Origin of the sequence: Bradyrhizobium sp. SZCCHNS1050, assembly GCF_032484785.1 — a bacterium.
In the GTDB taxonomy this organism is placed as follows: Bacteria; Pseudomonadota; Alphaproteobacteria; order Rhizobiales; family Xanthobacteraceae; genus Bradyrhizobium.
In genome coordinates, this window is record NZ_JAUETR010000001.1 from 4,698,406 (window position 1) to 4,811,872 (window position 113,467).

The 113,467-nt window shown below is 66.0% G+C and carries 100 protein-coding genes and 1 pseudogene (2 of these 101 running past the window's edge); 50 read left to right on the plus strand and 51 right to left on the minus strand.

What is annotated here, in order from left to right; translation table 11 throughout:
- The 3 genes in view from exbB to QX094_RS21230 are tightly spaced (at most 3 nt apart) and all read left to right on the plus strand, a layout consistent with a single transcriptional unit that may run on beyond the window.
- Positions 1-50 carry the final stretch of a tonB-system energizer ExbB gene (exbB, locus tag QX094_RS21220; RefSeq protein WP_315717335.1) on the plus strand. It extends 727 nt beyond the left edge of the window, so the window shows 50 of its 777 coding nt (coding positions 728-777); its start codon lies beyond the left edge, outside the window; its stop codon occupies positions 48-50.
- Positions 51-53: 3 nt separating this feature from the next.
- Positions 54-479: a TonB system transport protein ExbD gene (gene exbD / locus QX094_RS21225; protein ID WP_315717334.1), complete on the plus strand. Its 426-nt coding sequence runs from the start codon at positions 54-56 to the stop codon at positions 477-479.
- Positions 476-1,396, plus strand: a complete 921-nt coding sequence (locus QX094_RS21230; RefSeq protein WP_315717332.1) for a TonB family protein — start codon at positions 476-478, stop codon at positions 1,394-1,396. The genes exbD and QX094_RS21230 overlap by 4 nt, the downstream gene beginning before the upstream one ends.
- A 43-nt stretch (positions 1,397-1,439) precedes the next feature.
- Here the strand turns inward: QX094_RS21230 and QX094_RS21235 are convergent, their stop codons facing one another.
- A complete protein-coding gene (locus QX094_RS21235) occupies positions 1,440-1,781 on the minus strand; it encodes a hypothetical protein (protein WP_315717331.1) in 342 nt (113 codons plus the stop codon).
- A gap of 49 nt (positions 1,782-1,830) precedes the next feature.
- On the minus strand, positions 1,831-2,673 hold the full coding sequence (locus QX094_RS21240) for a hypothetical protein (RefSeq protein ID WP_315717330.1): 843 nt from the start codon (positions 2,671-2,673) through the stop codon (positions 1,831-1,833).
- Between the two features lie 957 nt (positions 2,674-3,630).
- Here QX094_RS21240 and QX094_RS21245 point away from each other — a divergent pair.
- Positions 3,631-3,987, plus strand: a complete 357-nt coding sequence (locus QX094_RS21245) for an EF-hand domain-containing protein (protein WP_315717374.1) — start codon at positions 3,631-3,633, stop codon at positions 3,985-3,987.
- A 126-nt stretch (positions 3,988-4,113) separates the two neighbouring features.
- Here the strand turns inward: QX094_RS21245 and QX094_RS21250 are convergent, their stop codons facing one another.
- Positions 4,114-4,749 (minus strand): response regulator transcription factor, encoded by a 636-nt coding sequence (locus QX094_RS21250; RefSeq protein ID WP_315717329.1) that lies wholly within the window; start codon positions 4,747-4,749, stop codon positions 4,114-4,116.
- Between the two features lie 312 nt (positions 4,750-5,061).
- Between QX094_RS21250 and QX094_RS21255 the strand changes: the two genes are divergently transcribed.
- Both QX094_RS21255 and QX094_RS21260 read left to right on the plus strand, forming a co-directional pair.
- Entirely contained in the window at positions 5,062-7,434 is a 2,373-nt protein-coding gene (locus tag QX094_RS21255; RefSeq protein WP_316188105.1) for a TonB-dependent receptor, read from the plus strand.
- Between the two features lie 516 nt (positions 7,435-7,950).
- A complete protein-coding gene (locus QX094_RS21260; RefSeq protein ID WP_315717373.1) occupies positions 7,951-8,367 on the plus strand; it encodes a hypothetical protein in 417 nt (138 codons plus the stop codon).
- 174 nt (positions 8,368-8,541) lie between these two features.
- On the opposite strand, the gene QX094_RS21265 is transcribed toward QX094_RS21260, so the two are convergent.
- The 4 genes from QX094_RS21265 to pgm all read right to left on the minus strand — a co-directional run bounded on the left by QX094_RS21265 (position 8,542) and on the right by pgm (position 13,848).
- Positions 8,542-9,639 (minus strand): alkene reductase, encoded by a 1,098-nt coding sequence (locus tag QX094_RS21265; RefSeq protein WP_315717327.1) that lies wholly within the window; start codon positions 9,637-9,639, stop codon positions 8,542-8,544.
- Between the two features lie 158 nt (positions 9,640-9,797).
- Positions 9,798-10,301, minus strand: coding sequence for a DUF1993 domain-containing protein (locus tag QX094_RS21270; RefSeq protein ID WP_315717326.1), 504 nt, complete (start codon positions 10,299-10,301; stop codon positions 9,798-9,800).
- A gap of 438 nt (positions 10,302-10,739) precedes the next feature.
- Positions 10,740-11,975, minus strand: a complete 1,236-nt coding sequence (locus tag QX094_RS21275; RefSeq protein ID WP_315827133.1) for a lytic murein transglycosylase — start codon at positions 11,973-11,975, stop codon at positions 10,740-10,742.
- Positions 11,976-12,207: 232 nt separating this feature from the next.
- Positions 12,208-13,848, minus strand: a complete 1,641-nt coding sequence (gene pgm / locus QX094_RS21280) for a phosphoglucomutase (alpha-D-glucose-1,6-bisphosphate-dependent) (RefSeq protein WP_316188106.1) — start codon at positions 13,846-13,848, stop codon at positions 12,208-12,210.
- A gap of 368 nt (positions 13,849-14,216) precedes the next feature.
- Here pgm and QX094_RS21285 point away from each other — a divergent pair, with 368 nt between their 5' ends.
- Positions 14,217-15,035, plus strand: a complete 819-nt coding sequence (locus QX094_RS21285) for a hypothetical protein (RefSeq protein ID WP_316188107.1) — start codon at positions 14,217-14,219, stop codon at positions 15,033-15,035.
- Between the two features lie 25 nt (positions 15,036-15,060).
- Here the strand turns inward: QX094_RS21285 and QX094_RS21290 are convergent, their stop codons facing one another.
- The 3 genes from QX094_RS21290 to QX094_RS21300 form a co-directional block, all read right to left on the minus strand.
- A complete protein-coding gene (locus QX094_RS21290; RefSeq protein WP_315826999.1) occupies positions 15,061-15,600 on the minus strand; it encodes a hypothetical protein in 540 nt (179 codons plus the stop codon).
- Positions 15,601-15,613: 13 nt separating this feature from the next.
- Entirely contained in the window at positions 15,614-16,789 is a 1,176-nt protein-coding gene (locus QX094_RS21295; protein WP_316167422.1) for a zinc-dependent alcohol dehydrogenase, read from the minus strand.
- A 110-nt stretch (positions 16,790-16,899) separates the two neighbouring features.
- Complete coding sequence (locus QX094_RS21300; RefSeq protein ID WP_315717321.1) at positions 16,900-17,307, minus strand: hypothetical protein; 408 nt, start codon at positions 17,305-17,307, stop codon at positions 16,900-16,902.
- Between the two features lie 348 nt (positions 17,308-17,655).
- Here QX094_RS21300 and QX094_RS21305 point away from each other — a divergent pair, with 348 nt between their 5' ends.
- Positions 17,656-18,954, plus strand: a complete 1,299-nt coding sequence (locus QX094_RS21305; RefSeq protein WP_315717320.1) for a TadE/TadG family type IV pilus assembly protein — start codon at positions 17,656-17,658, stop codon at positions 18,952-18,954.
- A gap of 18 nt (positions 18,955-18,972) precedes the next feature.
- On the opposite strand, the gene mdoH is transcribed toward QX094_RS21305, so the two are convergent.
- Entirely contained in the window at positions 18,973-21,102 is a 2,130-nt protein-coding gene (mdoH, locus tag QX094_RS21310) for a glucans biosynthesis glucosyltransferase MdoH (protein ID WP_315717319.1), read from the minus strand.
- Positions 21,090-22,595 carry a glucan biosynthesis protein G gene (locus QX094_RS21315; protein ID WP_316167427.1) on the minus strand — a complete coding sequence of 502 codons (1,506 nt, stop codon included), beginning with the start codon at positions 22,593-22,595 and terminating at the stop codon, positions 21,090-21,092. The genes mdoH and QX094_RS21315 overlap by 13 nt, the downstream gene beginning before the upstream one ends.
- Positions 22,596-23,183: 588 nt before the next feature.
- On the opposite strand from QX094_RS21315, the gene arsA reads away from it, so the two are divergent.
- The gene (gene arsA, locus QX094_RS21320) at positions 23,184-24,953 is read left to right on the plus strand and encodes an arsenical pump-driving ATPase (protein WP_315717317.1); all 1,770 of its coding nucleotides are present in this window, start codon (positions 23,184-23,186) and stop codon (positions 24,951-24,953) included.
- A gap of 921 nt (positions 24,954-25,874) precedes the next feature.
- On the opposite strand, the gene QX094_RS21325 is transcribed toward arsA, so the two are convergent.
- On the minus strand, positions 25,875-27,320 hold the full coding sequence (locus tag QX094_RS21325; protein WP_315717316.1) for a short-chain fatty acyl-CoA regulator family protein: 1,446 nt from the start codon (positions 27,318-27,320) through the stop codon (positions 25,875-25,877).
- A 194-nt stretch (positions 27,321-27,514) separates the two neighbouring features.
- On the opposite strand from QX094_RS21325, the gene QX094_RS21330 reads away from it, so the two are divergent.
- Entirely contained in the window at positions 27,515-27,721 is a 207-nt protein-coding gene (locus QX094_RS21330; RefSeq protein WP_315717315.1) for a hypothetical protein, read from the plus strand.
- Between the two features lie 232 nt (positions 27,722-27,953).
- The gene (locus tag QX094_RS21335) at positions 27,954-28,502 is read left to right on the plus strand and encodes a hypothetical protein (protein WP_315717314.1); all 549 of its coding nucleotides are present in this window, start codon (positions 27,954-27,956) and stop codon (positions 28,500-28,502) included.
- Between the two features lie 15 nt (positions 28,503-28,517).
- Here QX094_RS21335 and QX094_RS21340 read toward each other — a convergent pair whose 3' ends face one another.
- Positions 28,518-29,402 carry a metallophosphoesterase gene (locus QX094_RS21340; RefSeq protein ID WP_315717313.1) on the minus strand — a complete coding sequence of 295 codons (885 nt, stop codon included), beginning with the start codon at positions 29,400-29,402 and terminating at the stop codon, positions 28,518-28,520.
- 127 nt (positions 29,403-29,529) lie between these two features.
- Here QX094_RS21340 and QX094_RS21345 point away from each other — a divergent pair, with 127 nt between their 5' ends.
- From QX094_RS21345 to QX094_RS21355, 3 genes are all read left to right on the plus strand, one after another.
- Positions 29,530-30,051, plus strand: coding sequence for an NUDIX domain-containing protein (locus QX094_RS21345; protein WP_315717312.1), 522 nt, complete (start codon positions 29,530-29,532; stop codon positions 30,049-30,051).
- Between the two features lie 49 nt (positions 30,052-30,100).
- Positions 30,101-31,033, plus strand: a complete 933-nt coding sequence (locus tag QX094_RS21350) for a glycosyltransferase family 2 protein (protein ID WP_315717311.1) — start codon at positions 30,101-30,103, stop codon at positions 31,031-31,033.
- A 78-nt stretch (positions 31,034-31,111) separates the two neighbouring features.
- Positions 31,112-32,284: a M20 aminoacylase family protein gene (locus tag QX094_RS21355; protein ID WP_315717310.1), complete on the plus strand. Its 1,173-nt coding sequence runs from the start codon at positions 31,112-31,114 to the stop codon at positions 32,282-32,284.
- Between the two features lie 16 nt (positions 32,285-32,300).
- Here QX094_RS21355 and QX094_RS21360 read toward each other — a convergent pair whose 3' ends face one another.
- The 4 genes from QX094_RS21360 to QX094_RS21375 form a co-directional block, all read right to left on the minus strand.
- Positions 32,301-33,362 (minus strand): AraC family transcriptional regulator, encoded by a 1,062-nt coding sequence (locus tag QX094_RS21360; RefSeq protein WP_315717308.1) that lies wholly within the window; start codon positions 33,360-33,362, stop codon positions 32,301-32,303.
- A gap of 149 nt (positions 33,363-33,511) precedes the next feature.
- Entirely contained in the window at positions 33,512-34,918 is a 1,407-nt protein-coding gene (gene eat, locus QX094_RS21365; protein ID WP_315717307.1) for an ethanolamine permease, read from the minus strand.
- Entirely contained in the window at positions 34,911-35,693 is a 783-nt protein-coding gene (gene eutC / locus QX094_RS21370; protein ID WP_316172765.1) for an ethanolamine ammonia-lyase subunit EutC, read from the minus strand. Before eutC ends, eat begins: the two co-directional genes overlap by 8 nt.
- Positions 35,690-37,090 (minus strand): ethanolamine ammonia-lyase subunit EutB, encoded by a 1,401-nt coding sequence (locus QX094_RS21375; protein ID WP_316172766.1) that lies wholly within the window; start codon positions 37,088-37,090, stop codon positions 35,690-35,692. The genes eutC and QX094_RS21375 overlap by 4 nt, the downstream gene beginning before the upstream one ends.
- Before the next feature lie 250 nt (positions 37,091-37,340).
- Here QX094_RS21375 and QX094_RS21380 point away from each other — a divergent pair, with 250 nt between their 5' ends.
- On the plus strand, positions 37,341-37,853 hold the full coding sequence (locus tag QX094_RS21380; protein WP_315717304.1) for an N-acetyltransferase: 513 nt from the start codon (positions 37,341-37,343) through the stop codon (positions 37,851-37,853).
- Positions 37,854-37,990: 137 nt separating this feature from the next.
- On the opposite strand, the gene QX094_RS21385 is transcribed toward QX094_RS21380, so the two are convergent.
- The 7 genes from QX094_RS21385 to QX094_RS21415 all read right to left on the minus strand — a co-directional run bounded on the left by QX094_RS21385 (position 37,991) and on the right by QX094_RS21415 (position 48,017).
- Entirely contained in the window at positions 37,991-40,318 is a 2,328-nt protein-coding gene (locus tag QX094_RS21385) for a TonB-dependent receptor (RefSeq protein ID WP_316171389.1), read from the minus strand.
- A gap of 157 nt (positions 40,319-40,475) precedes the next feature.
- A complete protein-coding gene (locus QX094_RS21390) occupies positions 40,476-40,847 on the minus strand; it encodes a DUF2946 family protein (protein WP_315750388.1) in 372 nt (123 codons plus the stop codon).
- 187 nt (positions 40,848-41,034) lie between these two features.
- Positions 41,035-43,098, minus strand: coding sequence for a hypothetical protein (locus QX094_RS21395; RefSeq protein ID WP_316188108.1), 2,064 nt, complete (start codon positions 43,096-43,098; stop codon positions 41,035-41,037).
- The gene (locus QX094_RS21400; protein WP_315717301.1) at positions 43,095-43,241 is read right to left on the minus strand and encodes a hypothetical protein; all 147 of its coding nucleotides are present in this window, start codon (positions 43,239-43,241) and stop codon (positions 43,095-43,097) included. The genes QX094_RS21395 and QX094_RS21400 overlap by 4 nt, the downstream gene beginning before the upstream one ends.
- 2 nt (positions 43,242-43,243) lie before the next feature.
- Positions 43,244-46,066: a DUF4159 domain-containing protein gene (locus QX094_RS21405; RefSeq protein ID WP_316183792.1), complete on the minus strand. Its 2,823-nt coding sequence runs from the start codon at positions 46,064-46,066 to the stop codon at positions 43,244-43,246.
- Complete coding sequence (locus QX094_RS21410; RefSeq protein WP_316188109.1) at positions 46,063-47,019, minus strand: DUF58 domain-containing protein; 957 nt, start codon at positions 47,017-47,019, stop codon at positions 46,063-46,065. The genes QX094_RS21405 and QX094_RS21410 overlap by 4 nt, the downstream gene beginning before the upstream one ends.
- Complete coding sequence (locus QX094_RS21415; RefSeq protein WP_315717298.1) at positions 47,019-48,017, minus strand: MoxR family ATPase; 999 nt, start codon at positions 48,015-48,017, stop codon at positions 47,019-47,021. The genes QX094_RS21410 and QX094_RS21415 overlap by 1 nt, the downstream gene beginning before the upstream one ends.
- A gap of 264 nt (positions 48,018-48,281) precedes the next feature.
- On the opposite strand from QX094_RS21415, the gene QX094_RS21420 reads away from it, so the two are divergent.
- From QX094_RS21420 to QX094_RS21440, 5 genes are read left to right on the plus strand one after another with little or no spacing between them, the layout of a single operon-like run.
- Positions 48,282-48,884 (plus strand): DUF1285 domain-containing protein, encoded by a 603-nt coding sequence (locus QX094_RS21420; RefSeq protein WP_316188110.1) that lies wholly within the window; start codon positions 48,282-48,284, stop codon positions 48,882-48,884.
- An 8-nt stretch (positions 48,885-48,892) separates the two neighbouring features.
- Positions 48,893-49,552, plus strand: coding sequence for a CoA pyrophosphatase (locus QX094_RS21425; RefSeq protein ID WP_409977949.1), 660 nt, complete (start codon positions 48,893-48,895; stop codon positions 49,550-49,552).
- Positions 49,549-49,812: a DUF6111 family protein gene (locus QX094_RS21430; RefSeq protein ID WP_315717295.1), complete on the plus strand. Its 264-nt coding sequence runs from the start codon at positions 49,549-49,551 to the stop codon at positions 49,810-49,812. The genes QX094_RS21425 and QX094_RS21430 overlap by 4 nt, the downstream gene beginning before the upstream one ends.
- Positions 49,809-51,059 carry a CCA tRNA nucleotidyltransferase gene (locus QX094_RS21435; protein ID WP_316188111.1) on the plus strand — a complete coding sequence of 417 codons (1,251 nt, stop codon included), beginning with the start codon at positions 49,809-49,811 and terminating at the stop codon, positions 51,057-51,059. Before QX094_RS21430 ends, QX094_RS21435 begins: the two co-directional genes overlap by 4 nt.
- Positions 51,056-51,832: a TSUP family transporter gene (locus QX094_RS21440; RefSeq protein WP_316188112.1), complete on the plus strand. Its 777-nt coding sequence runs from the start codon at positions 51,056-51,058 to the stop codon at positions 51,830-51,832. The genes QX094_RS21435 and QX094_RS21440 overlap by 4 nt, the downstream gene beginning before the upstream one ends.
- A 10-nt stretch (positions 51,833-51,842) precedes the next feature.
- Here QX094_RS21440 and QX094_RS21445 read toward each other — a convergent pair whose 3' ends face one another.
- The 3 genes from QX094_RS21445 to QX094_RS21455 form a co-directional block, all read right to left on the minus strand.
- On the minus strand, positions 51,843-52,265 hold the full coding sequence (locus QX094_RS21445; protein WP_316188113.1) for a diguanylate cyclase: 423 nt from the start codon (positions 52,263-52,265) through the stop codon (positions 51,843-51,845).
- A gap of 71 nt (positions 52,266-52,336) precedes the next feature.
- Positions 52,337-53,236 carry an MBL fold metallo-hydrolase gene (locus tag QX094_RS21450; RefSeq protein ID WP_315717291.1) on the minus strand — a complete coding sequence of 300 codons (900 nt, stop codon included), beginning with the start codon at positions 53,234-53,236 and terminating at the stop codon, positions 52,337-52,339.
- 108 nt (positions 53,237-53,344) lie between these two features.
- Positions 53,345-53,974, minus strand: a complete 630-nt coding sequence (locus QX094_RS21455) for a DsbA family protein (protein ID WP_315717290.1) — start codon at positions 53,972-53,974, stop codon at positions 53,345-53,347.
- Positions 53,975-54,093: 119 nt separating this feature from the next.
- Between QX094_RS21455 and QX094_RS21460 the strand changes: the two genes are divergently transcribed.
- The gene (locus tag QX094_RS21460; protein WP_315750399.1) at positions 54,094-55,008 is read left to right on the plus strand and encodes a LysR family transcriptional regulator; all 915 of its coding nucleotides are present in this window, start codon (positions 54,094-54,096) and stop codon (positions 55,006-55,008) included.
- Positions 55,009-55,026: 18 nt separating this feature from the next.
- Here QX094_RS21460 and QX094_RS21465 read toward each other — a convergent pair whose 3' ends face one another.
- The 5 genes from QX094_RS21465 to QX094_RS21485 form a co-directional block, all read right to left on the minus strand.
- Positions 55,027-55,755, minus strand: a complete 729-nt coding sequence (locus QX094_RS21465; protein WP_316167447.1) for an HAD family hydrolase — start codon at positions 55,753-55,755, stop codon at positions 55,027-55,029.
- A gap of 31 nt (positions 55,756-55,786) precedes the next feature.
- Complete coding sequence (hemF, locus tag QX094_RS21470) at positions 55,787-56,674, minus strand: oxygen-dependent coproporphyrinogen oxidase (protein WP_315717287.1); 888 nt, start codon at positions 56,672-56,674, stop codon at positions 55,787-55,789.
- A 103-nt stretch (positions 56,675-56,777) separates the two neighbouring features.
- A complete protein-coding gene (locus tag QX094_RS21475) occupies positions 56,778-57,146 on the minus strand; it encodes a 6-carboxytetrahydropterin synthase (protein ID WP_315750453.1) in 369 nt (122 codons plus the stop codon).
- Positions 57,147-57,163: 17 nt separating this feature from the next.
- The gene (gene queE / locus QX094_RS21480; protein ID WP_315750402.1) at positions 57,164-57,796 is read right to left on the minus strand and encodes a 7-carboxy-7-deazaguanine synthase; all 633 of its coding nucleotides are present in this window, start codon (positions 57,794-57,796) and stop codon (positions 57,164-57,166) included.
- Positions 57,793-58,278, minus strand: coding sequence for a tRNA (cytidine(34)-2'-O)-methyltransferase (locus QX094_RS21485; RefSeq protein WP_316183790.1), 486 nt, complete (start codon positions 58,276-58,278; stop codon positions 57,793-57,795). The genes queE and QX094_RS21485 overlap by 4 nt, the downstream gene beginning before the upstream one ends.
- A gap of 280 nt (positions 58,279-58,558) precedes the next feature.
- Here QX094_RS21485 and petA point away from each other — a divergent pair, with 280 nt between their 5' ends.
- The 5 genes from petA (at position 58,559) to QX094_RS21510 (ending at position 64,238) form a co-directional block, all read left to right on the plus strand.
- Positions 58,559-59,089 carry a ubiquinol-cytochrome c reductase iron-sulfur subunit gene (petA, locus tag QX094_RS21490; protein ID WP_315717369.1) on the plus strand — a complete coding sequence of 177 codons (531 nt, stop codon included), beginning with the start codon at positions 58,559-58,561 and terminating at the stop codon, positions 59,087-59,089.
- A gap of 60 nt (positions 59,090-59,149) precedes the next feature.
- On the plus strand, positions 59,150-61,222 hold the full coding sequence (locus QX094_RS21495) for a cytochrome c1 (protein ID WP_315717284.1): 2,073 nt from the start codon (positions 59,150-59,152) through the stop codon (positions 61,220-61,222).
- 128 nt (positions 61,223-61,350) lie between these two features.
- Positions 61,351-61,683: a YnfA family protein gene (locus QX094_RS21500; RefSeq protein ID WP_315717282.1), complete on the plus strand. Its 333-nt coding sequence runs from the start codon at positions 61,351-61,353 to the stop codon at positions 61,681-61,683.
- Positions 61,684-61,876: 193 nt separating this feature from the next.
- Positions 61,877-62,551, plus strand: coding sequence for a dienelactone hydrolase family protein (locus QX094_RS21505; RefSeq protein WP_316188114.1), 675 nt, complete (start codon positions 61,877-61,879; stop codon positions 62,549-62,551).
- 634 nt (positions 62,552-63,185) lie between these two features.
- A complete protein-coding gene (locus tag QX094_RS21510) occupies positions 63,186-64,238 on the plus strand; it encodes a hypothetical protein (protein WP_316183789.1) in 1,053 nt (350 codons plus the stop codon).
- 60 nt (positions 64,239-64,298) lie between these two features.
- On the opposite strand, the gene QX094_RS21515 is transcribed toward QX094_RS21510, so the two are convergent.
- Positions 64,299-64,715, minus strand: coding sequence for a 4-oxalocrotonate tautomerase (locus QX094_RS21515; RefSeq protein ID WP_315717279.1), 417 nt, complete (start codon positions 64,713-64,715; stop codon positions 64,299-64,301).
- Positions 64,716-64,848: 133 nt separating this feature from the next.
- On the opposite strand from QX094_RS21515, the gene QX094_RS21520 reads away from it, so the two are divergent.
- The 3 genes from QX094_RS21520 to QX094_RS21530 all read left to right on the plus strand — a co-directional run bounded on the left by QX094_RS21520 (position 64,849) and on the right by QX094_RS21530 (position 66,659).
- Entirely contained in the window at positions 64,849-65,421 is a 573-nt protein-coding gene (locus QX094_RS21520; RefSeq protein ID WP_315717278.1) for a TetR/AcrR family transcriptional regulator, read from the plus strand.
- Between the two features lie 177 nt (positions 65,422-65,598).
- Positions 65,599-65,826: a hypothetical protein gene (locus tag QX094_RS21525; RefSeq protein WP_315717277.1), complete on the plus strand. Its 228-nt coding sequence runs from the start codon at positions 65,599-65,601 to the stop codon at positions 65,824-65,826.
- A complete protein-coding gene (locus tag QX094_RS21530) occupies positions 65,823-66,659 on the plus strand; it encodes a DUF3658 domain-containing protein (RefSeq protein ID WP_316183788.1) in 837 nt (278 codons plus the stop codon). The genes QX094_RS21525 and QX094_RS21530 overlap by 4 nt, the downstream gene beginning before the upstream one ends.
- Before the next feature lie 62 nt (positions 66,660-66,721).
- Here QX094_RS21530 and QX094_RS21535 read toward each other — a convergent pair whose 3' ends face one another.
- On the minus strand, positions 66,722-68,188 hold the full coding sequence (locus QX094_RS21535; protein WP_315826980.1) for a tetratricopeptide repeat protein: 1,467 nt from the start codon (positions 68,186-68,188) through the stop codon (positions 66,722-66,724).
- Between the two features lie 985 nt (positions 68,189-69,173).
- Between QX094_RS21535 and QX094_RS21540 the strand changes: the two genes are divergently transcribed.
- The gene (locus QX094_RS21540) at positions 69,174-71,336 is read left to right on the plus strand and encodes an anthranilate synthase component I (RefSeq protein WP_316183787.1); all 2,163 of its coding nucleotides are present in this window, start codon (positions 69,174-69,176) and stop codon (positions 71,334-71,336) included.
- A 135-nt stretch (positions 71,337-71,471) separates the two neighbouring features.
- Positions 71,472-72,011 (plus strand): adenine phosphoribosyltransferase, encoded by a 540-nt coding sequence (locus QX094_RS21545; protein ID WP_172133418.1) that lies wholly within the window; start codon positions 71,472-71,474, stop codon positions 72,009-72,011.
- A gap of 16 nt (positions 72,012-72,027) precedes the next feature.
- Here the strand turns inward: QX094_RS21545 and QX094_RS21550 are convergent, their stop codons facing one another.
- The 9 genes from QX094_RS21550 to QX094_RS21590 all read right to left on the minus strand — a co-directional run bounded on the left by QX094_RS21550 (position 72,028) and on the right by QX094_RS21590 (position 82,347).
- Positions 72,028-72,696: a hypothetical protein gene (locus QX094_RS21550; RefSeq protein ID WP_315717273.1), complete on the minus strand. Its 669-nt coding sequence runs from the start codon at positions 72,694-72,696 to the stop codon at positions 72,028-72,030.
- A 56-nt stretch (positions 72,697-72,752) separates the two neighbouring features.
- Positions 72,753-73,514, minus strand: coding sequence for a hypothetical protein (locus tag QX094_RS21555; protein WP_009025709.1), 762 nt, complete (start codon positions 73,512-73,514; stop codon positions 72,753-72,755).
- Positions 73,515-73,778: 264 nt separating this feature from the next.
- Positions 73,779-74,978 (minus strand): M48 family metallopeptidase, encoded by a 1,200-nt coding sequence (locus tag QX094_RS21560; protein ID WP_316171351.1) that lies wholly within the window; start codon positions 74,976-74,978, stop codon positions 73,779-73,781.
- Between the two features lie 33 nt (positions 74,979-75,011).
- Positions 75,012-75,569, minus strand: coding sequence for a LemA family protein (locus tag QX094_RS21565; RefSeq protein ID WP_315717271.1), 558 nt, complete (start codon positions 75,567-75,569; stop codon positions 75,012-75,014).
- Between the two features lie 189 nt (positions 75,570-75,758).
- Positions 75,759-76,187 carry a hypothetical protein gene (locus QX094_RS21570; protein WP_316171353.1) on the minus strand — a complete coding sequence of 143 codons (429 nt, stop codon included), beginning with the start codon at positions 76,185-76,187 and terminating at the stop codon, positions 75,759-75,761.
- A 144-nt stretch (positions 76,188-76,331) separates the two neighbouring features.
- Positions 76,332-77,321 (minus strand): small ribosomal subunit Rsm22 family protein, encoded by a 990-nt coding sequence (locus QX094_RS21575; protein ID WP_316188115.1) that lies wholly within the window; start codon positions 77,319-77,321, stop codon positions 76,332-76,334.
- 63 nt (positions 77,322-77,384) lie between these two features.
- Positions 77,385-80,849: a chromosome segregation protein SMC gene (smc, locus tag QX094_RS21580; protein ID WP_316183785.1), complete on the minus strand. Its 3,465-nt coding sequence runs from the start codon at positions 80,847-80,849 to the stop codon at positions 77,385-77,387.
- A 243-nt stretch (positions 80,850-81,092) separates the two neighbouring features.
- Entirely contained in the window at positions 81,093-81,749 is a 657-nt protein-coding gene (locus QX094_RS21585) for a DsbA family protein (RefSeq protein WP_315717267.1), read from the minus strand.
- A gap of 118 nt (positions 81,750-81,867) precedes the next feature.
- Positions 81,868-82,347: a DUF721 domain-containing protein gene (locus QX094_RS21590; RefSeq protein ID WP_315717265.1), complete on the minus strand. Its 480-nt coding sequence runs from the start codon at positions 82,345-82,347 to the stop codon at positions 81,868-81,870.
- 125 nt (positions 82,348-82,472) lie between these two features.
- Here QX094_RS21590 and mutY point away from each other — a divergent pair, with 125 nt between their 5' ends.
- From mutY to QX094_RS21625, 7 genes and pseudogenes are all read left to right on the plus strand, one after another.
- Positions 82,473-83,576, plus strand: coding sequence for an A/G-specific adenine glycosylase (gene mutY, locus QX094_RS21595; RefSeq protein ID WP_316188116.1), 1,104 nt, complete (start codon positions 82,473-82,475; stop codon positions 83,574-83,576).
- A 310-nt stretch (positions 83,577-83,886) separates the two neighbouring features.
- On the plus strand, positions 83,887-85,350 hold the full coding sequence (locus QX094_RS21600; RefSeq protein ID WP_315717263.1) for a DUF262 domain-containing protein: 1,464 nt from the start codon (positions 83,887-83,889) through the stop codon (positions 85,348-85,350).
- Positions 85,351-85,453: 103 nt separating this feature from the next.
- Positions 85,454-86,242 carry a hypothetical protein gene (locus QX094_RS21605; RefSeq protein ID WP_315717262.1) on the plus strand — a complete coding sequence of 263 codons (789 nt, stop codon included), beginning with the start codon at positions 85,454-85,456 and terminating at the stop codon, positions 86,240-86,242.
- A gap of 870 nt (positions 86,243-87,112) precedes the next feature.
- Positions 87,113-87,733 (plus strand): glutathione S-transferase family protein, encoded by a 621-nt coding sequence (locus QX094_RS21610; RefSeq protein WP_315717261.1) that lies wholly within the window; start codon positions 87,113-87,115, stop codon positions 87,731-87,733.
- A gap of 161 nt (positions 87,734-87,894) precedes the next feature.
- Complete coding sequence (locus tag QX094_RS21615; RefSeq protein ID WP_315717260.1) at positions 87,895-88,488, plus strand: biliverdin-producing heme oxygenase; 594 nt, start codon at positions 87,895-87,897, stop codon at positions 88,486-88,488.
- Positions 88,485-91,012 (plus strand): annotated as a pseudogene (locus QX094_RS21620) (HWE histidine kinase domain-containing protein). Before QX094_RS21615 ends, QX094_RS21620 begins: the two are co-directional and overlap by 4 nt.
- A 295-nt stretch (positions 91,013-91,307) precedes the next feature.
- Positions 91,308-92,336: a hypothetical protein gene (locus QX094_RS21625; RefSeq protein WP_316188117.1), complete on the plus strand. Its 1,029-nt coding sequence runs from the start codon at positions 91,308-91,310 to the stop codon at positions 92,334-92,336.
- Positions 92,337-92,339: 3 nt separating this feature from the next.
- Here the strand turns inward: QX094_RS21625 and QX094_RS21630 are convergent, their stop codons facing one another.
- Positions 92,340-93,473, minus strand: coding sequence for a site-specific DNA-methyltransferase (locus QX094_RS21630; protein WP_315717257.1), 1,134 nt, complete (start codon positions 93,471-93,473; stop codon positions 92,340-92,342).
- 384 nt (positions 93,474-93,857) lie between these two features.
- Here QX094_RS21630 and QX094_RS21635 point away from each other — a divergent pair, with 384 nt between their 5' ends.
- Both QX094_RS21635 and moaB read left to right on the plus strand, forming a co-directional pair.
- A complete protein-coding gene (locus tag QX094_RS21635; RefSeq protein ID WP_315717256.1) occupies positions 93,858-94,778 on the plus strand; it encodes a neutral zinc metallopeptidase in 921 nt (306 codons plus the stop codon).
- A 9-nt stretch (positions 94,779-94,787) separates the two neighbouring features.
- Positions 94,788-95,351 carry a molybdenum cofactor biosynthesis protein B gene (gene moaB, locus QX094_RS21640; RefSeq protein WP_315717255.1) on the plus strand — a complete coding sequence of 188 codons (564 nt, stop codon included), beginning with the start codon at positions 94,788-94,790 and terminating at the stop codon, positions 95,349-95,351.
- A 40-nt stretch (positions 95,352-95,391) separates the two neighbouring features.
- Here moaB and QX094_RS21645 read toward each other — a convergent pair whose 3' ends face one another.
- The 4 genes from QX094_RS21645 to QX094_RS21660 all read right to left on the minus strand — a co-directional run bounded on the left by QX094_RS21645 (position 95,392) and on the right by QX094_RS21660 (position 100,094).
- On the minus strand, positions 95,392-95,814 hold the full coding sequence (locus tag QX094_RS21645) for a hypothetical protein (protein WP_315717254.1): 423 nt from the start codon (positions 95,812-95,814) through the stop codon (positions 95,392-95,394).
- 119 nt (positions 95,815-95,933) lie between these two features.
- The gene (locus QX094_RS21650; protein WP_315717253.1) at positions 95,934-96,863 is read right to left on the minus strand and encodes a helix-turn-helix domain-containing GNAT family N-acetyltransferase; all 930 of its coding nucleotides are present in this window, start codon (positions 96,861-96,863) and stop codon (positions 95,934-95,936) included.
- Positions 96,864-96,927: 64 nt separating this feature from the next.
- Positions 96,928-97,500, minus strand: a complete 573-nt coding sequence (locus QX094_RS21655) for a glycosyl transferase (RefSeq protein ID WP_315717252.1) — start codon at positions 97,498-97,500, stop codon at positions 96,928-96,930.
- 176 nt (positions 97,501-97,676) lie between these two features.
- Positions 97,677-100,094 (minus strand): phosphoketolase family protein, encoded by a 2,418-nt coding sequence (locus QX094_RS21660; RefSeq protein ID WP_315826970.1) that lies wholly within the window; start codon positions 100,092-100,094, stop codon positions 97,677-97,679.
- Positions 100,095-100,284: 190 nt separating this feature from the next.
- On the opposite strand from QX094_RS21660, the gene QX094_RS21665 reads away from it, so the two are divergent.
- From QX094_RS21665 to QX094_RS21680, 4 genes are all read left to right on the plus strand, one after another.
- Complete coding sequence (locus QX094_RS21665) at positions 100,285-101,463, plus strand: PA0069 family radical SAM protein (protein ID WP_315717250.1); 1,179 nt, start codon at positions 100,285-100,287, stop codon at positions 101,461-101,463.
- Between the two features lie 19 nt (positions 101,464-101,482).
- Positions 101,483-101,932, plus strand: a complete 450-nt coding sequence (locus QX094_RS21670) for a VOC family protein (protein WP_315826969.1) — start codon at positions 101,483-101,485, stop codon at positions 101,930-101,932.
- 75 nt (positions 101,933-102,007) lie between these two features.
- On the plus strand, positions 102,008-102,862 hold the full coding sequence (locus tag QX094_RS21675) for a ribonuclease HII (RefSeq protein ID WP_315826968.1): 855 nt from the start codon (positions 102,008-102,010) through the stop codon (positions 102,860-102,862).
- A 209-nt stretch (positions 102,863-103,071) separates the two neighbouring features.
- Entirely contained in the window at positions 103,072-104,580 is a 1,509-nt protein-coding gene (locus QX094_RS21680) for a glycosyltransferase family 39 protein (RefSeq protein ID WP_316171365.1), read from the plus strand.
- A gap of 111 nt (positions 104,581-104,691) precedes the next feature.
- Here QX094_RS21680 and QX094_RS21685 read toward each other — a convergent pair whose 3' ends face one another.
- Positions 104,692-105,510 (minus strand): uracil-DNA glycosylase, encoded by an 819-nt coding sequence (locus tag QX094_RS21685; protein WP_316167476.1) that lies wholly within the window; start codon positions 105,508-105,510, stop codon positions 104,692-104,694.
- 305 nt (positions 105,511-105,815) lie between these two features.
- Between QX094_RS21685 and QX094_RS21690 the strand changes: the two genes are divergently transcribed.
- The 3 genes from QX094_RS21690 (at position 105,816) to QX094_RS21700 (ending at position 110,577) form a co-directional block, all read left to right on the plus strand.
- Positions 105,816-107,474 carry an electron transfer flavoprotein-ubiquinone oxidoreductase gene (locus QX094_RS21690; RefSeq protein ID WP_316188118.1) on the plus strand — a complete coding sequence of 553 codons (1,659 nt, stop codon included), beginning with the start codon at positions 105,816-105,818 and terminating at the stop codon, positions 107,472-107,474.
- Between the two features lie 241 nt (positions 107,475-107,715).
- Positions 107,716-109,512 (plus strand): tetratricopeptide repeat protein, encoded by a 1,797-nt coding sequence (locus QX094_RS21695; RefSeq protein ID WP_315717245.1) that lies wholly within the window; start codon positions 107,716-107,718, stop codon positions 109,510-109,512.
- A 162-nt stretch (positions 109,513-109,674) separates the two neighbouring features.
- Positions 109,675-110,577 (plus strand): 4-(cytidine 5'-diphospho)-2-C-methyl-D-erythritol kinase, encoded by a 903-nt coding sequence (locus QX094_RS21700; RefSeq protein WP_316175984.1) that lies wholly within the window; start codon positions 109,675-109,677, stop codon positions 110,575-110,577.
- A gap of 263 nt (positions 110,578-110,840) precedes the next feature.
- Here the strand turns inward: QX094_RS21700 and QX094_RS21705 are convergent, their stop codons facing one another.
- Positions 110,841-111,851: a polyprenyl synthetase family protein gene (locus tag QX094_RS21705; protein WP_315717243.1), complete on the minus strand. Its 1,011-nt coding sequence runs from the start codon at positions 111,849-111,851 to the stop codon at positions 110,841-110,843.
- A gap of 153 nt (positions 111,852-112,004) precedes the next feature.
- Between QX094_RS21705 and QX094_RS21710 the strand changes: the two genes are divergently transcribed.
- The 3 genes from QX094_RS21710 to QX094_RS21720 all read left to right on the plus strand — a co-directional run.
- Positions 112,005-112,232 carry a DUF2007 domain-containing protein gene (locus tag QX094_RS21710; protein ID WP_006613556.1) on the plus strand — a complete coding sequence of 76 codons (228 nt, stop codon included), beginning with the start codon at positions 112,005-112,007 and terminating at the stop codon, positions 112,230-112,232.
- Positions 112,225-112,989 carry a tRNA1(Val) (adenine(37)-N6)-methyltransferase gene (locus tag QX094_RS21715; RefSeq protein WP_316183830.1) on the plus strand — a complete coding sequence of 255 codons (765 nt, stop codon included), beginning with the start codon at positions 112,225-112,227 and terminating at the stop codon, positions 112,987-112,989. The genes QX094_RS21710 and QX094_RS21715 overlap by 8 nt, the downstream gene beginning before the upstream one ends.
- Before the next feature lie 242 nt (positions 112,990-113,231).
- Positions 113,232-113,467 carry the 5' portion of a S49 family peptidase gene (locus QX094_RS21720; protein ID WP_316188119.1) on the plus strand. It continues 667 nt past the right edge of the window, so only the first 236 of its 903 coding nucleotides appear in the window; it begins with the start codon at positions 113,232-113,234; its stop codon lies beyond the right edge, outside the window.

Sequence of the window (113,467 nt, forward strand, 5' to 3'; positions counted from 1 at the left end):
TCCGCGCGGTCGACGCGCCGCTGCTGTCGATCGCCAATCCGGCGGAGTGAGCCATGGCCGTCAAGCTTGCCCGGCGCCCCGACGACTTCGAGGAGACGCACGACATCAACGTGACGCCGTTCATCGACGTCATGCTGGTGCTCCTGATCATCTTCATGGTGGCGGCACCGCTCGCCACGGTCGACGTCCCGGTCAACCTGCCGGCGATCTCGGCCGAGCCGCAGCCGCGCGCGGAGACGCCGGTCTTCGTCACCTTCAAGGCCGACCGCTCGCTCGCCGTTGGCGACCAGAGCGTGGCGCAGGCCGACATCGCCGCTTCGCTCGATGCCGCCACCAAGTCCGATCACGAGCAGCGCGTGCTGCTGCGCGCCGATCAGACGCTGCCCTATGGCGAGGTGATGGCGCTGATGAACACGTTGCGCCGCGCCGGCTACACCAAGGTCGCGCTCGTTGCCCTGGAAGACCGGGGCGCGCAGTGAGCGTTCTGACGCTCGATCCGTTCGAACACGAGCAGCGCCGGGAGCGGACGCTGTGGACCATCGCCGCGCTGGTGGTGGGCGGGCTGCACGTCGGGCTCGCCGTCGGCTATCTGCTGCTGCGTCCCGCGCCGCAGGGGCGTGCCCAGGCGCCGGCCTTCGACGTCGTGTTCACCCCGGCGGTGGTGAGCGAGCCGGCGCCGACGGCGCAGGATGCGCCGGCGTCCGAGCCGCCGCCGGTGGAGCCGCCAAAGGATGAGCCGGTGAAGGACGACCCGGTCGCGCGCGAGGCCGTCGCTGAGCCTGTCCCGGCTCCCTCCGAGCCGGAGCCGGTGCCGGATGTCGTTCCCTCGCCGGAGCCCGCGCCACAGGTCGCCCTCGCGCCCGAGCCGCCGCGTGCAGACGATGTCGTCTTGCCGCCGCCGCCACCACCGAAACCGATCGAGGCGAAACCGCCGGAGCCGAAGCCCGTTCCCGTGCCCGAGCGTGTCGAGCGCAAGCCGGTGGAGAAGAAGGAAACGAAGGAGAGGGCCGAGAGGAAGCCCGCACCGCCGAAGCCGGCTGCGGCGCCGGCGGCCCGGCCTTCACGTGTCGCGTCGGCGCCCAATCCCGGCGAGGACAGCGTCGGGGCGCGCGAGGGCCAGGCCAGTTGGAACGCCGAGGTGGTGGCGCAGATCCGCCGCGCCGCGACCTATCCCTCCGACGGCAATGGCGCGAGCGGCACCGTCATGCTGAACGTCGTGATCGATCGTAACGGCCGGCTGCTGTCGCGGCGGCTCGCTGGAAGCTCGGGCTCGCCGGCGCTGGACCGCGCGGCGATGGGCATCATCGAACGCGCCGCGCCGTTCCCGCGCTTTCCGCCGGCGATGGCTCAGGCGCAGGTCTCGCGCACGGTCCCTCTCCATCTGAGGCCGCGCTGAGCGCGGCGCCATCCAGGGCGATATCGGTGCCGCCGCGTGCCGCTTATTTGCTGCACTCGGTCAGATCCGTATCGCGCACGACGAACTGCGCGCCTTCCTTGAGTTCGATGTTCTTGGCGACGCAGGTGCGGCCGCCCTTTTCGGACAGCTTGATGTCGTAGCGGCCGGACTTCACGCCGACCAGCGTCATGCGCTCATTGTGGTCGACCTCGCCCTCGTCGTCGTTCTTGCACTGGTCGGCGCCCCAGGTTTTGGTGCCGGCGGCCGCCAGGTACATTTTCACGATGGTCTGGCCGGTGCGGTTGAGGAAGCGCGGGCCGTCCTCGGCGGACGCGGCGGAGCCGGCCAGCATGAGAAGCGCGCAGGCGGTGACGAGGCGACGCATGACGAGTGTCCTTTTCTTATGATTGGTCATGGGATGAGGGCGCGCGGGGTCAGAAATCCTTGCCGATGCTGGTCTTGACGGCAAGGCCGCGCGAGGCGTTGGTCAGGCCGTAGCCGACGCCGAAGCTGAATTCGAAGCCCTTGAAGCGGGTGTCGGCGACTGCGTAGAGCGTCTGCATCTGCTGATTCCAGGGCAGGATGTAGCCGAACGGTCCGAGATTGGAGAAATGCTCGATACCGACGGTCCAGCGATCGCTGAGGCGCTTGACGAAGCGCACCGAGGGCTCGAAGGCCGAGCCGGCGCCGTCGATGCCGAAGGTCATGTTCGCGTTGAAGATGAGCTGATAGTCGTTGGGCAGGTTGACGCCGATGATCGGCGTGAACATCTGCGCCACCCGCGGCGTCGCCTCCTGCACGAAGCGCGGCGCGCCGGGCTGGCCGGCGCCGGCCTTGTTGGCGACCCACAGGTCCGGCGTCAGGCCGCCCTGCGGCGCCAGGATGGTGCGTGACACCAGGCCGAGGAAGACGGTGCGCTCGAGCCGGTCGCCCTGGATGAAGGTCTGGCGAATGGTGACGCCGCCGGACTGGAATGAATAGCCGGGCACGCCATTGTCCATCACGTTGCCCAGCGCCATCGGCACATTGGTGCGGGCAAAGGCGTAAGGCGAGGTCAACGCGATCTCGTACCATTCGGTTGGCGAGTAGCCGATCTCGGTCTCGCCGGTGACCGCACGCTGCGGCACGCGGCGTCCGCCGTTCTGTTGCGGATTGAAGGTTGTCAGATAGCCGAAGCGCTGTTCGACCTGGAAATGTCCGGGCGAGGCGGGGTCATTGCCCTGGATCTCCTCGGCCGCTGCACCGAACGGCGCGAGCACGAGAGCACCGGCAGCCATGTACAATCGCGATCGTCTTTTTGTACTCCTGGCGATGCCGTTCGGCTGCATGTCCCCGCGCTCCCTTCAACTAATGAGCTAACGAGTCGGCTGGGCGAAAACATGCGGGCCTGTCGGCTGAAAGATGACGCGATCGGGAAACGATCAGTCGTCGAATGCCGCAATTGCTCCGGCCCTTGCTGTTTCGATGAGGAATAGGGATGTTTTGGCAAGTCGAACGGGACATTTTGACCGGGACAATATGGCGGCCATTTCGCGAGTGAATCTCAACGCGGTGATGAATGTGGCGTGCTGCAAACACATTGAGGTCATAGAGCGAGGAAAACATGTGTTGCAGCATGCATTGCTGATCGCCGGATCAGCCAGAGAATGGACACGCCCGTGCTTCACACACCCGGTCATCATCGCCGCTTGTCCGCTCGGCCGATGCGGCTTGGACTGGTGCTCACACTGCTTCTGTCCACGCTGCTGCCGGATGGACGCGCCTTCGCGGAGGAGCCGCTGCGGGACCAGCTGGAAGCCTGGTGGAATCAAACCCAGGCCGGCAAGAGAGATCAGGTTGGGCAAGTCCGACAGGCGTCATCGGGGAGCGGTGCCAGAACCGCAAGGCATGTCGCCAAGCGCGGACGCCACGTCGCCAATGCTCGGGCCGAGGCAGGAGGAGGTGTCTTCGACCACGATAGCGGTCCGCGTCGTGACCGTCCGGGGAGATATTTTCTGCACGGACCGAGGTTCTAGTCCCGACGCTCTTGAGGGAATTTCCCGGGCGTCGCGTTCTTGCACTTGCGAAATGACAAGGCCTCCCATAGGTCAAAGCGATGTGCGGCGCGTTGCCGGTGAAACCGCCGACGCTCGCATACGTTGTTTTCGTGCGCTTCATCGCCGCCCCTCGGACGGCGGAGACAAAGGATCAATTCGATGAATTGGAAACTGATGATGACGGCCGCTGCCGTCGGCATGGCCGCGATCGTCGGCACGTCGACGATCGCTGTCAGTGCACCGGCCCGTTCCAAGCTGCTGACCTCGATCGACCCCGACAAGGACGGCACCGCCGACATGAACGAGGTCCGCACGGCCGCCGGCGCGCTGTTCGATCGTCTCGATCGCGACCACGACGGCACGCTCGACGCCAAGGAGCTGCGCGGCCGCGTTTCGGCCAAGGATCTCAAGGCCGCTGATCCAGACAATGACGGCACGCTGACCAAGGACGAGTATCTCGCGCTGGTGGAAGGCCGCTTCAAGGCGGCCGATCCGGACGGTGACGGCACGCTCGATTCCAAAGAGCTGAAGTCGGTGGCCAAGCTGCTGAAGTGAGACATCGGTCCGCACTGGACCGACGCGACATAGACATGAGCTCGAGGGCCTGTGACGGGAGACCGTCGCAGGCCCTCGTCTTTCAGGCGGATGCTCGTGGCGGGCCAGCAGGAAGGCGATTGGCCCTCACAGGCTTGGGCGGGACATTTCCACTGCGAGACGAACCAGGTCGGGCAGGCTGCGGGCCCCGAGCTTCTGACGCAGCCGGTAGGTCAGGTTGATGACGGTCTTGTAGCTGATGCCGAGATGGTCGGCGATCGCCTGATAGGATTTCGCCTGGGCCAGCAGCGCAAGGGCCTGGCGCTCGCGCGGGGTCAGCGCAGGGGCTGCCATGCCGTCCGGGTCAGCGCGGAGCAGGGCGATGCGGGTGGCGAGCTGCGGATCGAGATAGGTGCCGCCGGCTCGAACCTGCTCCAACGCCTTGGGCAGCTCGTGCGGCGGCGCGTCCTTCAGCAGATAGCCGCTGGCGCCGGCGTCGATCGCCGAGCGGACGATGCGCGGATCGGCATGCATGCTGAAGACCAGGATCCGGGCGCGGGGATCGTGCGACCGCATGCGTTCGATCAGATTGATGCCGCCGAGCTCCTGCCCGGGCAGGCGCAGATCGACGATCGCGACATCCGGCCGGTCACGAACATAGGCCTGGTACCCGCTGTCGGCATCGTGTGCCTCGGACAGCGCGCGGATCCCGGCTTCGTTCAGCAGCCAGCGGCAGGCCGTGATCACGACCGGGTGGTCATCGACGAGCAGAACGCGATACATCCGATGAAGGTCTTGCCCTTAGGGCGCCGACGGCGCCGATGCTTTCTCTACCATGTGAGTTCCCTTGCAAACCAGGATCGGGTGCAACAGTGCGGCCGAGGCTGGGAGATAGCTCGGCGAATCGATCGCCACTTTCCGGATCCGGGAAGATTGTCCCTAGGGGCCGAAGAATATTGCCCGTTGCGACGAACTGGAGGGCTGTTTACGAATGTTAACGTTCGTAGACGGGTAAATCGGCCAGTTCTGGTGCGGGTAAAGGCTCAGGGGCGTGGGCTGTTGCCGGAACCGGTCGACAAGAAACTGGGGGACGTCTTGACCAGACTGTCGGCGCTGAAGAGCGCGCTTCTCGCGACCTGTGCGTTGCTGCCTGCGGCTGCGTTCGCGCAGCAAACCCTGCAGACCATCGAGGTGGTCGGCGTCTCGCCCGTTCAGGGCAGCGAGATCGCGAAGGACAAGATTCCTTCCAATGTCGAAACCATCGGGGCGCGGGAGCTCGACCACAGCCGCGCGCCGACGCTGCTCGACAGCATCCTGCAATCGGTGCCCGGGGTCTCCCTCAGCGACCAGACCGGGAACGCGTTCCAGCGCGACTTGAATTATCGCGGTCAGACTGCCTCGCCGGTGCTCGGGACGCCGCAGGGCATCGCCGTCTACCAGAACGGCACCCGCATCAATGAGGCCTTCGGCGACGTCGTGAACTGGGACCTGATCCCGGAAATGGCGATCGCACGCATGACCCTGATGCCGAACAATCCGCTGTTCGGCCTCAACGCCACCGGCGGTGCGCTGTCGATCGAGATGAAGAACGGCTTCAACTACCAGGGCGGGGAAGCGCAGTTGTTCGGCGGCTCGTTCGGCCGGATCCAGTCGGGCGCTCAATACGGCTGGAACAACGGCACCTACTCGGCCTATATCGCGGCGGAAGGCGCCTATGACCGCGGCTGGCGCGACTACTCGTCGGCCTCGCAGATCCGGCGCATGTATGCCGATTTCGGCGCGCGCGGCGACAACACCGAATTCCATCTCTCCTTCACCGGTGCCGACAACAAGCTCGGCTCGGTCGCCGCGACACCGATCGAGATGCTGAACCAGCACTGGTCCAGCGTCTATACCTGGCCCCAGTCGCTGCATCTGCAGATGCAGATGGTGCAGGCGAGCGCAAAGTGGACGCCGACCGACACGCTGTCGATCCAGGCCAACGGCTATTACCGCAACTACAAATCCGCGCGCGTCGATGGCAATAGCACCGAAGTGCGGGACGGGGGCGGCGTGTTCGTCCTTGAGGACGCCGCGGGGACCCCGTGGGACATCAACCGCAACGGCCCAACCGCCAACACGCTGGCCGCCGATGCGGCGCTCGGCCAGATCGACCGCAATACCGTCAAGACCGACAGCTATGGCGGCTCGCTGCAGGCGACCTCAACGACGCAGCTCTTCGGCCATGACAACCACTTCGTCGTCGGCGCCAGCGTCGATCACGGCAATACCAACTTCCAGGCCACATCCGAGCTCGGCACCATCGACAACAACCTGTTCGTCACCGGCCTCGGCGTCTACATCGACCAGCCCAATGCCGGCCTCGCCCCGGTCAACCTGAATGCCAAGAACACCTATCTCGGCGTCTACGCGACCAACACCTTCGACATCACCTCGCAGCTCGCCTTGACCGCCGGCGGCCGTTTCAACTGGGCGCAGATCAACCTGCGCGACCAGACCGGCTTCGCGCCGCTGCTGAACAGCAACAACAATTTCCAGCGCTTCAACCCGGTGATCGGCCTGACCTACAAGATCACGCCTGACATGACCGCCTATGCCGGATACTCCGAAGCCAACCGCGCGCCGACGCCGCTCGAGCTCGGCTGCTCCGATCCGGCCAATCCCTGCCTGATCGACAACTTCCTGATCGCCGATCCGCCGCTCAAGCAGGTGGTGTCGCGCACCGTCGAAGGCGGCCTGCGCGGCGAGATTTCCGGCGGCCGCTCGGCCTACGCCGCCGATCTGCCGGCCTACCGCAAGGCCCCGATCAAATCGGCGGTCGATGATGGCTGGCGGCTGCGCTGGGGCCTCAGCCTGTTTCGTACCGAGAATTCCGACGACATCATCCAAGTCGTCGACCCGGCCAACCCGGTGCGCGGCTATTTCAAGAACGCCGGCACCACGCTGCGCCAGGGTGTCGAGGCCAAGCTCGACCTGGCCTGGAACCGGTGGACCGCCTACGCCAACTACACCTTCATCGACGCCACCTTCCGCAGCGCCTTCGACGTCAACGATCCGTTCCTGCGGGTGCCGGTCGGCGTCGTCTCCGGCAACCACATTCCCGGCATTCCGGCGCACCGCCTGAAGCTCGGCGCAGAATATGCCGTGACCGACGCCTGGAAGGTCGGGGCGAGCGTCAACTATGTCGGCAGCCAGTACCTGCTGCACGACGACACCAACGTCTACCCGAAGGTCCCGGCCTATTGGGTCGTGAACGTCAACACATCTTATCAGGTGACCAAGAACGTCGAGGTGTTCGGCCTGATCCAGAACCTGTTCAATCAGCGCTATTACTCGGCAGGTACCGTGTTCGACCCCGCCGGCTTCAACACCGCCGGTGGCGGAACGGCGTTCGCGCTGAACGATCCGCGTAGCATGGTTCCGGGGATGCCGCTCGCGGCCTATGCCGGCATCCGGGCGAAGTTCTGAGCTTCGCATCCTGACGACCATAGGCGCATCCGCGCCGCGCCACGGCAGCCCCCACCGTGGCAGGAAGGCCGGGAGAAATCCCGGCCTTCTTGTTGCTTGACTAAAAGCGTGACGTGTCTCCGCTGCCGTAGGGTGGGCAAAGGCGCGTGTGCGATACTGCATGTCACGAGCTCAACTCCACCGCGCGCCGTGCCCACCATTCCTTCCGCTTGCGCGGATGCACGGCGGGCACGTGACCGCCCTGCGGGCAGCTGCTTTGCTCACCCTACGCAACCGGTATGAATCGTCGATGAGTCTGCTCACGATGGATTTTGGGCAATTATCCCGCTGACCTCGTGAACGAGATCGCTGTGCGCCTGTGGAATTTACGAAGCATCGCGATTAGTTGCTGACGGCTTCCGCCAACTACGAACTTCCGCCACAGAACCCGACCAGCTATTGCGCATCGTATCGAGCAGCGAGGTGGTGCACATGAGCCGTAGATCTTCAAGCCTTGTATCGATCATCGCGTCATCGATGGATGCCGTTCACCGGCCCCACGTGCCTCCTTGGATACGAGCGACAATCTCTGTCGTGCTTCTCGCTGGCAGTCTGGGGGCGCATTCTCTGCTGCTTGGCGATGCGGCGGCGCGCGATCTCGATGGGCGTTACGCCAATTCTCCGCTCAAGGGCTGGTTCGAGAGTTTGCGTTCGGGCAAGGGGCCGTGCTGCTCGGATGCGGATGGCACCGCGCTCTCGGACACGGATTGGGACACGAAGGATGGCCGCTACCGTGTTCGCATTGAAGGCCAATGGTGGGTCGTTCCGGAGGAGGCCGTGGTGACCGAGCCCAATCGCGCCGGCCGGACGATGGTATGGCCCGTGTATTATCGCGAGCTGAATACGGGCCTGCGCATCGATGTGCGGTGCTTCCTGCCCGGCAGCATGATGTAGGTGGGGATGTGCCGGATCGCAGAAGCGCAGGGTGGGCAAAGGCGCGAAGCGAGATGTTGCGACAGGCGCGGCCTCTCGTGCGCCGTGCCCACCGCTCCCTCCGCTCTCGCGGAGGCATGGTGGGCACGCGGCCGCCCTGCGAGCGGCTGCTGTGCCAACCCTACGTGATGGCGACTACTCCGCCGCTTGCGCCGCCTTCAGCGTCGGATAGTCGGTGTAGCCCTTCTCGCCGCCGCCATAGAGGGTGGCGCGGTCGAGCTCGTTGAGCGGCGCGCTGACCTTGAGCCGCTCGACCAGATCCGGGTTGGCGATGAACGGCCGGCCGAAGGCGATCAGGTCGGCCGCGTTGGCATCGAGCTGTTTGTTCGCGAGCGCGAGGTCATAGCCGTTGTTGGCGATGTAGGTGCCCTTGAAGCGCTTGCGCAGCGACGCGTAGTCGAACGGCGCAACGTCGCGCGGGCCGCCGGTCGCCCCCTCGATCACGTGGATGTAGACCAGATTCAGCGCCGCGAGCTGGTCGACGATGTAGTCGAACAGCGCCTGCGGATTGGAATCCGAGATGTCGTTGGCCGGCGTCACCGGAGATAGCCGAATGCCGGTCCTGTCGGCGCCGATCGCCTCCGACACGGCCTTGGCAACCTCGAGCATCAGCTTTGCGCGGTTCTCGATCGACCCGCCATAGGCGTCGGTGCGCTTGTTGGCGCCGTCCTTGGCGAACTGGTCGAGCAGATAGCCGTTGGCGCCATGGATCTCGACGCCGTCGAAGCCGGCCTCGATCGCATTCAGCGCTGCCTGCTTGAACGCCGCGACGATGCCGGGAATTTCCGCGAGCTCGAGCGCACGTGGCGTCGAGACGTCGGTGAACGCGCCGCCGACGAAGGTCTTGGTCTTGGCCGCGATCGCCGAGGGCGCGACCGGCGCACCGCCATTCGGCTGCAGCGAGACATGGGAGATACGGCCGACATGCCAGAGCTGGATGAAGATGCGCCCGCCCTTGGCATGCACCGCGTCGGTCACCTTGCGCCAGCCGGCGATCTGCTCCTTGGAGTAGATGCCAGGCGTGTCCTGGTAGCCCTGGCCCTGCTGCGAGACCTGGCTGGCCTCGGAGATCAGGAGGCCGGCGGAGGCGCGCTGGCTGTAATATTCGGCCGTCAGCGGACCCGGCGCGAGGCCGTCCACCGCGCGGTTGCGGGTCAACGGCGCCATCACGACGCGATTGGCGAGGGTGACCGGACCGAGCTGATATGGCGCGAACAGTTTGGATGCACTCATCGGGATCTTTCCAGGAGAGGGGAGGGGATCGTGGTCAGTTGTGCATTGCCGCGAACAGCGCAATGCCGCGAGGTATCCGTCCGGCGCAGACGTGCCGCGCGATGGAGCGGCCGCAACAGGCCATCCGTTGGATAGCCTGTTGCAATAGACGAAAGGGATCAGGCGACGCCCAGGAAGTCCCGCTTGCCGATTTCGACGCCGTTGTGGCGGAGGATGCCGTGGGCGATCGCGGCGTGGAAATAGAAGTTCGGAAACGAGACGCGGTTGACGAAGTCCTGCCCCTTCAGGGTCAGCGTGGTGTTGGGCCCGCTTGGAAAGGTGACGTCGCGGCTATCGGCCCCTTCGAACTGCGCCGGCTGGAACGTCTTCAGGTAATCGATGGTTCTGGCAAGCCGCTGGCGAAGCTCGGCGAACGTCGTCTCGGTGTCGGGCGTGCTCGGGACCTCGCTATGGGAAAGCCGCGCGCAGCCCTTGGCGGCGAAGTCGCAGGCGAGCTGGATCTGCTTGGAGAGCGGCAGCATGTCCGGATACAGCCGTGCGCCGAGCAGCACCTCGGGGGCGATCTTTTTGGCTTCGCAATGGGCCTCGGCCTTGCTGAGCAGGCCGGACAGGCTGCCGAGGATCTGGAGGTAGGCCGGCACGGTCGAATCGTAAAAGGACATGATGCTCTCTTTTGGCAGGAGACGTCGCGACGAAAGCGCGCGCCCTCGGAGATGGGGCGGCGTCCAAGAGAATGCAACTGCATCTTTCTGGTTTTTGCGGTCGCCGTGCATTCCAGTCGTTCACGCTGAGGTCACGGCGATTGTGGACGCGTCCCCTGGAGGATTTCCCCAAGCCGTGGCCGAAATGCCGGATCGAGGTCGTGGAGAACGACGAGCCTGGGTGGCCGAACAGGGTCAGGATGAAGATCGGCGCTACAAGCCAAATCGGGCTTCAATTGCCCGTCTGCTCGCGCTTTTGTCCTGAGCGATCATCTGGCCGTCCAATTCCGAGGTGATAAATTGGAATAGCGAAGAGCGGACGACACGGTCGCATGAAGTCGGACAATAAGTCATCTGCAATTGAGAGACGAGGAGCGCCGCGCGATGATGTCGGCTCACCTACCGTGTCGCTGTCGCTGAAGCCGGCGCCGCCTGCGCCCGCGGCGTGCCGCGCATGCGTACGAGCAGTTCCGCCGTTGGCCAGGAATCGGCCGGCAGCCCGAGCCGCACCTGCATCGTTTTGACCGCGATGCGGCTCTGCTGCCCCAGCACGCCATCGACCTTGCCGACGTCGAAGCCGGCCTTTACCAGGAGTTGCTGCAGCTCCTTGATCTCGTTGAACGGCAGTTGCGCGACCGGGCCGCTGGCTTTGCGCATCGGCGCCGCGCCGGCGATGCGGGTGGCGAGATAGGCCGCGGTGGTCGAATAGATCAGCGAATTGTTCCACTCGGTGTAGGCGGCGAAATTGGCATAGGCCAGGAACGCCGGGCCGTTGCGGCCCATCGGCAGCAGCACCGAGGCTTCGAGCGCATCGTTCGGCAGCGGCCGGCCGTCGGCATAGGTCACGCCGAGGCCGGCCCATTTGCTGCGCGGCGCCTTGACGGTGAGATCGGCCTGCTCCCACGGAAACGCCTGGGGCACGCGGATCTCCTCCAGCCACGGCTCGCCGCGGCGCCATTTCAGTCCGGTCGCGATGTAGTTCGCGGTCGAGCCGATCACGTCGGGCGCGCTGCGCAGGAGGTCGCGGCGGCCATCGCCGTCATAGTCGACGGCATAGGTGACGTAGTGGGTCGGCAGGAACTGCGTCTGACCGAGCTCGCCGGCCCAGGAGCCGATCATCTCCTCCGGCGCGAGATCGCCGCGGTCGATGACCTTCAGCGCGGCGATGGTCTCATTCTGGAAGCGCTCGCTGCGGCGGCAATCATAGGCCAGCGACACCAGCGACGGCAGCACCGGCAAATTGCCCATGTTGGCGCCGAAATCGCTCTCCAGGCCCCAGAACGCGGCGATGACCGCCGGGGGCACGCCATACTCCTTCTCAGCGCGCGCGAACGCTGCCGCATGCATCCGGATGTGCTGCTGGCCGTTCTGCATCCGGTAGGGCGCGGCCATCCGGCCGGCGAACTCGGTGAACAGTTGACCGAACACGCGCTGGCCGCGGTCGCGATTGACGATGCCCTGGTTGTAGGTGAGGTACGGCGAGGCGGCCGCGATCGCGCGCTGCGACACGCCTTCGGCAATGGCGCGTTGCTTCAGCTCGGCGAGAAACCGGTCGAAGCTCTGGCCGTTATGGCAGGCCGCGGCGCGCATCGATGGCGCCGGCTTCGGACGTGGTGCGGCCGCCTCCGGCGCCATTTGCGCCGCGGCGCTGACAACCAGCATGAACGAGGTTGCGAGCGCGCTGAAGGTGACGCGCAAGGCAGTCGAAGAGCTTCGCATCCGGTCTCACCGATGGCTGTCAGGTCGTTGTCCAGCCATCGATATCCGATGCGGGGGGCGGGAGGGAAGGGGGCAGGGGCGAATAGCGAATGGCGAATGGGAAACGGCGAGAACCCTATTCGCTACGCCCTATTCGCTACTCGCCCTTTCATCCCACCTTCGCCAGCGCCGCCTGGGCCTCGCTCTGGATCCGCTTGAGATGCTCGGCGTCGCGAAAACTCTCGGCATAGAGCTTGTTGACGTCCTCGGTGCCGGAGGGTCGCGCCGCGAACCAGCCGTAGTCGGTCTCGACCTTGATGCCGCCGAACGACTGGCCGTTGCCCGGAGCCTTCGTATGCACCATGCGAACGGGATCGCCGGCGAGCTCCTTCAGGTTCAGCATTTCCGGCGTCAGCGCCTTCAGCGCCGCCTTTGCCGGCGGGCTCGCCGGCACGTCGATGCGCTCATAGACCGGCGCGCCGAGCTCGGCCGTCAGCTCCTTGTAGAGCTCGCTCGGGTCGCGGGCGCGCCTGGCCATGATCTCGGCCGCGAGCAGCCCGAGGATCAGGCCGTCCTTGTCGGTGGTCCACACCGTGCCGTCGCGCTTCAGGAACGAGGCGCCTGCGCTCTCCTCGCCGGCGAAGCCGAAACTGCCGGAGCCGAGGCCCTCGACGAACCATTTGAAGCCGACGGGGGTTTCGACGAGCTTGCGGCCGAGCTTGCGTGCGACGCGGTCGATCATCGAGCTCGACACGATGGTCTTGCCGATCGCGGCATCGCTTCGCCAACCGGGCCGGTGAGCGAACAGGTAGGAGATCGCCGTCGCTAGATAGTGGTTGGGATTCATCAGCCCGCCCGAGCGGGTGACGATGCCATGGCGGTCGGCGTCGGTGTCGTTGGCAAACGCGACGTCGAAGCGCTCGCGCATGCCTATCAGGCTCGCCATCGCGTAGGGCGAGGAGCAGTCCATGCGGATCTTGCCGTCCCAGTCCGCGGTCATGAAGCGGAAGGTGGGATCGACGACGTCGTTGACGATTTCAGCGTTGAGACCGTAGCGCTCGATGATCGGCGCCCAGTAGGCGATCGCCGCGCCACCGAGCGGATCGATGCCGATCTTGATCCCGGCCGCCTTGACGGCGTCGAGATCGACGGTGTTGGCAAGATCGGCAACGTAGGGCGTGATGTAGTCGTAAGCGTGCAACGAGCCGCGCTGCTTGGCCTGGCTGTAGCTGATGCGCGATACGCCATCGAGGTCGTTGGCCAGATACACATTGGCCTGCCGCTCGATCTCGGCCGTCGCGTCGGTGTCGGCGGGGCCGCCATGCGGCGGATTGTATTTGTAGCCGCCATCCTCCGGCGGATTGTGCGACGGCGTGATGACGACGCCGTCGGCGAGATGCGCCGTGCGGCCCTTGTTGTAGGAGATGATGGCGTGCGAGATCACCGGCGTCGGTGTGTAGCCGCCGTCCTTGTCGACCATCACCTCGACGCCATTGGCGCCGAACACTTCGAGCGCGCTGGCAAGCGCCGGCTCGGCCAGCGCGTGGGTGTCGATGCCGACGAAGAGGGGGCCGTCGAGGCCCTGCTGGCGGCGGTAGTCGCAGAGCGCCTGGCTGGTGGCGAGAATGTGGTTCTCGTTGAAGCCGGTCTTCAACGATGAGCCGCGATGCCCCGACGTGCCGAAAGCGACGCGCTGGGTCGGCTCGTGCGGGTCGGGCTTCAGCGCATAATAGGCCGTGATCAGCCGCGGAATGTTGGCGAGCGCGGCATTGGCGATCGGCCTGCCGGCTGCGGGGTCTGTCTTGGCCATGGAGCATCCTTCGCAAGTTCGAGAAACATCTGCGGCGGCGCTTCGTTCCGCCGCGGCGGGCGCAGGGAACGCGGGGCGTCGCGACGAACCTGCCGCAACATGGCGGCGCGCGGTGATCCGATCAACGGAATTCGTGCACGCCCCCCCGCGGCGGCGTGAAGTCTATTTGATATCCGCTGAGGGAATGCCGGGTTCTCGCGGTCGAGGCCGGCCAATGTCGCCGCCTTGTGCGCGCGACATTAACCACGCCTCACTGAGTCCGCGTGCCGGGACCGGCGCTTAAGCCTGAGTTTAACGGATGGCCGTTGAAATAGCAGGCCGGAGCAGAGGCGCGTCTCGTGCGCGGGAGAGTCGTCAGGAGCGGAAAAGTGAGAGCGCTTTGTCTCGGCGCGTTGGCCGTCGTTTCAACCTTGGCCCTGGCCGGCTGCAGCCACCAGGTGACGCCGCAGGTGGCCTCGCCTTGCGTCGATCTGAGCGGAAGGCCCTGCGTGGACGGTCCCGTCGCCGACCAGTCGCCGCAATCATTGGAGCCTGCCGACACGATCCACAAGCCTGCAGCCGCGGTCGCGCGCCGCGCGACTCTGCAGCACAAGCACGCCCGCGCCGCAAAGCGCCGGGTCAAGTCGCCAATCGCCACCGCCAAGACGATTGAAAAGGCGATTGACAAACCGATCGAAAAGCCGCTCGCGGCACCGGCGCGCACGCCGCGGCCCGATCCGGTCGCGCCGGCTGACGGCGCGCCCGCGCCGGTGATCAAGACCCCCTCCGTCACGACCGATATGCCGAATCCGGCCAAGGTCCAGAGCGACGTCATGGTGGCTGCGGTGACGGTGGCGGCCGAGCTGGCCGAGCGGATGACCGCGCTGCGTGTCCCAGAGGGGCCCGCCGACAGTCATCTCGTCGCGGTGCTGCTGGCGCGTCCCACCGTGCGCGGATTGGGCGATCTCAGCGGCAAGGTGATCGCGATCGACGAGCGCTACGCCAAGTCCAACGCGAAGATCACCGCGGCCATGAATGCGGCCGGTGCGACGGAGGTGCTGCTGCTGGAAGGGCAGGCCACCGCGATCACCCGGTTGAACAATGGCGAGGTGAGCGCGGCCGTGGTGGCCCTGGTCTCGCCGGAGGCCGCGGAGGCGTTTCCGAAGGTCGCGGGCTTTCGCCTGTTCTCTGTCGTCCTGAAGCCGTAGCTTCAGGACGCTTGTCACAGGCCGGCTAGGTCGCGGCGGCGCTGCGCGACGGCCGCGGCAGCGCCGCGCCCTTCACGGCCGCGATTCCCCTGGGAAAGCCGCTGCGGTCGCTATAGAGGCGCTTGCGGCCGCGTCGCGGATCGTGCTGCCTCTTGACGTCCTGGGCGCACATGTAGTCCAGCGCCGTGATGCCTCCGACCATGACCAGCGCCGCCAGCACGCTGCCCGCGCGCGGATTGCTCGGCCTGAGCTCACCGGCCAGCGTCAGCATGTCCAGCCCGTCGCCGGCGACGCGGCTCAGCAGGCCGGCCCGCTTCTCCACCGACAGCGTGAGCACGCCGGCGAACAGCTCGCGCACGCCATAGGCCCGCACCAGTCCCTCGCGGCCCTCCATGCCGAGCGCATGCGTGACGCGGTGCGGCGCCAGCAGCTCCAGCGTGCCGAGCACGATGCTGAACCAGCCGAGCCCGCGGGCCAGACGATCGGCCGGCGTCAGCGAGCTGGGGCCGGTCGAGATGATCTTGGGGTCGCCCTTGGATCTCACGAGATTCGAGAAATGAAACATGCGATGCGATCCCTTATGGCTTCAGCACGACCTTGACGCAGCTGTCCTGCTTGTCGCGGAAGGCGCGGTACATCTCAGGTCCCTGCGCGAGCGGCACGGTGTGGGTGATGACGAAGGACGGGTCGATCTGGCCATCCTCGATGCGCTGCACGAGGTCGTCCGTCCAGCGGTTGACGTGGGTCTGGCCGGTGCGGATCGTCAGGCCCTTGTTCATCAGCGCGCCCATTGGCACCATGTCGGACAGCCCGCTGTAGACGCCGGGGATCGAGACGATGCCGCCGGGACGGCAGACATAGATGATCTCGCGCAGCACGTGCGGCCGGTCGTTCTCGAGCATGAACATCTGCTTGGCGCGATCGATCACGCTGTCGGGCTGCGCAAGGGTGACGTGGCTCTCGAAGCCGACGCAATCGATGCACTTCTCCGGGCCCTTGTTGTCGGTCAGCTCGTTCAGCCGCCCGACCACGCTCTCCTTGTCGAAATTGATGGGGATGGCGCCGCCGGCCTCGGCCATCGCCAGCCGCTCCGGAATGCGGTCGATCGCAATCACCTGGGAGGCGCCGAGCAGGATGGCGCTGCGGATCGCCATCTGTCCCACCGGGCCGCAGCCCCACACAGCGACCGTATCGTCCGGCTCGATGTCGCATTGCGCGGCCGCCTGCCATCCGGTCGGGAAGATGTCGCTGAGAAACAGCGCTTGCTCGTCCGTCATGCCGTCGGGAACCTTGATGTGCGTGGCGTCGGCGAACGGCACGCGCAGGTATTCGGCCTGGCCTCCCGGATAGCCGCCGGTGAGATGCGTGTAGCCGAACAGGCCCGCGGTGGTGTGTCCGAACACTTTCTCGGCAAGATGCTTGTTGCGGTTGGTGGTCTCGCAGACCGAGAAATTGCCGCGCCGGCACTGCTCGCATTCGCCGCAGATGATGGTGAAGGGCACGACGATGCGATCGCCCTTCTTGAGCTTGCCGTTGACGCCGGAACCGACCTCGACGACCTCGCCCATGGTCTCGTGGCCCATGATATCGCCGGGCATCATCGCCGGGATGTAGTTGTGGAACAGATGCAGGTCGGAGCCGCAGATCGCGCAGCTCGTCACCTTGATGATGGCATCCCTGTCATGCTCGATCTCGGGATCGCTGACGGTGTCGCAGCGAATGTCCTCTTTGCCATGCCAAACCAGCGCCTTCATACGGTCCTCCGGACAGAATGTTGCGGAGGCAAGTCGAAGGGCGCGGCGATGGTTGCTATCGAGCGCGGAATTTTCCGGAGTGGCGCGGCGTCCCGCGCTCGATGGCCGGCTCAGGCCTTCCGGGCGGCCTTCTTCGGCGCGGGCCTCGCAGGATCCCTCCTGGCAGCCTTGCCAGCCTGTTTGCCGCCTTGCGGCTTGGCCGCCGCACCGTCGGCCTTCTTCTCCGGCTGCTTGGTCTCCGGCTTCCTGGGCAGCTCCGCGGCGGCGGCCTGGCGCATCGCGCGGGCGTAGCTGTCGGCGACGTTGTCGGCGGAGATCAGGAGCCGTCGGGCGGCGGCATTGGCCTGCTCGACCGCCTCGCGGGCGAGCAGCTTGAAGCGCTCCTTGGCGTCCTTGTCCTTGGCCTTGACGGCCATGCCGTTGAAGCGGTCCTTGCGCTTCTTCGCCGCTGCCAGAATGGCCTTGTTCTGCTGCTTGGCCAGTTGCCGGATCACGGCATCAAGATCGGCATCCGCCATCGTCGTCCCCAACTCCCCCAGAGAATCAGCGCGCCCCGGCGCTGCAAACCGCGCGGACTATGCAATCGGTGCCGCCGCTTTGCAATCGGGGTACCAGAGGAGGGGTGCCGCGCCGATCAGGGGCGGCGGGCCGATGAGATCCGTCCGGCATTCGATGCCGGGGCCCGCCAAAAAAAAGCGTCCGCATGGCGGTCATGTCGCTCCGAGTGGTGCAACGGCACCGCAGAAAGGCCGCTTACGACAATCGGAAACGCAACGTAACCAATTCTCGGCAATTCCATCAATTCCAATGCAACGCTTGATCCGCAACATTCCCGGCAACATCACCGTGTTCGTTGGAGTGTGGCCGTGCTGGCCGGAAATAGATACCTCAGGCTACTGTCGCGGTTCCGTCGCGACCAGAGCGGCAACATCGCGATCATCTTCGCGCTTGCTTTGCTCCCGATCCTCGCCTTCGTCGGCTCGGCGATCGACTATTCGATGGCCGTGCGCGCCAAGGCGAAGCTGTCGGCTTCGATGGACGCCGCGATGCTGGCCGCGACCGGCTACACCGCCATGCGCGGCGCCGCGTCGGACGCCAAGACGGCGGCGACCAACATGTTCAACGGCCAGATGTCGGCGCACAATCTGGCGGCGGACTCGCTGAACATCGATATCAGCGATAGCGTCACCGCGCGGACCGTGACCGGCAGCGCCACCGTGGTGGTCAAGACGGCCTTCATGCACATGTTCGGCTACCCGACCATGACGGTCTCGGCCTCGTCGTCGGCTTCGGCCTCGTTCCCGACCTACATGGACTTTTACGTTCTGCTCGACAACTCGCCGTCGCAGGGTCTCGGCGCGACCACGGCCGACATGACGACGCTGCAGAATGCGACGTCCGACAAGTGCGCCTTCGCCTGCCACGACACCTATACGTCCAGCTCGAAGAAGACGCTGCAGACCAACAGTTATTATTCCATCGCCAAGAAGAAGGGCGTGACGATGCGCATCGACGTCGTCCGGAGCGCGACGCAGTCGCTCACGGACACGGCGACCGCCAGCCAGGTCGTCAGCAACCAGTACCGCATGGCGGTGTACAGCCTGGGCAGCGACTGCGGCTCGCTCGGCCTGACGACCATCGCCAGCCTGTCCTCGAGCATGTCCTCGGTGAAATCGTCGGTCGGTTCGCTCGACCTGATGACGATCCCCTACAGCGGCTACAACAACGACATGTGCAGCGATTTCGACGGTGCGATGTCCGCGATGAACGGCGTCATCCCGACCCAGGGCGATGGCTCGTCGACCAGCCCGCAGAAATGGCTGTTCTTCGTCTCCGATGGCGTCGCCGACTATTCCTATCCGACCACCTGCAGCAAGACAGTTCTCTCGGGCGGCCGCTGCCAGGAACCGCTGAACACGACGACCTGCGATGCGTTGAAGGCTCGTGGCATCAAGATCGCCGTGCTCTACACCACCTATCTCGCGATCACCAACAACAGCTGGTACACGACCTATATCGCGCCATGGCGGGATTCGATCAGCGGCATCATGAAATCGTGCGCCAGCCCGGGCTACTACTACGAGGTCGATTCGAGCGGCAGCATCGGCGCAGCGCTTACCGCGCTGTTCCAGCAGGCGATCGCATCGGCGCATCTGACCAAATAGGGCAGGTCGTCCAGGCGCTCATGCGGGAAGTGCGACGAGCTGCTCCAGCGTCGCGCCATCCCTGAGCACGGCCAGGATCTCACGGCGCGACAGGAAGCGGATCGCCTGCGTGAACGAGCCGGCCCCCGCGATCCGCGCTTTGGCGGTGGCGAGGTCGACGTCGATGTCGCCCGGCTCGCGACGCCGAGGCGGCGGCAGGGACGCAACGTGCTGGCGGCAGAGACCGGCGTTCTGGCGCAGTTCGACCAGCGCCGCCCGGCGATCCGGCCGCAGATTCTCCGCAAGCTGCTTGGCGCGGACCAGCACCGGCGGCGGAGCGCGATCCTCGGGCGTCGTGAACAGGCGCGCGCCGGTGCTGCGGCCGCCCGTGAGCAGACCGATCGGAATCGACAGCACGAGGCCGGCGATGACCGGCGACATCCAGGCCAGCAGGGGGACGGAGACAGCATAGGCGCTCGCCGCCATGACCAGGCCGCATACCGTCGGCAGCGCGAATTTGCGAAGGATCTCCTGCCGGCTCACGCCGCCGTCGCTGCGGCGCTGCACCTGCCAGCCGGCGTCGCGCCCCATCAGGATTTCGATCACGGCGATCGACTGGAAGATCATCATCGAAGGCGCGATCAGGGCCGCGAGCAGCGTTTCCGCCAGCACGGCGACGCAGAGGCGCAACCCGCCGCCAAAGCCTCGGCGTCGCGTCGGCGTGAACAACGTGACGAGGCAGGCGAGCAGCTTCGGCACCATGAGCAGGCCGAGCGTCGCCGCGAAGACCTGGGCGGCGAGCACCGGGTCCTGGGCCGGCCAGGTCGGAAACAGCGCAAAGCCCTTGGGGAAATATTCGGGCCTGACGAAGTTGGCCTGCAGCGAGATGAGGATGCCGAGCACGAGAAAGGCAAACCACAACGGCGCGGTGACATAGGCGCCGATGCCGATCAGCAGATGCAGCCGCGACACCCAGTGCAGGCCGCGCGCCGGCAGCACGGCGAGATGCTGCAGATTGCCCTGGCACCAGCGCCGGTCGCGCGCGGCATGATCGATCAGGGACGGCGGCACCTCCTCGAAGCTGCCGTCGAGATCGACCGTCATGTAGATTCCCCAGCCGGCGCGGCGCATCAGGGCGGCCTCGATGAAATCGTGGCTCAGGATATGTCCGCCGAACGGCTTGCGCCCGGGGAGCTCGGGCAGCGCCGCGTCTTGCGCGAAGGCCGCGACCCGGATGATCGCATTGTGGCCCCAGTAATTGCCTTCCGCGCCGTACCACCACGCATTGCCGGCCGCGATCATCGGGCCGTACAGCCGGCTCGCGAACTGCTGCAGCCGCGCGAACAGGCTGGTGCCGTTGACGATCACGGGCAGGGTCTGGATCAGCGCCGCCTGCGGCGCGTTCTCCATGGCATGGGCCAGCCGGACCACGGTCGCGCCGCTCATCAGGCTGTCGGCATCAAGAATGATCATATAGTCGTAGGCCGCGCCGAAGCGCTGCACCCAGTCGGCGATGTTGCCGGACTTGCGGGCGACATTGTCGGCCCGGTGGCGGTAGAACACCCGATCTGTGCCGCAGGATTGGCGCAGATCGACGAACGCAGCCTCTTCGCCGATCCAGATGTCGGGATCGGTGGTGTCGCTGAGCAGAAACCAGTCGAAGCGCTCGGCCTGTCCCGTCCCGGCGACCGATTCGATCATGGCGCGCAGCCGCACCATCACCGCGTCCGGATCCTCATTGTAGGTCGGCAGCAGCATGGCTGTGCGGCCGGACAAAGAGGGCAGGGGACCGTCGATGTCGATCGCGATCGTATCGCGCCGCCGCCCCAGCAGGGCGCAGAAGCCGGCCAGCGCGCAAACGAAGGCAAAGGCGATCCACGCGAGCAGGATCGAGAACAGCACGAGTACCATGCCTTCCAGCACGGTCACGCCACCGACCTCGACGACCTCGTACATCTTGTAGCAGCCCGCCAGCGTCAGCGCCGCGGTGCCGGCGAAGATGAGAGCGCGCCGGAATGCGATGCGGCCGCCGCTCGTGATGGCACGTCGGCCGGGCGCGGCATGATTGAGTGGCGACGGCACCATCGCGAGCGGCGCCTCGGCCGGGAGAAAGCTCGCGTCGCTAGCCTCATAGGTCGGACGCGGCTGCGCTGCGGTCATGGCGTCCATCGATAGACCCAGGTTTCGGATACGGGCTTGTCGTTGGCAACCAGTTCGGCCCTGAGCTCGACCGGCGCATCGCCGACCGCGCATTGGAAGCTGAGCCGCCAACCTTGCGTCTCCGGGTTCGGCTGCGCGACGATGTTCGTCACCTCGGATTTCGCCGCGCTGACCACGCCCTTGACGATGTTCGGATCGAGGCTCTTCAAGGCGTCGCCTTGGAGCTCGAGAACGAACAGCCGGCCTTCGCCGCGGGTGGCCACGCCAGTGCGCGTGAAGCGCGCCAGCGTATTCGGCTTCGGCACATCGGGCCCCCAATGCAGGCGATAGGTCATGTTGTGCTCGCCCTTGGCCGCGAGCGGCGTCTTCGGCCGCCAGAAGGCGGCGATGTTGTCGTGGATTTCCTGGTTGGTGGGGATCTCGAACAGCACCACCGCGCCGTCACCCCAGTCGCCGATCGGCTCGATCCACAGGCTCGGCCGCCGTTCGAAATGCGATTCGAGATCCTGATAGGCGGTGTATGTCCGTTCCCGCTGCATCAGGCCGAAGCCGCGCGGATTGAGGTCGTTGAACACGCTGACCTGCAGGTCGCGCGGATTGCTCAGGGGGCGCCACAACTGCTCGCCCTTGCCGTTGAACATCGCAAGCCCGTCGGAATCGTGCACGGCGGGGCGGAAATCGTCGACGTCGTTGCGGTCGTTGGGTCCGAAGAAGAACATGCTGGTCATCGGCGCCAGTCCGGCGTGAGCGATCTCGACGCGCGGATACAGCGATGCCTCGACGTCGAATACGGTGGTCTCGCCAGGGCGGATCGTGAACCGGTAGGAGCCCGTCGCGCTCTTGCTGTCGAGCAGCGCATGCACCACCATTGCGGTGGCGCCTTGCGTCGGCTTCTCCAGCCAGAACGCCTTGAACACCGGAAACTCCTCGCCCTTGGCCTCGCCGGTGTCGATCGAGAGCCCGCGCGCCGACAGTCCGTAAATCTCGCCCTTGGCGACGGCGCGAAAATAGCTCGCGCCGAGGAACACACAGACCTCGTCGTAGTAGTCCGGCCGGTTCATCGGCGCGTGGACGCGGAAGCCGGCAAAGCCGAGATCGGCCGCCGGGAAGGCCGGGACTTGCTGACCGAATGCAAAGTCCTCGGGTCGATAGGCCACGGGGCTGGCTTTGCCGTCCGCAACCTCATAGATCTCGACCCGGTCCTTGTAGATCGAGCCGCGATGGAAGAACTGCGCCTGGAACGGCAGGTTCTCACTGCGCCACAGCGCATGGTCCGGCAAGAACCGAATCGAGCGGTAGGCGTCGTAGTTCAGCTTCGCCAGCGCGTCCGGCAGCTTGTCATCCGGCGCAGCGTAGGGCTTGGCGGCGAGATTGCGCGCGAGGTCGCGCACATAGGCCGCATTGAACGGCTGCGCCGCAGGCGGCGCGGCTGATGCGCTCCGCGTCAAGGATGCGGCGACCGGGATCGCAGCCGCAGATTGAATGAACTGACGGCGATTCAACTTATTCTCGCTTTGCTGCATGGAACTGCGGAGCAACATTTCTGAAGGCGTCGGGTTCCATCGGAAGTCAACGAGAGGGGGCTGCTTTGGAGTCCCTTCCTGCTGAACGCGCCACCGGCGATCCCGCCGGCGCGTGCAGATCATGGGCGCGCCGTTCTGAACGCAACGTGAGCGACGGACCTGCGTGACAAACTTGGAGCCGAGACGTGAACATTCGACCTGCTCGCCAGCCACGGCAATTTCGCTTCTCGTGGCTTACGCTGGAAGGCTTGGGGCTGCATCCGGGGCCGGGCCGCCGGTCTTCCACGTCGTGGAATCGCAGACAGCAGCTGCCGCAATGCCGACGACTGTTGCGCTCCGCGGCACGATTGTTGACTTATCGCAATTAAGGAATCCGGCCGAGGCTCTACCAGTCGATTGGTCTGCAGCAGCCGATCCAGGCGGGGAGGATGACTGGTCACCCGAAAGGACGTCAAAGTCAGTCGGGCATTCCAGGGTTATGCACAGGATCGAACGAACGTCGGCGACAAAAATCGTATTGGCTCCCGGGTCGGCAATGTCGCACACAATCACTTGGAAGGGATTTGAATGCTTCGATTGCGTGCGCTGAACGCTCCGACGCCATTTCTCTTTTTCACTGGCAAGGGCGGTGTGGGCAAGACGTCGCTCGCTTGTGCGACCGCCATCAGTCTCGCGGACCGTGGGTTGCGTGTCCTTCTGGTCAGCACCGATCCTGCGTCGAACCTCGACGAGATGTTGGAAGTTGAACTAACTGACAGTCCAGTGCCGGTGCCGAACGCGGCAGGGCTCTTCGCGATGAATATCGACCCTGAGACCGCAGCCGAGAGCTACCGAGCTCGCGTGCTTGAACAGCTCGAGCCCACGGTGACCGATCAGGAGAGATCGACCATACGCGAGCAGCTTTCCGGCGCATGCACCACCGAGATTGCCGCATTCGACGAGTTCGTCGGATTGCTCGACGGAGACAGAGCGGGTTACGACCATATCATCTTCGATACGGCCCCGACCGGCCACACCCTGCGGCTCCTGAGCCTGCCGAAGGCTTGGACCGGTTTTCTGAAGGACAACAGCCGCGGCGCCTCCTGCCTCGGCCCGCATTCCGGTTTGAAGATGCAGGAGGATCGTTTTCGACAAGCGCTTCAGGCGCTGAGCGATCCGAGGCGGACGACCGTGGTCCTGGTGACCCGCGCCGACCGGAGCGCAATCCGGGAGGCGGCGCGAACGTCGAGCGAACTTGATGGGCTCAATCTCACCAATCAGACGCTCGCCGTGAACGGACGCTTTCACGCCACTGACCCTACTGACGCGGTCGCAAGTTCACTCGAGCGGGATCAGGATGAGGCTCTCGCCTCGATGCCGGACTCGCTGCGTAAGCTGCCGCGGGACGAAATCCCACTGGTTGGGTTCGACATTGTGGGTCTCGCGGCGCTCAGGGCAGTGTTGTCGTCGTCCGGTCCACGGCTTGAGACGTCGACTGGCGAACAAGTTGGAGTGCCGGTTGACGTGCAGGGACTCGACCGTCTGGTCGATGACATCGCTCACCGCAATCGCGGCCTCATCATGGTCATGGGTAAGGGCGGCGTCGGGAAGACGACGATTGCGGCTGCCATCGCTGTCGGCCTCGCGAGGCGCGGGCATGCCGTCCACCTCAGCACGACCGATCCAGCGGCCCACGTCACGGATGTCGTTGACGCCGCGAGCCCAGGGCTGACGGTGGACCGGATCGATCCTCGGCGCGAGACGGAGCGCTATGTCGCGAAAATACTAGCGAGCCGCGGCCGCGACCTGGATGAGCAGGGCAAGGCGCTCCTGCTTGAGGACCTGGCTTCGCCCTGCACGGAGGAAGTCGCCGTTTTCCATGCCTTCTCGCACGTGGTTGCGGAGGCTCGGAGCGCCTTTGTGGTGCTCGATACGGCGCCGACCGGTCATACCCTGCTCCTACTCGATGCGACCGGGGCCTATCATCGCCAGTTGACGAGCCAATTGGAGCCGGGCGGTGCCGGCCGGGTGATCACGCCGCTGATGCGGTTGCAGGATTCCACCTACACGCAGATCATCCTGGTGACCCTGCCGGAAACGACGCCCGTTTCGGAGGCCGCCGCTCTCCAGGAGGACCTGCGGCGCGCCGGCATCGAGCCGTTCGGTTGGGTGATCAACAAATGCCTCGCCGCCTCCGGAACTCGCGATCCCCTGCTGCGGGCGCGGATTGCCAGAGAGCGGATGCAGATCGCTCGTGTTCAGGACGGCTTGGCCAAGCGCGCTTTCATCATGGCGTGGCGAAGCAAGCCTCCCATCGGCATCGAGGAGCTGGAGACGTTATCGATGCCGAGTTCTTGATCACGTTCAGCTCGATCGCGATCTGGTCTCCCCCTATCGGGATCACGTCTTCATTGCCCGATCGCAGGATATGGCGAGATCAGGGGCCGAGTTTGTTGCGGTCGTTGCGACGCAGCGACGGCGAAAATCCCCGCCCGCCCGTCGGGCAAATCGGCCGCTCAGTTTTGTTGGATTCGCGGCGCGCGCTCTCCTCTCATGGCCTGTCGAGCTGTCAATTCTATGTGCGCCGATGGACTGATTTCGTCAGCCAGTTCAGCTGGATCACTCGTGTCCAGTCCCATCGGCAAAAATATTCTTGTTTCCATTTTTCAGAATTTGATGTTCACTCCGCTCGTCCCGCCTCGATCTGAGGGGCGTATCGCGGTCGTCACGAACGTGGGGTGCGGGATGCGATGGGCGTATCGAACCGCAGCGCGAGCGATCGTGCCGACGAACGGTTTGATGCGCACGATCAAGCCGTGTGGTCCTGATCTCCCGGTGCTGAGATCAAGTTCGCGCCGACGATGGCGCTGATGACAGGGGCAAGACAGCCGGTCCCTGGGGAGAGCACGGAGTAAGCCGTAAAGCCATCGCGCAGGGAAGGCCGGGATGTCCCAGCCGAACCTGTGGTTCCTGCCCCGTGCATTTCTTTCGCACGGGGGCCATGGGGGCGGCGAGCTCCCGGTCTTCCCTGCGCCCTCTGTATTCAAGGGGGCAAACGAACAGCAAAGCTCGGGCGCCGATGCGCCGCGAGAAGGTGATCTTATGTCTCTCCACGTCATTGCGAGGCGCCCTTGCGCCGAAGCAATCCAGGGCTCAGCGCGCGACTCTGGATTGCTTCGCTTCGCTCGCAATGACGCAGAGAGAGGAGCTGCAAACTCGGTGTCATTCCGGGGCGCGGCTCGCGCAAGCCCCGGAATGACGCGGAGGAGAGCGTTGGCTCTACAGCTCCCTTGCATTGCTGAACGCGAACGAGCTGACGCGCCGCGTCGTCTCATCCAGGATCAGCGTGCGCGTGATCGGCGGCTCGGCGCGCTGGGCGCAGTTTTCGCGTTCGCAGAGCCGGCAGTTGACGCCGATCGGAGTGCCCTCGGTTTTCTCCAGATCCATGCCGGCGGCGTAGACGAGGCGCGACGCATGCCTGATCTCGCAGCCGAGGCCAATGGCGAAGCGTGGCTGCGGCAGCGGATGCGGCGCGACCGGGCGGCGGACCATCTGGGCGATCGAGAAATAGCGCGAACCATCGGGCAGCTCGATGATCTGCTTGAGGAGGCGGTCGGGCGTGTCGAAGGTCGAATGCACGTTCCACAGCGGGCAGGTGCCGCCGAACTTGGAGAACGGGAAGGTACCCGACGAGAAGCGCTTGGAGACGTTGCCGGCATTGTCGACGCGCAGCATGAAGAACGGGATGCCGCGGGCGTTCGGGCGCGACAGGGTCGTGAGGCGGTGGCAGACCTGTTCGAAGCCGGTGTTGAAGCGCTGCGCCAGCACGTTGATGTCGTAGCTCAGCGCCTCCGCAGCAGTGAGGAACGGCGCATAGGGCATCATGACGGCGGCGGCGAAGTAGCTCGCGAGCGTCATGCGGTAGAGCCGGCGCGCGGTGTCGTCGATGGCGCCGGCGCGGCCGATGATGAGTTCGAACTGCGGCAGGCATTCGGCCATGCCGAGCTGCACCGCGAGCTGGAAGGTGCGTCCGGGCCCGTCGACCAGTTCGGAGATCAGGAGCTGGCGGCGATGGCGGTCGTAACGGCGCAAGGTCTCGCGCATGACGTCGACCGGCATGACCCGCGTCTGCACCGAATGCTTTTCGCGCAGACGGGCGGCGAGCGCCGCATAGAGCCCTTCGGCCGGCACGTCGAGCGCGTCGCGCAGGCTTTCGGCCTGCTGCTCGAGCTCGGCGAAATAGTTGCGGTTGGCTTCGATCAGGTCGCGCACCCGCTCGATCGGGTTGGCCTCGAAACGGGCGCCCTCGTTGCGGTCGGCCATCTGCGCCGCCACCAGCGTCTCGCCGCGGCGCGCCTCGGTGTAGGCCGCGTACAGCCGCTGCAGCGCGTGGGTGACGCCGGGGCAGAGCTCGGCGAGATCGCGCAGCTCCTGCTTGGGCAGCTCGATCTGGCGGAAAAGCGGATCGGAGAAGATCTCGTTGAGCTCGGCGAAGAAGCGGTCCTCGTCGGCGCTGGCGAGGTCGCGCAGGTCGAGGTCGTAGGTTTCGGCCAGCCGCAGCAGGATCTGGGCAGACACCGGGCGCTGGTTGCGCTCGATCAGGTTGACATAGCTCGGCGAGATGCCGAGGCCCTCGGCGAGCTGGGTCTGCGACAGCCCCAATTGCTGGCGGATGCGCCGGAAGCGCGGGCCGACGAACAGCTTCTTTCCGGATTCGCCGGGCATCTTGATCTCCTTGGGGGTAGCCAGCCCTGGATTGTGACAAATTTTACAAAATGACATTTATGACAAGTGATGATGTTACATGACATCACCATTCGAAAACAAGGGCTCTATACGAAACAGCCGGATTCGCGTTTATCTCCTGTCACGCAATTCGCAATGCACTGTCAAAGTTGTGACGGTTCAAGGAGAGTCTCATGAGCAGCAATTTCTGGGTGATCGGCGGCGAGTTCGGCTCGATGAATTTCCACAAGCTGGTGGAAGGCTCGGCCCAGGTGAAGGGTCCGTTCAAGTCGCGCAAGGAAGCCGAGGACTGCTGGCGCGAGGTGTCCGAGGAGAACCGCCACAAGGCTGGCGTCCGCTTCTCGATCGTCGAGGAGCCGCAGCGCGCTCCGGCGGCCTGACCGCCGATAAGGAATGCATTGCCGGGTATTTGAATAAGCTCGAGGAAGAGCCCAAGGACGGGGCGGTCTCAGCCGGGTCATTCCGGAGGGGGCCGCCCACGTCCGTTTGTGGTTACGACGGCGTGCTTATAACCCATTGAAGATGAAAGGGGATTGCAGAATACTGGGTTACTGCTAGGTTAACACGGTGGGAACCTGGCGAAACCAGGGCCGAACCGTGAAAGCGTGAGCGATGTCCGAGGCCGCCGATAGCAGCACAGACTCCCGCCCCGTGCGCCTGCGCGAAGCGCTGCGCCAGGCCCGGATCGAGGCCGCAGACCGAACAGGCGTGGTGGTCGACCTGCGCGACGCCGAGGTGGCGCGGCTGGAGATCCTCAACGATGCGCTCGACCCGCTGTTCGCGGAGATCCCGAGTCAGCTCGATCTGTTCGATCGCGGCATCAGCCAGGGTGAGACGCCGCGGCTGTGGATCGACGTCGTCGCCCATGTCGTGATGGGACGCGACAAGCGGCAGTACCGCTTTGTGCAGGACACCCGCAACGGCCGCATCGTGCTCGCCGAGTCGCACGACATCGCTGCGATCGTGAAAGCCGTCACCGACTACGTCGCCCGCCGCATGGTCGAGCGCGAGCGCGCCTTCAGCGTCGCGCGGGCTCAGGCGAGGACGATCGCCGAGGCGCCGCGCCGGCGCGGTGGGATCTGGCCGTTCGTGCTCGGCTTCGTGCTCGGCGCGCTGTCGCTGTTCGGGGTCGCATTCTATGCGAGCCTGCAGCAGATCTGACGGCCTGGCCGCGACTCAAAGCAGGCGGACCTCGCGGATCTCGCGCACGCGCAGCGCCTCGTTGACCGCGCGCACGGTCATGTCGCAGCGCCAGTGATTGCCGTCGCTGCTGATGGCAAACATGTTGTAGGCCGCGGCCGGATAGTGGCCATGTGCGATCGAGGAGGCCGAGGGCACGCCGACGACCGGGATCTTGCGCTCCGGGCCGTCGATCCAGATCGTCGAATGCACGTGGTCGTGGCCGTGCAGGATCAGCTCGACGCCGTGGCGGGCGAGCAGGCCGACCAGCTTCCCGGCGTCGGTCAGCCGCTTCATCCGGTGGGTCGAGCGCAGCGGATGATGCACCAGCAGCACGCGGAACAGCTGCTCGTGCGCCAGCGATTCGAGCATCTGCTCCAGCGCGGAGAGCTGTGCGCGGCCGAGCCGTCCCGTCGCCATGAACGGCGCCGAAGGCACGGCAGAGGACAGGCTGATCAGCGCGAGCGGCCCGCGTCGGCGCAGCGACGGAAACGTGGCCGGTCCCTCGGCATCGCCGCCGAAATAGTCGGCAAAGCTCTCGGCGAAGCGCAGCCGGGTCGAGCGCACATAGGCGTCGTGATTGCCGGGAATCGCGGTGACCCTGTCCGGCGGCCCCACCGTCCGGAGCCAGGCCTGGGCGATGGGGAATTCGGATTCCAGCGCGAAATTGACCAGATCGCCGGTGACGGCGATCTGGTCCGGCATCTGCGTGTGCAGGTCGGAGATCAGCAGATCGAGGATGTCGCGGCGATGGTACTTGTAGCGATTGCGCGTCCAGTTGAGATAGCCGAGCGCGCGCTTGCCGGCGAGCTCCGACAGGCGCGGCTTGTGCTGTGGCGCGAGATGCGGGTCGGACAGATGGGCGAGCGTGAAGGCAGCCATTATGCCCCTCGGTGCCGATGGCGGATGCAAGCGCGCCCAGATGTCATCTCGTGCTATCCCTCGTGGTGCCCGGCTCTCATGACAAGCCCTGCCAGCGAGCGCAAGAACAACCAGGACGACGACAGCGATGACGACATATCTGAGCCGGCTGCGGATCCGGCTCGAGCCCGCGCTCCGGCGCGGCTTCCACCTCTATTGGCGCTTCGCCCGCGGCATGACGCTCGGCGTCCGCGGCGTGGTGCTGGATGCCGAGAACCGCGTGTTCCTGGTCCGGCACGGCTATGTCTCGGGTTGGCACCTGCCGGGCGGCGGCGTCGAGGTCGGCGAGACGTTCATCGAGGCACTGACGCGGGAGCTGTTCGAGGAGGGCCGGATCGCGCTCGAAGGCGAGCCGGAGCTGCACGGCATCTTCCTCAACGGCCACGTCTCGCCGCGCGACCACGTCGCCGTCTTCGTTATCAAAAGGTTCACGCAGGACCGGCCGCCGGAGCCGAACCTCGAGATCGTGGAGACCGGCTTCTTCGCCCGCGACGCGCTGCCGGAGGGAACCACGCTCGGCACGCTGTCCCGCCTGCGCGAGGTGCTAGACGGCGTTAAGATCATTCCCACCTGGCGGCCGGAACAGCACGTTGCCGCCGGATCATTATGAATTTCTGCACCGAATGAGGGCAGTCTCCCGTCCCGTGGGAGAGGGGTCGATGATATCACCTTCGATGCGGATCGCCGTGCTGGTGCCCTGCTACAATGAGGAGGCCGCGGTCGCCACCGTGGTCCGCGATTTCAAGCAGGCGCTGCCGACGGCCACCGTCTACGTCTATGACAACAATTCCAAGGACCGCACCATCGAGGTCGCGCGCGCGGCCGGCGCCGAGGTGCGCTCTGAGCGGCGGCAGGGCAAGGGTCACGTCGTCCGGCGCATGTTCGCCGATGTCGATGCTGACATCTACGTGCTGGTCGATGGTGACGCGACCTATGACGCGCCGAGCGCGCCCGGCATGGTTGCGCGTCTCGTGAGCGAGCGGCTCGACATGGTGGTGGGTCTGCGCGTCGACCAGGAGCAGGCCGCCTACCGCATGGGCCATCGCACCGGCAACTGGATGCTGACGAGCTTCCTCGCCGAGGTGTTCGGCCAGGCCTTCAAGGACATCCTGTCCGGCTACCGCGTATTCTCGCGCCGTTTCGTCAAATCCTTCCCGGTGCTCTCCGACGGCTTCGAGATCGAGACCGAGCTGACCGTGCATGCGCTGGAGCTGGCGCTGCCGGTCGCTGAGCTCGCGACGCCATACTACGCGCGGCCCGAAGGGTCCGTCTCCAAGCTAAACACCTGGCGCGACGGCTTCCGCATCCTCGGCACGATCCTGAAGCTCTATCGTTCGGAAAAGCCGCTGCGCTTCTTCAGCGCGATCGGCATCTTCCTCGCGCTGGTCTCGATCGGCTTCGCGATTCCCATCTTCGTCACCTATATCGAGACTGGACTGGTGCCGCGGCTGCCGACCGCCGTGTTGTCGATGGGCCTGATGATCATGGCGTTGCTGTCGGCCTCGTCGGGCCTGGTGCTCGACACCGTCACCCGCGGCCGCCGCGAGATGAAGCTGCTGGCCTACCTGTCACACGCCCCGATCGAGGGCTGATGCAGGCGGAAGCTTGTGTCCGTCCGCCGTTCCGGTCATGGTTCGGGCGTCAATGTCCTGAACGAGAACACCGCCTCCATGCCCATCCTCAACAGCATCGCCGCGCTCGCCGACGACATGGCCGCCTGGCGCCATGATTTCCATGAACATCCGGAGTTGATGTACGAGGTGCACCGCACCGCCGGCATCGTCGCCGAGCGCTTGCGCGAATTCGGTTGTGACGAGGTGGTGACGGGCATCGGGCGCACCGGCGTGGTCGGTGTCATCCGCGGCCGTCGGACCAGTTCAGGTCGCACCATCGGCCTGCGCGCCGACATGGACGCGCTGCCGATCGAGGAAGCCTCGGGCGTGCCCTATGCGTCGAAGACGCCGGGCCTGATGCATGCCTGCGGCCATGACGGCCATACCGCGATGCTGCTGGGTGCCGCCAAGCATCTCGCCGACACGCGCAATTTCGACGGCACCGCGATCGTGATCTTCCAGCCCGCCGAGGAGGGCGGCGCCGGCGGCAAGGCGATGGTCGACGATGGATTGATGACCCGCTGGGGCATCCAGGAGGTCTACGGTCTGCACAATGCGCCGGGCGTGCCCGAAGGCGTGTTCGCGCTGCGGCCGGGTCCGATGCTGGCATCATCGGACCAGCTCGAGATCACCGTCCGCGGCAAGGGCGGTCATGCCGGCGCCGGCGTTCACAAGGCGGTCGACAGCGTGCTGATCGCCGCGCACATCATCACGGCGCTGCAGTCGATCGTGTCGCGCAACGTCGATCCGATCAAGTCGGCGGTCATCTCGATCTGCGTCGTCGAGGCCGGCAAGGCGATGAACGTCATTCCGGAGACCGTCGAATTGAAGGGCACCGTGCGCACGCTCGATCCCGAGGTGCAGGACCTGGTGGAGCGCCGCATTGCCGAGGTCGCCGACGGCATCGCCCGCACCTATGGCGGTGAGGCGACGACGAAATACACGCGGCTCTACCCGATCACGATGAACCATGCGCGCGAGACCGGCGTCGCCGCTGACGTCGCTCGCGACGTTGTCGGCGCGGAGCGGGTGGTCGACAATGCGCCGCCGCTGATGGGGGCCGAGGATTTCGCCTTCATGCTGCAGGCCCGTCCCGGCGCCTTCGTCTTCCTCGGCATGGGCGACGGCAAGGATTGCCACCACCCGGCCTATCGCTTCAACGACAACATTCTCGGCCACGGCGCGTCCTATTGGGTGCGGCTGGTCGAGAAGACGATGCCGGCCGATTGATGCCGGCGGCGTGGCGCTAGCTGCGAGCGGTCGCCTGCAATGACCGTTGGCGCCACTGCCGCGGGCTGCAGCCGCTCCAGCGCGAGAACGCACGGGAGAATGCGGACGCCTCGGAATAGCCGAGCAGGAAGGCGACGTCGCCGAGCGGCAGATGCGCTTGGCGCAGATAGTGGCGGGCGAGGTCGAGCCGCGTCACCTCGACGAGGTCGGAGAAGGTGGCGCCGAACTCGGCAAGCCGGCGCTGCAACGTCCACGACGTGGTCGACAGCGCCTCGGCGACCTCCTCGAGATGAAGCGCGCCGGCCGACAACCGCCGCCGGATTTCGCCACGGACCAGATCGAGGAACGCGGGCGTGCCGCAGGAGCCGGCGACACCGGCAAGATCTGTCGTCAGCCGCTGCAGGCGAGACAGATTGGCCTGGGGCATGGCGCGGTCCAGGCCGCGGTCGCGAAACACCAGCGCATTCGTGCCTTGTGACCAGCCGACGTCGGCATCGAAGGCTGCCTCATGATCGCGCCAGGCAGCCGGCCGGGCATGTTCGAACAGCACCATGTCGGGCGCCCAGCCCGATGGCAGGCAGGCGCGGAAGACGTTCGCGAACATGCCCATGGTCAATTCGGCGTCCTGCCGGCGATCGACGATCGAGCCGTCGAGAATGCGATATTCCAGCCGGAGCAAACCGTCATGGCGCGTGAGACGGGTTTCGGTCGCCTGCTGATGCCAGGGAAACCACAGCGCAAGATGCTCGATCGCAGAGCCCAGCGTCGGCGCCGCGAGTGCGATCTCGCCGATCAGGCCGAGCATCTGCGGCTGGTAGCGCTGGCCGAACCACAGTCCGAAATTGTCGTTACCGGTCTCCTGCGCGGCATCTTCCATCATCGCGACGTAGTCGGCGAGGTCGAGCGCGCGGCGGGTCTGGCCGAGGCATTCGGCATCGATGCCCACCCGTTCGAACACCGCCTCGGGGCGGCCTCCCGTCAGGGCGATGAAATCGGCGACACCGGTCGCAGCAGCGGCCAGAATGTTCCGGCTGCGGTCGCGCGGATGCTGGTGTTCGGCTGCGGGAGGCTGTGCCATGAAATCCTCGCCTTTGAGGACGTACGCCGTCGGTTGACACCTCGTAGTTATGCAAGTCACGTGCCTGCCGAAGCGGGCTATCGATAGAGCCCCCCGCGCAGGGACGCGGAGGGCTTGCCTTGATCCTGGATCTCGCGAGTCCTCGCGGATCAGTCGGCCATGGCGCGGGCCTCGGTCAAGGCGATGTCGAGCAGGTTGTCACTCGCCGCGTTGCCGCGCTTGCCGGCCGTCAGACGATAGAGCAGCAGACCGACGGCGAACAGCACCACGAAGGCCGCGAACACCTGCAGGTTGAACCAAATCATCGTGAGCAGCGAGAGCGTCGCACACACCAGCGCCACGGCCGGAAGCACGGGATAGAGCGGCGCCTTGAACGGCCTGATGAGGTTGGGCTCGGTGGCGCGCAGGCGGAACAGCGCGGCCATGCTCATGATGTACATCACGAGCGCGCCGAACACGCTCATGGTGACGATGTTCGCCGTCAGCGTCTGCCCGGCGAACTGGATGAGCTCGTCGGAGTAGATCGCGGCGATGCCGATCACGCCGCCGGCCAAGATCGCCCAATGCGGCGTGCGGCAGGTCGGGTGCAGCGCGGCGAGCTTGGCCGGCAGGAAGCCGGCGCGCGACAGCGCGAAGATCTGCCGCGAGTAGCCCATGATGATGCCGTGGAACGAGGCGATCAGTCCGAACAGGCCGATCCACACCAGCATGTGCAGCCAACCGGAGTTTTCGCCGACCACGATCTTCATCGCCTGCGGCAGCGGATCGTTGATGTTGGCGAGCTTCGACCAGTCGCCGACGCCGCCGGCCATGATCATGGTGCCGAAGGCGAGCACGACGAGCGTCAGAATCCCGGCGATGTAGGCGAGCGGAATCGTCTTGGTCGGATTCTTGGTTTCTTCCGCGGCCATGGCCGCACCTTCGATCGCCAGGAAGAACCAGATTGCGAAGGGGATCGCCGCGACGATGCCGCCGATGCTCGTCAGCGAGAACGAATTCTCACCGGCCCAGCCGTTGGCGGCGAAGTTGGCGAAGGAGAAACCGGGCGACACGACGCCCATGAACACCAGGAGCTCGGCAATCGCCAGGACCGTGACGAACAGCTCGAACGTCGCGGCGATCGATACGCCGGCGATGTTGAGGGCCATGAACACCAGATAGGCGCCGAGCGCGGCGGTCTTGGGCGACAGCGCCGGAAACTGGACGTTGAGATAGGCGCCGATGGCGAGCGCGATGGCAGGCGGAGCGAACACGAACTCGATCAGCGTCGCGAAGCCGGCGACGAAGCCGCCGAGCGGGCCGAAGGCACGGTAGGAATAGGCGAAAGGACCTCCGGCATGCGGGATCGCGGTGGTGAGCTCGGTGAAGGAGAAGATGAAGGTCGTATACATCACCGCGATGAAGATCGTGGTGACGAGGAAGCCGAGCGTGCCGGCCTTGTCCCAGCCATAGCTCCAGCCGAAATATTCGCCGGAGATCACCAGCCCGACCGCGATGCCCCACAGATGGAGTCCGGTCAGGCTCTTCGAAAGGGTCGGTTTGGCCTCGTCACTCATGTCCAGTCGCTCCTGTCTGCTTGTGATGGGTGATTTGGGATGACGATGTGGTCGTCTCGATCGCGGCATCCGGCGCCGCCTCCTTGAGGCCGATGCCGGTGACGCCGATCCGCAGCGCCTCGCGCACCAGCCAGGCCAGCTTGTCGGCGGCGCGCTCGGCCGAGAGCCCGTGGTCGTGAATGTTGGAAATGCAGTTGCGGGCGCTGTCGCGCAGGCCCGGGGCCGGGTGCAGCGTCAGATACACTCCGAGGGAGTCCGCGGCCGACAGACCCGGACGCTCGCCGATCAGGACCGCCACCAGCCGTGCGCGCATCGCGGCGCCGACATCGTCACCCAGCGCCACGCGCGCCTGCGAAGCCAGCACGATCGGGCCGATGGACAGGCCCGTCAGACGCGCCTCGGTGGCGATCACGACAGCGGCGGCATGGCTTTCGACGGCATCCGCCGACAGCCCGTCGGCAATGATGAAGACGAGATCGTACGGACCGGATGTCAGCCTGGCGGCTTCCTTCGCGGCGAGGCGGCGCCCGAGGTCGGGCCGGCGCAGATAGCTGGCGCGGTCCGGTGCTGCACTCGCGACCTTGATCACCTCCCGCGGCGCGAGCGCGTCGGCGATGCCGTCGAAATTGACCTTGCCCCATACGGCATCGCGCGCGAGCGCATGTGCCATCTGGAATTCCAGCTTCGCGGCCGTCGGAAGCCCATCGCCGGAGCGGCCGAGTGCGACGCGGGCGCGCGTCATCCGGCGCAGCAGGTCGAACGGATCGTCCCTCATGCCCGCGCTCCCTGGCCGATCAGCCGGACTACGGAAGGCGCGCTGCCCGGCAATGGCGGCACGCGGCCGCTTTGGTCGAGCAGGCCCATCCGCGCCAGCCAGGCCTCGAACTCCGGCGCCGGGCGGCGGCCGAGCAGATGCCGCAGCCGCATCACGTCGTGATGCGACAGGCTCTGATAGTTGAGCATGATGTCGTCGGCGCCCGGCACGGCGATCAGGAAGTTGACGTTGGCCGCCGCGAGCAGCAGCGCCAGATCGTCCATGTCGTCCTGATCGGCCTCGGCGTGGTTGGTGTAGCAGACATCGCAGCCCATGGGCACGCCGAGCAGCTTGGCGCAGAAATGATCCTCCAGCCCGGCGCGGATGATCTCCTTCGCGTCGTAGAGATATTCGGGACCGATGAAGCCGACCACGGTGTTGACCAGCAGCGGTGAAAACACGCGCGCGACGGCATAGGCGCGGGCCTCGACGGTCTGCTGATCGAGGCCGTGATGGGCGTCGGCCGACAGCGCCGCGCCCTGGCCGGTCTCGAAATACATCACGTTGTTGCCGACCGTGCCGCGCTTCAGCGACAAGGCTGCGTCCTGCGCCTCGGCGAGCAGCTTCAGGGTCACACCGAAGCCGCCATTGGCAGCCTCGGTGCCGGCGATCGACTGGAAGACGAGATCGAGCGGCGCGCCTTTCTCGATCGCCCGGATCGAGGTCGTGACGTGGCTCAGCACGCAGGACTGCGTCGGCACCTCGAATTTGAGCCTGAGATCATCGAGCATCGTGAGCAGGCGGATGCAGGCCTCGACATTGTCGGTCGCGGGATTGATGCCGATCACCGCATCGCCCATGCCGAACAGCAAGCCATCGAGCGTGCCTGCGGCGATCGCCTGGGGATCGTCGGTCGGATCATTCGGCTGCAGCCGCGACGACAGCCGCCCCTCCAGGCCGATGGTGGAGCGGAAGCGGGTCACGACCCGGCATTTGGCGGCGACGGCGACGAGATCGCCATTGCCGCAGAGCTTGGAGACCGCGGCCACCATCTCCGGCGTCAGGCCCGGCGCGAGGGCGGCCAGCCGGTTGGCATCCGCCTCCCAGGACATCAGCCATTCGCGCAATTCTCCGACGGTCAGCGACGCGACGGGCGCGAATGCGGCGGCATCGTGGCTGTCGAGGATGAGGCGCGTGACCTCGTCGCTCTCGTAGGGAATCAGCGGCTCGTCGAGGAAACGCCGCAGCGGCACGTCGGCGAGCGCCATCCGCGCCGCCACCCGCCGCGCGGCGCTGTCGGCTGCTATGCCAGCCAGCTCATCGCCAGAGCGGCGCGGCGAGGCGCAGGCCAGCAGCGTCTTGAGATCGTCGAACACATGAGTTTCGCCGCGATGGCGCGACCGGAACGCACCCGTCATCTTCGACCTGCCGCTCGTGCTGCGTCAGAGCGGTCCAAGCGGCCGCGATGGCGACCACAACGCTCATGAGCTGGGACAGGTTAAGCGAGGGCGGCTCCGGAAACTTGACATCTTAGCACAATCTTCGGTCACGCCGCGCGAATGCTCAGAAAACTGGCATCGGTGACCCTCGGGGGCGGGCGAATGCTGTCAACACGTGGACGGCCCGCCATGGACCGCGCCGCTCCAGAATGCTATCTCGCCACCCCACATGAGTGACCTGTCCATTACGATCTCCGCCGAAAAGCCGGGCGACGCGCAGGCGATCGAGCGGCTGCATGAGCGCACCTTCGGCCCCGGCCGCTTCGTGCTGAGCGCCTACCGCTTGCGCGAGCATGTCGATCATCTGCTCGCGCTGTCGTTCACCGCCCATATCGGCACTTTGCTGGTCGGCTCGGTGCGGCAACTGCCGATCTGCGTCGGCGACACCAAGGCGCTGATGCTCGGGCCGCTGACGGTCGAGCCGCCGTTCCGCAAGCACGGCATCGGCCGCATGCTGATGGAGCGCTCGGTCGTGGACGCGCGGGCGCAGGGCCACCGCTTGATACTGCTGGTGGGTGACGCGGCCTACTACGCGCGCGTCGGCTTCAAGCCGGTGCCGAAGGGCAGGGCGATCATGCCGGGACCGGTGGATTACAACCGGCTGCTGGTGAACGAACTGATCGAGGGCGCGTTCGAGGGCGTCGAGGGTGCGATCCGGCCCGATTGGGATTACGCGAAGTAATCTCGGTCTCTCCGTCATTGCGAGCGAAGCGAAGCAATCCAGAGTTCCGCCCACGTCTCTGGATTGCTTCGTCGCTTCGCTCCTCGCAATGACGAAGGAGGGGGCGCAGATTGGTCGCGTTCTGCGCCCTCCTCGAATCAGAATTTGAGGTTGGCAAAGATCCGCACGCCGATGCCGGGCAGCAGCACCTCGTCCTTGGTGTAGGACACCGAATTACGGATCTTCTCGTTGAGCAGATTGTTGCCGACGAGGCCGACCAGCATCTCGCGCGCGCCGAACATGTTCGCATCGAGTTTGGTCCGGTAGCTGACCTCCGCCTTGAGCAGGTTGTAGCCCGGCGTCGGAGTCTCCGCGATCGGCGCGATGTCGTTCTGCGCGAAGGCGTGCAGCAGGTTGATGCGGGTCAACCAGTTGGCATCGCGCCAGAACAGGCCGCCGCCGACGCGCATCGGCGGAATCCGCGGCACGTTGGTGCCGTCCGCGAAGGTGGCGCGGACGACGTCGAACTGGTTCTCGATCCCCCAGATGCCGCTGCCGAGCGGAGCAACATCGAATTGGCTCTGGAACTCGAAGCCGCGGAACAGCGCGTTGCGCTGCGAGTAGACCGCCTGATTCAGCTCGGTGCCGGTGGTGCCGCAGGAGGCAAAATCGTCGCCGCACATCACGCCGGTCAGCCGGCGATAGATGAAGTTGCTGAACTGCGTGTAGTAGGCAGTGGCTTCGAAGCGGAACGGGCCGGTGGCCTTGCGCAGCCCGGCCTCGACGGTCTTGGCGGTTTCGATGGTCAGGTTCGGATTGCCGATGTCGAAGGTTGCGGTCGCATCATGGCCGCCGCGCGAGAACAGCTCGGCTGGCTTCGGCGCGCGCTCGACATATTGCGCGGTCACGCTCGCCACCAGATCGCCCGGCAGGTTCTGCAACAGGCCGACGCTCGCGCTCTTCGGCGTGTATGACGGATTTCGGGCGATGTTGGCCTGCGGCGTGCCGTCCGGCAGATAGTCGACCGGGAAGTTCGGCGTGGAGCCGTTCAGCGCGATGTGCTCGATCCGGCCGGCGACCTGCGCCTTGGTCGAGGGCGAGAAGGCGAACTCGTTGAAGACATAGCCGGCGACGCGGTTGTTGGTGTTGGGGCCGAACAGGCCGTTGAACACCGAGCCGGGATTGTCGGGGCTCGGCGCATTCAGCTCCTGGTGCCCGGCCTGCACGCCATAGGCGGTCGTCAGGGTGGCGAAGCGCAGATTGACGGGCATCATCTGCATCTCGACGCGCGCTTCCTGCTCGCGATTGGTGAAGGTCTGGCGCACGCCATCGGTGGTCGGGTCGGTGACGGCTGCAAGGCCGAGCTCATTGTGCCGATAGTCTGTTGCGCCGGCCCAGAACCGGATCGCGTCGATTGCCGCGGAGTCCGGGCGATACTCGCCCTTCGCGGTGATCTTGGTCTGGTGCGCATCGATCCGGGTCCGGCTGTCGGCGCCGCCAATGCCGGGGATGTGGTAGAGCGCATCGGTCTGCGTGATCGCGGCGCCGACGAAGCCGCCTGAGAAGAAGTAGCTGCCGCCGATCGAGGCGCCATCGTTCTGCGCGGCGGAGTTCGGTTGCCGGCCGTTCACCGGGCGGGTCTGGTCGAACAGATAGGGATAGCCGGGAATGGAGTAGTCGCCGGTCTTGCGGCCGTAGGCATCGGCATGAAGCGCGAAATTGCCGCCGCCGGCATCGAGCAGCACGCCGCCCTCGACGCCGCGGTCGACCGAGCTGAACGAGGTGCGCGTTTCCGCGGTAACGCAGGGCGCGCTGCCCGCGGCCGGCGCGCTCGCCGGCAGGCCATAGGTCTGGAACGGCGCGGTCGAACAGGTCGGCAGGGCCTGCGGAATGCGGTTGTTGGTGGCGCTGACGACGCCGCCGATCGAGGTCGAGCCGTAGCGTAGCGCCGCGGGGCCGCGGACCACCTCGATCTGGTCGCTGGTGAGCGGATCGATCGGCACGAAATGGTCCTCGCCGAGATCCGAGGCGCCGCCGCCGCCGAGCCCGTTCTCGACGATGCCGACGCGGTTGACGTCGAGGCCGCGAATGATCGGCCGGCTCGATGCGCCCGGCGCGAAGCTCGATCCGGTGATGCCGGGTTTCGAATTGAGAAGGTCGCCGAGCGTGGCGGCGCCGGAGCGGCGCAGTTCCTCGTTCGGCACCACGGTGACGGTCGCGAACTGGTCGGTGACGACAGGCAGCACGCCCTGTTGCGGCGGGGGCGGCGCGGTCTGTGCCTCGCGCGCGGGCGCCGGCGTGCGTGGGCCGCTCCGGGCCACGCGCGGGGCGGGATTGGGCCGCGGCACCACCGGCTTGCGGGCACGGATCGGGCTCGGTGCGGTCACTGTGACCTCGGGCAGTTCGGCCGCCGGCTTCGCAGGATCGTCAGCGCGCGCGGGCGCACCCAAAGCGCACAACATGGCTGCGGCGCTGCAGCCCGACATCAAGGCTCTCGACAACATCTTTCACTTCCTGATCCTGATCAGGCGTCCCACGTCTTTCGTTGCCGGCGGGATGCGCCTGCCGTCGTCGTGCGACGGACCATTCCTTCACGCGGCCGCCGTGCGCTCGCGCGCAGGGCAGCGTTTCGAGCAGCTCAGATCAGGCGGTGGGAGGAGCGCGCGGCTGGAAGGCGGTGTCGACGACGACAGCCGCGACAGTGGCGGTGATCGCATCGGGCAGACGGAATGCGACCGCTTCAGGAGGCGTCAGAACTGGCGCCGGTGACAGCAGGATCGACTGCGCCATCGCCATGACGGCGCAGATGGCACAGCCATCCGGCGACGGCTGTTGATCGGGATCTTGGTCAGCGGGAGAGGGACCAGTGTGCCGCTCGGCGATGGAGATGCCGCCGCCGTCCCGGGCTTGTCCGGCGAGCCAATGCACATGGCCGAAGGCGAGCGCGAATTGCAGCACCAGCGCCAGCAGCGCGAGCCGCGAGACATCCTTGATGTTCGCGCGAAACCAGCTCATCGCCAGCTCTGGCTCATATGAATAGGCCACCCCGTTCGGCTGAGAGGCTCAGCCTTTGTTACAATATAACATCGCAAGGGAGCTTCACAGCTGTCAATCAGTGCACTGCAACGGTGGTCGGAATCCCCGTCGCTGTGCCCTTCGCGCCACGTGGCGCGCCGCGGTGGTGCGTGCTTGTGTCTTCGTGTCAGCGTCCCTCGCGCACCCAGGTCGCGGCGAGCGCGCCGAGCAGCAGCAAGAGGCCGATCACGCCGGCGAACATCGGCAGCACGCCGACGCCCTTGACCACGCTGGCATCGCGCATGCGCACGCCCATCCAGCCGTCGCCGCTGAACAAGGTCGATGACCTCACCGGGACGATGCGCGGCATGTCGATGCCCGAGCCGTCGCCGATGCGGCGGGCATCGCCGCCCGTCGCCTGTGCCAGCGGCTTCAGGGTTTCGGTGGTCGAGGTGACCTCCGAGAATTCCTTGGGATTGGTCGGGCCGACATTGATCAGCGCCTTCAAGGTGCCGTCGGTCGCCTGCCACAGGCCGAGCTCGTTGGCGGGAAGGGTCGCGCGCCATTCGCCGGGATCGCCCTGGCGCAGAGTGAGCTCACGCGTCTGGCCGGACGGCGAGGTCACGGTCACCGGCGGGACGCTGTCGCCCATCGTCTGCCGGATGACGGCGAGATCCTTGCCTTGAATCTGCAGCCGCAGCGCTTCCTCGTCGAGATCCGGCTGCTGCATCAGCCAGTGCGACATGCGCCGGAGCAGGTCGAGATGCGGTCCGCCGCCCTCGTAGCCGCGTGCCCACAGCCAGATGTGGTCGGACAGCAGCAGCGCGACGCGGCCGGCGCCGAAGCGCGACAGCAGCAGCAGCGGCTTGCCGTCGGCGCCGGTCATGACCGGCGGACTGACCGCATTGCGCGTCTCCACGGTGCGGAAGAAGCGGCTCCAGCGCGGCGGCTCGGAGCCCGAGCCTTCGAGGCCGCGCGTCACCGGATGGCGTTTTCCGGCGTCGGACAGATGCGCATAGAACGGCTTCTCCGTGACGCCGACCGGCTCGGCGGGCAGCACCGAGTCGAGCGGTGTGCGCCAGATGCTGGTGTTGGAGGCGTAGTCCGGGCCGGCCGAGACCAGCACCGCGCCGCCATTGCGGACGTAGCGCGCGATGTTGTCGAAATAGGCGATCGGCAACACGCCCTGGCGGGCGTAGCGGTCGAAGATGATCAGCTGGAATTCGTTGATCTTCTGCTGGAACAGCTCACGGGTCGGAAACGCGATCAGCGACAGCTCGTTGATCGGGGTGCCGTCCTGCTTCTCCGGCGGCCGCAGGATCGTGAAGTGGACGAGATCGATGCTGGCGTCCGACTTCAAAAGGTTGCGCCAGGTGCGCTCGCCCGAATGCGGCTCGCCCGACACCAGGAGCACGCGCAGCTTGTCGCGGACGCCATCGATCGAGACCACCGCGCGGTTGTTGATGAGGGTCAGCTCGTTGTCGAGCGGCGAGGCTTCGATCTCGACGATGTTCTGGCCTTCGTGCTTGACGTCGACGTCGACATTGGCGGCCTGGCCGCTGGTCAAGGTGCGCTCGCTGATGACCTCGCCGTCGCGGCGGATCACGACCTTCGCGCTGGCGCCGCTGACGCCCTGGTCGTCGAGCCGGAAGCTGATGGTCTGCGGCTGGCCGACGATGCCGAAGCGCGGCGCGGCGGTGATCGCAATGCGGCGGTCGCGCTCGGCCTTCTGGCCCGTGATCAGGGCCTGCAGCGGAGCCTGGAAGCCGAGTGCGGCCACGTTGCCGGGAATGTCGTGAACGCGGCCGTCGGTGATCATGAAGGCGCCCGCGACCCGATCGACGGGGACGTCCGACAGCGCCGAGGTCAGCGCGCTGAACAGATGCGTGCCGTCGGTCTCGCCGTCGGCCTGGCCGGCATCGACGACGCGGACCTCGAGGCCCTTGATCTTCTTCAAGCTGTCGACCAGCGACTCCTGGGCCGCCTGGGTCTGCTTGTTGCGGTCACCGAAATTCTGGCTCGGGCTCTTGTCGACCACGACGGCGGCGACCGAGCTCAGCGGCTCGCGGTCCTCGCGCGTGAACTGCGGATTGGCCAGCGCGAGCGCGATCAAGGCCAGCGCGGTGACGCGGATCCAGGCCGAACGCGAGCGGCCGAGCAACAGGAGCGCGGCGATGACGACGATCGCGCCGATCGCAAGCCACAGCACGATCGGCGGAACCAGAGGTGTGAACGCGATGCCGTAGTTCATGAGGCAAACTCGCAGTTGTCGTCATGCCCGGCCTCGTGCCGGGCATCCACGTCGCGCAGCCTGCGTCGCTGCTCGTGGATCGCCGGGTCAAGCCCGGCCATGACAACCATTGTTGTTGCGATATCGAGAGCGACGACGCGCATTGTCACTGCCCGAGCCGTTCGATCAGCGCCGGCGCGTGCACCTGGTCGGCCTTGTAGTTGCCGGTCAGCGTGTACATCACGATGTTGACGCCGGCGCGGAAGGCGAATTCGCGCTGCCGTGGCTCGCCCGGAACCATCGGCAGCATGGCCTGGCCGTCGGGGCGGATGGCCCAGGCGCCGGCGAGATCGTTGGAGGTGATGATGATCGGTGAGACACCGTCGCCGCCACGCGCCGGACGGGAGGCGCTGTCCTCGTCCTCATCTTTCGGCAGCGCCTCGACCCAGGTCTGGCCCGCGGTGAAGCGGCCGGGGAAGTCGCGCAGCAGGTAGAACGTCTTGGTCAGCACGTGCTCGCGCGGCACCGGCTCGAGCTCGGGCACATCGAGCGACGACAGGATCTCGCGCAGCGACTGCATGCCCGGGGTCTGCTGCGCGCCGTTCTCGCCCGGAGGAGCCTCGACGGCGTCGCGGGTATCGAAGATCACCGTGCCGCCCTGCTTCATGTAGGCGTCGATCTTGTTGATCGCGTCCTGCGGCGGCTTCGGCACGCCCGGCACGATCGGCCAGTAGATCAGCGGGAAGAAGGCAAGCTCGTCATGCGCGGGATCGACGCCGACGGGATCGCCGGCTTCAAGCGCGGTCCGCTGCGCCAGGAACAAGGTCAGCCCCATCAGCCCGGCCTTGACGATGGAATCGACGTCGGCATTGCCGGTCACGACATAGGCAAGCCGCGTCTGTGACACTGCGCGCATCGCGAAATCATCGCTGGCGGCGTCGGCGCGTGCGGGCGCCGGCATCGCGACCGCGAGCAGGGCGCCGGTTGCCAGCACCGCAAGCGCGATGGCCGCGGGGGCCGCACGCCGTCGTCTTGCCAACGCGGCCAGCACGCCGCCGAGCAGGGCGACAATGACGGCGTCGATCAGGAACAGCAGCAGTGCGGTCGACAGCAGGATGCCCCGGAGATCGCGCGGCTCGGCGGTGGTGTAGCTGGCGCGGTTGGCGCGCAGCGCTGCCGTGTCGAGCTGCAGAATGCGATCGGCGGGGCTGAGCGTGTTCACTGCGGTAGGTCCCTCGGCTGGGCCATAGAATCCGGGCGGATGATCCAGCGAAGCCCGGTCGTTGAAATCAGCCGGTAGCGGCTTGGCGGTCGAAGGCGGCGGTCCGAAGGCGCCGAAGCCGTCGAGGATGTGCAGCGGCGCCAGCGTGGCCTTGGCGGTCTCACCCGCGGGACCAGGGCCCGGCGTCGAGGTGTAGCCGGACATGTCGACGATGCGGCGGAGCATCTCGACCATGGCGCCGGACATCGGCAGATCGGACCAGCGCATGTCGGCGCTGACGTGGAACAGCGCGATCAGGCCTTTGCCGCGATGCTCACCGGTGACGAGCGGCGTGCCGTCCTCGAGAGACGCCCAGCTCTTGGTCGCCAGCACGGCGTCGGGCTCGGCGAGAACCTGGCGGTTGACGGTGACGTCCTTCGGGACAGTGATGCCGGCGAACGGGCCGTCGGCGGCGAACGCGGCCAGGTGCTGCGGCTTCTCCCATGTCAGGCTGCCGCCCAGGGTGCGGCCGCCGCGGCGCAGCTTCACCGGCACGAGGTCGTCGTCGCCCTGCGCCAGGCGCGGGCCGGCGAAGCGCACCAACACGCCGCCATTCTCGATCCAGCCGTTGAGACGGTCGCGCAGCTCCGGCGACAGCGTGCCGACGTCGGCCATCACGATCATCGGCACCTTCTGGTCGAGGAACTGCGTGATGACCTGCTGCGGGGCGCCGCGATCGCCGAGCCTGAGATCGGCGAACGGCGACAGCGCGCGGGTGAGATAGAAGGTCGGTGCGAGCAGCGGCTGCGCGGTGTCGCTGGTGGCGCCGGAGACGATGCCGACGGCGCGGCGGCGCCAGCGCTTGTCGAGCAACTGCACGGCGCCGGCCGAGCGCTCGCCCGCAATCTCGAGCCGGGTGATGTCGTTGCGCAGCTCGACCGGCAGGTCGAAGCTCGCCTCGGCGTCGTGCGCGCCGGCGGCAAAGCTGAACTGTGCCTCGCCGAGCGGCGAGCCCTTGGCATCGAGCGCGCGCACGATGCCGCCCGGAACGGAGAGATCCGCGCGCAGCACCTTCACCGTCATCTTGGCGGCCGCGTTCTCGGCGCCGGCGAGCGCCAGCGGCGAGGGCGTGCCGCCTTCGAACACGGTCAGGCTGCGGTCGCCGATCGTCTTGGCGAGACCCCCCACGAACTCGCTGCCGCGGCCGGGATCGACGCCGTCGGAGAACCACATGATCTCGGCATCGCCGGTCGCTTTCAGGAAGCGATCGAGCTGCGGCAGCGCATCGGCGCGCTCGGTCGTGTAGGCCTTGGGCGCGATCTGGCGCAGCGCGACGCGCGCAGCACCGGCCGGCATCAAGGTGAGGTCACGCGCGGGCTCCGACAGCGGCAGCAGCGCGACGCCGCGGCGGTCGGCATCGGCGTTGGCGATGATCTCGTCGGCGGCCCTGATGCGCGTGTCCCAGCTTGCGGCCGCGCTCCAACTGTCGTCGAGCAGCAGCACCAGCGGCGCCTTGCTGCCGACGGCTTCGGTGCGCGGATTCCAGATCGGACCGGCTGCGGCGAAGATCACCAGCGCCGCCGCCACCAGCCGCAGCAGGGTGAGCCACCAGGGCGAGCGCGACGGCGTCTCTTCCTTGGGCGTGATGTCGAACAACAGCCGGGTCGGCGGAAACTCGATGCGGCGCGGCCGCGGCGGCATCACCCGCAGCAGCCACCACAGCACCGGCAGGCTGACGAGACCGGTCAGCAGCAGCGGTTCGGCGAACGACAGCGGCAGGCCCATCATGCGCCGAGCCCTCCGGGGCCAGCGCCCACTTTGACGCCGCTGCGCGCGCTACCTTTGGCCGTGGTCATGCCGGCATGCAGGAACAGCAGCAGCTCGGCGGCCGAGCGGCTGGTGGTGTGGGTTGTGAACAGCCAGTCGAGCCTGCCGGTCTCGGCGCGGATCTGGTCGCGATGCAGCGCCACGCGGGCGACGTAGTCCTGTGCCCAGCTCTCGGCGCGGCCAGCCGTGATCACCTCGCCGCCTTCCGGCTCGACGAACTCGACGCGGCCCGAATAGGGGAAGGTCTCCTCGGCCGGATCGACCACCTGCACCATCGTGCCGTGTGCACCGGACGCGGACAGGCCGGCCAGCATGGTGCTGATCTCGGAGATCGGCGACCAGAAATCCGACAGCACGACGATCTCGGCGAGCGCCGAGGGGACGAAGGACGGCGGCAGGCTCGGCCTGATCGTCTCATCATGCAGCATCGCCTGCGCAATGCGGTCGATCACGTTGCGGCTCCCGGTCGGATTGATCAGGCCGGGAATGCCGACGCGTTCGCCGCCGGCCACCAGCAGCTCGGCCAGGGCAAAGGTCACGATCAGCGCGCGCTCGAGCTTGCTGTCGCGCGCGCCCTTCGACGCGAAGGCCATCGACGGCGAGCGGTCCGGCCAGATCCACACCGTGTGCGCGGCCTCCCATTCCTGCTCGCGGACATAGAGATGGTCATCGCGCGCGGAGCGGCGCCAGTCGACGCGCTGCGACGGCTCACCGGAGACGAAGCGGCGGTACTGCCAGAAGCTTTCGCCGGAGCCGGCGCGGCGCCTTCCATGCAGGCCATGAATGACGTTGGCGGCAATCTGCCGGGCTTCCAACACCAGCCGCGGCAGCGACGATGCCAGCGTCCGGCTTTCGCCATCGGCACGCCGTATCGCGAGAATCTCCTTGTCGACGTGCCCTGTCGCTGCGGCCATCAGCCAATCCGGCTCTTCAATTGCCGGATCACGTCCGGAATGGTGCGTCCCTCGGCGCGCGCCGGGAAGGTCAGCGCCATGCGGTGCTTGAGCACGGGCTCGGCGAGATCGAGCACGTCGTCGATCGAGGGCGCGAGCCGGCCGTCGAGCAGCGCGCGGGCGCGCACCGCGAGCATCAGCGACTGGCTGGCGCGGGGACCGGGGCCCCAGGCGATCAGCTTGCCGGCCTCTCCGGCCTCGGGACCGGGACGCGCCGAGCGCACCAGCGACAGGATCGCCTCGACCACGGAATCGCCGACCGGCAGGCGCCGCACCAGACGCTGGGCCGCGATCAACGCATCGGCCGTCATCGCGCCCTTGGCGGCACTCTCCTCGGCGCCGGTGGTCTCGAACAGGATGCGGCGCTCGGCATCGCGATCCGGATAGTCGACGTCGATCTCCATCAGGAAGCGGTCGAGCTGAGCCTCGGGAAGCGGATAGGTTCCTTCCTGCTCCAGCGGATTCTGGGTCGCGAGCACATGGAAGGGCTTCGGCAGGTCATGGCGGGCGCCTGCAACCGTGATGTGCTGCTCCTGCATGGCTTGCAGCAGCGCCGACTGCGTGCGCGGGCTGGCGCGGTTGATCTCGTCGGCCATCAGGAGTTGCGCAAACACCGGGCCGGCGATGAAGCGGAACGAGCGCTTGCCGCCGGCGCTTTCGTCCAGCACCTCAGCGCCCAGAATGTCCGACGGCATCAGGTCCGGCGTGAACTGGATGCGCTTCGCATCGAGGCCGAGCGTCACGCCCAAGGTCTCGACCAGCTTGGTCTTGGCGAGGCCGGGGACGCCGATCAGCAGCGCGTGGCCGCCGGACAGGATGGTCACCAGCGTGTTTTCCACCACGCGGTCCTGGCCGAAGATGACGCCGGAGATCGCATCCTTTGCCGCTCGGATCTGGCCGGAGACCTGTTCGGCCGACCGGACGATCGCATCCTCGAGCTTCTCGGCACTCTCAGCCATTTCCGTCGCTCCTTCTGCCCCGCATCTTGAACTTTCGGACGGACGTTCCGCTCCAGTTTGCCGGGAAGCGGATGCCAACCTATGCGAAGGCGCTGTATTCGTTGAGTTAAACTATCCCCATATTATCGGCATTACGGGGTATTGACGGCATCACGTTATGGCGACCTTACATGACCTGCAGGGCCGCCAGGAACTTTTGCACAGACGACGGCGATGGAATCTTGCACCAATCGTGCCAAGGTGGACGCAAACTCAAGGCAAACCATGGCGAAGCAAGGGCAGACCACCGACAACGGACTCGATCGGCTGACGTCGGCGGCAACGCAGGCTGGCACATCCGCAAAGGGACTGCCGCCGGTGCATTTGTGGAATCCGCCATTCTGCGGCGATCTCGACATGCGAATCGCCGGTAATGGTAGCTGGTACTACATGGGCACGCCAATCGGGCGGCCGGCGCTGGTGCGGCTGTTCTCAACGATCCTCAAGCGCGAGGGTGACCGCTATTTTCTGGTCACGCCGGTGGAGAAGGTCGGCATCCGCGTCGATGATGCCCCCTTCACGGCCGTAGAAATGCGGACGGAGAGCGATGCGCGCGGGCCGCTGCTGCATTTCCGCACCAATGTCGACGACTGGGTCGCGTGCGATGCCGAGCACCGGCTGCGCTTCGAGCCCGGCGAGAGCGGCGGCCTGACGCCCTATCTGCATGTGCGAGCCGATCTCTGGGCCAAGGTGACGCGGGCGCTGTACTACGAGCTTGTTGACATGGGTGAGGAGCGGATGATCGATGGTCGTGTGATGTTCGGCGTGGGGTCGGGCGGCGCGTTCTTCCCCATGGCCGACGCAGAAGAGGTGAGGGCGGCGCTTTGAACCAGCCCATGGTGAGGAACAGGACCGCTGAACTCAGTTCGGCCGATTTCTTCGCGCGGGGCCGCGCGCGGCTGCGCTTCGATGTTCCGCAGGCCCTGCTGGATCCGGACGTCATTCCGGCCAGTGGAGATTCCGGCACCGACCGCATGCTCGAGATCATCTCCCGCGAGCAGCCGATCCGCCCCGCGGCGGTGTTGATCCCGGTGGTCGACCACCCCGAGCCGACCGTTCTCCTGACCCAGCGCTCGCCGAACCTCTCGAGCCATGCCGGACAGATCGCCTTTCCCGGCGGCAAGATCGACGTCACCGATGCCTCTCCGCTCGATGCCGCTCTGCGCGAAGCCGAAGAGGAGATCGGGCTCGACCGCAGCTTCGTCGACCCGATCGGCTATCTCGACGTCTACGGCACCGCCTTCGGCTTCCGCATCCTGCCCACGGTGGCGCGGGTGCGGCCGGGATTCACGCTCAAGATCAACGAGGGCGAGGTCGACGACGCCTTCGAGGTGCCGCTGGCCTTCCTGATGGACCCCGCCAATCACCAGCTGCATTCCAAGGAGTTTCGCGGCATGGAGCGCTCATATTACGCGATGCCGTTCGCCGAGCGCTACATATGGGGCGCGACAGCGGGCATCCTTCGGGTGTTGTACGAGCGGATCGGTCGGCCATGATCCGTGGCGTGTTGACGGAAATCGGAATTTTCCTCATTCCTTTTGCGGTTTATGTGTTGTTCTTGCTCGCGACCAAATCGGGGCTGTTGGTGCCGGCCAACTGGCCCTTTCATCTGACCACAAAATTGACGGTGGCGGCGCTGGTGCTGGTGATTGCAAGTCTGGTCCTGCTCGCCGAGTTCTCCGGCGCGCCGCCGCGTTCGACCTACGTCCCCGCTCATGTCGAGAACGGCAGGCTCGTTCCAGGGGTCGAGAAATGATCGGCGCGCGGGTGCTGCATGCGCCCTGGCTCTCGTCCGGTCCCGCCGCGCGCGTGCTCGCGCTGCTCAATTGCGATGGCGAGGAAGCACGGGTGGTCGGCGGCGCCGTGCGCAATGCGTTGCTCGGCATCGCCATCGGCGACATCGACATCGCGACCACGGCGCTGCCGGCGGAGGTGCTCCGGCGTGCCAAGGCGGCGTCGATCAAGAGCGTGCCGACCGGCATCGACCACGGCACCGTGACGCTGGTGCTGGACGGCCATCCGTTCGAGGTCACGACCCTGCGCGAGGACACCGAGACCTTCGGCCGCAAGGCCAAGGTCGAGTTCGGCCGCGACTGGGTCGGCGACGCGCACCGGCGCGACTTCACCATCAATGCGCTCTCCGTCGGGCCGGACGGCGTGGTGCATGATCACGTCGGCGGCCTCGCCGACATCGCCCAGCGCCGCGTGCGCTTCATCGGCGACCCCGCCCAGCGCATCGCCGAGGACTATCTGCGCATCCTGCGCTTCTTCCGCATCCATTCGGCATTCGGTCATGGCGCCCCTGATCGCGACGGCTATCTGGCCTGCATCGCCGGCCGTGCCGGGTTCGCCACGCTGTCGGCCGAGCGCGTGCGCATGGAGATGCTGAAGCTGCTCGTCACCGACGGCGCAGTCGGCGCGGTCACGGCGATGGCGGATGGCGGGTTGCTGACGGCGATCATCGGCGGCGTCGCCTATCTCGGTCCGTTCGCCGCGATGATCGGCATCGAGCGCGAGTTGGAACTGCCGCCGAGCGCGGTCCGCCGTCTCGCGGCGCTCGCGGTCGCCGTGACCGAGGATGCGCGCCGTCTCGGCGTCCGACTGAAGCTCTCCAATGCCGAGAGCAAGGCGCTCGACGGCATGGGCCATCGCTGGTGGCGGTTCGCTTCCGCCGACGAGGCGCGAGTCCGGCGTCTGCTGTATCGTCTCGGCGAGACCGTCTATCGCGACCGCCTGATGCTCGGCTGGGCGCGGGCGCGCGATCGCGACGACCGGCGCTGGCGCGAGCGTGCGCTGTTGCCGCAGCGCTTCACGCCGCCGAAATTGCCGTTGAAGGCGGCCGATTTCATCGCGCGCGGGGTTGCGGAGGGACCGCTTCTCGGTCATGTGCTCACCCTCGCAGAGGATGCCTGGTTAGCTGCGGACTTTCCGCTCGACGAGGCATCGCTGAACGCGATCGCCGATCAGGCGGCGGCGCGCGTCAACCGCGACGGACGTTCATGAATTTTCTGGCAGGCTTTGCCGACATCTCGCTGCTGCAACTCCTGCTCGTCGCTTCCGTCGCTCTATTCGCTTCCATCATCGGTGGTCTTGCCGGCTACGGCACCGGCGCTCTCATGCCGCTCGTGCTGGTGCCGATGGTCGGGGCCGAGCCGGTCGTGCCGATCATCGCGATCTCGGCGATCCTCACCAATCTCAGCCGTGTCGTCGCCTATATCAGCCATGCCGACCGTACGCGCGCCGGAATCGTCATCGCGGCAGCCGCGCTCACGACGGCGCTCGGCGCCTACGGCTACACGCGACTGACCAATGCCGGCGCGGCGTTCGTGATCGGCACGATGCTCATCATGAGCGTTCCGCTGCGGCGGATCCTGCGCAAGCGCGAGGTCAGGATCGGCAATGGCGGGCTTGCTGCCGGAGCGGTCGGCTATGGCGTGCTGGTCGGCGGCACCTCCGGCTCCGGCGTGATCCTGCTGTCGCTGCTGATGGCCGCCGGCCTCGAAGGCGCCGCGGTCATCGCCACCGACGCGATGATCTCGGTGGCCACGGGTGTCATCAAGATCTCGGTGTTTGGTTTGGCCGGCGTGGTCACCGTGCAGGTGCTGGCGTTCGCGCTCCTGATCGGCGCGGTCGCGGTGCCCGGCGCGTTCCTCGCCAAGGCCTTCGTCGCCCGCATGCCGGTGCACATCCACGCCGCCATCCTCGACGCCGCCGTCATCACCGGCGGCGGCGTGATGATCGCATCGGCGGTGCGGCATCTGCTGCCGGCGGCGTAGCCTTCCGGCGTCAAGCCACCTGCTGGTCCGTGTCCCGATCGGATGGCGTGATGGTGCCGGTCTCGGCGCGTGCCACGATGGCATCGAGCGCGGCGACGGCCCGGTTCGTCACCTCGTCGAGCGGCGGCACCATGCGGCCGGAGGCGAGCTCGACACGGTTGCGGCCCTTGTGCTTGGCACGGTACAGCGCGCCGTCGGCGACGCGCAGGATCTCCGTCAGATCGAGGCCGGCCTCGGGATAGGCGGCGACGCCGACCGAGATCGTCACCCGCGGCAGCATGCCCACGCCATAGCTGATGTTGAGCGCCTCGACGCGGGCGCGCAGCTCCTCCGCGCGCATCGACGCGCTGCTCGACCTCGTCGAGAGCCGCCTGATCAAATGGCGTCCCAACGTCGCCGAGCGCCCGGCCTGAGGCACGACGCGGCCATCCACGAAAGGCCGAAGCGCCGGTCCTGACGGGCCGGCGCTTCTGTCATGTCAGCCTGATGTGGCCGCGGCCTGCATCAGCCCCACTTCATCTCGCCCTTCGCCACCTTGGCGCCGATGTCGAGGGCCACGCCCATGCCGAGGCCGGGGAACTTCGCCTCCATTGCGGCCTTCAGGGCTGCGGCGTCCTTGGCCTTGGCGAGCTCCTCCTCGAACGCGATGAGATAGGACTTGGTGTGCCGAACACCCGACAGGTCGGTGGCGGCGTCCGCCACGGCATGGCCGGCGACCACCACCGTCGGAGCGCGTGCAGCGATCTTGTCGAGGGTCGCGATCCAGGCTGCGCGCTGCTCCTTGCTCTGGGTGTCGGCCGTCCAGACATGGACACCCGAGAAGATCATGACGCCGCCGAATACGGCTGCGAGCGAGGGCACCCAGAGATAGCGCCGATTGGCCAGCCCCTCGGCGGCGACGATCTCGATCGTCTCGCCATCGACCGACAGCGACGGGCCATCGAACGGTTCGGGCAGAACGATGTCGGCCATCGTCTGCGGGCCGTTCTCCTTCAGCTGCGGGCCCCAGACGGCGAGCTTCTTCTCGACATTGCCCTTGATCGCCTCGATGGTCGCCGTGGCGGCGATCACCTTCACGCCGGGAAAGGCCTCGCGGATCGGCTTGAGGCTGAAGTAGTAGTCCGGGTCCGACTGGCTGATGTAGATGGCCGTCAGCGTCTTGCCGCTCGCCTTGATTGCGGCCGCCACCGCGCGGCCGTCCGGATAGTTGAAGCCACCGTCGATCAGCAGTGCTTCGGTGGGGCCCCTCAGCAGCACGGGCGCGCGGAAGAAGCCGTTCGGGCCGGCGGGAAAGTGTGTCCAGACCAGCTTGCTGCCAGCGGCACGGCCGCTGTCCGATGCACCGAGAATGGCTGCGGCGGTCCCTGCAATCGCTGTCGTCATGATCTGTCTCCGTGTCGGCATGTCAGTCTCTTCCTTGGAGTGATAAAACGATGAGGCCGGGCAGCAGGCGGCGCTCCGGCCGTGTGCGACGGCTGGGTGGATTGTGCCAGGCATCGAGTACGGAGCGGCTCAGGCTGCTCCGAGTTGTGCGAGCAGGCCGTCGAGCGGTTCGTACAAGGCGTTGCCCGGCAGCGGCCTCTGCCGCTCGCCGTCACCCGCCAGCAGGGCCGGGACACCGGACAAGCCGTAGCGTCGCATCAAGCTATGCGCGGTCTGGAGCCGGCGGCCATAGGCCTCGACCAGCGCGTGATCCCGGGCCAGCATCCGCTCGGCGGCGCTCGCAAGGCCCAGCGCTCGAAGGACTTCGCCGACGCCCGCGACGCTCACGATGTCCTGCCCGTGTACGTAGCGCGCAAGCTGCAGCTCCTTGAGGACCGTGAGCTCACGGCCGGGGTCGGTGACGTGGACCGCCGTCAGGCCGAGCGATGCGGCTGTCGAATCGAAGGCGCCGCCCGCGCCGAGAATGCGGGTGCGGTACGCGTCGGTGAAACGCTGGCCGGTCTGCTTGGCGATGCGCTGGTCGTTGCTCCAGGCATATTCGGAGAATTGCGCATCCATCCTGCCGGCGCCACGGCCGGCGAACAGGCCAGTGGGCAGCAGCTCGAGCGTGATGGCGTCGTGGGCGGCGAGCGTCTCGACCGCCGGGCCGGCGCCGTAGCACCATCCGCAGAGCGGGTCGAACAGATAGGTCAGTCGCATTTCCGGAACCCTGTCTTGGAGCGGCATGGCGCCGAGATAGCGGGTTCTCGTTTGTCCATAAATACAGCATAATGAGACAGACTGTATGCTGTTAATGGACAATAGAAGGAGCCGCCGGCATGGAGGCGATCAATCTCAACCGCCTCGTCTATTTCGCGGCCGTGGTGGACGCAGCGTCCTTTACCCGCGCGGCCGATCGGCTCGGGATCACCAAAGCCGTGGTCAGCCAGCAGGTCGCCCAGCTCGAGCGCGAGCTCAGAACCGACCTGCTGGTGCGGACCACGCGCAGGGTCGAGCCGACGGAAGCCGGTCGCCTGCTGCATGCCCGCTGTGCTGCCATCCTGCGCGAGGCCGAGAGCGCATTGGCCGAGCTGGCGCAGAGCAACGCCGAGCCGATGGGACTGTTGCGCATCGCCGCGCCGAACGACTACGGCACCTGCACGCTCGCCGCGATCGCAACCGAGTTCTCGCGGACCTATCCGGCCTGCCGGGTCGAGCTGATCCTCGCCGACAGCAAGATCGACCTCGTCGCCAGCCAGATCGATCTCTCGATCCGCGTGGGATGGCTCGACGATTCCACCCTGCAGACCCGCCGGGTCGGCAGCTTCCGGCAGCAGCTGGTGGCCGCGCCGAACGTGGTCAGGCGCGTCGCGCATCCGCGCGACCTCGCCGCGTTGCCGTTCATTGCGAATGCCGCGCTGAGGGAGCCGCTCACCTGGCAGTTCATGAAAGGCGACGTCGAGCGCGAGAGCGTCGAGATGAGCCAGACGCTTACCATCAACACCACGCCGGCGGTGCTCGCCGCGACGCTGGCCGGCGGCGGCCTGGCGGTGCTGCCCGATTTCCTGATCAGGGACGATCTCGCGGCCGGCCGCCTCGTGGCCATCCTGCCGTCCTGGACACTGCCGTCCGGAGGCATCCACGCCGTGTTCCCAGCGGCGCGCTTTCGCCCGCCGAAGGTGACGGCCTTCGTGGCGATGCTGATGGAGGCGCACAAGCGCGCAGTCGCCGGAGGTCCGCGGCGCGCGAAGTGACGCCGGCGCCGCGCGGGCCTAGCCCGCCGGCACCAGCTCGGTCAGCGAGCGGATGATGCGGTCGGGCTTGACGTCGGTGCCTTCCGGCAGGCCGTCGCCATGGACGTCGATCCAGATCGAATAGATGCCGAGCCGCTGCGGCGCGACGATCTCCCATTCGAGATTGTCGCCGATCATCCAGGTGTCTTCCGGGCCGACGCCGAGCCGCTCCATCGCGTGCCAATAGGCGCGCTCCTCGGGCTTGCCGAAGCCGTGCTCGCCCTCGATCTGGATGTGGTCGAAGCGGTGCGCCAGCGCGAAGCGCTCGATCTTGGCGCGCTGCTGGCCGGCCTCGCCGTTGGTGACGAGCGCCAGCCTGACGCCGCGCGCCTTGAATGCGTCGATCGCCTCATGCGCCCCGGGGAAGACGAACATCTGCTCGTCGCGATAGCCGGTGAAGCGATCGGCGATGCGGATCGCGAGCTCGGTCGGTAGAGCAGGACCGTGGCCGGCGAGCGCCGCGAAGCCGTCCTTCACCACCTCCTGCCGCGCCTGGATCAGCTTCATCCGCCATTCGGCGCCGGCGACCGACCAGAAGCTGCGTGCCGAGGCCAGGATCGCGGCGGCCACCGCCCGCGGCGTATGCGGCGCGAGTTCGTCGGCAAACTCGGTGGCGACGATATTCCAGGCGATCTCGGGACGGCCATAGGCCGACAGGATGGTGTCGTCCATGTCGATCAGCATGGCGCGGGGCAGGGCGGCGGTCATGATCAATCTACGCGGTTCAACAAATCGAGTTTCAGGGCCATTTCACCTCGGGCGGCATCGAGGACAGAATGCTGTCGACATTGCCGCCGGTTTTAAGCCCAAATGTGGTGCCGCGGTCGTAAAGCAGGTTGAATTCGACGTAGCGGCCGCGGCGGATGAGCTGCTCCTCGCGGTCGGCGGCGGTCCAGGGGCTGCTGAAATTGCTCCGGACAAGCTCGGGATAGACCTTCAGGAAGGCGCGGCCAACATCCTGGGTGAAGGCGAGGTCGGCCTCCCAGTCGCCGGAATCGTGATGGTCGTAGAAGATGCCGCCGATGCCGCGCGGCTCCTTGCGGTGCGGCAGATAGAAGTACTCGTCGCACCAGCGCTTGTACTTGTCGTACGAGGCCACCGCGGCATGGGCGTCGCAGGCGCCCTTCATCGCGGCGTGGAAGGCCAGCGTATCCGCGTCCTCCTGGGTGCGGCGGCGGTCCAGCACCGGCGTCAGGTCGGCGCCGCCGCCGAACCAGGCTTTCGTCGTGACGACGAAGCGCGTGTTCATGTGCACCGCCGGCACGTGCGGCGACCACAGATGCGCGATCAGCGAGATGCCCGAGGCCCAGAACCGCGGGTCTTCCGAGGCGCCGGGAATCTGGCTGCGGAATTCCGGGGCGAACTCGCCATGCACGGTCGAGCAGTGCACGCCGACCTTCTCGAACAGCCGGCCGTGCATCATGCTCATGACGCCGCCGCCGCCCGGGCCGCCGGCATGGTCGGTGCGCTCCCACGGCGTTCGGACGAACCGGCTCGGTGTGCGCGGATAAAGGTCAGCCGGCGCCTCGTCCTCGAGCCGCTCGAACGCCGCGCAGATCTGGTCGCGCAGGCTCTCGAACCAGGCGCGGGCGCGGGCCTTGCGATCCTCGATGGCGGCGGTGGTCATGGACGTTCCCCTGGCACGTTGGCGCTCACCCTGCCGTCAAGCGTCCATGACAGCCGGAGGTGACAGCGCTGTTGTCGCTACGGTTCGGTCCTACCACAATCGATCAGCCCTGCGGACCGAAATAGGTGCAGGTCTCGCGGCAGCTGTCGCGGTGGACGCTGACCTTGGTGACATGGCCGATCGAGCGGACGCGCTCATAGATGAAGCGCGACAGGTTCTCGAGCGTCGGCAGCCCGATCGCCTCGATCTTGTTCAGGAACTTGTGGTCGAGCATGGCCTGGATCTCGCTCAGCCGCTGCGTCAGCACGCCGAAATCCACCACCATGCCGGTCTCGGGATGGGTCGCATCGCCGCGCACCGTCACCTCGGCGCGGAAGGAGTGGCCATGGATCTCCTGGCTGGCTTCGCCGAGCGTCGTGATCGGCAGCGTATGCGCGGCCTCGAAGGTGAACGACTTGGTCAATTCCCACATCGTGTCAGTCACAATCCCTACCTGATGCCGATCATCTTGTGCGTCTGCAGACTGAGCCGCCATTGCGGATGATGCTGGCAGTAATCAATGGCGCGCGCCGTGTTCGCGGCCGCTTCGGGCCCGTCCATCGGCTGCAGTGAGAAGCGCTCGAAGGCAAGCCCCGCGAACGTCTCCGGCTCGGCCCCGTGTTGCGGGTAGACCAGCTTCAGCTCGTGGCCCTGCCGCAGCTTCAGCTCGGCGCCGGCCTTCGGGCTGACGCAGATCCAGTCGATCCCGTCGGGCGGAATGAGCGTGCCGTTGGTTTCGACCCCGACCGCGAAGCCGCGGGCGTGGAGCGCTTCGATCAGGTCGGCATCGACCTGCAGCAGCGGCTCCCCGCCGGTGAGGATCGTATAGCGGTCGGCGGCCCCGCCTGTCCATTGCCCACCGATGGCCTCGGCCAGCGCTGCGGCGGTCTCATAACGGCCGCCCAGCGTGCCGTCGGTGCCGACGAAGTCGGTGTCACAGAACCGGCACGTCGCGGTTGCGCGATCGGCCTCGCGGCCGCTCCACAGGTTGCAGCCAGCGAAGCGGCAGAACACGGCAGCGCGGCCCGCCTGGGCGCCTTCGCCCTGCAGGGTCATGAAGATTTCCTTCACCGCGTAGCTCACCCTCCGGCTCCTTGTGCGGATTGCAATTGGACGAATTGTCCGGTCTGGCGCAGCGCCTCGCCGGCGGCCATCGCCGCGGCCATCGCCACGTTCAGCGAGCGCAGCCCCGGCTGCAGCGGAATCCGCAGCCGCGCATCGGCGACCGCCGCCACGCCGTCCGGCACGCCGGCGCTCTCGCGCCCGAGCAGCAGGATGTCGTCCGCGCCGTAGCTGAAGTCGAGATAGCAGGTCGCGGCCCTGGTCGTCAGCAGCAGCAGGCGATGGCCCTCTGCGGACCGCCAGGCCTCGAACGCGCTCCAGGAATCGTGCCGCCGCCAATTCAGTTGGTCCAGATAGTCCATGCCGGCGCGGCGGAACTGCCGGTCGGACACAGGAAAGCCCGCCGGTTCGATGATGTGGGCCGCGAGCCCGAGGCAGGCGCACAGGCGCAGAATCGTTCCGGTGTTCTGCGGAATGTCGGGCTGATAGAGCGCGATCTGCATGCGAATTGGTCTTAGGACTGAGGCGGAAAGTCCGCTTCCGAAGCGGGAATTGGTGCATGGCGTGCTGCAGGGCCGATAGCGGGCTTGCGCTCGTATCGCAAGGGTGCCAATAGAACGATTCTGGACGGCTTGTTCCCCAGGGGCGGTGGAGCGAGCCGTTTTCTGCCGCCGCGGGGGACGCGGGCGCCGGCAGGATCTCCCGGTCACGTGATCTCCAAGGTCGAGATCGTAAGACGTCGAGCGGGGCGGTTCCACCGGCTGCAACGAAGAAAGGGTTGGAATCGTGACAGCGTCTACTGCGGATCATCCGACACGCCGGGATTTTCTTTTCGTCGCCACGGGCGCTACCGCGGCTGTCGGTGCTGTGGCCGCCCTGTGGCCCTTCATCTCCCAGATGAATCCCGATGCCTCGACCATCGCGGCCGGTGCGCCGATCGAGGTCGATCTCGCGCCCGTCGCCGAAGGACAGGACATCAAGGTGTTCTGGCGCGGCAAGCCGATCTACATCTCCCACCGCACCAAGAAGCAGGTCGAGGAGGTCCGCGCGGTGCCGGTGTCGAGCCTGCCGGATCCGGCGACCGACCAGTCCCGCACCAAGGACGGCCACGAGCAGTGGCTGGTCGTGATCGGCATCTGCACCCATCTGGGTTGCATCCCGATCGCCCACGAAGGCAATTACGACGGCTTCTTCTGCCCGTGCCACGGTTCGCAGTACGACGCCTCCGGTCGCGTCCGCCAGGGGCCGGCGCCGCTCAATCTTCCCGTCCCGCCCTATCAGTTCGTTTCCGACACCAAGATCCAGATCGGCTGAGCAGACGTTCGTCTTGAGCTCACGCTCGATCGTGCAAGATAATTTCTTCAGGAACGCATCATGAGTGGACCTTCTGACTACCAGCCGAGCCACCCCGCCTTGAAGTGGCTCGAGCAACGACTTCCGATCATCGGCCTGGTCCACTCGTCCTTCATTGCCTACCCGACGCCGCGGAACCTGAACTATTGGTGGACGTTCGGCGCCATCCTCTCGATGATGCTCGGCATCCAGATCGTGACCGGCGTCGTCCTGGCGATGCACTACACGCCGCATGCCGACCTCGCCTTCAAGTCGGTCGAACTGATCGTCCGCGACGTGAACTACGGCTGGCTGCTGCGCAACATGCATGCCTGCGGCGCGTCGATGTTCTTCCTCGCCGTCTACATCCACATGTTCCGCGGCCTGTATTACGGGTCATACAAGGCGCCGCGCGAGGTGCTCTGGATCCTCGGCGTCATCATCTACCTCCTGATGATGGCGACGGGCTTCATGGGCTACGTGCTGCCGTGGGGCCAGATGAGCTTCTGGGGCGCGACCGTCATCACCAATTTGTTCTCGGCCGTGCCGTATTTCGGCGAGAGCATCGTGACCCTTCTGTGGGGCGGCTACTCCGTCGGTAATCCCACGCTGAACCGCTTCTTCGCGCTCCATTATTTGCTGCCGTTCCTGATCGCCGGCGTGGTCGTGCTGCACGTCTGGGCGCTGCACGTCACTGGCCAGAACAACCCGGCCGGCGTCGAGCCGAAGACCGAGAAGGACATGGTGCCGTTCACGCCCTACGCGACGATCAAGGACTTCTTCGGCGTCGCCTGCTTCCTGATCTTCTATTCCTGGTTCATCTTCTACATGCCGAACTATCTCGGCGAGGCCGACAACTACATCCCGGCCAACCCGGCGGTGACGCCGGCGCACATCGTGCCCGAATGGTACTACCTGCCATTCTACGCGATCCTGCGCTCGATCCCGAACAAGCTCGCCGGCGTGATCGCGATGTTCGCGGCCATCATCGTGCTGGTGTTCCTGCCCTGGCTCGACTCGGCCAAGACCCGCTCCAACAAGTACCGTCCGCTCGGCAAGCAGTTCTTCTGGATCTTCGTCGTCGTCTGCATCGGCCTCGGCTATCTCGGCGCGCAGCCGCCGGAGGGTGTCTATGTCGTGCTCGGCCGCATCCTGACGGTGCTGTACTTCGCCTACTTCCTGATCGTGCTGCCGCTGCTCGCGCGCATCGAGCGGCCGCGCCCGCTGCCGAACTCGATCGCTGATGACGTGCTGGCCAGGTCCGGCCGCAAGGCGGCACCGATGGTCTCGACCGTGATCGCGCTGGTCGCCGCGGTGTCGCTGCTCGCCGGCAGCATGGGCGACGCCCGTGCCAGCGAAGGCCAGGAGAACCCGCCGTCGGCGAAGTGGTCGTTTGCCGGTCCGTTCGGCACCTTCGATCGCGGCGCCGTGCAGCGCGGCCTCAAGGTCTACAAGGAAGTCTGCTCGAACTGCCATTCGCTGCAATATGTGGCGTTCCGCAATCTCGCCGAGCCCGGCGGCCCGGGCTACTCGCCGGCGCAGGCGGCCGCCTTCGCGGCCGAGTACAAGATCAAGGACGGTCCCAACGACGCCGGCGAGATGTTCGAGCGTCCGGGCCGGCCGGCCGACTACTTCCCGTCGCCGTTCCCGAACGAGCAGGCCGCACGGGCCGCCAATGGCGGTGCGGCCCCGCCGGACCTGTCGCTGATGGCCAAGGCGCGCTCCTACAAGCGCGGCTTCCCCTGGTTCCTGATCGACTTCTTCACCCAGTTCCAGGAGCAGGGCCCGAACTACATCAACGCGCTGCTGCAGGGCTATGAAGAAACTCCGCCGCACGGCGTCACCATTCCGGACGGCTCGTACTACAACAAGTACTTCCCCGGGCATGCGATCAAGATGCCGCCGCCGCTGTCCGACGGCCAGGTGACGTTCGACGACGGCTCGCCGGCCACCGTGAAGCAGTATGCCCACGACGTCGCGACCTTCCTGATGTGGACCGCCGAGCCGCACATGGAAGCGCGCAAGCGCCTCGGCTATCAGGTGTTCATCTTCCTGATCATCTTCGCCGGCCTGATGTACTTCACCAAGAAGCGGGTCTGGGCCGCCGCGCATTGAGCGGTGATCGGAAACGTCTGATGAAAACGAAAAGCCCCTCCGGGGGCTTTTTTGTTGTCCCTGTGTTAGTTGGGCTCGGGCCAGGGGAGGCCTTGTCCGCGGCGCAGCCGGGAAAACGGAGTTCGCCCATGCCGTCACTTCTCGCCTTCGCCGGCGCCGCCGTGCTGGAGATCGGCGGCTGCTTCGCGTTCTGGGCTTGGCTGCGGCTCGGGCAGTCGCCGCTATGGCTGTTGCCCGGCATGGCCGCGCTCGCCGGCTTCGCGACGCTTCTCACCGTGGCCGACAGCCCGCTCGCCGGCCGCGCCTACGCCGCCTATGGCGGCATCTATATCACCGCGGCGCTGCTATGGGGCTGGCTGGTCGAGGGCCATCGCCCCGATCCGTGGGACGCCGCCGGCGCCCTGATCTGCCTCGCCGGCATGGCAGTGATCCTGTTCGCGCCGCGCGCGATGCCGGTCTAGCGCCCGTAGCCCGGATGAGCGCAGCGACATCCTGGATCGCAACAGTGCCGGCGAGGACCCCGGATGTCGCTGCGCTCATCCGGGCTACGAATCCTCTCACGTTGCAGCGAACCCGATCGCCTCCCGTCGCGCCGGACGCGCATTTGCGGTAAACCCCGCTCCTCAGCTTCCAACAAAACCTGCGGAGGAACACATGGGCACACTGATCAGCTTCAAGCGCCCCGATGGCCAGGAGGCCAAGGGCTATCTCGCCAAGGCCGCGCAGGCCGATGCGCCGGGCGTCGTCGTCATCCAGGAATGGTGGGGCCTGCAGGACCAGATCAAGGGGATGTGCGATCGTTTCGCGCTCGCCGGCTTCAATGCGCTGGCGCCCGATCTCTACAAGGGCACGGTGGTGCCCTATCACGATACGGATGCGGCGGGCCGGGAGATGAACTCGCTCGACTTCATGGACGCGACCACGCAGACCGTGCGCGGGGCCGCGCAATATCTGGCGCGCAACGGCGCCAAGGTCGGCCTCACCGGCTTCTGCCTCGGCGGCGTGGTGACGATCATCGGCGCGACCAAGATCGACGAGCTCGCCGCCGGCGTCGTGTTCTACGGCATTCCGCCTGAGCAGGCGGCGAAGCCGGCCGACGTCAAGATCCCGCTGCAGGCCCACTTTGCCAACAAGGATGATTGGTGCACGCCGGCGCTGGTGGACGGCTTCGAGAAGGCGATGAAGGCCGCCGGCAAGTCGCTCGAGCTCTATCGCTACGATGCCGAGCATGCCTTCGTGAACGAGCAGCGCATGACCGTGCACGATCGCAGGGCCGCCGAGCTCGCCTGGGGCCGCGCCACGGCGTTTTTCCACAAGCACCTCGGCTGAGCTGAGGGCCGGCGCGTCGGTTCCAAACCGCGCCGTGCGGACTCAAACCGCGCGGGCGGTCTTGGTTTCGGCCGAGGGCGCTTCGGCCTCACCAAGAGTCGGAGCGTCGTCTGAAGGAGCCAAGGGGTCGGCGCTGGTCACTGCGTCGGCGGAGCGCCGTCGACGCTTCGTCCGCTTTGCCTGCGCTTCGAGGAAGCAATCGAGCAGCGTCGGCTGCTTCGGGAGCGCATGCGACACTGAGGGCTGTTTGCCGCGGGCCATGTTAACCAAGGTAATTCAATATGGTTAACCAATCATTGCCACACTATTGCAGATAGACAACAGTGTTGCCCTCGCGCACAGCCAAGTTATGTAACTTTTTTGGATTGCGACAATCATGGGTCGATCCCGAGGCGGCGTGCACGCGCGCAACATGAGGTTGTGAGGCACCACACAGCCGCCGGCTGCAGCTTTTCGTCGCTTGGCGCCGTCACGTTTCGGCGAATCACCGGGATCCCGCCGAGATCTGAGCATTGATCATGTTCGAAGCGCGTCGCTTCGTTCGATGTTCGAATTCGCTGCGTCTCGCCGCCGGTTGCATCGCCGAAACAATCTGAGGTAGCGTTCTCCGGTCCCTCTGCTGATGGAGAAAGCCGTGCGAGTGGCCTTTGCGCTGGCCGGGCTGGGCGGCTTGAACGCCCATGGCGCCGGCTTCCTCGACACTGCCCGCGCCTGGGGCGTGACGCCGGATCTCGTCACCGCGACGTCCGGCCAGATCCTGGTGCTGTCGGCGTGGCTTCAGGGTCTCGATCTGCGCAACGAGCTGATGTCCTCCGACCGCCACCGGGATCCGGCGTCGCAGTTGCGCACGGTGATGTTCGGCTATCCCGGGGTGTTTCGTCCCGCCTATGCCGAGGCGCTTGCGCGCTTCGTCTCCTGGCCGGATTGGCGTGACGGCCCGTTCAACGCCCTCGCCGACCGGCTGTGGCCGGCGCAGCAATATGTCCCGGTGCGGAGCGAGGCCGACTTCGCGCACGCGGCGGAGACGCTCAACGCCGCGTCGGTCGGCGTCGTGTTCAACACCTATGATCCCGAGACCGGCACCGGCTATCTCTACGGCAACGAGGCGGCGCGGGCGCTGCTGCCGGCGGAGAAGTCGGTTCCCAACGCCCATGCCGTCAAGGCGCGGCAATCGGCGGCCAAGCGCGACCTGCGCTACGCCTCCGAGGTGCTGGCCGAGCGCGCCATCCGCCCGATCACGCCGGAGGCGGTCAAGGCCGCGCTGTGGCTGTCGCTCTACGGCTTCACCAAGCTGCCCCAGGGACAGATGGACGGCGCTTATCACCGCGCCAGCATCATCTCCGAGCTGCACGGTTTCGACCGCGTCTTTGCCGTCCGCCCGCTCGCCGAGGGGTGGCAGGGCCAGGCGCCGGCCAACTGGTTCGAGGTGCAGGACTGGACCACGGAGATGTGGTTCTCGGTCGGCTACAAGGCCGAGGTCGACGCGCTCAAGCGCATCAACGACCTGATCGCGAGCGGCGTGATCACCGATCCGAAATACAAGACCGTGGAGCTGGTCGAGATCCAGCCGGAGACGCCGGCCGGCTACTTCAACTACTTCGTCGAGCGCGGCGAGGTGTATGAGAACGCGGTGGTGGCGACGGAGATGAAGTTCGCCGAGCTGGGGCTGGTGAAGCCGGGGACGTGAGCGGTCGGCATTCATCACGGCCGCCGCCGCCCAATGCGGTAGCGGCCGTGATGACCGTGGTCAGCCTGCGGTGATGGCCCCCACGAGCGCGTCGTTGGTCATCGGCCTGCCGTCGAGATTCCAGGTGCCGTCGACGGCGTGGACGCCGTTGGACCAGATCCGGTCCCTGGCAAGCGCCCCGCCGGAGAGGTCATGCAGAATGTCGGTGGCTTCGCCGAAGAACGCCGTCTGGACCTCGTGACTGGCGAGCGCGAATGACGGCGTCTTGGTCTCGATCCAGGCGCCATCGACCGGCGTGCCGCCGGCGAAGGTATGGCCCTTCGGCAGGATGTTCAGATGGGCCGTGACGTTCGCCCCCATGATCCTGTTGCCCGCCAGACCATGGTGTCTCAGGAACGATTCCGTGATCCGCGCAACGGCGATCGGCGCCTGGTCGGCAGCGATGACGCCTTCGGTGAGTGTGAGACTGATCGGCATGACTCCTCCTGTGCTCGCCCTAGGGCGGTTGTCCCGGGGAACGGCGGTCATTATATAACGACCGTGATCCACCAATAGAATAACGATCGTTATCAGTCAAGCATGAAATAACGATCGCTATGGAAGGCGCCAGATGCGGTACCACGCCGAGCATAAGCAGGAAGCAAAGACGAAGTTGTTGGAGGCCGCGGGGCGCGGCTTTCGCCGGCTTGGCTATGGCGGCATCGGCGTCGACGGCCTCGCCAAGGAAGCCGGGGTCACGTCCGGCGCGTTCTACGGTCACTTCAAGTCGAAGGACGCCGCGTTCGAAGCCGCCGCGTTGGCCGGGCTGGACGATCTCAGGACGGGCATTGCGAGTCTTCAGCAGCAGATGGGAGCGCGCTGGGCCGAGGCGTTCATCGCATTCTATCTCGGAGAACGTCTCCATTGCATCCTGGACTCGAGCTGCGGACTGCAGAGCCTGACGCCGGACGTGACGCGCGCCAGCGAGGAAACGAAGGCCGCCTATGGCACCGCGCTCGAAAGGGTCGCGCAGCAGATCGCAAAGGGGTTGCAGGGGAGCACCGATGAAGCTCGGCTGCAAAAGGCCTGGTCGCTGATGGCGATCCTCTCGGGAGGGGTGACGATGGCGCGCAGCGTCGGCTCACGCGAAGCCCGCGATGCCATCGCCGCCCACCTCAAACAAGCCGCGCTGGCGCTGCTGTAGAGCCGCTGTCGCGCGAGCGCTCGGCTTCGCAAGTTGTGAGGTGCCGCTCGCCCCAACGCCAGTGAGCTCCCCTGTCCGCAAGGGGGAGGGGAGCGCACCGCCAGTTTGGCGGCATGTCGAATCCAACGCCGTTTCGATATCTGCTAGCATGGCCTATCAGATGATCCTGGATCCCGCATGAGCACCGAGCCGATCACGTTCGTCGACAAGTCGTCCGGCGACGACGCATGCGTGCTGGTTCGCGTCGTCGGCGATAGCATCGGGTTGGCGCTGTCGTTGAGGACGGACGGCGACATCGAGGTCTTCATGGCGGCCGAAGAGCTCGATCGAGTCATCGGTGCGCTTCAGCAAGCTCGCGCGGCGATGGGGCGCGAGGGAAGCGTCATCGTGACTCGCCCCACGTGAACGCACGTCTGGCAAGGGAGATAACAATTCCCCACGCGATCCTTCATGTCGTCTTCAACATGTCCGCTGCAGGCACGTTGCGCGCTGCGCTCCAGCAGGCTGGGCGCAGCGACCGCGTGATTGGCTTTGCCGACAGCCTGAGCTTTGGTCCGATCAATCCACCCGACCCGGAGCTGCGAACCGCCTGGATGGACCAGGAATTGCAAGTGTCAGGCTGGGAAGAGGTGGGCGGCCAGGCAACATCGTTCTGGGACGAGGCGCTCTCGAGCAACAACCGACGGATCGCCTGGTTCACGCGGCGATCGACCCAGGAATATGCCGGCTTCCTCGAACTCCTGTGGCGGCTCGGCGATGAGCCGATCGAGATCGTCGATCTCACCGACACAGTCGTGCGGGCAGGGGAGACTGGGCCGAAGGCGCCACGGCTGGCCGTCAGCCTGGGTTTAGTGTCGCCGGAGACAATTCGCGACAATGCACTGTGGGATCTGCGGACCGTTCTGTCGCCAAGCCGGCGTGATGCCTGCCGAGAACGTTGGGCGCGCCTCAAAGCGGAGAACGCGCCGTTGCGCGTCATTCGCGACGGCGAATTGCTGTCAGCGCCCATCTCGTTCTTCGATTCGGTGCTGCTGTCATTTGCCACGGCCGACTGGCAGAAGACGGCGAGGATTATCGGGGAGGCGCTTTGCGAAACCGGGACGATTGTGCTGCAGACGGGCGATATCGAGTTGTTCGCGCGCGCCCGTGCGCTCGTAGCAGCAGGTCGCCTCGAGTCTCGTGGCGACCTGCTCGATATGCATCGCAGTGAGTTGCGGTTAGCGGGCGGCTGCGCATGACGCGTCAGGAATAGCCGGGTTGGCCGGACCCAGCGCCGCGTCCGCATCAGCCGCGGACCCGTCTAACGTTCCGGGGCCGGCATTGCAGCCCCGCGGCTCTTCTTCAGCTCGCGAACCGCATCCCGGTTGCCTTGAGCCTCGGAGAAATCCGGCGCCAGGGCGATGGCCGCGTCGAAGTCGGCGATCGCGCGATCGTAGTCTGCCTTCTCCTTGTAGGCGAGGCCGCGATTGTTGTAGGCATCGGCATAGCTCGGATCGAGCCTGATGGCCTGATCGAAGTCGACGATGGCCCGGTCGTGATTCCCTTTGTCGTCGTAGGCGATACCGCGACGGTTGAAGGCCTCTGCAAGCTCGCCATTCAGCCTCAGAGCCTCGTCAAAATCGGCGATGGCGCGGTCATGATCGCCTTTCTTGTCGTAGGCCGCGCCGCGGTTCATGTATGCTTTCGCGTGTTGCGGCTCGAGCTTGATCGCCACGCCGAAATCTATGATGGCACGGTCGTGATCGCCCTTATCGTCATATGCAATGCCGCGATTGACATGGGCAAGAACGTGACCCGGATCGCGCCTGATCGTTTCGTCGAAATCGGCGATGGCGTGATCGATGTCACCTGTTTCGAAATACGCGATCCCTCGGTTGAAATGGGCGTTAAGGGCTTTCGCGGGCGTCAGGCCGAATTTGATCGCAGCGCTGTAGTCGGCAATGGCGCGGTCGAACTGCTTCTTGTGTTTATGCACGGCGGCGCGAAGGGTGTATGCGGTGGCGTCAGTCGGGTCGCGTCGGATCGCCTCGTCTATATCTGCGAGGCCGCGATCGAAGTCGTTCCTCAGAACATGGACTGCGCCGCGATCAACGTAGGGCTTGGCTTGCTCGGGGTCCAGCGCCAACGTTCGATTGAAGTCCGTGAGCGCCCGATCATAATTTTCTTTCGAGAAGTAGGCCAAGCCGCGATTGTAGTAGTAGAGCGGCTTCTTCGAATCGAGCTTGATCGCCTCGTCATAATCTGCAATCGCCCGATCGTAGTCGCCTTTGCCTGCGTAGGCGAACCCACGATTGTTGCGGGCCGCCGGGTAGGAGGGATCGAGCCTGATCGCTTCGGTGAAATCGGCTATGGCGCGGTCGTACTCCTGTTTCTCATAGTACGCATTGCCACGATTGAAATAGCCGTGGATCTGATCTTGTCCGGACCATCGATCGGACTGCAATGCGAAGGTGCAGCTCTCGATCCGCTGGTCGACCGGGAAACGGCGGTCCAGGCACCAGGCCAGTGGCGGCTCGCCCTGCGCAACAGCGTCGGGTGCCGTCGCCGCGGCAAAGAGGAGCATGGCGGGCAAGGCCAGGGGATGGCGTCGCAAAGGACGAATGCCTTCAGCAAGGGAGACGATGCAGCATAGACCGGGCACTGCATGCCCGGCAATTCGGATATTCGCTCTGCCGATGATCTCCGTGCCGGGCTGGTCGATCATGCGCCGCCCCGCGAAATTCATCAGCCGCCTCAAGCTGATTTGCCCTGTCCAGTCCTTCGCCAAAAAATATTCCTGTTTCTATTTTTCGGAATTCGTGCTCTGATATCTCCGTCCCACCCGGCACGAGGGGCGTATCGCGATCGTCACGACACGCGGGGTGGAGATGCGGTGGGCGTGTCACGTCGCAGCATGGCAGACGTCGTGCGGACGAACGGCGGGCGCGCACGGTGAAGTCGCATGGTCCTGGCCTCCCGACGCTGAGGCCGCGCCGGTGGTGATGATGATCCGCCGGTCACGGGGGCAAGACAGCCCGGTCCCCGGGGAGAGTGCGTATAAGCCGTCAGACCATCGCGCAGGGAAGGCCGGTCGTCCGGCTGACCTGTGGTGACTGCCGCCTGCTTTTTTTGCTGCAGGCGGGCCACGGGCATCAGCCGATGCCCGGCCTTCCCTGCGCCCTCGACTTGGAGGGCGGAATTGATGATCATCACTCGGGCATCATGTGTCGCGAGAATGCTGCTGCATGTTCCTTTGTCATTCTCGTCGGCGCCAGTGCCTTCCGCTCGCCGGTGCGCATTATTGCGCCCTCGCCCCTTGTGGGAGAGGGCATGTAGGACAGAGCGGCATGCTCGGTTGGGTGAGGGGTATGCCTCTGCAAGCGCCGCTGCGGAGAGAGACCCCCTCACCCAGCCGCGTTAGCGGATGGGCCGCACACGCCCTCTCCCACAAGGGGACCCACAAGGGGACCCACAAGGGGCGAGGGCGCTGTATCGGGCAGCCGGCCCGCGGTGCCTCTGTTGATCGGCTGAGGCATCCCACCCCCATTTGTGGCCCCGCCGCCCTTGACCCCGGCTGCCCGCCGTGGTCAGTTCCGCCGCATGAGCACCCTTGTCCGCCCAGCCCGTCTCTGGTGGCGCACCTTGTAAGAGGTGGCCGGTGCGATTTGTTTGACATGAGATCGCAGAGGGGCCGCCACGCAGCGGCGGCTTCCGGTTGGTCCTGTGTGGCGTTTCCTCGGCAAATTCCGTAAGAGGACGCCCAAGAGGACCCCATGAACAGGACCGTTTTCGCCCTTCCGGCCCGCAGCGACTACCGCACCTCCAGCGGGCTCGCGATCACGCGCGCCGTCGAGCAGTTTTCCGGTGGCGCCAGCCGGCTCGATGACCTGATCGACCTGCTCGACCGCCGCCGTGGCGTGGTGCTGTCCTCGGGCACGACCGTGCCCGGCCGCTACGAGAGTTTCGACCTCGGCTTCGCCGATCCGCCGCTGGTGCTGGAGACCAAGGGCACTGACTTCACCCTGCAGGCGCTGAACCGCCGCGGCGAGGTGCTGATCGCGTTCCTGAAGGACACGCTGCGCGAGCCCTGTGTGGTCATCACCGAAGCTTCGCCGGCGCGGCTCGCCGGACACATCGTCCGCGGCCCGGCCCCGGTCGAGGAGGACCAGCGCACGCGGCGCGCCAGCGTGATGTCGCTGGTGCGGGCGATGATCGCGGCGCTCTCGGCCAATGACGACCCGCTGCTCGGCCTGTTCGGCGCCTTCGCCTACGACCTCGTGTTCCAGATCGAGGACCTCCAGCAGAAGCGGCCGCGCGAGAAGGACCAGCGCGACATCGTGCTCTACGTGCCGGATCGCCTCTTGGCCTACGACCGCGCCACCGGCCGCGGCGTCGTGCTGTCTTATGATTTTTCCTGGAACGGACAGTCGACGGAAGGCCTGTCGCGCGACACCGACGCCAGCATCTATCTCAAGGAGCCGCGCCAGGGGTTTGCCGATCACGCGCCCGGCGAGTACCAGGCGACGGTCGAGAAGGCCCGCGCCGCGTTTGCCCGCGGCGACCTGTTCGAGGCGGTGCCCGGCCAACTCTTTGCCGAGCCGTGCGAGCGCTCGCCGGCGGAAGTGTTCCAGCGGCTCTGCCGGATCAATCCGTCGCCCTATGGCGCGCTGATGAATCTCGGCGACGGCGAGTTCCTGGTCTCGGCCTCACCCGAGATGTTCGTCCGCTCCGACGGCCGTCGCGTCGAGACCTGTCCGATCTCCGGCACCATCGCCCGCGGCCGCGACGCCATCGGCGATGCCGAGCAGATCCGCCAGCTCCTAAACTCGGAGAAGGACGAGTTCGAGCTCAACATGTGCACCGACGTCGACCGCAACGACAAGGCGCGCATCTGCGTCCCCGGCACCATCAAGGTGCTGGCGCGCCGGCAGATCGAGACCTACTCGAAACTGTTCCACACGGTGGATCACGTCGAGGGCATGCTGCGGCCAGGCTTCGATGCGCTCGATGCCTTCCTGACCCACGCCTGGGCCGTGACCGTGACCGGCGCGCCAAAACTGTGGGCGATGCAGTTCGTCGAGGACAATGAGCGCTCGCCGCGGCGCTGGTATGCCGGCGCCATCGGCGCGGTGAATTTCGACGGCTCGATCAACACCGGCCTGACGATCCGCACCATCCGCATGAAGGACGGGCTCGCCGAGGTCCGTGTCGGCGCCACCTGTTTGTTCGATTCCGATCCCGCGGCCGAGGATCGTGAGTGCCAGGTCAAGGCGGCGGCGCTGTTCCAGGCGCTGCGCGGCGATCCGCCGAAGCCGCTGTCGTCGACCGCGCCGGATGCCACCGGCTCCGGCAAGAACGTGCTGCTGATCGATCACGACGACAGCTTCGTTCACATGCTGGCCGACTATTTCCGCCAGGTCGGCGCCAACGTCACCGTGGTGCGTTATGTCCACGCGCTGAAGATGCTCGCCGAACGAAGCTGGGATCTGATCGTGCTGTCGCCGGGGCCAGGCCGCCCCGAGGACTTCAAGATCTCGACGACGATCGACGCTGCGCTCGCGAAGAAGCTGCCGATCTTCGGCGTGTGCCTCGGCGTGCAGGCGATGGGCGAGTATTTCGGCGGCCAGCTCGGCCAGCTTGCCCAGCCGGCGCATGGAAGGCCCTCGCGGGTCCAGGTGCGCGGCGGCCGCCTGATGCAGGGCCTGCCGAACGAGATCGTCATCGGCCGCTATCATTCGCTGTTCGTCGAGCGCGACAGCATGCCGGAGGTGCTGACCGTCACGGCGGCAACCGAGGACGGCGTGGCGATGGCGATCGAGCACAAGACGCTGCCGGTCGGCGGCGTGCAGTTCCATCCGGAATCGCTGATGTCACTCGGCGATGCCGTGGGTTTGAGGATCGTGGAGAATGCGTTCCGGCTCAATCAGCCGGAGTGAGAGGTGGTTGCCGTCATCGCGAGGAGCGTGAGCGACGAAGCGATCCAGAGTTGTTTTCGCGGCCCTGGATTGCTTCGCTTCGCTCGCAATGATGAATTCCTCGCGGTCACGGCCAAACGAGGCAATGAGAGCACGATGACGTTCGATCTGGACATCAAGAACACCGTCCGCACCATTCCGGACTATCCGAAGCCGGGCATCCTGTTCCGGGACATTACGACCCTGCTGGCGGACGCGCGCGCGTTCCGCCGCGCGGTCGACGAATTGGTGCATCCCTGGGCCGGCTCCAAGATCGACAAGGTCGCGGGCATCGAGGCCCGCGGCTTCATCCTCGGAGGCGCAGTGGCGCATCAGGTGTCGGCCGGGTTCGTGCCGATCCGCAAGAAAGGCAAGCTGCCGCACAAGACGGTCAGCATGTCCTATGCGCTGGAGTACGGCACCGACGAGATGGAGATGCATGTCGACGCGGTGCAGCCCGGCGAGCGCGTGATCCTGGTCGACGACCTCATCGCCACCGGCGGCACGGCCGAGGGCGCGGTGAAGCTGTTGCGCCAGATCGGCGCGACCGTGGTGGCGGCCTGCTTCATCATCGACCTGCCGGATCTCGGCGGCGCCGCCAAGCTGCGCGCGCTCGACGTGCCCGTGCGCACGCTGATCTCCTTCGAAGGGCACTGAGAAGCGCGCGGCGGCGTCAGGACCGCTGCATCAGAAGCTCATTCTCGATCTCGCGCAGCGCATAGTAGTTGCGCCGGATCCATTGATAGAGCTCGGTGGAGGGGTCCTTCTCCTGGCGCAGGTAGCCGGTGAAGGAGAACGAAAAACGTTCGATATAGGTTCTGAGGAACGCGGGCAGGGCGGCAATGTGCAGATGCTTGCTGCGGCTGTAGAGGTCGGGGAGCTCCTCGCGCAGGACGTGGTCGTTTTCGACCACGATCAGCTGGGGCTTCGGGATCTGGCGCCGCAGGGCATCGTAGGCGCGCATCGAGACCCGGTCGCCTTCGGCGCAGAACAGAATGATCGGGACCACGTTCCGCCGCGCGGCCTCCTTCAAAAAGCCGATCTGTTCGGACATCTTGAAGAACTCGTCGAACGAGTAGTAGCCGAGGTCGATCACCTTGGGGATGCCGTCGTTGAGGATCACCCGGTCCATCAGCTGGATCTTGCCGTAGGTGTCCTCGATCGTCGCGGTCTCCGTGATCTGCGGCAGGAAGTCGAGCAGCGACGGCTCGCGCAAGGTGACGTCGAAGGCGAGCACTTGGCCGTTCTTCAGCAGTAGGAACTCGCTCAGCACCCGCGCAAGCAGCGTCTTCCCGGATTGCGGCCGGGGCGAGCAGACGATGTAGACAGGCGTCGCGGGCATCCGACCTATATCAGGTCAAATGCGGTTGCGATAAAGTCCCATCCTTCACGGAGCTGCTATTTTTCCCCGGCCGGCCGCGGCGCCGCCGCCTTGGTCGAGCCGACGATGTCGGTCAGCTTGATGCGGTCGTACTCGCTCCAGACGTTGGCGAGCCAATGCCGGACATAGCCGCGCAGCACGAAGGAGTAGTTGGCGGCCTCGTCGCGGGGACCCTTGTTGGCGACGAATTTGAGGAACGGCACCGAGGCGACCTCGACCTGCTCGAACGCCATTTCGTTGAGCTTCGGGATGGTCAGCTCGGTCGCGTCCTTGATGCGGTGGAAGTAGGAATTGTAGGTCGACTGGTCCCACTCGAAGAAGCTGGTGTTGTTGATGAAGTTCTTCACCAGGAAATATTTCGCGCCGATCATGTAGCTCGCCGTCTCGGCGATCTCGTCGAGCGAGGCGATCGACGAGCCCAGGATGTGGAACACCGCGAAGGTGATCTGGCCGGAGCGGGCGGCGTCGAGGAATCCGATGTCGCGCAGCGCGGCGAGCGTCGGCGACATCAGGCCGGCGCGGACGTCGATCACGGTCACCGACGGCGCCACCGCGCTCAGGGTGTCGAAGATCTTCATCTGGTCCGGCGTCGAATTCATGTCGACGATCTCGGTGATCTCCGGGTGGAAGCGCTTCAAGGTGCCGCGCGGATGCTCGGTGTCGAACGCCCGGGTGGGGACGTTGTTGGCGCTGAAATAATCGAGCAACGTCCGCGACACCGTGGTCTTGCCGACCCCGCCCTTGTCCGCACCCACCACAACCACTGCCGGTTTCGCCATGGAAAGTCCTTCAGCCCTGAGGCCGGCCAGGGGGCCGGCGCATTGCATTCTGCTTTGGGCGCGAACATGGCAGAAACGCTGGAGAATTCAAATTCATTGCAGCACGGGACCGGGGAAATTTGCGCCTTCGCCGCAACAGGCTGGAGCAATCGGAGGCATTCCGGCCCGCGCGTTCGAGCCGGCGAGGAAGCACTTGCAAGCGAATGGCAGGACAATTGCCCGTCGCACGGGATTGGCGGCTGAATTCCGCGGCGAAGGCGGCGACTAGTGCCGGCCCCAGGGACCGGTCGCGGGGGTGGTCCACGGTCCCTGGGGAGCGGCTTGACCCTGGCCAGATGGCGGGGCCGGGCCATCGGCCTGGCCCCAGGGACCACCGGACGGCAACGGTGGCGGAGCGTCGCCGTCTGGAGCATCGGCTCCGGTATCGTCGGGCTGTGCCTCGTCCGTGGGCAGCGCCAGCGGGCCCGGATCATGGCCGCCGGCGAACCTGATCAGCGCCTGGACCCGGGCATCGATCGAGGGATGGGTGGCGAACAGGTCGGCAAAGCCCTCGCGCGGATTGTCGACGCACAATTCCATGACGGCGGAGGTGGCGCCCGGCAGTTCGCCGCGCCCTTCGATCTTGCGCAGGGCGGTGATCATGGCGTCCGGATTCTTGGTCAGCTCGACCGACCCGGCATCGGCAAGGTATTCACGGGTGCGCGACAGGGCCAGCTTGACCACCTGGGACAGCAGCCAGGCCACCACGATCAGCACCACCGCGATGATCACGACGATGATGGCCCCGCCGCCGGAGCCCTTGCGGTCGGAGTCGGACGAGGAGGAGGACGACGACGAGCGACCCCAGCCGCCGCCCCAGCTCATGTTGGTGAACAGGCGGAAGAACAGTTCACCGAAGAAGCCGACCACGCCGGCGATGATGACGGCCACGACCATCAGTTGGACGTCGCCGTTGCGGATATGGGTCAGCTCGTGGCCGAGCACCGCCTCGATCTCCTGGTCATCGAGCGCGTCGAGCAGGCCGGTCGTGACGGTGACCGCGTATTGCCGCGGGTTCAGGCCGGTCGCGAAGGCGTTCAGCGCCGGGCTGTCCATGATCTTCAGCTGCGGCATGGTGATGCCGCGCGAGATGCAGAGATTTTCGAGCAGATTGTAAAGCCGCGGCTGCTCCTGACGCGTCACCGCGGTCCCGCCGGTGACCGCGTCGATCATCTTCTGATGGAAGAAATAGGCGATCACGATCCAGGCCGCCGCGCCCAGCGTGGCCCAGGGCAGCGCCCTGATCAGGTCGCGGGTGGCCGCGTTCATGTAATAGGCGACACTGCCATTGCCGTTGATCATGACCTCCGCGATCAGCGCGCCGGCGAACACCAGCACGTAGATCAGCAGGAACAGGCCGCCGAGCAGCAGCACCGAACGAGTCTTGTTCGATGCGATGTGGGTGTAGAGACCGTAGGCGGCCATGGCGTCGGACCCTTCAGCGCGGAGGGCGCGGGATCAGAACTTGACGCTCGGCGCGGCCTCGACTTCGGTCCGGCTGGCGCCGAGATCGAAGAACTCCTTGCGTGTGAAGCCGAAGGTCCCGGCGAACAGTGCGGCGGGCATCTGCTGGATGCCGGTATTATACTCTTGGACCGCGTTGTTGAAGAAGCGGCGGCTGGCGGCGATCTTGTTCTCGATGTCGGAGAGCTCGCCGGCGAGCTGCTGGAAGTTGGCGTTGGCCTTGAGGTCCGGATAGGCCTCGGACAGCGCGATCAGGCGACCGAGTGCGCCGGAAAGTTGGCCTTCGGCGGCCGAGACCTGGGCCGGGCCCTGCGCCGACATCGCCGCATTGCGAGCCTTGATGACCTCGTCGAGGGTGCCGCGCTCATGCGCAGCGTAGCCCTTCACGGTCTCGACCAGATTCGGAATCAGGTCGTGGCGCAACTTGAGCTGGACGTCGATGTCGGCAAAGGCCTGGCCGACCCGCTGGCTGAGGGCGACCAGCCGGTTGTAGGCGCCAAGGGCGAACAGCACGAGAATGACGATGATGCCGAGGACGATCCAGCCGGACATGACGGGCTCCGAGGGAGAGGGCGGGAGAACGAGGCGGCCGACACGCGACGGCGCCGCCGGTCCGCAGATGGACCGGCGTGCATTGGTCGCATCAGGGGGGATGCCCGTTCAAGTCGCTTGAGCCTGGCCGGTCCGTTCGATGGGCGCCCAGGCGACCGAATTGGCGTCGGAGGCAACGATGCGCAGGGCTCAATAGGGACGGGCGACCCGCCATTGCTGCGTGGGGTCGTTGCCCTTGATATCGCCGGGGGCGCTGTCGAGCTGCGAGGTGTAGAGCGGCCGGTAGCGGTAGGCCCACATCTTCTTGCCGTCGCTGCGGGTGATGACGGTGAAGTCGCCGCTGGCGGTCGCGTTGTCTGGGGCCATCAGCGGCGGCCGCTTCTCGGCACAGGCACCGTCGCAGGTCGACTTGTTCCCGGTGTTGTCCCGCTCGGTATAGTAGAGCGTCATCCCTTTTGGGTCGACCAGGACGGGACCGTTCTTGCCGACGATGGCCTTGGCCGGCGGGCCCTCCTGTTTCGGTGGGGGCGGTGCCGAGGATCCACCACCGTGGCCGTTTGCCAGGGCCGTTCCTGCCGAAGCCAGCAGCGCGGCGGTGATCATCATCGTCCTGAACATCGAAACGCGTTCCCGTGTGAGCAGCGCATTCAGCGCCTGTTGCAGCTCACCGTAGCAAGCATCGATTTCTCTCGGGTTTCGCGAAATCGCGAAAATGAGAGACAAACACGACCTGTCGTTAACCATCTGCGGCCGCGACGGTATCTACGGTCGTGGCGGCGGCTCCACGCCGTCGCCCCAGTCCCAGCGGCGGGCGGCGGCAAAGGCGGGCTTGTCGCGGCGGGGGATATTGACCGTGGCAGCGGTCCCATCGGCTTGGCACAGCTTCGCGGTTGTCGCGACCTTGGTGACCGACGGCGGCGCGAGCACGCGTGCGGCGGGCCGATGCGTTGCTGGCTTGCGGGTGAGGGCAACGAAGCTGAACTTCTCGTCCTCGAACGGGACGTCAGCCCCTTTCAGTTCGCGGTGTGCCCGCGATCGCGCCAGCCGCTGCGCGAAATGGCACCAGTCCGGTGCCACGAGGGGGCACGGCGCTGCGTGCGGGCAGGGCGCCGCGACATGAGCGCCTGCTGCGATCAGGCGGTCGCGCGCGGCGATGATGCGCTGATAGCCGGCGGGCGTGCCGGGCTCGACGATCAGCAGCGTATCGCCGGTCCTGGCCCACAGCGCATCGACGGTCGCAGAGCGCTCGGCATCCGTCAGCTCCCCGATCATGTAGCCGGCGATGACGAGATCGGCCCTTCCGGCACGATCGAGCAGCGCTCGCGCCGGTCCCAGCGCATAAGAGAGGTCGCGGAGGCGCATCGTGTCGTCAGCGAGCGTCAGCGCCAGCCCGCGCAACGCTGGATTGGAATCGACGGCGTTGAACGAGGTCAGCAGCGGAAACGCTTCCGCCGCAGCGAAGCTCGCGGTCGCTGGTCCGGCACCGACATCCAGCAGCGAGGCCGGAGCGAAGTCCGGGCTCGCCTGCATCACGGCGTTGAGGCTGGCAACGACCGCCGCGTAGGTCGCCGGCATTCGCACCGTGGCATAGGCAATGGCGTCGGCGTCGCTCGTGATCGTTCCGGAATTGCCGCCGCTGCGGTAGGCGGCCGAGATGCGGGCCGCCCGGGCGGCTGCATCCTGCCGCGACTGCCCGTGCAGCATGGCTTCGAGGGACGCCTTCAGCGCGGCGGGCAGATCAGGAGAGATCATCGGTCCTCTCCACGCGTCAGTCCGGCCGCCGCGCGGGCGGCGATCCGGAATGACGGAGCAAGATCAAGCCACCTGCTGGTCGAGGATCTTCACGGCCTCGTCGAGCGCGACCGAGACGAGCTGCGACACGCCGCGCTCGGCCATGGTGACGCCGAACAGCCGGTTCATGCGCGCCATGGTGATCGGGTTGTGGGTGATGATGATGAAACGGGTCTCGGTCGAGCCCTTCATCTCGTGCAGCAGGTTGCAGAAGCGTTCGACGTTGTGGTCGTCGAGCGGCGCGTCGACCTCGTCCAGCACGCAGATCGGCGAGGGGTTGGTGAGGAACACCGCGAAGATCAGCGCCATCGCCGTCAGCGCCTGCTCGCCGCCCGACAGCAGCGACAGCGTCTGCGGCTTCTTGCCCGGCGGCTTGGCGATGATCTCGAGGCCCGCCTCGAGCGGATCGTCGCTCTCGATCAGGTGCAGCGCCGCTTCGCCGCCGCCGAACAGCTCGGTGAACAGCCGCTTGAAGTGGTCGTTGACGGTCTCGAACGAGGATTGCAGGCGCTCGCGCGCCTCCTTGTTGAGGCTTTGGATGCCCTGGCGCAGCCGCTTGATGGCCTCGACGAGGTCGTCGCGCTCGGTGGTCAGCGCGGTATGCGAGCCCTCGACCTCGGTGAGTTCTTCCTCGGCGCGCAGGTTGACGGCGCCGAGCCGCTCGCGGTCGCGGCGCAGCTTCTCCAAGGTTTCTTCGATCTCGTGCAGCGGCGGCAGTTGCGTGTCCGGACCGATCTCGGCCATCGCCGCGACCGCCTGCGGCTCGCATTCGAGCATGTCGTGGATCTCGCGCTCGACGTCGCCGACGCGGCGCTTGGCGCTCTCCAGCCGCTCCTCGGCGCGGGCGGCTGCTTCGCGCGACTTGGACAGCGCTTCCAGCGACGCTTTCGCAGCGCGGTCGGTGTCGCCCATCGCAGTCTCGGCCTCGGCGAGCGCGTCGGCCGCGACCTGGCGCTCCTCCTCGGCGATGGCGAGCTCGTCGATCAGCGCGCTGCGCTTCTCGGCGAAGATCTCCGGCGCGTTGTCGAGCTCGGCGCGCTCGTCCCTCACCTCGGCGATGCGCGCCTCGATGGTGGCGATCTGCGAGCCGGCGCCGCGGATGCGGTTGAACCAGTCGTTGCGCTCGTTGATGATCGCCTGCACGCGGCGGTCGGCGAGCTCGGCCTCGCGGGCCAGCGCCTGGGCCTCGGCGCGCACCTGGGCCGCGGCGCGGCGCTTGGCCTCGATCTCGGCGCGCACGGCCGCCAGCCGGCCATCGGCTTCGGTGGTCGCCGGCAGCTCCTCGATCGCCTCCAGCGCATTCTGGTGCAGCTCGGCGATCTCGGCGCGGTCATGGGCGAGGCGGGTCGAGGCCTCGACCAGCGCCGATTTGCGCGCCGAATGGCGGTTGATCTCGCGCTCGGCATTGGCGTGGCGCTCGCGCGCCGAGTTCACCTCGCGCTGCGCGGCGCGCCAGGCTTCGCGCGCGGCGCTCTCGGCGGCGGTCGCGGCCCTCACCTCGGCCTCGGCGCTCTCCAGCGCTTGGCGCTTGTTGGCGGCATCGATGCGCGCCTGCTCGAGCTCGGCCTCGATATCGATCAGGCGGGCACGCTCGGCCAAGCGCCGGGCCGCGCCGGTCGGCGCATGCGCGGCGGCGATGAAGCCGTCCCAGCGCCAGACGTCGCCTTCCGGCGACACCAGCCGCTGGCCGGTCCTGAGTTGAGAAACGAGTTGAGCGCCGCGGTCGCGCGACACCACGCCGATCTGGGCCAGGCGGCGCGACAGCTCCGGCGGCGCCTGCACATAGGCCGCGAGCGGCTCGACGCCATCGGGCAGCGCGGGGTCGGTGACCTCGGCGCCGGCGACGGTCCAGTGCATCGGCGCGGACGCGTCGACCGGCGCATCGAGGTCGTCGCCGAGCACGGCGCCGAGCGCCTTCTCATAACCCTTGGCCACGGTGACGCCGTCGATGATCGGCGGCCACAGATTCTTGGTCTCGCTGTTCACCATCTTGGAGATGGTGCGCGCCTCGGTCTCCAGCCGCTGCACCCGCTTCTCGGCCTCGGCGAGCGGGGCGCGCGAGGCTTCGAGCTTCTGCCGCGCATTGGCCTGCGCCGACTCGTTGGTCTGCACCGCGGCCTCGGCCTGCGCCTCGGATTCCTCGGCCGCTTCGAGCGACGCCGCTAGCGTGTCGAGATCACCGAGATGCGCGGTCTCCTGCGCCAGTCGCTCCTCGTCGGCGCGGACATTGGCGATGTCCTGGTCGAGCCGGGCCAGACGCTCGCGGTGGCTGCGGACGTTGGCCTCGAGCTGGTTGCGGCGTGCGGTGAGATCGGCGAGCTGCGTCGTCAGCTCCGTGAACTGCCGCTCGGTCTCAGCGAGAAGAGCCTCGGCCTCGGCGACGCGCTCGTCGACGCCGCTGCGCATCTCGACGCGCGCCTTGATCTCTTCCTTCAGCTCCGCGTCTTCGGTCTCCAGGCGCTGCAGCGCGACCTGCGCGTCCTGGTTCTGCTGCTGCTCGCGCGCGACGTCGGCGGTGAGCTGCATCAGGCGGCGATCGAGCTCGCTAACGCGCTCCTTGGCGCGCACCTCCTCGCGGTCGAGCAGATCGCGGGCATTCTTCAGCCGCTGCATCGTCGCGGCGGCGCGGGCCTCGGCCTCGCGCAGCGCCGGCAGATGCGACGAACGGATCGCCTGGATGCGGGCCGATTCGGCCTGCTCGCGGGTCCGCTCCGCCATCTCGCGCACGGCGACATCGTGCACATGCGCGGCGTCGTTGAGGTCGGCATGCGCGCCCATCCAGCGCAGGTGATAGAGCGTCGCTTCGGCCTTGCGCACCTTGGCGGCGACCTCGCGGTAGCGGATCGCCTGCCGCGCCTGCTTGCGCAGGCCTTCCATCTGGCCGGAGAGCTGGCCGATGACGTCCTCGACGCGCAGCAGATTCGTCTCCGCCGCCTTCAGCCGCAACTCGGCCTCGTGGCGGCGGGCATGCAGGCCGGCGACGCCGGCGGCGTCTTCCAGCACGCGGCGGCGCTGCTCAGGTTTCGCTTGAATGATCTCGCCGATCTTGCCCTGGTGGACCAGCGCCGGCGAGCGTGCGCCGGTGGCGGCGTCGGCGAACAGGATCTGCACGTCGCGGGCGCGCACGTCGCGGCCGTTGATGCGATACACCGAGCCGGCCTCGCGCTCGATGCGGCGCGAGATCTCGAGAATGTCACGGTCGTTCACGGCCGCTGGCGCGGTGCGATCGCTGTTGTCGATCGTCATCACCACTTCGGCGTGGTTGCGCGACGGCCGCGTGTTCGAGCCGGAGAAAATGACAGCGTCCATGTCGGCGGCGCGCAGCGATTTGTGCGAGGTCTCGCCCATCGCCCAGCGCAGCGCCTCGACCAGATTCGACTTGCCGCAACCGTTCGGACCGACGACGCCGGTGAGGCCGGGTTCGATCACGAAGTCAGTCGGTTCGACGAACGTCTTGAAACCGTGAAGACGAAGACGCGTGAGTTTCATGCACAGATTCTCTGTTGGCGGGAGACGAATCTCCCAGCCCCGACAATACCATGGAAGGCAATGTCAATGTGGACTGAGTCGCCCTGGCGCCTCATTCTGAGGGCGGGACAATGGCGAGGGCTGGTCCCCAGGGCAACCCGCCGGGCCTGCTTTTCCAAGGCTTTCTCGTGGCGAACGGCCCACGAAACAGAAGCGGCCCCATTGAGGGGCCGCGCTGTGTCTTTGATGACTCAGTGATTCGAATCAGCTCTTCAGAAGCGGGTTGATCTTCTTCTGAAACTCCTCGATCGAAGCCTCGCCCTTGATCTTCTCGCCGTTGATGAAAAAGGTCGGCGTCGAATCGACTTTAAGAATGTCGCTCGCATATTTCTGGTCGGCGGCGATCTTGTCGAGCAACGCCTGGTCCTTGAGGCAGGCCTCGACCTGCTGCTGGCTGAGACCGGCCTGCTTGCCGATCCGCGTCAGCGTCTCCGTCGTGTTCTTCACCACCCAGTCGTTCTGCGAGCGGAACAGCATGTCGGTGACCGCGAAATACTTCTGCGCGTCGTCCTTGGCGATGCAGCGCGTCAGCATCGAGCCCGCGGCGGCTTTGATGTCGAGCGGGAACTCGCGGAAGATGTAGCGGATCTTGCCGGTATCGATGTATTCGGCCTTCAGCTTCGGGAACACGGTGGCGTTGAACGCCGCGCAGTGCGGGCAGGTCATGGAGGCATATTCGGTGATGGTCACCGCAGCGTCCGCCGGTCCGATCGCCATGTCGGGCAACGACTGAGGCTTGGCGACATCGGCGGCGCTCTGCGCCATCGCGTCCGAGATCAGCCGCAGCGGGGAGAAGCCGGCCAGAGCGGCGAGGCCGGTCAGCGACAGGGCAGCGGTGAAGGCGCGGCGGGTGATGATCAAGGCTCTGCTCCGAAATGGGCGCATCTCGCGCCTGAAACGCTCGTAACTCGGCTTTTCGCTAGCTTGAAACCCACCCGGAGGCAATGCCGGGCCGCAAATGGGGATCAAAGCGTCAGCGTCAATTTCGCTTGATGGCGGCGCCCAGGCGGGCCAGCGCGTCGCGCAGGGCGTCGTCCTCGATCGCGGTCAGGGTCTGCGCGACCTTCGCGACCGTCTTCGGATCGGGCGGCACCGGGCGGCGCTTTACCGGGGGGCGCAACAGCGGCCCCTGGCGCAGCGCCAGCTTGCCGACCGCGTGCCAGCCGAAGAAGCGGTTGACCCGCTCCAGGATCACGTCCGACGAATGCTGGATCTCCAGCGCCATCGGCCCCTCGACGCGCAAAATCAGCGTCGCCGGCTCCTGCGGCTGGCCCTCGACCGGCCGCGGCCATTGCATCTTCAGCGGCTGGGCGTGCTCGGCGATCTCGCGCCCCGCGATTTCCGGCCAGCGCGTCACCAGCTCGCGCGCGGCAAAGCCTTGCTTGGCATAGGCGGCCGTCAGCACGTCGCCCATCATGAGCGACAGCGGTTTTGCGGTGAGGCGGCCGGGCTTTGCCATCGATGCAGGCTTCTCGTGGTCTGCCGCCCGTCCGAGCCGCCGGGGCTCGAAGAAAGCCGTGGATGCCGCAGACGAGACGGCGGTCCAGCGGGCGACGATGGCTCCTGACGTACTAGATTAAGCCAATGGTGTCATCAGCCCTTCCTTCCAAGCGCAAGAGCCGACCAGAGAATCGCGGCTCCGCCGAGCGCCCCGCACAACTGCTCGCCTGGTACGACCGCCACCGCCGGCGGCTGCCGTGGCGCGCGCCGGCCGGGCAGCGCTCCGATCCCTATCGCGTCTGGCTGTCGGAGATCATGCTGCAGCAGACCACGGTGAAGGCGGTCGGGCCGTATTTCGAGAAGTTTTTGGCGCGCTGGCCGGATGTCTCCGCGCTCGGCAGCGCCGAGCTCGACGACGTGCTCCGGATGTGGGCCGGCCTCGGCTATTATTCACGGGCGCGCAACCTGCATGCCTGCGCCGTCGCCGTGCTGCGCGAGCATGGCGGTGTGTTCCCGGACACCGAGCAGGGGCTGCGCGCGCTGCCCGGCATCGGCCCGTACACCGCGGCGGCCATTGCCGCGATCGCGTTCGATCGGCTGACGATGCCGGTCGACGGCAACATCGAGCGCGTCGTGTCGCGGCTGTTCGCGGTGGAGGAGGCGTTGCCGCAGGCCAAGCCGCAGATCCAGGCGCTGGCAGCGACGCTGCTCGGGCCGTCGCGCGCCGGCGACAGCGCGCAGGCGCTGATGGATCTCGGCGCCACCATCTGCACGCCGAAGAAGCCGGCCTGCGCGCTATGTCCCCTCAACGAGGATTGCGCGGCGCGTGACCGCGGCGACCAGGAGACGTTTCCGCGCAAGGCCGCCAAGAAGACCGGTACGCTCAGGCGCGGCGCCGCCTTCGTCGTCGTCCGAGGCGACGAGTTGCTGGTGCGCTCGCGCCCTGCAAAGGGCCTGCTCGGCGGCATGACCGAGGTTCCCGGCTCGGAATGGCTGGCCGGGCAGGACGATGCCGACGCGCTGGCGCAAGCGCCGGAGCTGGCCGGCGTGAAACGTTGGCACCGCAGGCTCGGCGTCGTCACCCACGTGTTCACGCATTTCCCACTGGAGCTCGTGGTCTATACCGCTAAGGTCCCGGCGCGGACACGCGCACCGGACGGCATGCGCTGGGTGCCGATCGCGACGCTGGACGGCGAGGCGCTGCCCAACGTGATGCGCAAGGTCGTCGCGCATGGGCTTGGAGAGTAAGGCTGCGCCCGTGATAGAGGCTGAAAGGCTGTTCGCGAGCCAACTGACGTAGGGGCAAGAGGGCCAGCCCCGACATTACACGACACGCTTGATGCTGCGCTCGCGCGCGCCGTGCCCACCATTTCGGCGAATTGGGTGCGCTGGATCGTAGCCTACCGCTACGATAACCTCGGGGCATCGCCTGTCGATCATTCACAGCGTTGCCCGGTAAAGTTGTAACCGGAAGAAGGCCATTGTAGGTTCCAACGAGCACCGATAGGTCCCGTCGGCTTCCGCTCGGATCTATTGTCTTGCGCGAGAGAGGATATCGATGAAGGCTGACCCGGATGATCTCAAGGTTCGCGACCTGCTTGATCTTAAATCACAGCAAATGTTGGTCGTTAATCCAGAATATCAGCGCGGAAGCGTGTGGACGGTCTCTCAAAAAAAGAAACTGATCGATTCCGTTCTGCGTGGATATCCAATTCCGCTTATTTATCTGCACCATATTCGACAAGCCGCTGGAAAGCTCGTTAGTGAACGATACGAAGTTATAGACGGGCAGCAACGTATCAACGCCCTGTCAGATTTTTACGAAGGCGCATTTAAACTGTTCGACCCAGAACTCGACGAAGCCGAAGCGCGATTCCCAGATTTCATTAAACGCCAGCAGTGTCCCTGGGGACGACGATCGTTTCATGATCTTGCGGAGGACACAAAATCGCGATTTCTCGATACTCCGCTCCGCATCGTTCGGATCGAAACTCACGACTCCAATGAAGCGCGAGACCTGTTTGTTCGGCTTCAGTCTGGAATGCCATTAAACGCTCAAGAAAAGCGCGATGCGTGGCCGGGCCAATTTACGGATTTTATCCTTCGCCTTGGCGGCAAACCTGGTTTGGCTCGCTACCCTGGGCACGATTTTTTTAACATATTGATGGGCGCACAAAAGGTGCAAGACCGAGGTAAGTTTCGCCAGTTGGCGGCGCAGATCGCTGTGCTCTATTTCAAGAGACGTTTTGATAAAAATGGTTCATTTTGTGACATTAAGGCGGAAGCGGTGGATGACTTCTACTACGAAAATCTTGGTTTTGATTCAGAGTCGGCTGATGCGCGGCGGCTGTTCGAAATTTTTGATAAGCTGACAAAATTGCTGCGCGACCAAAAGCGCTCGAAAATAATTGGACATGAAGCGATCCACCTTGTTCTTTTAGTGGACAGCTTGATGGATGACTACACCCGCGGATGGGAGGGAGAGTTTGCGTCAGCCTTCGACTACTTCCGACATCAATTTGCTCTGGGAAGGCAGACACGAGATGATGCGAGCCCAGGAGAATACTGGCTGCGCTACGGTGTGCACACGCGCGTCAACAGCGATCGTGCTGATGTGATTCAACGCCGCCATGAGTTCTTTTCTGCAAAGATGCGGGAAAAGCTCAATCCCCAACTAAAGGACCCACAACGCCTGTATGGCGCCTTGGAGCGGGAGCTTGTCTATTATCGGGACAAGAAGCGTTGCGCTGTCTGCGGCAACGAGGTGCCGTGGCCCGAGATGGAGATTCATCACGTCGAGGAGCATGGTAAAGGCGGCGGGACCACCCTTGAGAATGGGGCGCTGGTTCACAGGGATAAGTGTCATCCGAAGGGAGCAAGGGCCACTGCTGCCTTTGCAAAGAAATGGGCGGAAGCTCAAGCTCACGGAGCATCTTCGAGTGCTATTGCTGTAACCGACAATGAGCCATTTGACGAAATCGACGATGATAACGGCTTGTCGATAGAAGCTGGTTCGAATTGACACGCTGAAAAGAGGTTCCAGCTTCGACCAAAGGTTCTGCGATCGTCGCCGAGCTAGCTCCTCTACCGACGACGAAACGATCCGAATCCAAAGGTGTTTGGGCATGTCGGCGAGTTACGCGATGGCCGTTCAGGGCTTGGGGGACGACTTTAAGACAGTACGGGCAGAGGCATCGCGTCTAGCTAAAGAGGGCAATTGCTCGTTCTGGTGGGTGCCGGAAGGCGGCGGTTGGCACCGCTTCGTCTTTACTGACGTGGTGGTCGCAATGATGTTCGGTGACTATTTGCGGAAGAGTGTCATCAATCAAGACGAGCATCGTATCAGGCGATTGTGGGTTTCACGCGACGAGATTAGGCTCTTCGCAGAGCACTGCGTCTACATGCGATCCGTATTTGAGTATTACGTGAGGATATTCGCGGAGGGTACCCAGGCTGAATACGCAGCTATGGAAGGCGTCGCGCCTCGGTTTTTTGAAGATTTGGCGCAGCTTTTCAACGAGTTCGCGATCGTGTCCGCTTGCCGTGTTACCGAACCTTGGATTGACAAGTTTGGTAACAAGAACCTCACTGTCGAATTCTTTACGAATATCTTAGGTTTAGGGAGGTTCGAGACGCTGCACGCGCAATTGATTATACTCAAAGCCAGCATGGACGAGCACCGGAGTCGCATCAAGGATGCACGAGACAAATTGGCTGTCCATGCCGACCTAGACACCATCATGTCGGGTAGGCCGATCGGAGGGGCAACGTTGCCGCAGTGGAATCAGTTTTGGAAAGACCTCGGCGAATTCGTCTCGCTTGTCCACCAGAACGCCGAGGGATCACCGTTCGATATTCGAGCAGCCATGGTCCGGGGTGATGCGGAGATGGTGCTGAAAAAATTGCAGACCTGAGCAGTGTCTACAGATAAGGGCCGATACTGATCAAGATGCGAATTGCGGCACCAAATTTACCCTGACGAGGAGTCCGACGAAACGGCTGCATCGTGCAGATCGGCGCCGATCGCATCGACGCGCAGAATGATCCGACCTTGCCCGCGATCCCGATCCGTCGCAAGGATCATATTCCGTTTTTCAGAATTCCTCTTGACTCCAACCCCAAATCAGGTGTCTTATCCGCCCCGTTCCGTCCCGGCAGGAGGGGCGTACGCGTCGTCACGACACGCGGGGCGGGATGCGGTGGCTGCGACGGCGTCGTCAGGACGAGCGACGTCGACCGGTCTCGTACAGCGCTGCGGCGGCTTGCTGGCGTAGTGCGGGTGCGAGGTCTTTCGCGGACGTTGAAATCGTGTGGTCCTGACATCCCGACGCTGATGTCAACTCACGACGAGGCTTCGCTTCGCGCGGGGATGGTGGCCAGAAAGCTCGGCGCACCAGGGAGATCACGTATAAGACGTAAAGCCCATCGCGCAGGGAATGCCGGATGACCGGCTGGACCTGTGGTGACTGCCGCCTGCTTATCTTTCTGCAGGCGGGCCATGGGTTGCGGCCAGCGCCCGGCATTCCCTGCGCCCTCCTCATTTGCGAGGGTCCTTCTCGGCAACACCTCGGGCGCGGCGCGCCGCGAGAGGGTGAGCTCATGTCCTTCATCGGGATGTCTGTCGTCGCATCGCCATCGATCGGCATGGGTCGTGTCCGGATCCGTGCGGGTCGAGCACGCGGCCCGCAGAATGCAGATCGCTCATGACGGCGCACGCGGGCGGCCAGGGGTGGACGGTCCGGACCGGTGCAGATAGGGTCGGATATCATCTGTCAGGGATCACCATGCTCAAGCTCTATGTCGCGCCGGGCACCTGCGCGCTCGCTTCACACATCGCGCTGGCCGAGACCGGCGCCGACTACGTCGCCGAGAAGCTCAGCTTCAAGACCAACCAGCAGAACAGCCCGGACTATCTCGCGATCAATCCCAAGGGGCGCGTTCCGGCGCTGGTGACGGAGCAGGGCGTCCTGACCGAGACGCCGGCGATGCTCGCCTATGTCGCGCAGCGCTTTCCCGAGTCGCGGCTTGCGCCACTCGACGACGTCTTCGCCTTTGCCGAGGTGCAGTCGTTCAACAGCTATCTCTGCTCGACGGTCCACATCGCCCACGCGCACAAGATGCGGGGCTATCGCTGGGCCACCGAAGAGTCCTCCTTCGCCGACATGAAGAAGAAGGTGCCGGAGACGATGGGCGCCTGCTTCGCGCTGATCGAGCAGAAGATGCTGCGCGGCCCGTGGGTGATGGGCGAGCAGTACACGATCTGCGATCCCTATCTGTTCACGATCGCGCAATGGCTCGAAGGCGACGGCGTCGACATCAACGCCTTCCCGAAGGTCGCCGACCATTTTGGCCGCATGTCCGGGCGGCCGGCCGTCAAGAAGGCGCTGGCCGAGCTGGCGGGCTGACGGCCATCCTCGAGGCCATGGCGTCGGAACAGCGCCCGCCAGCATGGCGCATCGGGAGAGCGGAAAAAATAGCCGCGCGAAGCCGGAACCCAGCTCCGGCCATCGACGTTGCAGGAGGCCGTGGCGCGCCTGCGACCGATCTCCTTTTCTGGGACCCCTTGATGTTGCCGGCTGCCGTTTCAGATGACCGTTTGCGCGCGACCGGCACCGAGGGCATCCGCGAGAGACTGAAGGCGGCAACGGCCTCGGCGCACCGCGTGCTGGATGAGGGGCTCGTTCATTTCGATCTCACCACGACGGTTCATTATCGCCGGTTCCTGCAGGCCAGCGCAGCCGCGCTGCTACCGCTGGAGGCGGCGCTCGACCAGGCCGGGGTGGATGATCTGATCCAGGACTGGCCGCAGCGTCGGCGGGCACAGGCGATCGCCGGCGACCTCGCGGATTTCGGTGCCGCGCCGGTTCCGATGGACCTTCCCGCGCCCTCGCTCGACCGTGCGGGCGTATTCGGTACGCTCTACGTACTCGAGGGATCTCGGCTCGGCGCAGCCTATCTGCTGCGCATGGTCGCGGCCTCCGCCGATCCGCGGGTGAGACGCGCGACGCGCTATCTCGGCCATGGCGCGCGGCAGGGCTTGTGGTGCAGCTTCCTGTCGCAACTCGCGCAGGCGCGGACGACGGCCGACGAGGAAGTCAGGATGATCGTGAGTGCGCGCGAAGCGTTCGCGATGTTTGCGAAGGCGATGGCAGCAGCATGAACGAGCCGGTCAACCTCACCAATTGCGATCGCGAGCCTATCCATGTTCCCGGGACGGTTCAGCCGTTTGGCTTCCTGCTGGCGCTGGTGTCGGACTTCACCATATGCATGGCCTCGGAGAACGCGCCGGATTTTCTCGGCGGCGATATCGGCTGGCTGCTGCAGCGGCCGCTCGACGCCGTGCTCTCGGAGGCGGCCGCGGCCGCGATCCGCGCCAGGGTCGACTATCTCAGCGGCCCCGATGCGGTCGAGCGCGTGTTCGGCGTCGATCTGCAGGGCCGTGGCAAGCTTTTCGATCTCGCCATCCACTTTTCCGGTGCGTATCTCGTCGTCGAGGCCGAGCCCAGTCTGATCGAGCCCGGCGTCAATTCCGGCGAACTGGTGCGGTTGATGCTCGGCCGCATCCGCAAGACGACGGGGATGATGGACCTGGCGCAGGAGGCGGCGCGCCAGCTCAAGCTGCTGACCGGCTTCGACCGGGTGATGGTGTATCGGTTTCATCCCGACGGTTCGGGTGAGGTGATCGCCGAGGTCGCGGGCTCCGGCCTGGAGCCGTTCCTCGGGCTGCATTATCCGGCCTCGGACATTCCCAAGCAGGCGCGGCAGCTCTATCAGCGCAACTGGCTGCGGATCATCGCCGACATCAACGCCGCGCCGGCGCCGCTGCTGTCGACGCCGACGCACAATGCCGGACTGCTCGACCTGTCGATGAGCGTGCTGCGCGCGGTCTCCCCCATTCACATCGAGTATCTCCGCAACATGGGCGTCGCCGCGTCGATGTCGGTCTCGATTCTGCGCGAAGGCAAGCTGTGGGGCCTGTTCGCCTGCCATCATTATGCGCCGCATCACCTGTCGTTCGAGAAGCGCACTGCGGCCGAGCTGTTCGGTCAGATGTACTCCTGGCTGCTCGAGGCGCGCGAGCGCGAGACCGACATCGCCTACGAGACGCGCGCGCATCAGATCCAGGAGCGGCTGATCGCGCGGCCGCGCAGGCCCACAGCAAGCGCGCGATCCTGGAGTTCGTCGCCGACTATCGCCAGATGATCGAGTGCGACGGCATCGCCGTGTGGTCCGATGACGAGATCACGCTCGACGGCGAGACGCCGACCGAAGAGGAGGTGCAGGACCTCATCGGCTTCATCAACCGGACCTCCCCCGGCCGCATCTGCGCCAGCGCCGAGATTGCCAAGGTGTACGCGGCGGGCGAGGCATTACGCGATCGCGCCGCCGGCTTCCTCGCCATTCCGATCTCGCGCACGCCGCGCGACTGCCTGATCTTCTTCCGCCGCGAGGTGCTGCGCGCGGTCAACTGGGCGGGCGATCCGAACAAGAGCTATGCCGAGGGCCCGAACGGTTCCCGCCTGACGCCGCGCAAGAGCTTCGAGCTGTGGCAGCAGACGGTGGCCGGCCAGTCGAAGCCGTGGACGGCGGCGGATTTGCGCATCGCCGAGAGCCTGCGCGTCACGCTGCTCGAAGTGATCCTGCAACTCTCCGAGCTCGCCGCGCGCGAGCGCCGCGGCGCGCAGGAGCGGCAGGAGCTGATGATCGCCGAGCTCAATCATCGCGTCCGCAACATCCTCAGTCTCGTGCGCGGCCTCGTCGCGCAGAGCAAGGACACGGCGACCTCGGTGGAGGAGTTCGCGTCCGTGCTCGGCGGCCGCATCCAGGCGTTGGCGCGGGCGCACGACCAGATCACCAACCTGAATTGGGCCCCGGTCGCGCTCCGCCATCTGCTCGAATCGGAGGCTGGCGCCTATCTCGGCTCAAGGGCCGGACGGGTGCGCATGGAAGGTCCTGAGGTCGCGCTCGACCCCAAGGCGTTCGCAACGCTCGCGCTCGTCGTGCACGAGATGATGACCAACTCAGCGAAATACGGCGCGCTCGCCGACTCCACAGGACAGGTGCAGGTGATCTGGCGGCTCGATCCCGGGGCGAGCCTGGTCATCGACTGGAAGGAGAGCGGCGGGCCGCCGGTGCAGCCGCCGTCGCGGCGCGGCTTCGGCACCACCATCATCGAGCGTTCGGTGCCGTTCGACCTCAAGGGCGACGCCGAGATCCGCTTCGACCTGCTCGGCGTGCAGGCGCGCTTCGTGATCCCTGCCAATTTCGTCCAGATGGTGCCGGCGATGACGGGGGCACCCTCCAGGCACCAGCGCAAGGAAGAGGACACGCCGCGCCTGTCCGGTACGGTGCTGATCGTCGAGGACAATCTGATCATCGCGATGGGCGCCGAAGTGATTCTGCTCGAGCTGGGAGCGCGGCACATCGACACCGCGGCGTCGGTCAGTCAGGCGCTGAAGTCGATCGAGCGCGCGGTGCCGAGCTTTGCACTGCTCGACATCAACCTCGGCGCGGAAAGCAGCCTGCCTGTCGGGCACCGGCTGAAGGAACTCGGTGTGCCCTTCATGTTCGCGACCGGCTATGGCGAGCGTGCGCCGATTCCGGCGGAGCTGTCCGACATGCCGGTGATTCAGAAGCCGTACACGCGCGAAGTCGTCGAGAAGGCATTGACGAAGATCAAATGAGTCGCACGCGCATCAAGGTCGGCTTTGCGCGTCGCGGTGATTGGCATTCATGATTGCAGTCTTGGGTTTTCTCACATCCGCGTGTTGCACATGAGCGCGACAACGCACGACGGGAGACAGATCATCGACTATTCCCACTGTTGCTGCGACAAAACAGCCCGAAAATATTAGAACGCATCCAAAGGACACCGCTGTTCTAACATTGTTTCGACAAATGGAACCTCCGCAGCCTTATTCCGAACGAAGTCATCGCCGAAACGGCGCAGCGGGGGCGCGTTGAATCGTCGGAGGTCTGATGACGAATCGAACGACGAGTTTGTTGCCGTGCGTTGCTGTCGCCGTGCTGGCGGGAGCGGCTGCGACGACAATCGAGTTTACACCGGCATCGGCTGCAGACGAATGCCTTGCAAAGCCTGCGGGGACGCCGGCGGGGAAGCACTGGTTCTATCGCATCGATCGCGCGACCAAGAAGCAGTGCTGGTATCTGCGCGACGACGATCGCGAAGCGAAGGGCGCGTCGCTGGTCACGCGCAAGCTCGCCTCGCAGAAGGAACGGGCTCAGCTTTCGTCGACCGCGGCAAATGCACGTGCCGAGATCCAATCGTCGTCCAAGGACGCCGCCGATGAGGTGAAGGTCGTGTCCTCGACACCGACCGTGGCGGCGACGTCTGCCTTTCCGTCGGCTGCTGCATTTCCGGCTGCGTCTGCACCGGTCGTCGCGCCGGCGCCCGTGGCGTCAGCGCCGGCGGCGGCTGCGCCCGACCCGGTCGGCGCGGCAGTGAACGAATCTGCTGTTGCGACGCGTTGGCCCGACCAGTCCGGCACGCTGCAGGCAGCGGCGCAGCCCGCCGCGCTCCGCGCGTCCTCCTACACGCTCGCGGCCGCCAGCGACACCAACGCCGCGGAAGCGGCTGCTCCCGCGACGCCGGCGCTGGCCGCTGCGGATGCGTCGCCGGCCGTGACGATCGGCATGTCCGGGGATGATGCGTCCAAGACGCGGATGTTTGCTTTCCTGGGCGCAGTCGCGATCGCGGGCTTCTCGATCAGCGTGCTGTTTGCGCGCGCCCGGAGCAGGCGGCAGCTTCGCATCGAGCCGGTGGCCGCCCGGCGCGTCACGCGTTGGCCGGCGGAGCCCGAGCTCGATCGCATGCACCTGCCGCCGGTGGACAGCTACTATCCGGCGCTGGCGGGACGCCGGGGTAAATCGTCGCAGTCGACAGCGCAGGTCTCGGTCGTGCCGCGCGACGACGCTCGCTACGATGAGCAGTACGAGGTCGAAGACCTGCTGGCGCGCTATTCCGGACAGGAACGCCGGAATTCCTGAGCGTCAGGCGGCGGACATCTCGGAGCGGATCTCGGCGCGCAATTCGTCGATCAGCCTGAGCCCGCCCTTGGTCTCGACATGCCAGAAGGTCCAGCCGTTACAGGCCGGCAAGCCTTGCGCCACCGCGCCGATGCGGTGGATCGAGCCGACCTTGTCACCCAGCATGATGGCCCCATCGGCGCGCACCAGCGCGCCGTGGCGGCGCTTGGAGTCGACGAGCTTGGTGCCGGGCGCGATCATGCCGCGTTCGATCAGCTCCGAGAAGGCGACGCGCGGCGCTTCGCGCGCCGTCATGAACGGTGCGAGCGTTGCCTCCGGCAGCGGCTCGACCGCGGCGATGCGCCGCTCTGCCGCCTTCGCATAGACCTTGTCGCGCTCGAAGCCGATGTAGCGGCGGCCGAGGCGTTTTGCCACGGCTCCGGTCGTGCCGGTGCCGTTGAACGGATCGATCACCAGATCGCCGGGTTTCGAGGATGACAGCAGCACCCGCGCCAGCAGGCCTTCCGGCTTCTGCGTCGGATGGATCTTCTTGCCGTCGCCGTCCTTCAGCCGTTCCTCGCCCGTGCACAGCGGAATCAGCCAGTCCGAGCGCGCCTGGACGTCCTCGTTGGCGGCCTTCAGCACTTCGTAGTTGAACGTGTAGCCCTTCGCCTTCTCGTCCCGCGCGGCCCAGATCATGGTCTCGTGCGCGTTGGTGAAGCGGCGGCCGCGGAAGTTCGGCATCGGGTTGGACTTGCGCCAGACGATGTCGTTGAGGATCCAGAAGCCGAGATCCTGCATGATCGCGCCGACGCGGAAGATGTTGTGATAGGAGCCGATCACCCAGATCGTCGCGCTCGGCTTCATCAGGCGGCGCGCGGCAAGCAGCCAGGCGCGCGTGAAGTCGTCATAGGCGGAGAACGAGGAGAACTTGTCCCAATCGTCGTCGACCGCATCGACCTGCGATTCGTCGGGACGCTTGAGCTCGCCCTTGAGCTGCAGATTGTAGGGAGGATCTGCAAACACCAGGTCGACCGATGCGCCTGGCAGTTTCGACATCTCGGCGACGCAGTCGCCGACGATGATTCGTTGCTCTTCGAGGGTCTGAAATTTAGTGCGGGGCGCCCTTGCAGACGCCCCGCGACGCGACTCTACCATGACTCAAGAACTCTGACTCAGGCGACGCTGTCGGCGACGCGGGACCTAACAACCGACTGCCCACACATTGACCCGGCAAAGTAAAAATGGACTTAACCCGGAAAATTATTCGCATCGATGCGCACGCATTCATCACGCGCACCGGCGACGAATTCCGTTCGTCGATACACGATGGTCTCTGCGCAAGACGCCGATTGCGATGGGTTTTTCGCGCCGGCCGCGCGCGAGCGCAGCCGATCGAGGTTCGGCGCGGGCCAGTTTTTTCGGCGGCGCTAGGCAAAATTTGCCGGCCGGGTTATTGATTAACACAGTGGAAATTTTACCTGTTTGCCGCGTTAGGCATTTCGCGCAGAGCCGCGCAAGAATCGTGAGGAAAGGCCGCCCATGCGTTACGATGATTTCCGTCGCAGCGACGACATCGATGACCGTCGCGACGAAGGCGGCGGGATGGGCGGTGGTATGGGTCTGCCGATCGGCGGCGGCGGGCTGGGCATCGGCACCATCATCGTTCTCGGCCTGATCGGCTACGCCTTCGGCATCGATCCGCGCATCCTGATCGGCGGCGCTGAGATGCTCAGCCACGGCGGCGCACCGACCCAGCAGGCCGATCGGCGCTCGCCCGGCAAGACCGGCGCGCCGAAGGACGAGATGGGCGACATGATCGCCGGCGTGCTCGGCGAGATCGACGACCGCTGGAGCGAGATCTTCCAGGCCAGCGGCCAGAATTACACCGGGCCCAAGATCGTGCTGTTTCGCAACAGCACCAATGGCGGCCGCTGCGGCATGGCGCAGTCGGCGATGGGGCCGTTCTACTGTCCGCCGGACCGGCAGATCTTCCTCGACACCAACTTCTTCCGCGAGGTCGAGACGCGCTTCCGGGGCTGCTCGGGCAGCGCCTGCAAGTTCACCGCGGCCTACATCATTGCGCACGAGGCCGGGCACCACATCCAGAACCTGCTCGGCATCCTGCCGCGCGTGACGCGGATGCAGCAGCAGTCGGACAACAAGGCCGAAGCCAACGCGCTGCAGGTCAAGGTCGAACTGCAGGCCGACTGCCTGTCGGGGGTCTGGGTCAATCGCGAGGCCAAGAAGCGTCCGGGCTTCCTCGAGGAGGGCGACATCGACGCCGCGCTGACGACGGCCTCGGCGATCGGCGACGACACCTTGCAGCGGAAGGCGACCGGACGCGTGGTGCCGGATTCGTTCACCCATGGCTCCGCCGCGCAGCGCAAACGCTGGTTCATGATCGGCTACCAGCAGGGCACGGTGCAGGCCTGCAATACGTTCAGCGCCAGTTCGCTGTAGGGAGACGCGATGATGGCGATCGACGAGAGCAAGAGCTTCATTCCCCTCAACATCGCCGTGCTGACGGTGTCCGACACGCGTTCGCTTGCCGACGACAAGTCCGGTACCACCCTGAGTGACCGCCTGACCGCTGCCGGCCATAGGCTCGCGGCGCGCGAGATCGTCACCGACGACGTCGAGAAGATTCGCGCGGTGGTGAAGTCGTGGATCGCCGATCCCGGCGTCGATGTCGTCATCACCACCGGCGGCACCGGCTTCACCGGCCGTGACGTCACGCCGGAAGCGATCGAGCCGCTGTTCGAGAAGCGCATGGACGGCTTCTCGATCGCCTTCCACATGCTGAGCCACGCCAAGATCGGGACGTCGACGATCCAGAGCCGGGCCACGGCCGGCGTCGCCGGTGCGACCTATATCTTCTGCCTGCCGGGATCACCGGGGGCCTGCCGCGACGGCTGGGACGGCATCCTCGCCCCCCAGCTCGACTACCGCACGCGACCCTGCAACTTCGTCGAGATCATGCCGCGGCTCGGCGAGCATCTGCGCCGGCCCAAGGCGCAGGGCGCGACGGCATAGGGCCACGGCGCGATGCGGCACCGCGCGTCGATCGCGCGTCTCACTTCGTTGGTACGATCTCGAAAGCGCCGCCGCCTTCGATCGCCGCGCCAATGAGGCCGCCCATCATGCTGGCCGCGAAATTCTGGCCGCGCGGTCCCACGACCATCCGGTAGGTCTTGCCAGGCACGGCGGCGAAACGAATGTTCGACGAGCCCGGCGAGGACCATGTCGACACGGTGATCGTGGTGGCGCCGGGCGCAATCGAGCCGCTGTAGCTCTCGCCGCGGCCAAGGCTCGCCACCTTGGCGCCATTGATCTCGATCGCCGCTGGTGCCGCCAGATAGAGGAAGTCCGTCGTGCGCGTAATCGCGACCGTTGCGCGCCCTTTGGGCGCGGCGCGAGCCGCCGTCCCAGCCTCGACCCCAAACAGGCCCGCGAGCGCGACAAGCGCCGCAAGCTTCGATCGCACCATCGATTCCATCACTGCTCCCGCCCTGTTTGGCGGGATAGTACCGGCGCGCGGGAACTTCGCAATCGGCATGCGCAGCCTGTTGTGGCGGTGATCTCGGCCTACCGGCGGTTGCTGCACGAGCCGCCCGGCTACAACTCGAGCCGCCATGTCTCGCCGGTCAGCGGGACGCCGAACATGGCGTGCGGCTCCTCGGCGATCTTGCGAAACCCGGCGCGGGCATAGATGTCGCGCGCGGCGGTGAGAATGCTTTGCGTCCACAGCTCGATCGTCCTGTAGTTCTTCTCGCGGGCGAAGCGGATGCATTGTTCGGTCAGGGCCCGGCCGACGCCGAGACCGCGGGCCTTCTTCTCGACCAGCAGCAGCCGCAGCTTGGCGACCTCATCGCTGCCCTTGACCAGGAAGATCGAGCCGACCGGCTCGCCCGCAAGCTCGGCGATCCAGCAGTGCTCGCGCGCCGGGTCGTAGCTCCTGATGAACTGTGCGCCGATCTCGGCGACCAACGCCTCGAACGAGACGTCCCAACCATATTCCTCGGCGTAGACGGCGCCGTGCCGTGAAACCACCCAGCCGATGTCGCCCGGGCGATGGCTGCGCAGCAGCACTGGGGAGCGGCCCGGCTGCTGCGGCTCCAGGGCGGTCTCGATCGTCGTCATTGCACCGACCAGCCGGTCGCGCACGGATGGCGCCAGCGGCGCCAGCATGGCCGCGATCTCCTTCTGCGAGCTGCGGTCGAGCTTGGCATAGGCCTGCCGGCCTCTTGCGGTCAGGCCGAGCTGCTGCTGCCTGCGATCGGTTGGCAAAGGCGTGCGGGTGATCAGCCCCTGCTCGTCGAAGCTCTGGACGATGCGGCTGAGATAGCCGGCATCGAGGCCGAGCGAGAGACCGATCTCCTTGGCCGAGATGGCGTCGTACTGTGCGAGTTCATAGAGCACACGCGCCTCGGCCAGAGAAAACGGACTGTCGAGCAGATGCTGGTCCAGCGCGCCGAGCTTCCTCGTGTAGAAACGGTTGAACGCGCGGATGGCGGCGACCTGGCCGTCGGCTGGGGCGGAATTCATGGGGCACCTCCAATATTTGCCATTGTCAACCAATTGATTGACCTTGGCAAGTATTGTCGTGCCGCTACACCATCACGATCCGGCTGCGCAGCATCGTCCGCGAGGAACGGCCGAGCTGACGCAGCAGCCGCGTTTCGGCGCGCTTGTGGTCGGGCTTGTATCCGCCGAGCTGCCGGTAGTGATCCCTGGCGATCAGGAGACCCTGGTCGCCGAGCGGCCCGACCAGGACCCGCGCAACCGCGCGCAGCCGGTCGCGCAGGCTGATTGCGGCATAGGGAGATCGGGCATAGCGGAAGACGCCAGCGCGCGGCCGGCCGGTGGTGGCGACGCTCTGGACGAACTGCATGGTTTCATCGATCCAGCCGGGATCGAGCATCGCGCCGGCGGGCAGAAACATCAGCCAGGGCGCACGCGCGCTGGCGGCCCCTGCAGCCAGGGCCGCGGCCTGGGAGCCCTCGAACTTCATGAAGTGGCAGCCGGCGACGTCCGCGACCCGCTCGATCACGCTGGAATCGGGCGAGCGATCGACCAGCAGCACCTCGGTGACGACACCGGCCGCGGCGCCCGGCACCAGCGCGGACAGGGTGGCCACGGCGGTCTGCTCGACACCTTCGGTCGGAATGATCACGCTCAGCATGAAACTGGCATCGCTATCTGTCGCGCCTCCGGCATGACTGTTATCATCTTGTCATAGCCAAATCAGCCCGCTGCGCTGCGGAATTTTGCAGCACGCACCTGGCCGCGCCGTTCGGGGCTGCGCCCGAACGGTGCTATTTCAAGGTGCCGTGTTGCTGAAGCTCGCGCTTGACTGGCTCAGTCGCCTGCCTGCGTCGGCGTGGTGCCGCCGGCGCTGTTCGGCCACACCCAGTCGCGGATCGCCGGCATGTCCTCGCCATGCGCGCGGATGTAGCGGGCATGCTCGATCAGCGCATCGCGGAATTTCTGCTTCACATGGGCCGCCGACACGCTGAGGCCGGGCACGCGTTCGATCGCCTCGATGGCGAGGTGGAAACGGTCGAGCTCGTTGAGCACGACCATGTCGAACGGAGTCGTCGTGGTGCCTTCCTCGATGAAGCCGCGCACATGCATGCCGGCATGGTTGGTGCGGCTGTAGGTGAGGCGATGGATCAGATACGGATAGCCGTGATAGGCGAAGATCACCGGCTTGTTGGTGGTGAACAGGCTGTCGAAGTCGCGGTCGCTGAGGCCGTGCGGATGGTCCTGCTTCGGCTGCAGGGTCATGAGATCGACGACGTTGACCACGCGGATCTTCAGGTCGGGCAATTCCTTGCGCAGCAGGTCGACGGCTGCGAGCGTCTCCAGGGTCGGGACATCTCCGGCGCAGGCCATCACCACGTCGGGCTCCTCGTCGGCGGGCTCGGTGCCGGCCCAAGACCAGATGCCGATGCCGGCGTCGCAATGCGTCGCCGCCTCCTGCATCGACAGCCATTGCGGCGCCGGCTGCTTGCCGGCAACGATGACGTTGATGCGGTCGTAGGTGCGCAGGCAGTGGTCCGCGATCCACAACAGCGTGTTGGCATCCGGCGGGAAGTAGATGCGGACGATGTCCGCCTTCTTGTTGGCGACGAGGTCGACGAAGCCGGGGTCCTGATGGCTGAAGCCGTTATGGTCCTGCCGCCAGACATGCGAGGTCAGGAGATAGTTCAGCGACGCGATCGGGCGCCGCCACGGCAGCTCGCGTGACACCTTCAGCCATTTGGCGTGCTGGTTGAACATCGAATCGACGATGTGGATGAAAGCCTCGTAGCAGGAGAACAGGCCGTGGCGGCCGGTGAGCAGATAGCCCTCCAGCCAGCCCTGGCAGAGATGCTCGCTCAGTACCTCCATCACGCGGCCGTCATGGGCGAGGTGGACATCGTAGGGCTCGATGCCTTCCATCCACACCCGCTCGGTGACCTCGAATACGGCATCGAGCCGGTTCGAGGCGGTCTCGTCCGGGCCCATGATGCGGAAGTTGCGTGTCTCTGCATTCAGCGTGATCACGTCGCGCAGGAACTTGCCGAGCTCGCGCGTGGCTTCAGCCATGGTCTGGCCCGGAGAGGACACCTCGACCGCAAAATGCTGGTAGTCTGGGAGCCTGAGCTCGCGCTTGAGCAGACCGCCATTGGCATGCAGGTTGGCGCCCATGCGCCGCGTGCCCTTCGGCGCCAGTGCCTGCAGCTCCGGCACGAGCCGGCCGTGGGCGTCGAACAGCGTTTCCGGCTCGTAGCTTTTCATCCACGCTTCGAGCAGCGCGAGATGCTCGGGCTTGCCGCGCGGATTGGTGATCGGCACCTGATGGGCGCGCCAGAAGCCTTCGACCTTGAGGCCGTCGACCTCCTTCGGCCCGGTCCAGCCCTTCGGGCTGCGCAGCACGATCATCGGCCAGCGCGGCCGTTGGATCGTTGCATCCGGCTGACGCGCATTCTGCTGGATCGAGCGGATGCTCGCGAGCGCGACATCGAGCGCGTCCGCCATCTGGCGATGCATCGCCTTCGGCTCCGCGCCTTCGACGAACAGCGGCTCGTAGCCGTAACCTTCGAACAGGCATTTGATCTCGGCATCGCCCATGCGGCCGAGCACGGTCGGATTGGCGATCTTGTAGCCGTTGAGATGCAAAATCGGCAGCACCGCGCCGTCATGGGCCGGGTTCAGGAACTTGTTCGAATGCCAGGATGCGGCGAGGGGCCCGGTCTCGGCTTCGCCGTCGCCGACCACGCAGGCCACGATCAGATCGGGGTTGTCGAACGCCGCACCATAGGCGTGGACCAGGGCGTAGCCGAGCTCGCCGCCTTCATGGATCGAGCCCGGCGTCTCGGGCGCGGCATGGCTCGGAATGCCGCCGGGGAAGGAGAACTGCCGGAACAGCTTGCGCAGGCCATCGGCATCGCGCGTGATGTCCGGATAGATCTCGCTGTAGCTGCCTTCGAGATAGGTGTTGGCGACCATGCCGGGGCCGCCATGGCCGGGACCGCACACGTAGATGACGTCGAGATCCTGCGCCTGGATGGCGCGATTGAGATGGGCGTAGATGAAATTCAGTCCGGGCGTCGTCCCCCAGTGGCCGAGCAGGCGCGGCTTGACGTGCTCCGCTTTCAACGGCTCGCGCAGCAGCGGGTTGTCCAGCAGATAGATCTGCCCGACCGAGAGATAGTTCGCCGCGCGCCAATAGCGATCGAGCAGGTCGAGATCGTCGGCCGTTTTGGTCTGATGGGAAGACGTGATGTTCATGGAACCTCGCTTGCCGTCCGCTTCGCGCTTGCGGGAAGTGCATTAGAGTAACGCCGCACCATTCCGTTCCAGTGCGCTGCGAAGGATAGAACGGGAATGTGATGGTTGGCCTTGCGTGGCTCCAGAACCGTTCCGAGACATTGTTCTCTTTTGTTCTTGTATTGTTCTTTTTGTGTGCTATGTCTTGGCCATGAGCCGAGCATCTTCACATGCCCTCAAGCGCCCGCCGGTCCCGGTGCCCTCCGAGCCGGTGGGCGCGCCTTCATCTGGCCCGGAAAACGACTTCCCCGAACTCGCGGTCGCCATCGAACGGGGCCGGCGCCGCGGCCGGGGTGCACAATCCAATGCGAGCGGCCGCTACGAAGCGGAGGCTCGCGTCGTCTTCGACGATGGCTGGCAGAGTCTCGAGGATTTGCCGCCATTCAAGACCACGGTCGCGACCGATACCTCGCGCAAGGTCATCACCCGCAACGACTCGCCGGACATCGGTTTCGATCGCTCGATCAACCCGTATCGCGGCTGCGAGCACGGCTGTGTCTACTGCTTCGCGCGGCCGACCCATGCGTTTCTCGGGCTGTCGCCTGGTCTTGATTTTGAATCCAAGCTGTTCGTGAAGCCGGATGCGCCCGCGCTCCTGGAAAAGGAGCTCGCGGCCAGCGGCTACGAGCCGCGGATGATCGCGATCGGAACCAACACCGATCCCTATCAGCCGATCGAGCGCGAGCGGAAGATCATGCGCGGCATCCTCGAGGTGCTGGAAAAGGTTGGCCATCCCGTCGGGATCGTGACCAAGTCGGCGCTGGTGATGCGTGATGCCGACATCCTGGCGCGGATGGCCAAGAGGAACCTGGCGAAGGTCGCGATCTCCGTGACCACGCTGGATCCGAAGCTGGCGCGCACCATGGAGCCGCGGGCCTCGACGCCGTCGAAACGGCTGGAGGCGCTGCAGGCGCTGTCCAGGGCCGGCATTCCGACCACGGTGATGGTGGCGCCGGTGATCCCGGCGCTGAACGACAGCGAGATCGAGCGCATCCTCGATGCCGCCGCCCATGCCGGCGTCAAGGAGGCGGCCTATGTGCTGCTGCGCCTTCCGCTGGAGGTGCGCGACCTGTTCCGCGAATGGCTGCTCGAGCATTATCCCGACCGCTACCGCCACGTCTTCACCCTGATCCGCGACATGCGCGGCGGCCGCGATTACGACTCGCAATGGGGCACGCGAATGAAGGGGACAGGCCCGATGGCCTGGATGATCGGCCGCCGCTTCGAGATCGCCTGCGAAAAGCTCGGCCTGAACAAGCGCCGGACCAAGTTGACGACCGATCATTTCGTCCGGCCGAAGGGCGGCGGGCAGCAACTCAGCCTGTTCTGAAGCGTGCGGAGAGCAGTTGATGAGCGCACAAGCGAGCGTTCCGCGGTTCACCGTCATCACACTCGGTGTATCCGAGATGCGGCGGAGCATCGCCTTCTATACGTCGCTCGGCTTCGCCCGAAAATTCCGCGCGACCGGAGAGGCCGTGGCATTCTTCGAGACCGGCGGGACGGTGCTGGCGCTGTACCCGTGGGGCGCGCTCGCCGATGATGCGGGCGTGCCGGACGCACCGCGCCCCCAGGCGTTCCGCGGCGTGACGCTGGCATGGAACTGCCGCTCGGAGGCCGAGGTCGATGCGGCGCTCGCGTCGGCGGTGGAGAAAGGCGCGATGCTGCTGAAGCCGGCGCAACGAACCGACTATGGCGGTTACAGCGGCTATTTCTCCGATCCGGACGGTCATGTCTGGGAAGTGGTGATCGCGCCGGGGATTGATGTCGGCGAGGATGATCGAGTGCATCTGCCGTCGTAGTCGGTCGCCGGCAAGGGGCGAATAGCGGGGAATGAGGTCCGTTCGGGGTTGCGCCGCCGCAGGCCGTTCCGCACCATGCCGGCCATGATTCGCGATCAGTCGAAAAAGCCGGGCAGGGCGAAGGCGACGAGCGGCGCCGTGGCGAAGAGCGCACCTGCAAAGGCCGCAACCAAGCCTGTTGCCACGAATGCTGCCGGCAGGTCGGCCGCCAAGCTCGGCAAGGGCGTCATCGCGGTGGCGCCGCCGAGCTTCCGGCGGGAGCGAGCGCTGCTCAAGCAGGGCATCTGGCCGGTCGCCGGTTGCGACGAGGCGGGACGGGGGCCGCTGGCCGGTCCGGTGGTCGCCGCGGCCGTGATTCTCGATCCCGCGCGCATCCCGAAAGGCCTCGATGACTCCAAGCGGCTGAGCGCGGAGCAGCGCGAGGCGCTGTTCGACAAGATCTGCAAGACGTCGGCGTTCGCGGTGGCTGTCGCCTCGCCGGCGCGAATCGATCGCGACAACATCCTGCGGGCCTCGCTGTGGGCGCTGTCGCGCGCCGTGAGGGCGTTGCCCGAGGCGCCGAAGCACGTCTTCGTCGACGGCCGCGACCGCATCGACGTCGATTGCGGCTGCGAGGCGGTGATCGGCGGCGATGGCCTGGTGATGTCGATTGCGGCCGCCTCGATCGTCGCCAAGGTCACGCGCGACCGGCTGATGTGCGCGCTGGCGCAGGATTGCCCCGGCTACGGCTTCGAGCAGCACAAGGGGTATGCCGTGCCGGAGCACCTCGCTGCGCTGGACCGGCTCGGACCGTCGGTGCATCATCGCAGCCTGTTCGCACCCGTCGTGGCCGCACGGCGCAAGCACCAGCCGTGGACCGACGTCCCGGAGCCGGATTTGTTTGCCGAGGTGACCGTGGTGACATCCACCGAAATCTCGGTCGGGGTCTGATGCAGGTTGCCTCGCGGTCGCCGCGGTCTTAATAGTTTTGGTCAGCCAGCCAGCACGAAGTGTCACTCCTCGCAGCAGGGGCGGTGTTGTGCGCCCCGATCGTGCGGTATCGATTGCGGGCGTCGGACAGCGAGGCTGCTGCGGATGAGCGACGGTCCTGCCGGCCTCCTCGACGTCCTCAGCGATTCAGCCAAGCGATCCAGCCGTTCATGCGTTTCACGTCCCTGGTTGTCGAACTGATCCGCGCAAGGCCGCGGCTGGTCGTCGTCATCGTGGTGCTGTGCCAGGCCCTGATGTGGCTCGGCGTGGCAATGCTGTTCTATCGCAGCCCGCCCGGCCAGCTTGCCACCACCATCGCGTTCGGACGCGAGTACCAGGTCGGCACCGATCTCGGGCCGCCGCTGTCGTTCTGGCTGTCGGACGTCGCCTATCGCCTTGCCGGCAATCATCTGCTCGGCGTCTACGTGCTGGCCGTGCTGTGCTCGGCGCTCAGTCTGTGGGTGATGTATCTCCTGGCGGCGGCGATCGTCGGCGGCCAGCAGGCGGTGCTTGCCGTGCTGCTGACCATGACCATCACCGCGTTCGGTGCGCCCACGCTGGAATTCGGTCCGGAGGTGCTGGCGCGTCCGCTCTGGGCGCTGCTGCTGCTGCATAGCTGGCGGATTCTCGGCGAGGGCCGGCGCAACGCCTGGTTTGCCTGGTCGATCGAGGCCGGCCTGCTGCTGCTGACCACGCCGGCCGCCACCGGCCTGCTGCTGCTGATCGCGGGCTTCGTGGTCTCGACCGCGCAGGGCCGCCGCGTGCTGCGCTCGTTCGATCCGCTGTTCGCGCTGCTCGTGGTGGTGGCGCTGGCGCTGCCTTATCTCATTTTCGTGCTGCGCTCCGACAGTGTCGGCTTACCAGCGCTGCCCATTCTCGCCGAGCTCTCGGTGCGCGCCTGGCATTGGCTCGCGCTGGCGGGGGGGCTGCTGCTGGCGATCTCGGCCGTGCTGCTGCTGGTGCTGCTCGACGCCGGCTGGATCAATCGCGGCGAGACCGATGCGCCGATCATCTATCGCCGCTCGGTGCCGCCGCTCGCGCGCGACTTCGTCTATTGCTTCGCGATTGCACCGGCGCTGGCCGGCAGTCTGATCGCCGGCCTGTTCGGCCTCTCGACCGTGTTCGGCGGCACTGCCGTGACCCTGACCATGGTCGGCCTTGCCCTGGTGGTCGCGTCGGGTGATCTGATCTATCTGCGGCGGCAGCGGCTGCTGCGCCTGGTCTGGGCGGTTGCGATCGCCGCGCCCGCCATCCTCGCGGCGGGCAGCGCTGTGGTGCTGCCGTTGCTCGGCGACCGCGAGGTCGCGACGGCGATGCCGGCCCGCGACATCTCCCGTTTCTTCGTCGAGAGTTTTGAGCGCCGTACCAACCAGCCGCTCCAGGCGGTCGCCGGCGATCCGCAGCTCGCCAGCCTGGTCGCGCTCGGCCGCCGCCGCGCGCATCTGTTCCTCGATGCCACCCCGCAGCGGACGCCCTGGGTCACGCTGGCCAAATTCGCCGAGAGTGGCGGCGTCGTGGTATGGCGCGCCTCCGACACGGTCGGCACCCCACCGCCGGAGATCGCCCAGCGCTTTCCTGGGCTGGTGCCGGAGGTGCCGCGCAGCTTCGACTGGCTGATCAATGGCCGCCAGCCGGTGCTGCGCATCGGCTGGGCCATCGTGCGGCCGAAGGGACCGTAGCGCTTTCCATAAGCCGTCATTGCGAGGAGCGAAGCGACGAAGCAATCCAGAGGCTTGGGCGGGATTCTGGATTGCTTCGCTTCGCTCGCAATGACGCGGAGGGAGTTCGGCTCAGACCGCCATCACCTTCGCGATCGCGCGCAAATCCTGCCATGACAGCCGCTTGTAGGACGGCGAGCGCAACAGATAGGCCGGATGGAAGGTGGCGATCGCGCGGATGGTGCGCTTGCCGGTGTCGTAGTCGCGCCATTTGCCGCGCGTGCGCATGATGCCCTCGGTGGTGCCGAGCAGCGCCTGCGTCGACGGGTTGCCGAGCGTCACCAGCACGTCGGGATCGACCAGCTCGATCTGGCGGCGGATGAACGGCAGGCAGATCTGCGTCTCCTGCGGCGTCGGCGTCCGGTTGCCGGGCGGGCGCCAGGGAATGACGTTGGCGATGTAGACCTTGCTGCGGTCGAGCCCGATCGCGCCGATCATGCGGTCCAGCAGCTTGCCGGAGCGGCCGACGAATGGCAGGCCCTCGATGTCCTCGTCGCGGCCGGGCGCCTCGCCGACCAGCATGATGCGCGCCTGCGGATTGCCGTCGGCGAACACCAGTCGCGACGCCGTCTGCTTCAGTGCGCAACCGTCGAAAGTCTCCAGGAGCTCGCGCAGCGCCTCCAGGGTCGGCGCTGTCAGCGCCGCCTCGCGGGCCGAGGCGACGGCCGCTTCCGGCGGAGGCGGCGGTTCGCCGCGCGGCGCAATGATCGCCGGCGCGGATAGCCGGCCGGCTTGCGGCGCCGCCGCCGGACGGGCGGCAGGAGCGGCAGGGGATGCGGCCTCAGGCTCCACCAGCCGGTTGATCGGCTCGTCGGCCAAGGCGCAATCGACCCCGGCCTCCAGATAGAAGGCGAGCAGTTGGCGGACGTCGGGGAGGGGCTCGGGGGTCATCATGATCGATCGTGGCAACAATGTACGCCGCCTCGGCGCATGGCGGAATGCATTTCGGTGGTTGTCCTGCCCCGAAAAATCGGAAACAAGAGCTTGGAATAACCCAAAAAAGGGACGGAACGCCCTAGTGTTCCGGCGCCAGCGTTCGCTCCCCCTCAGGACCAGCCCATCAGCGAACCGCCGGCGCCTCCAGGAACTCTAGTTAAGTCATTGTTGCTGTTGCAGCTCCGGGTTTGACCTTTGCACGCGCCAGGGGGATGCAAAGGTCAAATCCACTGCACCGGCCGGGCCTGAGATTGAGAGACATGAGCACCGAAGAGTTACCTCCGCGCGAATCCATGGAGTTCGACGTCGTCATCGTGGGCGCCGGCCCCTCGGGCCTGACTGCCGCGATCCGGCTGAAGCAGCTCAATGCCGACCTCAACATCGTCGTGGTCGAGAAGGGCTCCGAGGTCGGCGCGCACATTTTGTCTGGTGCGGTGATCGATCCGGCGGCGCTGGACAAGCTCATCCCCGACTGGCGGTCGGACGAGGATTGCCCGCTGAAGACCCAGGTCAAGGTCGACAAGTTCTTCTGGATGACCGAGAGCAGCGCGATCTCGCTGCCGGGCTTCGCGATGCCGCCCTTGATGGACAACCATCATTGCTACATCGGCTCGCTCGGAAATGTCTGCCGCTGGCTGTCGCGCAAGGCCGAGGCGCTCGGCGTCGAGATCTATCCGGGCTTCGCGGCCACCGAGGTGCTGTATGACGAGCAGGGCGCGGTGCGCGGCATCGCCACCGGCGACATGGGCATCGGCAAGGACGGCAAGCCGAAAGCCTCGTTCACGCGCGGCATGGAGCTGCTCGGCAAGTACACGCTGTTCGCCGAGGGCGCGCGCGGCAGCCTGTCCAAGCAGCTGATTTCGAAGTTCGCATTGGACGCCAAGAGCGAGCCGGCGAAGTTCGGCATCGGCCTCAAGGAAGTCTGGCAGATCGATCCGGCCAAGCACCAGAAGGGCCTGATCCAGCACTCGTTCGGCTGGCCGCTCGACATGAAGACCGGCGGCGGCTCGTTCCTGTATCACTACGACGACAACCTCGTTGCGGTCGGCTTCGTCGTCCACCTGAACTACGATGATCCTTATCTGTCGCCGTTCGAGGAATTCCAGCGCTTCAAGACCCATCCCTCGATCCGCGGCGTGTTAGAGGGTGGCAAGCGGCTAGCCTACGGCGCGCGCGCGATCACCGAGGGCGGCTACCAGTCGGTGCCGCGGCTGTCGTTCGCCGGCGGCGCGCTGATCGGCTGCGCCGCGGGCTTCGTCAACGTGCCGCGCATCAAGGGCGTGCACAACGCGATGGGCAGCGCGATGCTCGCGGCCGAGCACGTCAATGCCGCGCTCGCATCCGGCCGTGCCAATGACGAGCTGGTCAGTTACGAGAACGCCTGGCGCGGCTCGCCAGTCGGCGAGGATCTGTTCAAGGTTCGCAACGTCAAGCCGCTATGGTCGAAGTTCGGCACGGTGCTCGGCGTCGCGCTCGGCGGCTTCGACATGTGGTGCAACACGCTCGGTTTCTCGTTGTTTGGCACCCAGTCGCACGTCAAGCCCGATCGCGCCACGCTCGATCCCGCCAAGGCGCACAAGCCGAAGCCGGCGATGAAGCCGGACGGTAAGTTGACCTTCGACCGGCTGTCCTCGGTGTTCCTGTCGAACACCAATCACGAGGAAGACCAGCCGGTGCATCTGAAGGTCGCCGACATGGCGCTGCAGAAGAGCTCCGAGCACGACGTCTATGCCGGGCCGTCCAACCGCTATTGCCCGGCGGGCGTCTACGAATGGGTCGAGGAGGGCACCAGCCCGCGCTTCGTGATCAACGCGCAGAACTGCGTCCACTGCAAGACCTGCGACGTCAAGGATCCCAACGGCAACATCACCTGGGTTCCTCCGGAAGGCGGCGGTGGGCCGAACTACGAGGCGATGTAGCCTCGTATAACGCACGATTGCGTGAGTCGGCTGCTCCGGGGAGGGCAGCCGGCCACGATACGGCCATACTGGCGCGGTTTGACGCAGGTCACCTTCGCCAAAGGGGCTCCCGGCTGACCCGAATATCCTGCAGATCCTTGCGGTTGGCCGCCAAACGCGGCATTGTCGGCGCCTTGAAGAGCTGCCGATCGGGTTCGTGTCCGTACCGATCCGTCATTTCCAACAACCAGAGCGCACCGTGATGTTGTCAATTCGCAATCGCTGGACCGCAATTGCCGTTTCTGCCTTGCTGATCCCCGGTGCCGTCCTGGCCCAGACGCCGGATCATCCTGCGGACAACGCCGCAAAATTTCCGACCGGCGTCGATCTGAAGTCGCTCACCACGTCGGGCAGCTATCTGGCGGCCCGCCACGCCAGCGTCGAGCGCGACGCGGCCTCGGCGGCGGCGTTCTACCGCTCGGCGCTACGCAGCGACCCGAAGAACAACGAGCTGCTCGACCGCGCCTTCATCTCCTCGGTCGCCGATGGCGATATCGACGAGGCCGTGAAGCTGGCCGAGCGCGTGCTCACGATCGACAAGTCCAACCGCATCGCGCGTCTCGTGGTCGGCGTGCAGGACATCAAGCAGAAGAAATACGCTGCCGCCCAGACCAACATCAACCAGTCGGTGCGCGGGCCGATCACCGATCTCGTCGCCACCCTGCTGTCGGCGTGGGCCGCGGCGGGCGCGGGCGATTCGAAGGCCGCCGTCGCCAATATCGACAAGCTGACCGGTCCCGAATGGTATCCGCTGTTCAAGGATCTTCATGCCGGCATGATCCTGGAGCTGGCCGGCAAGGAGAAGGACGCCGGCACGCGGTTCGAGCGCGCCTACAAGCTCGACGATTCGATGCTGCGCATCACCGAGGCCTATGCGCATTGGCTGTCGCGCAACAAGGATGCGGCGGCGGCGACCGCGATCTATGAAGCCTTCGACAAGAAGCTCGCGCGCCATCCGCTGGTGCAGGAGGGCCTGCGCGAGACCAAGGCCGGCAGGAAGCTGCCGCCGCTGGTCGATTCGGCGCAGGCCGGCGCCGCCGAGGCGCTGTACGGCATCGGCGCCACGTTGAGCCGCCGCGGCGGCGAGGATCTGGCGCTGGTCTATCTGCAGCTCGCGCTGCACCTGCAGCCGAATCATCCGCTGGCGCTGCTGTCACTCGCCGATCTCTACGAGACGGTGAAGAAGCCGCAGATGGCGATCAAGGTCTATGAGCGGGTGCCGGCGAGCTCGCCGCTGAAGCGCAATGCGCAGATCCAGTTGGCGACCGATCTCGACAGCGCCGACCGCAGCGACGAGGCGATCAAGATCCTCAAGGACGTGATTGCCCAGGATCCGAAGGACCTGGAGGCGATCATGGCGCTCGGCAACATCGAGCGCGGCCGCAAGAAGTTCGCCGATTGCGCCAAGACCTATTCGCTCGGCGTCGATTCGCTGCCCGCCAACAACGACAAGGCCAACAGCGTCTATTACTATTATCGCGGCATCTGTCTGGAGCGCTCCAAGCAGTGGCCGAAGGCCGAGGCCGACATGCGCAAGGCGCTCGAGCTGCAGCCCGACCAGCCGCACGTGCTGAACTATCTCGGCTATTCGTGGATCGACCAGGGCGTCAATCTCGACGAAGGCATGAAGATGATCAAGCGCGCGGTCGAGCAGCGGCCGGACGACGGCTACATCGTCGATTCGCTCGGCTGGGCCTATTTCCGCATCGGCAACTACGAAGAGGCGGTGAAGAACCTCGAGCGCGCGATCGACCTCAAGCCAGAGGATCCGACCATCAACGACCATCTCGGCGACGCCTATTGGAAGATCGGCCGCAAGCTGGAAGCCAAGTTCCAGTGGGCTCATGCCCGCGACCTGAAGCCCGAGGCCGAGGAGCTGCCGAAGATCGAGGCGAAGATCCAGAACGGCCTGACCGACGATCCGGCGCCGGCCGCGGCGAGCAACGACAGCAAGGACACGCCGTCCGACGCCAAGAAGGACGACGGCAAGGGCGGCTAGGTCGCCCCGATCACGAGGTGAGAGCCATCACGGGCTCCTCGGCTTGCCGGGGAGCCCGGATGATTTTGATGAAGCGTGTGGCGGTGCCGGCCACGTTCGTTTCGGCCGCTGGCCGAGCGCGATACCGGATCCGCCACCGAACATGCTGGGGGCATTGCGCCGATGTTGGCGTCCACGGTCACCGGCGCGCTGCAGGAGCAGGGGCGCGCCAAGGTCAATCTGACCCTGCGGGTCGTCGGCCGCAGGGTCGACGGCTACCATGATCTCGAAAGCGTCGTTGCTTTCGCCGACTGCGCGGACCAGCTTACGCTGGTGCCGGGCCCGGAGCTGAGGCTGACGACAACCGGGCCGCTCGCGGAGGCCTGCGGCGAGACCACGGACAATCTGGTGCTGAAGGCGGCGCGGCTGCTTGCGGAGGCCGTTCCGGGCCTGAGGCTTGGCGCCTTCACGCTGGAGAAGGTGCTGCCGGTCGCCGCCGGCATCGGCGGCGGCTCGGCCGATGCCGCAGCGGCGCTGCGGCTGCTGGCGAAGCTGAATGGCCTGTCGCTGGACGACCCGCGTCTCACTGCGGTCGCCTTGAAGACCGGCGCCGACGTGCCGGTTTGCGTGCCCTCGCGCGCCTGCACCATGACCGGCGTCGGCGAGAACCTGCAGCCGCTCGCGCTTCCCGTCCTGCCCTGCGTGATGATCAATCCGCGCGTGCCGGTGGCGACCAAGGACGTGTTCCAGGCGCTCGGCCTCAGGCCGGGCGATCTGCTGGTCGGCGTGACGGATGTTCTCACGGCGCCGTCCTGGCCTGGTGCCGGAGCGTCGGTCAGCGACTGGATCGAGACGCTGAGCCAGGTGCGCAACGATCTCGAGCCGCCAGCCTTGAAGGTGCAGCCGATCATCGGCACCGTGCTCGACGCTCTCCGTGCGAGCGCCGGCGTGCTGCTGGCACGCATGTCCGGCTCTGGCGCCACATGCTTTGCGATCTACGGCAGCGAGGTCGACGCGAAGGCCGCCGGCGCAGAGATCGCCGTCGCGCACCCCGAATGGTGGGTGCATGCGGGGACGTTGAGTTAGTCGTAACTACTTACTAGCGGCGAGCGGCTTCCCGATACAGCGCCCTCTTCCCTTGTGGGAGAGGGCATCGCCGGCTCATCCACGTACTGGGTTGGGTGAGGGGCATCTGTCCGCGGACGCCGCGCTTGCTGAGGCATACCCCTCACCCAAGCGAGCTTGTTGCTCTGTCCTGCATGCCCCCTCCCACAAGGGGCGAGGGCGCATTAACCCACACCGCCTGCGCCGGGGCATGACATCACGAAGGGCAGGCCCCGATTCACCAACTAATGCGACCTGGCCAAACAGAACGCCACCACCTGCTCGAGCGCGGTCTTCATCGGTGACGCCGGAAACAGCGCCAGCGCGTCGACGGCCATGGCGCCGTAGTGATGCGCGCGGCTGATCGTGTCCTCCAAGGCGCGATGCTTATTCATCAGCCCGATCGCATGGTCGAGATCGTGATCGCTGATCTCGCCGCGCTCCAGCGCCTTGATCCAGAAGGCACGCTCGCTGTCGCTGCCGCGGCGGAACGCCAGCACCACCGGCAGCGTGATCTTGCCCTCGCGGAAATCGTCGCCGACATTCTTTCCGAGCTTGGCGGCCTTGCCGCCATAGTCGAGCACGTCGTCGACGAGCTGGAAGGCGATGCCGAGATTCATGCCGAAGGACCGCGAGGCGGTCTGCTCGGCCTTGGGCCGATCGGCGAGCACCGGCCCGACCTCGCAGGCCGCGGCGAACAGCTCGGCGGTCTTGCCGCGGATCACGGCGAGATATTCGTCCTCGGTGGTTGCGGTGTTCTTGGCGGCGGCAAGCTGCATCACCTCGCCCTCGGCAATCGTGGCGGCGGCGGCCGAGAGAATGTCGAGCGCGCGCAGCGAGCCGACCTCGACCATCATGCGGAACGCCTGGCCGAGCAGGAAGTCACCGACCAGCACGCTGGCCTCGTTGCCCCACAGCATGCGCGCCGACAATTTGCCGCGGCGCATTTCGCTCTCGTCAACCACGTCGTCATGGAGCAGCGTCGCCGTGTGCATGAACTCGACGGCCGCGGCGAGCTTGACGTGACCGTCGCCGGTGTAGTCGGTGAGATGCGCCATCGCCAGCGTCAGCATCGGTCGCAACCGCTTGCCGCCGGAGGAGATCAGGTGGTTTGCGACCTCCGGGATCATCGTGACGTCCGAGCCGGTGCGCGACAAAATCGTAGCGTTGACCCGTTCCATGTCGGCTGCGACCAGCGCGACCAGCCCATCGATGGAGGCTCCCGATGGACTCTCGAAAGGTACGATAACCGCCACTCTGGTCTCCGATTTTGCTATGCTCGAAACGACAATAGAAACTGCGGCCGCAGGCGGCAAGGGCAGACACGGAACCTTGACCCAAGCCTGGTTGACCGAAGCCCTTCTTGACCCAAGCCCTTCTTGACCCAAGCCCGCATGGAGACATAACGATTGAAGGAATTGGTTCGGACCAATGATATCGTGCTGGTTTCGGCGATCGGGGCACTGCTCGACGGCGCCGACATCCATCACCTCGTGCTCGATCAGAACATGAGCATCATCGAGGGCTCGCTCGGCATCCTGCCGCGCCGGATCCTCGTGCATGAGGACGACAATCTCCAGGCCCGGCGGCTTCTCACCGACGCCGGTCTGGCGCATGAGCTGCGCCCTGATGAGTGACGCTGTCGACATCTCCGAGGACGCCGTGCTCGGCGGCCAATTGCGGCTGCGGCAGCCCACGACTGGCCATCGCGCCGGCCACGACGCAATCCTGCTGGCGGCGGCGACGGCCGCGCGTTCGGGCGAGCGCGTGGTCGATCTCGGTGCCGGCGTGGGGACGGCCGGGCTGGCCTTGGCCCGGCGCGTGGGCGGTCTCGGCTTGACGCTGGTCGAGCGCGAGCCGGATCTGGCGCGCCTCGCGCGCGACAACGCACGCGCCAATGCCTTGCCCGCGGAGGTCGTGGTGCTGGACGTCGCCGCGGACGCGGCCGCTTTCGCGGCCGCAGGGCTCGGGCCCGACAGTGTCGACGTCGTGCTGATGAATCCGCCGTTCCACGATGCCGCGCGTCACCGTGCCTCGCCCGACGCCGCGCGCGCGACCGCGCACCTGGCAACGGCGACGACGTTGGAGATCTGGACGCATGCCGCGCGGCGGATGCTGAAATCCGGTGGCGTGCTGACCTTGATCTGGCGGGCCGATGGTCTGAGCGAGGTTGTCGCGGCGCTGGCGCGCGGCTTCGGCAGTCTTGCCGTTCAACCGGTTCACGGCCAGGCCGGCAAGCCGGCAATCCGTATCTTGGTCAGGGCCGTTAAGGGAGGGCGGGCGCCGACCCAGCTTCTCGCCGGAGTGGTGCTGAATGAGGCGGCAGGCGTGCCGAATGATGAGGCCGTGCGGGTGCTGTCGGGGCAGGGGGCGCTGGCCTTGAGCACCCCCTGAACGGTTGGTCGTGGTCGGGCGTTATTGCGTCTGAGCTTCGGACTGGCGTTCGGTTACCGTCGTGAACCGGATCGCAGTCAATAGAGTACCGATCAGCAGCATCAACAGGTAGACCTTCATGTATTCCTCCGCCGCACTCTGCACCTTGGCTCGCCGTGCGATTGCCCAGGAGATTGCAAGGCTCGTTCCAGCCCTTTGAATGGCAGCGGCGCGATAAAAAGTGGTTAATCCGAGGTAACAGGATGGTGGACAATTTGACACAACCCAGCGATGCAGTCGGGCTCTTCGATCGGCTGAAGGCGCTGCTTCCGGCGCGGCTGCGCGGCGTACCGGTGGTACCGGTCGTCCGCCTGTCCGGCGTGATCGGCGCGGTGACGCCGCTGCGGCCGGGCCTGACGCTTGCGGGCGTCGCCAAGGTGCTGGAGCGCGCCTTCTCCATGCGCAACGCCAAGGCGGTGGCGCTGGTGATCAATTCGCC

What these genes read in the sequence shown, in the direction of transcription:
- exbD (WP_315717334.1), top strand. Translation starts at nt 54, where the DNA reads ATGGCCGTCAAGCTTGCCCGGCGCCCCGACGACTTCGAGGAGACGCAC.
- QX094_RS21235 (WP_315717331.1), bottom strand. Translation starts at nt 1,781, where the DNA reads ATGCGTCGCCTCGTCACCGCCTGCGCGCTTCTCATGCTGGCCGGCTCC.
- QX094_RS21240 (WP_315717330.1), bottom strand. Translation starts at nt 2,673, where the DNA reads ATGGCTGCCGGTGCTCTCGTGCTCGCGCCGTTCGGTGCAGCGGCCGAG.
- QX094_RS21245 (WP_315717374.1), top strand. Translation starts at nt 3,631, where the DNA reads ATGGCCGCGATCGTCGGCACGTCGACGATCGCTGTCAGTGCACCGGCC.
- QX094_RS21250 (WP_315717329.1), bottom strand. Translation starts at nt 4,749, where the DNA reads ATGTATCGCGTTCTGCTCGTCGATGACCACCCGGTCGTGATCACGGCC.
- QX094_RS21260 (WP_315717373.1), top strand. Translation starts at nt 7,951, where the DNA reads ATGGATGCCGTTCACCGGCCCCACGTGCCTCCTTGGATACGAGCGACA.
- QX094_RS21265 (WP_315717327.1), bottom strand. Translation starts at nt 9,639, where the DNA reads ATGAGTGCATCCAAACTGTTCGCGCCATATCAGCTCGGTCCGGTCACC.
- QX094_RS21270 (WP_315717326.1), bottom strand. Translation starts at nt 10,301, where the DNA reads ATGTCCTTTTACGATTCGACCGTGCCGGCCTACCTCCAGATCCTCGGC.
- QX094_RS21275 (WP_315827133.1), bottom strand. Translation starts at nt 11,975, where the DNA reads ATGGCGCCGGAGGCGGCCGCACCACGTCCGAAGCCGGCGCCATCGATG.
- pgm (WP_316188106.1), bottom strand. Translation starts at nt 13,848, where the DNA reads ATGGCCAAGACAGACCCCGCAGCCGGCAGGCCGATCGCCAATGCCGCG.
- QX094_RS21290 (WP_315826999.1), bottom strand. Translation starts at nt 15,600, where the DNA reads ATGTTTCATTTCTCGAATCTCGTGAGATCCAAGGGCGACCCCAAGATC.
- QX094_RS21295 (WP_316167422.1), bottom strand. Translation starts at nt 16,789, where the DNA reads ATGAAGGCGCTGGTTTGGCATGGCAAAGAGGACATTCGCTGCGACACC.
- QX094_RS21300 (WP_315717321.1), bottom strand. Translation starts at nt 17,307, where the DNA reads ATGGCGGATGCCGATCTTGATGCCGTGATCCGGCAACTGGCCAAGCAG.
- mdoH (WP_315717319.1), bottom strand. Translation starts at nt 21,102, where the DNA reads ATGGACGCCATGACCGCAGCGCAGCCGCGTCCGACCTATGAGGCTAGC.
- arsA (WP_315717317.1), top strand. Translation starts at nt 23,184, where the DNA reads ATGCTTCGATTGCGTGCGCTGAACGCTCCGACGCCATTTCTCTTTTTC.
- QX094_RS21325 (WP_315717316.1), bottom strand. Translation starts at nt 27,320, where the DNA reads ATGCCCGGCGAATCCGGAAAGAAGCTGTTCGTCGGCCCGCGCTTCCGG.
- QX094_RS21330 (WP_315717315.1), top strand. Translation starts at nt 27,515, where the DNA reads ATGAGCAGCAATTTCTGGGTGATCGGCGGCGAGTTCGGCTCGATGAAT.
- QX094_RS21335 (WP_315717314.1), top strand. Translation starts at nt 27,954, where the DNA reads ATGTCCGAGGCCGCCGATAGCAGCACAGACTCCCGCCCCGTGCGCCTG.
- QX094_RS21340 (WP_315717313.1), bottom strand. Translation starts at nt 29,402, where the DNA reads ATGGCTGCCTTCACGCTCGCCCATCTGTCCGACCCGCATCTCGCGCCA.
- QX094_RS21345 (WP_315717312.1), top strand. Translation starts at nt 29,530, where the DNA reads ATGACGACATATCTGAGCCGGCTGCGGATCCGGCTCGAGCCCGCGCTC.
- QX094_RS21350 (WP_315717311.1), top strand. Translation starts at nt 30,101, where the DNA reads ATGATATCACCTTCGATGCGGATCGCCGTGCTGGTGCCCTGCTACAAT.
- QX094_RS21355 (WP_315717310.1), top strand. Translation starts at nt 31,112, where the DNA reads ATGCCCATCCTCAACAGCATCGCCGCGCTCGCCGACGACATGGCCGCC.
- QX094_RS21360 (WP_315717308.1), bottom strand. Translation starts at nt 33,362, where the DNA reads ATGGCACAGCCTCCCGCAGCCGAACACCAGCATCCGCGCGACCGCAGC.
- eat (WP_315717307.1), bottom strand. Translation starts at nt 34,918, where the DNA reads ATGAGTGACGAGGCCAAACCGACCCTTTCGAAGAGCCTGACCGGACTC.
- eutC (WP_316172765.1), bottom strand. Translation starts at nt 35,693, where the DNA reads ATGAGGGACGATCCGTTCGACCTGCTGCGCCGGATGACGCGCGCCCGC.
- QX094_RS21375 (WP_316172766.1), bottom strand. Translation starts at nt 37,090, where the DNA reads ATGACGGGTGCGTTCCGGTCGCGCCATCGCGGCGAAACTCATGTGTTC.
- QX094_RS21380 (WP_315717304.1), top strand. Translation starts at nt 37,341, where the DNA reads ATGAGTGACCTGTCCATTACGATCTCCGCCGAAAAGCCGGGCGACGCG.
- QX094_RS21385 (WP_316171389.1), bottom strand. Translation starts at nt 40,318, where the DNA reads ATGTCGGGCTGCAGCGCCGCAGCCATGTTGTGCGCTTTGGGTGCGCCC.
- QX094_RS21390 (WP_315750388.1), bottom strand. Translation starts at nt 40,847, where the DNA reads ATGAGCTGGTTTCGCGCGAACATCAAGGATGTCTCGCGGCTCGCGCTG.
- QX094_RS21395 (WP_316188108.1), bottom strand. Translation starts at nt 43,098, where the DNA reads ATGAACTACGGCATCGCGTTCACACCTCTGGTTCCGCCGATCGTGCTG.
- QX094_RS21400 (WP_315717301.1), bottom strand. Translation starts at nt 43,241, where the DNA reads ATGCGCGTCGTCGCTCTCGATATCGCAACAACAATGGTTGTCATGGCC.
- QX094_RS21405 (WP_316183792.1), bottom strand. Translation starts at nt 46,066, where the DNA reads ATGATGGGCCTGCCGCTGTCGTTCGCCGAACCGCTGCTGCTGACCGGT.
- QX094_RS21410 (WP_316188109.1), bottom strand. Translation starts at nt 47,019, where the DNA reads ATGGCCGCAGCGACAGGGCACGTCGACAAGGAGATTCTCGCGATACGG.
- QX094_RS21415 (WP_315717298.1), bottom strand. Translation starts at nt 48,017, where the DNA reads ATGGCTGAGAGTGCCGAGAAGCTCGAGGATGCGATCGTCCGGTCGGCC.
- QX094_RS21420 (WP_316188110.1), top strand. Translation starts at nt 48,282, where the DNA reads ATGGCGAAGCAAGGGCAGACCACCGACAACGGACTCGATCGGCTGACG.
- QX094_RS21425 (WP_409977949.1), top strand. Translation starts at nt 48,893, where the DNA reads ATGGTGAGGAACAGGACCGCTGAACTCAGTTCGGCCGATTTCTTCGCG.
- QX094_RS21430 (WP_315717295.1), top strand. Translation starts at nt 49,549, where the DNA reads ATGATCCGTGGCGTGTTGACGGAAATCGGAATTTTCCTCATTCCTTTT.
- QX094_RS21435 (WP_316188111.1), top strand. Translation starts at nt 49,809, where the DNA reads ATGATCGGCGCGCGGGTGCTGCATGCGCCCTGGCTCTCGTCCGGTCCC.
- QX094_RS21440 (WP_316188112.1), top strand. Translation starts at nt 51,056, where the DNA reads ATGAATTTTCTGGCAGGCTTTGCCGACATCTCGCTGCTGCAACTCCTG.
- QX094_RS21450 (WP_315717291.1), bottom strand. Translation starts at nt 53,236, where the DNA reads ATGCCGACACGGAGACAGATCATGACGACAGCGATTGCAGGGACCGCC.
- QX094_RS21455 (WP_315717290.1), bottom strand. Translation starts at nt 53,974, where the DNA reads ATGCGACTGACCTATCTGTTCGACCCGCTCTGCGGATGGTGCTACGGC.
- QX094_RS21460 (WP_315750399.1), top strand. Translation starts at nt 54,094, where the DNA reads ATGGAGGCGATCAATCTCAACCGCCTCGTCTATTTCGCGGCCGTGGTG.
- QX094_RS21465 (WP_316167447.1), bottom strand. Translation starts at nt 55,755, where the DNA reads ATGACCGCCGCCCTGCCCCGCGCCATGCTGATCGACATGGACGACACC.
- hemF (WP_315717287.1), bottom strand. Translation starts at nt 56,674, where the DNA reads ATGACCACCGCCGCCATCGAGGATCGCAAGGCCCGCGCCCGCGCCTGG.
- QX094_RS21475 (WP_315750453.1), bottom strand. Translation starts at nt 57,146, where the DNA reads ATGTGGGAATTGACCAAGTCGTTCACCTTCGAGGCCGCGCATACGCTG.
- QX094_RS21485 (WP_316183790.1), bottom strand. Translation starts at nt 58,278, where the DNA reads ATGCAGATCGCGCTCTATCAGCCCGACATTCCGCAGAACACCGGAACG.
- QX094_RS21495 (WP_315717284.1), top strand. Translation starts at nt 59,150, where the DNA reads ATGAGTGGACCTTCTGACTACCAGCCGAGCCACCCCGCCTTGAAGTGG.
- QX094_RS21500 (WP_315717282.1), top strand. Translation starts at nt 61,351, where the DNA reads ATGCCGTCACTTCTCGCCTTCGCCGGCGCCGCCGTGCTGGAGATCGGC.
- QX094_RS21505 (WP_316188114.1), top strand. Translation starts at nt 61,877, where the DNA reads ATGGGCACACTGATCAGCTTCAAGCGCCCCGATGGCCAGGAGGCCAAG.
- QX094_RS21515 (WP_315717279.1), bottom strand. Translation starts at nt 64,715, where the DNA reads ATGCCGATCAGTCTCACACTCACCGAAGGCGTCATCGCTGCCGACCAG.
- QX094_RS21520 (WP_315717278.1), top strand. Translation starts at nt 64,849, where the DNA reads ATGCGGTACCACGCCGAGCATAAGCAGGAAGCAAAGACGAAGTTGTTG.
- QX094_RS21525 (WP_315717277.1), top strand. Translation starts at nt 65,599, where the DNA reads ATGAGCACCGAGCCGATCACGTTCGTCGACAAGTCGTCCGGCGACGAC.
- QX094_RS21540 (WP_316183787.1), top strand. Translation starts at nt 69,174, where the DNA reads ATGAACAGGACCGTTTTCGCCCTTCCGGCCCGCAGCGACTACCGCACC.
- QX094_RS21545 (WP_172133418.1), top strand. Translation starts at nt 71,472, where the DNA reads ATGACGTTCGATCTGGACATCAAGAACACCGTCCGCACCATTCCGGAC.
- QX094_RS21550 (WP_315717273.1), bottom strand. Translation starts at nt 72,696, where the DNA reads ATGCCCGCGACGCCTGTCTACATCGTCTGCTCGCCCCGGCCGCAATCC.
- QX094_RS21555 (WP_009025709.1), bottom strand. Translation starts at nt 73,514, where the DNA reads ATGGCGAAACCGGCAGTGGTTGTGGTGGGTGCGGACAAGGGCGGGGTC.
- QX094_RS21560 (WP_316171351.1), bottom strand. Translation starts at nt 74,978, where the DNA reads ATGGCCGCCTACGGTCTCTACACCCACATCGCATCGAACAAGACTCGT.
- QX094_RS21565 (WP_315717271.1), bottom strand. Translation starts at nt 75,569, where the DNA reads ATGTCCGGCTGGATCGTCCTCGGCATCATCGTCATTCTCGTGCTGTTC.
- QX094_RS21570 (WP_316171353.1), bottom strand. Translation starts at nt 76,187, where the DNA reads ATGTTCAGGACGATGATGATCACCGCCGCGCTGCTGGCTTCGGCAGGA.
- QX094_RS21575 (WP_316188115.1), bottom strand. Translation starts at nt 77,321, where the DNA reads ATGATCTCTCCTGATCTGCCCGCCGCGCTGAAGGCGTCCCTCGAAGCC.
- smc (WP_316183785.1), bottom strand. Translation starts at nt 80,849, where the DNA reads ATGAAACTCACGCGTCTTCGTCTTCACGGTTTCAAGACGTTCGTCGAA.
- QX094_RS21590 (WP_315717265.1), bottom strand. Translation starts at nt 82,347, where the DNA reads ATGGCAAAGCCCGGCCGCCTCACCGCAAAACCGCTGTCGCTCATGATG.
- mutY (WP_316188116.1), top strand. Translation starts at nt 82,473, where the DNA reads ATGGTGTCATCAGCCCTTCCTTCCAAGCGCAAGAGCCGACCAGAGAAT.
- QX094_RS21600 (WP_315717263.1), top strand. Translation starts at nt 83,887, where the DNA reads ATGAAGGCTGACCCGGATGATCTCAAGGTTCGCGACCTGCTTGATCTT.
- QX094_RS21605 (WP_315717262.1), top strand. Translation starts at nt 85,454, where the DNA reads ATGTCGGCGAGTTACGCGATGGCCGTTCAGGGCTTGGGGGACGACTTT.
- QX094_RS21610 (WP_315717261.1), top strand. Translation starts at nt 87,113, where the DNA reads ATGCTCAAGCTCTATGTCGCGCCGGGCACCTGCGCGCTCGCTTCACAC.
- QX094_RS21615 (WP_315717260.1), top strand. Translation starts at nt 87,895, where the DNA reads ATGTTGCCGGCTGCCGTTTCAGATGACCGTTTGCGCGCGACCGGCACC.
- QX094_RS21625 (WP_316188117.1), top strand. Translation starts at nt 91,308, where the DNA reads ATGACGAATCGAACGACGAGTTTGTTGCCGTGCGTTGCTGTCGCCGTG.
- QX094_RS21630 (WP_315717257.1), bottom strand. Translation starts at nt 93,473, where the DNA reads ATGGTAGAGTCGCGTCGCGGGGCGTCTGCAAGGGCGCCCCGCACTAAA.
- QX094_RS21635 (WP_315717256.1), top strand. Translation starts at nt 93,858, where the DNA reads ATGCGTTACGATGATTTCCGTCGCAGCGACGACATCGATGACCGTCGC.
- moaB (WP_315717255.1), top strand. Translation starts at nt 94,788, where the DNA reads ATGATGGCGATCGACGAGAGCAAGAGCTTCATTCCCCTCAACATCGCC.
- QX094_RS21645 (WP_315717254.1), bottom strand. Translation starts at nt 95,814, where the DNA reads ATGGAATCGATGGTGCGATCGAAGCTTGCGGCGCTTGTCGCGCTCGCG.
- QX094_RS21650 (WP_315717253.1), bottom strand. Translation starts at nt 96,863, where the DNA reads ATGAATTCCGCCCCAGCCGACGGCCAGGTCGCCGCCATCCGCGCGTTC.
- QX094_RS21655 (WP_315717252.1), bottom strand. Translation starts at nt 97,500, where the DNA reads ATGCTGAGCGTGATCATTCCGACCGAAGGTGTCGAGCAGACCGCCGTG.
- QX094_RS21660 (WP_315826970.1), bottom strand. Translation starts at nt 100,094, where the DNA reads ATGAACATCACGTCTTCCCATCAGACCAAAACGGCCGACGATCTCGAC.
- QX094_RS21665 (WP_315717250.1), top strand. Translation starts at nt 100,285, where the DNA reads ATGAGCCGAGCATCTTCACATGCCCTCAAGCGCCCGCCGGTCCCGGTG.
- QX094_RS21670 (WP_315826969.1), top strand. Translation starts at nt 101,483, where the DNA reads ATGAGCGCACAAGCGAGCGTTCCGCGGTTCACCGTCATCACACTCGGT.
- QX094_RS21675 (WP_315826968.1), top strand. Translation starts at nt 102,008, where the DNA reads ATGCCGGCCATGATTCGCGATCAGTCGAAAAAGCCGGGCAGGGCGAAG.
- QX094_RS21680 (WP_316171365.1), top strand. Translation starts at nt 103,072, where the DNA reads ATGCGTTTCACGTCCCTGGTTGTCGAACTGATCCGCGCAAGGCCGCGG.
- QX094_RS21685 (WP_316167476.1), bottom strand. Translation starts at nt 105,510, where the DNA reads ATGACCCCCGAGCCCCTCCCCGACGTCCGCCAACTGCTCGCCTTCTAT.
- QX094_RS21690 (WP_316188118.1), top strand. Translation starts at nt 105,816, where the DNA reads ATGAGCACCGAAGAGTTACCTCCGCGCGAATCCATGGAGTTCGACGTC.
- QX094_RS21695 (WP_315717245.1), top strand. Translation starts at nt 107,716, where the DNA reads ATGTTGTCAATTCGCAATCGCTGGACCGCAATTGCCGTTTCTGCCTTG.
- QX094_RS21700 (WP_316175984.1), top strand. Translation starts at nt 109,675, where the DNA reads ATGTTGGCGTCCACGGTCACCGGCGCGCTGCAGGAGCAGGGGCGCGCC.
- QX094_RS21715 (WP_316183830.1), top strand. Translation starts at nt 112,225, where the DNA reads ATGAGTGACGCTGTCGACATCTCCGAGGACGCCGTGCTCGGCGGCCAA.